Source organism: Polaribacter sp. SA4-12, assembly GCF_002163675.1.
GTDB lineage: Bacteria > Bacteroidota > Bacteroidia > Flavobacteriales > Flavobacteriaceae > Polaribacter.
The window spans coordinates 356,028-471,370 of sequence record NZ_CP019334.1 but is presented as its reverse complement, the minus strand read 5'-3'; the positions used below and the strand labels follow the sequence as shown (position 1 = coordinate 471,370).

Annotated in this window: 123 protein-coding genes (2 of these 123 cut by a window edge); 69 read left to right on the top strand and 54 right to left on the bottom strand. The window is 28.7% G+C overall.

Annotated features, from left to right (window positions below; translation table 11 throughout):
• The 6 genes from BTO07_RS02165 to BTO07_RS02140 form a co-directional block, all read left to right on the top strand.
• Nucleotides 1-188, top strand: partial view of an aldo/keto reductase gene (locus tag BTO07_RS02165; RefSeq protein ID WP_087519667.1) — the 3' portion only. It extends 811 nt beyond the left edge of the window; 188 of the gene's 999 nt are visible here — the last part of the coding sequence; its start codon lies off the left edge, out of view; its stop codon occupies nt 186-188.
• A gap of 43 nt (nt 189-231) precedes the next feature.
• Entirely contained in the window at nt 232-777 is a 546-nt protein-coding gene (locus tag BTO07_RS02160) for a hypothetical protein (protein ID WP_087519666.1), read from the top strand.
• Between the two features lie 182 nt (nt 778-959).
• Nucleotides 960-1,520: a hypothetical protein gene (locus BTO07_RS02155; protein WP_087519665.1), complete on the top strand. Its 561-nt coding sequence runs from the start codon at nt 960-962 to the stop codon at nt 1,518-1,520.
• A 148-nt stretch (nt 1,521-1,668) separates the two neighbouring features.
• The gene (locus BTO07_RS02150) at nt 1,669-2,409 is read left to right on the top strand and encodes a hypothetical protein (protein ID WP_087519664.1); all 741 of its coding nucleotides are present in this window, start codon (nt 1,669-1,671) and stop codon (nt 2,407-2,409) included.
• Nucleotides 2,410-2,576: 167 nt separating this feature from the next.
• The gene (locus tag BTO07_RS02145) at nt 2,577-2,942 is read left to right on the top strand and encodes a glyoxalase (protein WP_087519663.1); all 366 of its coding nucleotides are present in this window, start codon (nt 2,577-2,579) and stop codon (nt 2,940-2,942) included.
• Nucleotides 2,943-3,132: 190 nt separating this feature from the next.
• Entirely contained in the window at nt 3,133-3,858 is a 726-nt protein-coding gene (locus BTO07_RS02140; RefSeq protein ID WP_087519662.1) for a hypothetical protein, read from the top strand.
• 504 nt (nt 3,859-4,362) lie between these two features.
• On the opposite strand, the gene BTO07_RS02130 is transcribed toward BTO07_RS02140, so the two are convergent.
• On the bottom strand, nt 4,363-7,005 hold the full coding sequence (locus BTO07_RS02130; RefSeq protein WP_087519660.1) for a valine--tRNA ligase: 2,643 nt from the start codon (nt 7,003-7,005) through the stop codon (nt 4,363-4,365).
• A gap of 111 nt (nt 7,006-7,116) precedes the next feature.
• Here BTO07_RS02130 and BTO07_RS02125 point away from each other — a divergent pair, with 111 nt between their 5' ends.
• Entirely contained in the window at nt 7,117-7,479 is a 363-nt protein-coding gene (locus BTO07_RS02125) for a DUF1573 domain-containing protein (RefSeq protein ID WP_087519659.1), read from the top strand.
• A gap of 6 nt (nt 7,480-7,485) precedes the next feature.
• Complete coding sequence (locus BTO07_RS02120; protein WP_087519658.1) at nt 7,486-7,890, top strand: DUF1573 domain-containing protein; 405 nt, start codon at nt 7,486-7,488, stop codon at nt 7,888-7,890.
• Between the two features lies 1 nt (nt 7,891).
• Here BTO07_RS02120 and BTO07_RS02115 read toward each other — a convergent pair whose 3' ends face one another.
• Nucleotides 7,892-9,091, bottom strand: coding sequence for an aspartyl protease family protein (locus BTO07_RS02115; protein ID WP_087522526.1), 1,200 nt, complete (start codon nt 9,089-9,091; stop codon nt 7,892-7,894).
• A gap of 527 nt (nt 9,092-9,618) precedes the next feature.
• On the opposite strand from BTO07_RS02115, the gene BTO07_RS02110 reads away from it, so the two are divergent.
• The 3 genes from BTO07_RS02110 (at nt 9,619) to murB (ending at nt 12,418) form a co-directional block, all read left to right on the top strand.
• Complete coding sequence (locus tag BTO07_RS02110; RefSeq protein WP_087519657.1) at nt 9,619-10,809, top strand: pyridoxal phosphate-dependent aminotransferase; 1,191 nt, start codon at nt 9,619-9,621, stop codon at nt 10,807-10,809.
• Between the two features lie 52 nt (nt 10,810-10,861).
• Entirely contained in the window at nt 10,862-11,182 is a 321-nt protein-coding gene (locus tag BTO07_RS02105) for a hypothetical protein (RefSeq protein ID WP_087519656.1), read from the top strand.
• Between the two features lie 195 nt (nt 11,183-11,377).
• Entirely contained in the window at nt 11,378-12,418 is a 1,041-nt protein-coding gene (gene murB, locus BTO07_RS02100) for a UDP-N-acetylmuramate dehydrogenase (protein WP_257789770.1), read from the top strand.
• Nucleotides 12,419-12,480: 62 nt separating this feature from the next.
• Here the strand turns inward: murB and BTO07_RS02095 are convergent, their stop codons facing one another.
• The 11 genes from BTO07_RS02095 to BTO07_RS02045 all read right to left on the bottom strand — a co-directional run bounded on the left by BTO07_RS02095 (nt 12,481) and on the right by BTO07_RS02045 (nt 20,916).
• Nucleotides 12,481-13,188, bottom strand: coding sequence for a DUF2490 domain-containing protein (locus BTO07_RS02095; protein WP_157663262.1), 708 nt, complete (start codon nt 13,186-13,188; stop codon nt 12,481-12,483).
• 23 nt (nt 13,189-13,211) lie between these two features.
• Entirely contained in the window at nt 13,212-13,769 is a 558-nt protein-coding gene (locus BTO07_RS02090; RefSeq protein ID WP_232457072.1) for a DUF4956 domain-containing protein, read from the bottom strand.
• A gap of 53 nt (nt 13,770-13,822) precedes the next feature.
• Nucleotides 13,823-14,572, bottom strand: coding sequence for a polyphosphate polymerase domain-containing protein (locus BTO07_RS02085; protein WP_087519652.1), 750 nt, complete (start codon nt 14,570-14,572; stop codon nt 13,823-13,825).
• 214 nt (nt 14,573-14,786) lie between these two features.
• Nucleotides 14,787-16,220, bottom strand: coding sequence for a CotH kinase family protein (locus BTO07_RS02080; protein ID WP_087519651.1), 1,434 nt, complete (start codon nt 16,218-16,220; stop codon nt 14,787-14,789).
• Between the two features lie 152 nt (nt 16,221-16,372).
• The gene (locus BTO07_RS02075) at nt 16,373-17,023 is read right to left on the bottom strand and encodes an SCO family protein (RefSeq protein ID WP_087519650.1); all 651 of its coding nucleotides are present in this window, start codon (nt 17,021-17,023) and stop codon (nt 16,373-16,375) included.
• Between the two features lies 1 nt (nt 17,024).
• Nucleotides 17,025-17,540, bottom strand: a complete 516-nt coding sequence (locus BTO07_RS02070; RefSeq protein ID WP_087519649.1) for a toxin-antitoxin system YwqK family antitoxin — start codon at nt 17,538-17,540, stop codon at nt 17,025-17,027.
• 92 nt (nt 17,541-17,632) lie between these two features.
• Nucleotides 17,633-18,430, bottom strand: coding sequence for a YHYH protein (locus BTO07_RS02065; RefSeq protein ID WP_087519648.1), 798 nt, complete (start codon nt 18,428-18,430; stop codon nt 17,633-17,635).
• A gap of 105 nt (nt 18,431-18,535) precedes the next feature.
• Nucleotides 18,536-19,042, bottom strand: a complete 507-nt coding sequence (locus BTO07_RS02060; protein ID WP_087519647.1) for a hypothetical protein — start codon at nt 19,040-19,042, stop codon at nt 18,536-18,538.
• Between the two features lie 5 nt (nt 19,043-19,047).
• The gene (locus BTO07_RS02055; protein WP_087519646.1) at nt 19,048-19,365 is read right to left on the bottom strand and encodes a hypothetical protein; all 318 of its coding nucleotides are present in this window, start codon (nt 19,363-19,365) and stop codon (nt 19,048-19,050) included.
• Between the two features lie 61 nt (nt 19,366-19,426).
• The gene (locus BTO07_RS02050; RefSeq protein ID WP_087519645.1) at nt 19,427-20,005 is read right to left on the bottom strand and encodes an RNA polymerase sigma factor; all 579 of its coding nucleotides are present in this window, start codon (nt 20,003-20,005) and stop codon (nt 19,427-19,429) included.
• Between the two features lie 80 nt (nt 20,006-20,085).
• Complete coding sequence (locus BTO07_RS02045; RefSeq protein ID WP_087519644.1) at nt 20,086-20,916, bottom strand: mechanosensitive ion channel family protein; 831 nt, start codon at nt 20,914-20,916, stop codon at nt 20,086-20,088.
• A 131-nt stretch (nt 20,917-21,047) separates the two neighbouring features.
• On the opposite strand from BTO07_RS02045, the gene BTO07_RS02040 reads away from it, so the two are divergent.
• The 5 genes from BTO07_RS02040 (at nt 21,048) to lipA (ending at nt 25,395) form a co-directional block, all read left to right on the top strand.
• On the top strand, nt 21,048-21,251 hold the full coding sequence (locus tag BTO07_RS02040) for a membrane or secreted protein (RefSeq protein ID WP_087519643.1): 204 nt from the start codon (nt 21,048-21,050) through the stop codon (nt 21,249-21,251).
• 16 nt (nt 21,252-21,267) lie between these two features.
• On the top strand, nt 21,268-22,371 hold the full coding sequence (locus BTO07_RS02035; protein ID WP_198342499.1) for a glycosyltransferase: 1,104 nt from the start codon (nt 21,268-21,270) through the stop codon (nt 22,369-22,371).
• A complete protein-coding gene (locus BTO07_RS02030; RefSeq protein ID WP_087519642.1) occupies nt 22,362-22,925 on the top strand; it encodes an RNA polymerase sigma factor in 564 nt (187 codons plus the stop codon). Before BTO07_RS02035 ends, BTO07_RS02030 begins: the two co-directional genes overlap by 10 nt.
• Before the next feature lie 104 nt (nt 22,926-23,029).
• Nucleotides 23,030-24,250 carry an NRAMP family divalent metal transporter gene (locus BTO07_RS02025; protein ID WP_087519641.1) on the top strand — a complete coding sequence of 407 codons (1,221 nt, stop codon included), beginning with the start codon at nt 23,030-23,032 and terminating at the stop codon, nt 24,248-24,250.
• A 275-nt stretch (nt 24,251-24,525) separates the two neighbouring features.
• Nucleotides 24,526-25,395: a lipoyl synthase gene (lipA, locus tag BTO07_RS02020; RefSeq protein ID WP_087519640.1), complete on the top strand. Its 870-nt coding sequence runs from the start codon at nt 24,526-24,528 to the stop codon at nt 25,393-25,395.
• Nucleotides 25,396-25,686: 291 nt separating this feature from the next.
• On the opposite strand, the gene pheT is transcribed toward lipA, so the two are convergent.
• Nucleotides 25,687-28,113, bottom strand: coding sequence for a phenylalanine--tRNA ligase subunit beta (gene pheT / locus BTO07_RS02015; RefSeq protein ID WP_087519639.1), 2,427 nt, complete (start codon nt 28,111-28,113; stop codon nt 25,687-25,689).
• 171 nt (nt 28,114-28,284) lie between these two features.
• On the opposite strand from pheT, the gene BTO07_RS02010 reads away from it, so the two are divergent.
• The gene (locus BTO07_RS02010; protein ID WP_087519638.1) at nt 28,285-32,241 is read left to right on the top strand and encodes a fibronectin type III domain-containing protein; all 3,957 of its coding nucleotides are present in this window, start codon (nt 28,285-28,287) and stop codon (nt 32,239-32,241) included.
• A gap of 102 nt (nt 32,242-32,343) precedes the next feature.
• Here BTO07_RS02010 and BTO07_RS02005 read toward each other — a convergent pair whose 3' ends face one another.
• Genes BTO07_RS02005 through BTO07_RS01985 form a run of 5 tightly spaced genes read right to left on the bottom strand, consistent with a single transcriptional unit; the run spans nt 32,344 to nt 36,354 of the window.
• A complete protein-coding gene (locus BTO07_RS02005) occupies nt 32,344-32,904 on the bottom strand; it encodes a phosphatase PAP2 family protein (protein ID WP_087519637.1) in 561 nt (186 codons plus the stop codon).
• 1 nt (nt 32,905) lies between these two features.
• Nucleotides 32,906-34,063 carry a peptidylprolyl isomerase gene (locus tag BTO07_RS02000; protein WP_087519636.1) on the bottom strand — a complete coding sequence of 386 codons (1,158 nt, stop codon included), beginning with the start codon at nt 34,061-34,063 and terminating at the stop codon, nt 32,906-32,908.
• An 8-nt stretch (nt 34,064-34,071) separates the two neighbouring features.
• Complete coding sequence (locus BTO07_RS01995) at nt 34,072-34,800, bottom strand: FKBP-type peptidyl-prolyl cis-trans isomerase (RefSeq protein ID WP_087519635.1); 729 nt, start codon at nt 34,798-34,800, stop codon at nt 34,072-34,074.
• Between the two features lie 2 nt (nt 34,801-34,802).
• Nucleotides 34,803-35,336, bottom strand: a complete 534-nt coding sequence (gldI, locus tag BTO07_RS01990; RefSeq protein WP_087519634.1) for a gliding motility-associated peptidyl-prolyl isomerase GldI — start codon at nt 35,334-35,336, stop codon at nt 34,803-34,805.
• A complete protein-coding gene (locus BTO07_RS01985; protein WP_087519633.1) occupies nt 35,326-36,354 on the bottom strand; it encodes a DHH family phosphoesterase in 1,029 nt (342 codons plus the stop codon). The genes gldI and BTO07_RS01985 overlap by 11 nt, the downstream gene beginning before the upstream one ends.
• Before the next feature lie 101 nt (nt 36,355-36,455).
• Between BTO07_RS01985 and BTO07_RS01980 the strand changes: the two genes are divergently transcribed.
• Entirely contained in the window at nt 36,456-36,875 is a 420-nt protein-coding gene (locus BTO07_RS01980) for a nucleoside-diphosphate kinase (RefSeq protein WP_087519632.1), read from the top strand.
• A gap of 205 nt (nt 36,876-37,080) precedes the next feature.
• Nucleotides 37,081-38,109, top strand: a complete 1,029-nt coding sequence (locus tag BTO07_RS01975; RefSeq protein ID WP_087519631.1) for a DUF4365 domain-containing protein — start codon at nt 37,081-37,083, stop codon at nt 38,107-38,109.
• A 157-nt stretch (nt 38,110-38,266) separates the two neighbouring features.
• Here the strand turns inward: BTO07_RS01975 and BTO07_RS01970 are convergent, their stop codons facing one another.
• Complete coding sequence (locus BTO07_RS01970; protein ID WP_087519630.1) at nt 38,267-38,563, bottom strand: DUF721 domain-containing protein; 297 nt, start codon at nt 38,561-38,563, stop codon at nt 38,267-38,269.
• A 61-nt stretch (nt 38,564-38,624) separates the two neighbouring features.
• Nucleotides 38,625-39,704 (bottom strand): DNA replication/repair protein RecF, encoded by a 1,080-nt coding sequence (recF, locus tag BTO07_RS01965; RefSeq protein WP_087519629.1) that lies wholly within the window; start codon nt 39,702-39,704, stop codon nt 38,625-38,627.
• Between the two features lie 88 nt (nt 39,705-39,792).
• Here recF and BTO07_RS01960 point away from each other — a divergent pair, with 88 nt between their 5' ends.
• From BTO07_RS01960 to BTO07_RS01925, 8 genes are all read left to right on the top strand, one after another.
• The gene (locus tag BTO07_RS01960; protein WP_232457071.1) at nt 39,793-40,587 is read left to right on the top strand and encodes a tetratricopeptide repeat protein; all 795 of its coding nucleotides are present in this window, start codon (nt 39,793-39,795) and stop codon (nt 40,585-40,587) included.
• A 76-nt stretch (nt 40,588-40,663) separates the two neighbouring features.
• A complete protein-coding gene (gene ribH / locus BTO07_RS01955; RefSeq protein WP_087519627.1) occupies nt 40,664-41,170 on the top strand; it encodes a 6,7-dimethyl-8-ribityllumazine synthase in 507 nt (168 codons plus the stop codon).
• Between the two features lie 311 nt (nt 41,171-41,481).
• Complete coding sequence (locus tag BTO07_RS01950; RefSeq protein WP_087519626.1) at nt 41,482-41,757, top strand: riboflavin synthase subunit beta; 276 nt, start codon at nt 41,482-41,484, stop codon at nt 41,755-41,757.
• The gene (gene mutL / locus BTO07_RS01945; protein WP_087519625.1) at nt 41,757-43,571 is read left to right on the top strand and encodes a DNA mismatch repair endonuclease MutL; all 1,815 of its coding nucleotides are present in this window, start codon (nt 41,757-41,759) and stop codon (nt 43,569-43,571) included. Before BTO07_RS01950 ends, mutL begins: the two co-directional genes overlap by 1 nt.
• Nucleotides 43,572-43,573: 2 nt before the next feature.
• Nucleotides 43,574-44,302 (top strand): rhomboid family intramembrane serine protease, encoded by a 729-nt coding sequence (locus tag BTO07_RS01940; protein WP_087519624.1) that lies wholly within the window; start codon nt 43,574-43,576, stop codon nt 44,300-44,302.
• Nucleotides 44,302-45,156: a rhomboid family protein gene (locus tag BTO07_RS01935; protein ID WP_087519623.1), complete on the top strand. Its 855-nt coding sequence runs from the start codon at nt 44,302-44,304 to the stop codon at nt 45,154-45,156. The genes BTO07_RS01940 and BTO07_RS01935 overlap by 1 nt, the downstream gene beginning before the upstream one ends.
• Nucleotide 45,157: 1 nt before the next feature.
• The gene (locus tag BTO07_RS01930; protein ID WP_087519622.1) at nt 45,158-46,168 is read left to right on the top strand and encodes an endonuclease/exonuclease/phosphatase family protein; all 1,011 of its coding nucleotides are present in this window, start codon (nt 45,158-45,160) and stop codon (nt 46,166-46,168) included.
• Nucleotides 46,169-46,208: 40 nt separating this feature from the next.
• The gene (locus BTO07_RS01925) at nt 46,209-47,351 is read left to right on the top strand and encodes a geranylgeranyl reductase family protein (protein WP_087519621.1); all 1,143 of its coding nucleotides are present in this window, start codon (nt 46,209-46,211) and stop codon (nt 47,349-47,351) included.
• 28 nt (nt 47,352-47,379) lie between these two features.
• Here the strand turns inward: BTO07_RS01925 and BTO07_RS01920 are convergent, their stop codons facing one another.
• Nucleotides 47,380-47,877 carry a GNAT family N-acetyltransferase gene (locus BTO07_RS01920; protein WP_087519620.1) on the bottom strand — a complete coding sequence of 166 codons (498 nt, stop codon included), beginning with the start codon at nt 47,875-47,877 and terminating at the stop codon, nt 47,380-47,382.
• Between the two features lie 39 nt (nt 47,878-47,916).
• Between BTO07_RS01920 and mtaB the strand changes: the two genes are divergently transcribed.
• From mtaB to BTO07_RS01905, 3 genes are all read left to right on the top strand, one after another.
• A complete protein-coding gene (gene mtaB / locus BTO07_RS01915) occupies nt 47,917-49,233 on the top strand; it encodes a tRNA (N(6)-L-threonylcarbamoyladenosine(37)-C(2))-methylthiotransferase MtaB (RefSeq protein ID WP_087519619.1) in 1,317 nt (438 codons plus the stop codon).
• Between the two features lie 282 nt (nt 49,234-49,515).
• The gene (locus BTO07_RS01910) at nt 49,516-50,175 is read left to right on the top strand and encodes an alpha/beta hydrolase (protein WP_087519618.1); all 660 of its coding nucleotides are present in this window, start codon (nt 49,516-49,518) and stop codon (nt 50,173-50,175) included.
• A gap of 46 nt (nt 50,176-50,221) precedes the next feature.
• Nucleotides 50,222-51,124 carry a lytic transglycosylase domain-containing protein gene (locus tag BTO07_RS01905; protein WP_087519617.1) on the top strand — a complete coding sequence of 301 codons (903 nt, stop codon included), beginning with the start codon at nt 50,222-50,224 and terminating at the stop codon, nt 51,122-51,124.
• A gap of 8 nt (nt 51,125-51,132) precedes the next feature.
• Here BTO07_RS01905 and BTO07_RS01900 read toward each other — a convergent pair whose 3' ends face one another.
• From BTO07_RS01900 to BTO07_RS01870, 7 genes are all read right to left on the bottom strand, one after another.
• Entirely contained in the window at nt 51,133-51,330 is a 198-nt protein-coding gene (locus tag BTO07_RS01900; protein ID WP_087519616.1) for a YwbE family protein, read from the bottom strand.
• An 87-nt stretch (nt 51,331-51,417) separates the two neighbouring features.
• Nucleotides 51,418-51,609 carry a cold-shock protein gene (locus BTO07_RS01895; RefSeq protein ID WP_087519615.1) on the bottom strand — a complete coding sequence of 64 codons (192 nt, stop codon included), beginning with the start codon at nt 51,607-51,609 and terminating at the stop codon, nt 51,418-51,420.
• 209 nt (nt 51,610-51,818) lie between these two features.
• Nucleotides 51,819-52,010: a cold-shock protein gene (locus BTO07_RS01890; protein ID WP_046491490.1), complete on the bottom strand. Its 192-nt coding sequence runs from the start codon at nt 52,008-52,010 to the stop codon at nt 51,819-51,821.
• Nucleotides 52,011-52,127: 117 nt separating this feature from the next.
• On the bottom strand, nt 52,128-53,069 hold the full coding sequence (locus BTO07_RS01885; protein ID WP_087519614.1) for an NAD(P)H-dependent flavin oxidoreductase: 942 nt from the start codon (nt 53,067-53,069) through the stop codon (nt 52,128-52,130).
• On the bottom strand, nt 53,069-54,742 hold the full coding sequence (locus tag BTO07_RS01880; protein ID WP_087519613.1) for a S8 family serine peptidase: 1,674 nt from the start codon (nt 54,740-54,742) through the stop codon (nt 53,069-53,071). Before BTO07_RS01880 ends, BTO07_RS01885 begins: the two co-directional genes overlap by 1 nt.
• 41 nt (nt 54,743-54,783) lie before the next feature.
• Complete coding sequence (gene mnmA / locus BTO07_RS01875; RefSeq protein ID WP_087519612.1) at nt 54,784-55,971, bottom strand: tRNA 2-thiouridine(34) synthase MnmA; 1,188 nt, start codon at nt 55,969-55,971, stop codon at nt 54,784-54,786.
• Nucleotides 55,972-56,190: 219 nt separating this feature from the next.
• Nucleotides 56,191-56,910 carry a toxin-antitoxin system YwqK family antitoxin gene (locus BTO07_RS01870; protein WP_087519611.1) on the bottom strand — a complete coding sequence of 240 codons (720 nt, stop codon included), beginning with the start codon at nt 56,908-56,910 and terminating at the stop codon, nt 56,191-56,193.
• Between the two features lie 34 nt (nt 56,911-56,944).
• Here BTO07_RS01870 and BTO07_RS01865 point away from each other — a divergent pair, with 34 nt between their 5' ends.
• The 10 genes from BTO07_RS01865 (at nt 56,945) to BTO07_RS01820 (ending at nt 66,228) form a co-directional block, all read left to right on the top strand.
• Complete coding sequence (locus tag BTO07_RS01865; protein WP_087519610.1) at nt 56,945-57,541, top strand: hypothetical protein; 597 nt, start codon at nt 56,945-56,947, stop codon at nt 57,539-57,541.
• Between the two features lie 45 nt (nt 57,542-57,586).
• Complete coding sequence (gene purB, locus BTO07_RS01860; RefSeq protein WP_087519609.1) at nt 57,587-58,930, top strand: adenylosuccinate lyase; 1,344 nt, start codon at nt 57,587-57,589, stop codon at nt 58,928-58,930.
• 2 nt (nt 58,931-58,932) lie between these two features.
• Complete coding sequence (locus BTO07_RS01855; protein ID WP_232457070.1) at nt 58,933-59,415, top strand: hypothetical protein; 483 nt, start codon at nt 58,933-58,935, stop codon at nt 59,413-59,415.
• Nucleotide 59,416: 1 nt separating this feature from the next.
• A complete protein-coding gene (locus BTO07_RS01850; protein ID WP_087519608.1) occupies nt 59,417-60,181 on the top strand; it encodes a TerC family protein in 765 nt (254 codons plus the stop codon).
• Between the two features lie 5 nt (nt 60,182-60,186).
• Entirely contained in the window at nt 60,187-60,501 is a 315-nt protein-coding gene (locus BTO07_RS01845) for a hypothetical protein (protein WP_157663261.1), read from the top strand.
• Between the two features lie 161 nt (nt 60,502-60,662).
• The gene (locus tag BTO07_RS01840) at nt 60,663-62,927 is read left to right on the top strand and encodes a TonB-dependent receptor (protein ID WP_087522523.1); all 2,265 of its coding nucleotides are present in this window, start codon (nt 60,663-60,665) and stop codon (nt 62,925-62,927) included.
• A 261-nt stretch (nt 62,928-63,188) separates the two neighbouring features.
• Complete coding sequence (locus tag BTO07_RS01835) at nt 63,189-63,767, top strand: hypothetical protein (RefSeq protein WP_087519606.1); 579 nt, start codon at nt 63,189-63,191, stop codon at nt 63,765-63,767.
• Between the two features lie 64 nt (nt 63,768-63,831).
• Nucleotides 63,832-64,341, top strand: coding sequence for a hypothetical protein (locus BTO07_RS01830; RefSeq protein ID WP_087519605.1), 510 nt, complete (start codon nt 63,832-63,834; stop codon nt 64,339-64,341).
• Between the two features lie 18 nt (nt 64,342-64,359).
• Nucleotides 64,360-64,791 (top strand): hypothetical protein, encoded by a 432-nt coding sequence (locus BTO07_RS01825; protein WP_087519604.1) that lies wholly within the window; start codon nt 64,360-64,362, stop codon nt 64,789-64,791.
• Nucleotides 64,792-64,896: 105 nt separating this feature from the next.
• Nucleotides 64,897-66,228, top strand: coding sequence for a hypothetical protein (locus tag BTO07_RS01820; RefSeq protein ID WP_087519603.1), 1,332 nt, complete (start codon nt 64,897-64,899; stop codon nt 66,226-66,228).
• A gap of 257 nt (nt 66,229-66,485) precedes the next feature.
• Here BTO07_RS01820 and BTO07_RS01815 read toward each other — a convergent pair whose 3' ends face one another.
• Together BTO07_RS01815 and BTO07_RS01810 are read right to left on the bottom strand one after the other, a co-directional pair.
• A complete protein-coding gene (locus BTO07_RS01815) occupies nt 66,486-67,793 on the bottom strand; it encodes an MFS transporter (RefSeq protein ID WP_087519602.1) in 1,308 nt (435 codons plus the stop codon).
• A gap of 75 nt (nt 67,794-67,868) precedes the next feature.
• Nucleotides 67,869-68,693, bottom strand: coding sequence for a M48 family metallopeptidase (locus BTO07_RS01810; RefSeq protein WP_087519601.1), 825 nt, complete (start codon nt 68,691-68,693; stop codon nt 67,869-67,871).
• A 185-nt stretch (nt 68,694-68,878) separates the two neighbouring features.
• Here BTO07_RS01810 and msrB point away from each other — a divergent pair, with 185 nt between their 5' ends.
• From msrB to folD, 13 genes are all read left to right on the top strand, one after another.
• Nucleotides 68,879-69,361, top strand: coding sequence for a peptide-methionine (R)-S-oxide reductase MsrB (gene msrB, locus BTO07_RS01805; RefSeq protein WP_087519600.1), 483 nt, complete (start codon nt 68,879-68,881; stop codon nt 69,359-69,361).
• A 58-nt stretch (nt 69,362-69,419) separates the two neighbouring features.
• The gene (locus BTO07_RS01800) at nt 69,420-70,916 is read left to right on the top strand and encodes a YfcC family protein (RefSeq protein WP_087519599.1); all 1,497 of its coding nucleotides are present in this window, start codon (nt 69,420-69,422) and stop codon (nt 70,914-70,916) included.
• Between the two features lie 314 nt (nt 70,917-71,230).
• On the top strand, nt 71,231-71,689 hold the full coding sequence (locus tag BTO07_RS01795) for a T9SS type A sorting domain-containing protein (RefSeq protein ID WP_157663260.1): 459 nt from the start codon (nt 71,231-71,233) through the stop codon (nt 71,687-71,689).
• A 20-nt stretch (nt 71,690-71,709) separates the two neighbouring features.
• A complete protein-coding gene (locus BTO07_RS01790; RefSeq protein ID WP_198342498.1) occupies nt 71,710-72,381 on the top strand; it encodes a hypothetical protein in 672 nt (223 codons plus the stop codon).
• A gap of 13 nt (nt 72,382-72,394) precedes the next feature.
• A complete protein-coding gene (locus tag BTO07_RS01785; protein ID WP_157663259.1) occupies nt 72,395-73,528 on the top strand; it encodes a hypothetical protein in 1,134 nt (377 codons plus the stop codon).
• A 97-nt stretch (nt 73,529-73,625) separates the two neighbouring features.
• On the top strand, nt 73,626-74,369 hold the full coding sequence (locus BTO07_RS01780) for a hypothetical protein (protein WP_157663258.1): 744 nt from the start codon (nt 73,626-73,628) through the stop codon (nt 74,367-74,369).
• 146 nt (nt 74,370-74,515) lie between these two features.
• Nucleotides 74,516-75,157: a hypothetical protein gene (locus tag BTO07_RS01775; protein WP_087519594.1), complete on the top strand. Its 642-nt coding sequence runs from the start codon at nt 74,516-74,518 to the stop codon at nt 75,155-75,157.
• Between the two features lie 17 nt (nt 75,158-75,174).
• Nucleotides 75,175-77,262, top strand: coding sequence for a hypothetical protein (locus BTO07_RS01770; RefSeq protein WP_087519593.1), 2,088 nt, complete (start codon nt 75,175-75,177; stop codon nt 77,260-77,262).
• A 72-nt stretch (nt 77,263-77,334) separates the two neighbouring features.
• On the top strand, nt 77,335-77,871 hold the full coding sequence (locus BTO07_RS01765; protein WP_087519592.1) for a DinB family protein: 537 nt from the start codon (nt 77,335-77,337) through the stop codon (nt 77,869-77,871).
• A gap of 23 nt (nt 77,872-77,894) precedes the next feature.
• On the top strand, nt 77,895-78,335 hold the full coding sequence (locus tag BTO07_RS01760) for a hypothetical protein (protein ID WP_087519591.1): 441 nt from the start codon (nt 77,895-77,897) through the stop codon (nt 78,333-78,335).
• Between the two features lie 76 nt (nt 78,336-78,411).
• Nucleotides 78,412-79,740, top strand: a complete 1,329-nt coding sequence (gene ffh / locus BTO07_RS01755) for a signal recognition particle protein (RefSeq protein ID WP_087519590.1) — start codon at nt 78,412-78,414, stop codon at nt 79,738-79,740.
• 179 nt (nt 79,741-79,919) lie between these two features.
• Nucleotides 79,920-81,215, top strand: a complete 1,296-nt coding sequence (locus BTO07_RS01750; RefSeq protein ID WP_157663257.1) for a hypothetical protein — start codon at nt 79,920-79,922, stop codon at nt 81,213-81,215.
• Nucleotides 81,212-82,087 carry a bifunctional methylenetetrahydrofolate dehydrogenase/methenyltetrahydrofolate cyclohydrolase FolD gene (gene folD / locus BTO07_RS01745; RefSeq protein ID WP_087519588.1) on the top strand — a complete coding sequence of 292 codons (876 nt, stop codon included), beginning with the start codon at nt 81,212-81,214 and terminating at the stop codon, nt 82,085-82,087. Before BTO07_RS01750 ends, folD begins: the two co-directional genes overlap by 4 nt.
• 76 nt (nt 82,088-82,163) lie before the next feature.
• Here the strand turns inward: folD and BTO07_RS01740 are convergent, their stop codons facing one another.
• From BTO07_RS01740 to BTO07_RS01680, 13 genes are all read right to left on the bottom strand, one after another.
• Complete coding sequence (locus BTO07_RS01740) at nt 82,164-82,532, bottom strand: cupin domain-containing protein (protein ID WP_087519587.1); 369 nt, start codon at nt 82,530-82,532, stop codon at nt 82,164-82,166.
• Nucleotides 82,533-82,737: 205 nt separating this feature from the next.
• Nucleotides 82,738-83,304, bottom strand: coding sequence for a hypothetical protein (locus tag BTO07_RS01735; protein WP_087519586.1), 567 nt, complete (start codon nt 83,302-83,304; stop codon nt 82,738-82,740).
• 46 nt (nt 83,305-83,350) lie between these two features.
• Nucleotides 83,351-84,922, bottom strand: coding sequence for a helicase HerA-like domain-containing protein (locus BTO07_RS01730; protein WP_087519585.1), 1,572 nt, complete (start codon nt 84,920-84,922; stop codon nt 83,351-83,353).
• A 169-nt stretch (nt 84,923-85,091) separates the two neighbouring features.
• The gene (locus tag BTO07_RS01725) at nt 85,092-86,099 is read right to left on the bottom strand and encodes a DHH family phosphoesterase (protein ID WP_087519584.1); all 1,008 of its coding nucleotides are present in this window, start codon (nt 86,097-86,099) and stop codon (nt 85,092-85,094) included.
• Nucleotides 86,100-86,249: 150 nt separating this feature from the next.
• On the bottom strand, nt 86,250-86,612 hold the full coding sequence (locus BTO07_RS01720; RefSeq protein ID WP_087519583.1) for a VF530 family DNA-binding protein: 363 nt from the start codon (nt 86,610-86,612) through the stop codon (nt 86,250-86,252).
• 107 nt (nt 86,613-86,719) lie between these two features.
• Nucleotides 86,720-87,475 carry a LytR/AlgR family response regulator transcription factor gene (locus tag BTO07_RS01715; RefSeq protein ID WP_087519582.1) on the bottom strand — a complete coding sequence of 252 codons (756 nt, stop codon included), beginning with the start codon at nt 87,473-87,475 and terminating at the stop codon, nt 86,720-86,722.
• Nucleotides 87,476-87,698: 223 nt separating this feature from the next.
• Nucleotides 87,699-88,010 (bottom strand): 2TM domain-containing protein, encoded by a 312-nt coding sequence (locus BTO07_RS01710; RefSeq protein ID WP_087519581.1) that lies wholly within the window; start codon nt 88,008-88,010, stop codon nt 87,699-87,701.
• 4 nt (nt 88,011-88,014) lie between these two features.
• The gene (locus tag BTO07_RS01705; protein WP_087519580.1) at nt 88,015-88,350 is read right to left on the bottom strand and encodes a 2TM domain-containing protein; all 336 of its coding nucleotides are present in this window, start codon (nt 88,348-88,350) and stop codon (nt 88,015-88,017) included.
• On the bottom strand, nt 88,343-88,651 hold the full coding sequence (locus tag BTO07_RS01700; protein ID WP_087519579.1) for a 2TM domain-containing protein: 309 nt from the start codon (nt 88,649-88,651) through the stop codon (nt 88,343-88,345). The genes BTO07_RS01705 and BTO07_RS01700 overlap by 8 nt, the downstream gene beginning before the upstream one ends.
• 4 nt (nt 88,652-88,655) lie before the next feature.
• Nucleotides 88,656-88,943 carry a 2TM domain-containing protein gene (locus tag BTO07_RS01695; RefSeq protein WP_087519578.1) on the bottom strand — a complete coding sequence of 96 codons (288 nt, stop codon included), beginning with the start codon at nt 88,941-88,943 and terminating at the stop codon, nt 88,656-88,658.
• A gap of 2 nt (nt 88,944-88,945) precedes the next feature.
• Nucleotides 88,946-89,269, bottom strand: coding sequence for a 2TM domain-containing protein (locus BTO07_RS01690; RefSeq protein ID WP_087519577.1), 324 nt, complete (start codon nt 89,267-89,269; stop codon nt 88,946-88,948).
• The gene (locus BTO07_RS01685; RefSeq protein WP_087519576.1) at nt 89,269-90,630 is read right to left on the bottom strand and encodes a 2TM domain-containing protein; all 1,362 of its coding nucleotides are present in this window, start codon (nt 90,628-90,630) and stop codon (nt 89,269-89,271) included. The genes BTO07_RS01690 and BTO07_RS01685 overlap by 1 nt, the downstream gene beginning before the upstream one ends.
• 31 nt (nt 90,631-90,661) lie before the next feature.
• A complete protein-coding gene (locus BTO07_RS01680) occupies nt 90,662-91,075 on the bottom strand; it encodes a DUF2141 domain-containing protein (protein ID WP_087519575.1) in 414 nt (137 codons plus the stop codon).
• A gap of 191 nt (nt 91,076-91,266) precedes the next feature.
• On the opposite strand from BTO07_RS01680, the gene BTO07_RS01675 reads away from it, so the two are divergent.
• From BTO07_RS01675 to argH, 13 genes are all read left to right on the top strand, one after another.
• Entirely contained in the window at nt 91,267-92,754 is a 1,488-nt protein-coding gene (locus BTO07_RS01675; protein WP_087519574.1) for an NAD(P)H-hydrate dehydratase, read from the top strand.
• Nucleotides 92,755-93,256: 502 nt separating this feature from the next.
• Nucleotides 93,257-93,871, top strand: coding sequence for a GNAT family N-acetyltransferase (locus tag BTO07_RS01670; protein ID WP_087519573.1), 615 nt, complete (start codon nt 93,257-93,259; stop codon nt 93,869-93,871).
• A complete protein-coding gene (locus BTO07_RS01665; protein WP_087519572.1) occupies nt 93,871-95,046 on the top strand; it encodes an argininosuccinate synthase in 1,176 nt (391 codons plus the stop codon). The genes BTO07_RS01670 and BTO07_RS01665 overlap by 1 nt, the downstream gene beginning before the upstream one ends.
• A 107-nt stretch (nt 95,047-95,153) precedes the next feature.
• On the top strand, nt 95,154-96,137 hold the full coding sequence (gene argC, locus BTO07_RS01660) for an N-acetyl-gamma-glutamyl-phosphate reductase (protein ID WP_087519571.1): 984 nt from the start codon (nt 95,154-95,156) through the stop codon (nt 96,135-96,137).
• 239 nt (nt 96,138-96,376) lie between these two features.
• A complete protein-coding gene (gene proC, locus BTO07_RS01655; RefSeq protein WP_087519570.1) occupies nt 96,377-97,168 on the top strand; it encodes a pyrroline-5-carboxylate reductase in 792 nt (263 codons plus the stop codon).
• Between the two features lie 4 nt (nt 97,169-97,172).
• Nucleotides 97,173-98,306: an aspartate aminotransferase family protein gene (locus BTO07_RS01650; RefSeq protein WP_087519569.1), complete on the top strand. Its 1,134-nt coding sequence runs from the start codon at nt 97,173-97,175 to the stop codon at nt 98,304-98,306.
• 14 nt (nt 98,307-98,320) lie between these two features.
• On the top strand, nt 98,321-99,517 hold the full coding sequence (locus BTO07_RS01645) for a glutamate-5-semialdehyde dehydrogenase (protein ID WP_087519568.1): 1,197 nt from the start codon (nt 98,321-98,323) through the stop codon (nt 99,515-99,517).
• Nucleotides 99,518-99,667: 150 nt separating this feature from the next.
• Entirely contained in the window at nt 99,668-100,432 is a 765-nt protein-coding gene (gene proB, locus BTO07_RS01640) for a glutamate 5-kinase (RefSeq protein WP_087519567.1), read from the top strand.
• 87 nt (nt 100,433-100,519) lie between these two features.
• The gene (locus BTO07_RS01635; protein WP_087522522.1) at nt 100,520-101,461 is read left to right on the top strand and encodes an acetylornithine carbamoyltransferase; all 942 of its coding nucleotides are present in this window, start codon (nt 100,520-100,522) and stop codon (nt 101,459-101,461) included.
• A gap of 85 nt (nt 101,462-101,546) precedes the next feature.
• On the top strand, nt 101,547-102,323 hold the full coding sequence (gene argB / locus BTO07_RS01630) for an acetylglutamate kinase (RefSeq protein ID WP_087522521.1): 777 nt from the start codon (nt 101,547-101,549) through the stop codon (nt 102,321-102,323).
• Nucleotide 102,324: 1 nt separating this feature from the next.
• Entirely contained in the window at nt 102,325-103,392 is a 1,068-nt protein-coding gene (locus BTO07_RS01625; protein ID WP_087519566.1) for a M20 family metallo-hydrolase, read from the top strand.
• Between the two features lie 2 nt (nt 103,393-103,394).
• On the top strand, nt 103,395-103,916 hold the full coding sequence (locus tag BTO07_RS01620; protein ID WP_087519565.1) for a hypothetical protein: 522 nt from the start codon (nt 103,395-103,397) through the stop codon (nt 103,914-103,916).
• 65 nt (nt 103,917-103,981) lie between these two features.
• The gene (gene argH / locus BTO07_RS01615; RefSeq protein ID WP_087519564.1) at nt 103,982-105,259 is read left to right on the top strand and encodes an argininosuccinate lyase; all 1,278 of its coding nucleotides are present in this window, start codon (nt 103,982-103,984) and stop codon (nt 105,257-105,259) included.
• A 77-nt stretch (nt 105,260-105,336) separates the two neighbouring features.
• Here argH and BTO07_RS01610 read toward each other — a convergent pair whose 3' ends face one another.
• Nucleotides 105,337-105,933, bottom strand: a complete 597-nt coding sequence (locus BTO07_RS01610; protein WP_087519563.1) for a hypothetical protein — start codon at nt 105,931-105,933, stop codon at nt 105,337-105,339.
• 5 nt (nt 105,934-105,938) lie between these two features.
• Entirely contained in the window at nt 105,939-106,724 is a 786-nt protein-coding gene (locus tag BTO07_RS01605) for a metallophosphoesterase family protein (RefSeq protein ID WP_087519562.1), read from the bottom strand.
• Nucleotides 106,725-107,217: 493 nt separating this feature from the next.
• Between BTO07_RS01605 and BTO07_RS01600 the strand changes: the two genes are divergently transcribed.
• The 3 genes from BTO07_RS01600 to BTO07_RS01590 all read left to right on the top strand — a co-directional run bounded on the left by BTO07_RS01600 (nt 107,218) and on the right by BTO07_RS01590 (nt 109,555).
• Nucleotides 107,218-107,838, top strand: coding sequence for a GDSL-type esterase/lipase family protein (locus tag BTO07_RS01600; protein WP_087519561.1), 621 nt, complete (start codon nt 107,218-107,220; stop codon nt 107,836-107,838).
• Between the two features lie 29 nt (nt 107,839-107,867).
• Complete coding sequence (locus tag BTO07_RS01595) at nt 107,868-108,596, top strand: esterase family protein (protein WP_087519560.1); 729 nt, start codon at nt 107,868-107,870, stop codon at nt 108,594-108,596.
• 482 nt (nt 108,597-109,078) lie between these two features.
• Nucleotides 109,079-109,555, top strand: a complete 477-nt coding sequence (locus BTO07_RS01590) for a prolyl oligopeptidase family serine peptidase (protein WP_087519559.1) — start codon at nt 109,079-109,081, stop codon at nt 109,553-109,555.
• Here BTO07_RS01590 and BTO07_RS01585 read toward each other — a convergent pair.
• The 8 genes from BTO07_RS01585 to BTO07_RS01550 all read right to left on the bottom strand — a co-directional run.
• Nucleotides 109,545-110,261: a 3-ketoacyl-ACP reductase gene (locus BTO07_RS01585; protein ID WP_087519558.1), complete on the bottom strand. Its 717-nt coding sequence runs from the start codon at nt 110,259-110,261 to the stop codon at nt 109,545-109,547. The two genes, BTO07_RS01590 and BTO07_RS01585, sit on opposite strands and share 11 nt — an antisense overlap.
• Before the next feature lie 3 nt (nt 110,262-110,264).
• On the bottom strand, nt 110,265-111,794 hold the full coding sequence (locus BTO07_RS01580; RefSeq protein ID WP_087519557.1) for a Dabb family protein: 1,530 nt from the start codon (nt 111,792-111,794) through the stop codon (nt 110,265-110,267).
• Nucleotides 111,795-111,810: 16 nt separating this feature from the next.
• Nucleotides 111,811-112,299, bottom strand: a complete 489-nt coding sequence (locus BTO07_RS01575; RefSeq protein ID WP_087519556.1) for a GlcG/HbpS family heme-binding protein — start codon at nt 112,297-112,299, stop codon at nt 111,811-111,813.
• 90 nt (nt 112,300-112,389) lie between these two features.
• On the bottom strand, nt 112,390-112,965 hold the full coding sequence (locus BTO07_RS01570) for a Crp/Fnr family transcriptional regulator (protein WP_087519555.1): 576 nt from the start codon (nt 112,963-112,965) through the stop codon (nt 112,390-112,392).
• A gap of 102 nt (nt 112,966-113,067) precedes the next feature.
• A complete protein-coding gene (locus BTO07_RS01565; RefSeq protein WP_232457069.1) occupies nt 113,068-113,742 on the bottom strand; it encodes a lycopene cyclase domain-containing protein in 675 nt (224 codons plus the stop codon).
• The gene (locus BTO07_RS01560) at nt 113,742-114,191 is read right to left on the bottom strand and encodes a sterol desaturase family protein (RefSeq protein ID WP_087519553.1); all 450 of its coding nucleotides are present in this window, start codon (nt 114,189-114,191) and stop codon (nt 113,742-113,744) included. The genes BTO07_RS01565 and BTO07_RS01560 overlap by 1 nt, the downstream gene beginning before the upstream one ends.
• Before the next feature lie 35 nt (nt 114,192-114,226).
• Nucleotides 114,227-115,069, bottom strand: a complete 843-nt coding sequence (locus BTO07_RS01555; RefSeq protein ID WP_087519552.1) for a phytoene/squalene synthase family protein — start codon at nt 115,067-115,069, stop codon at nt 114,227-114,229.
• A gap of 1 nt (nt 115,070) precedes the next feature.
• A protein-coding gene (locus BTO07_RS01550) for a phytoene desaturase family protein (protein WP_087519551.1) crosses the window boundary here: on the bottom strand, nt 115,071-115,343 show its final stretch. The gene runs 1,194 nt beyond the window's last position; 273 of the gene's 1,467 nt are visible here — the last part of the coding sequence; its start codon lies off the right edge, out of view — the gene reads right to left on this strand; the stop codon is at nt 115,071-115,073.

Below are 115,343 nucleotides of genomic sequence, written 5' to 3'. Positions count from 1 at the left end.
AAATTGCTAAAAGTAGAAATCAGAATTTAGCACAAATGGCAATTTCTTGGATTTTAAAAGATGATAGAATTACTTCTGTACTAATTGGAGCCAGTAAAACATCTCAAATTATAGATAGTGTAAAAGCAACTGAGAACACTTCTTTTTCAGAAGAGGAGTTAGTAAGTATTAACGCTATTTTGAAATAAAAATTTTTATTAATAGGAGTTGGCAGCAAGTAAATAAAAAAATATGAAAGAAGATATTCAATGGTATGAATTTATAATAAATAACTGGACTCAAATTATTTTTATACTTGGAATAATTGGATTTATTATAAAGTTATTTATTGATTGGGATATAAAAAAAAGAGAAATATCTTTTGCTAAAATTCAAGAAAGTAAATTAATAGAAGCTAAAGAGTTTTTTAGAAGCTATCAATCTCTAAGGATTTCTTTGCAATATTTTTTAAATCAAACAGAATTCGGAAAACACTCAGATGAGATTTTTAATAAAATCAGAGATGAGATTCGTGATAATTATGTTGATTTTGATTATAAATGTATGACCTTAAAATTATTTATGGAAACTAAGGATATTGAAATAATCGAAAATATTCTTACAAACTGTGAATCAATAAGAATGGATATTGAAAGATGGCATATTTATAAAGACTCGATAACGAAACCTGAAGGCTGGAATAAACTACCGGAAGTAAGAGGTGAGAAATTCAGTAAAACTTTACCTAGTTTGATTAAGCTTATAGAGACAAGCTTAAGAAAAAGTTATAATTTATAATTAAAAACCAGCTGCCAACAACTTGTAAAATTTATGCTTACTTTTAAACTAAATAACGAACCGACAAACATTCAACAAACGATTTGCTACGTCCGAAAAATCTCCGATTTTCCAGTCGCACAAATCTTATAAACAACCGTTGGGCAACATTAAAACACGAAAATCAACAATATAAAGAAAAAATGAAAAAGAATTTACTAATAATAGTATTTGGAATTTTAACAACTCTGAATTATGCGCAAGAAAAAATAGACACTAAAACTGAAAAAGTTTGGCGAGTTAATTTTTTAAATCCTGCAATTGAATTGGAAATGCCAGTTTCAAACAAAGCAACATTTTCTGCTAGTTTAGGAATTGGTTACGGTGCTCCTTATGATGAAATTTCTGTTTCACCATACAATGAATTTCTATACAGTTTTAATCCGTTTTTAGATTTACAGTATAAAAGATTTTATAATTTTAAAAAAAGAAAAGCTAAAAACTTAAATACGGAAAATAATTCTGGTAATTTTGTTTCTTTAAGATTTTTAACTAGAGGAAATACAATAGAAAGTAATTATATAAGAAGCTCAAATTTTGATTTTGCTTTTGGTCCAACTTGGGGAATACAACGAAAATATGGAAAGAACTTTCATTTATTATTTGATATTGGTCCACAATATTATTTTGATACAAATGGAAATGGTGGATTTTGGCCAATAATGTTACAACTGAATTTAGGTTTTAACTTGAAAAAGAAATAAAAACGTTGCCCAATACCATATATAATTTATTGCTGGCTTTTGGCCTACTTATGAAAGTCCTCGCGGACTTTCTTGGTCGATAATTATTTAGTAAATAATTGCTTGAAACACGCAACAAACCATATACAATAACGTAGCCAATTTAAAAATGAGTATAAATCAAACAATAATTTCAAATTTAGAAAGCCTATTTATGAATAACTATAGAGAAATTGAACACGCTTCACTTTCTCAATGGATTGATTTATTAGAAACAGAAAACCCAGATACATTTAGCATTAACGAACAAAAAACGGTTAAACTTTACGACGAATATATAATTGCAAATTTTGAAAAAGCGAAAAAAAACACAAAACTTCTGGAATGTTATGAAAAAACTATAGAATTAGATATTAATGAAAATGAAATTATTGATAGTTTTTCGAAAGACCTAATATTATCATTTGAAAAAATCAAAAAAGGAATTAGAAAAATTGAAGACTCAAAGATTCAAATAATCCTTCTTACCTATGATTTTGAGCCTTATGCTTGGATAAGTGGATTTGGAGAAGGCAAGTATCCAATTTTAGAAAAACCTGAATACTTTGATTTCAATTATAAAAAAGACTTTTTTGAGGTTTTAGGACGTATTGATTATTCTAAAGTTTGGAGCAACTTGATAGAATTAGAAAAACATTTAGAAGAAGCCGAAATATTTGATGACATTTTTGAAACGGATTTTTATCAAAACTTGAGAAATTCCTACATCTATAAAACCTATATATTACTGAATAAAGCTTTTAAACAAAATCAAGTAGAATTATTTAGCGACTTGAATATTAAAAAACCATTATTTATTTACGGAAACGAACACGATTGCGAAAAAATAAACATATACAGTTATGAATAAAAAACTGGCTTCGACACCCTGTAGTAAAAATTGTTAAATTAGTGCTTAACTAAAAGTTGTTGCTTTTTTACTCACTTCTATTTTTCCTGCATAAAATAGCAGTTCACTTTAAACACAACTTTCCATAATACAACAACGTTGTAAACAATTTAACAAAAACGCACAAAATGAAAATATCAGGAAAATCTATCAGGTCGTTTATTGGTTCTAAGAACTATAATATTTCGCGGAATTTCTATATTGATTTAGGATTTGAGGAAGTAATCACATCTGAAAAAATGTCTTATTTCTATATTGGAGAATTCGGATTTTATTTACAAAATGCTTTTGTAAAAGATTGGATTGATAACTCAATGATTTTCTTTGAAGTGGATAATTTAGAAAGTACTTTGAAATACATACGAAGTTTAAAGTTGACTGAAAAGTATGAGAATGTACGATTATCTGAGATAGTTTATAACGAATGGGGAAACGAGTTTTTCCTTCACGACCCTTGTGGAATATTATGGCATTTCGGAAAATTTAAATCTTAAAATTAATAGAACTTAAAAAACTGCTTACAACAAAGAACTGAGCTAAAAAAAAATACTTAATTTTAGCTTAGCCTAAAGTTGTTTTATTTTCTGTAGAAAACTTACAGTTCTTAAAACTATAAACTACTTATACACAAACACGCAGTGCTTAAGCTTATGGGATATATCGATAAATTAAAAGAATAAAAGTATGAAAACTTCAAAAATATTATTTCCATTAATTTTAACAATACTCATCTCTATTTCCTGCTCAGAAGAAAATTTAGTTAATGATCTATCACAGGTAGAAAACAGTTTTGAAGAAGAAAACCAATATTTTAACTATACCATTGGGGCAGGACCATTTGTATATTTTGATGATATGGAATTCAAAGAATTACTATTGTCCAATTTTGATATTAATACAAATAAAGACAATGAGATTAGTATAGAAGAAGCTACATTATATAAAGGAAAAATTGATGTTTCTTTTAATGATATTAAAAGCATTACAGGAATAGAAAAATTTGTAAATATAACAACACTGCAATGTAATAATAACAACATTGGCACACTCAATGTGAGTAATAATGTTAATTTAAAATATCTTGATTGTGGAAACAATCCATTTTTTGATATAAATCTTACGGAAAATAACAAATTAACACATCTAGATATAAGAACTACTAATATTTCTACATTAGACCTTTCTAAAAATATAAACCTAATGGTAATTAGAGGAATGTGTAATTATGATTTAATAACAGTCAATATAAAAAACAATAATAATGATAAAGTATTAGTATTCTTTTTTAAGCTTAACAACTTTAAGTTAGAATGTATTCAAGTAGATAATATTGACCAATCAAATTCCGCTACTAATTGGCTAATTCCAACAAATACAGCATATTCTTTGAATTGTTCTGATAATGATTAGATAAAACTACTCGAATAATAAATGAAACTAGTATGCCAAACGAAAAACTGAACTAATAATTAAACAATGGAATTTTCTGAAGATTATAAAGATATTTGAGAAATTATAGTAAAAAAGTAGAGATTTAGGGAATTCTATGTCAATTACTGAATATTCTAATTTACAAAAAAACAAGAATTTATTATCTGAATTTCAAAAACTGAATGATGAAAGATTTGAGTTTTTCAATTCATTAACTGAAAAACAAACTAAAACTTTGGACAGGATTATTTTAAACATTTTGGATTCCACTGCATTTAATTTTTTAAGAGAAATTGAAGAAAGTTTAGACGAAAATAAAAGTGTTGGTATGACAATAAATGGAAACAAAATAGAAAATATACGTAGAATAAACAATAAAACGGATATATTGATCTTTTCTAAAACTAAAAAACCCTTCAAATTTTGATACTGAATCAAGTTCAGCACAAAGATTTGAAGGGTTTTTAATATCAATACATATTCTTATTGCAAACTTGCCAAGCTACTTTTAATAGTTTCAATTTTTGCAATTGTATCAGCTTCTTTTTTACGTTCTAATTCTAACACTTTTTCTGGTGCATTAGATACAAAACGCTCGTTAGATAACTTCTTTGTAATTCCGAATAAGAAACCTTCGGCTCTTTTCAATTCGCCTTCTAACTTCTTAATTTCAGCTTCTACATCAATATTTTCAACTGAAATTGGAATAAAGTATTCATTAGATTTCACTCTAAACGAAGCTCCTTCAACCTTTTCTGAAACATAGTTAATTGTAGCAGTATTTGTTAATTTCTGAATAACAGCATCAAATTCTTTTGAACTCTTATCATTATCAATAACAAACAATTCTACAGCATCTTTAAAAGAAATATTTTTATCTTTTCTTATCGTTCTAATTCCTGAAACTACACCTGTTGCAAATTCAAAATCAGTAATAATTTTTGCATCAGATTCTTTAATTACAGGATATTTTGCAATAATTAAAGCTTCTTCTGGAGTTCTATCGGTAATGTATTGCCAAATATCTTCAGATAAAAATGGCATAAATGGATGCAATACTTTTAAGTTGTTTTCTAAAACTTCAATAATAGCATCAAATGTCTTTTTATCAATTGGTTGTTGATATGCAGGTTTTACAATCTCTAATAACCAAGAAGAAAAATCATCATTAATTAGTTTATAAATTGCCATTAAAGCATCTGATAAACGGTATTTTGAAAAATGATCTTCTATTTCTGCTAATGTTTTTTGAAACTTAGCTTCATACCATTCTAAACCAATTTTAGAAGTTTCTGGTTGTGGTAAAGTTGCATCAACTTCCCAACCTTTTATCAAACGGAAAGCATTCCAAATTTTATTTGCAAATCCTTTTCCTTGCTGACATAAGTCTTCTTCGAACATTAAATCGTTACCAGCGGCAGAACTCAACAATAAACCAACTCTTACTCCATCTGCTCCATAATCTTCAATTAATTTTAAAGCATCTGGTGAATTCCCTAAAGATTTAGACATTTTACGTCTTTGTTTATCTCTAACTAAACCAGTTAAATAAACATTCTGAAAAGGTTTTTCATCTTTATATTCATATCCTGCAACAATCATTCTTGCAACCCAGAAAAATAAAATATCTGGACCTGTTACTAAATCGTTTGTTGGGTAATAATATTTAATTTCTTCGTTTTCTGGGTTTCTAATTCCATCAAAAACAGACATTGGCCATAACCAAGAAGAAAACCAAGTATCTAAAGCATCTTCATCTTGACGTAAGTCTTCTATTTTAAATGAATTATCAATTTTGTTAGAAGAAATTGCTAATTTATAAGCTTCTTCTCTTGTTTCTGCTACAACAAAATCTTCTTTTCCATCTCCATAGAAATAAGCAGGAATTTGTTGTCCCCACCAAAGTTGACGAGAAATATTCCAATCACGAACGTTTTCCATCCAATGACGGTAGGTATTTTCGAATTTCTTTGGATATAAATTGATTTCAGCATCTTCTCCTAAAACAGCGTCAATAGCAGGTTTTGCTAAATCTTTCATTTTTAAAAACCATTGATCAGATAATCTTGGTTCTATAACTGCTTTTGTTCTTTCTGATGTACCAACTTTATTTGTATGAACTTCAGTTTTTACTAAAATTCCTTTTTCTTCTAATTCTTTAGCAATTTCTTTACGAACTACAAATCTGTCTTTTCCTTGATAATGTAATCCAAAAGAATTTAAAGAAGCATCATCATTAAAAATATCAATTACTTCTAATTTGTGTTTGTCTCCTAAATTTTTATCATTTTCATCGTGTGCAGGCGTTACTTTTAAACAACCTGTACCAAACTCTAAATCTACATATTCATCTTCAATAATAGGAATTACTCTATTACATAAAGGTACAATTGCTTTCTTACCTTTTAAGTGTGTAAAACGTTCATCATTTGGATTGATACAAATTGCAGTATCTCCAAAAATAGTTTCTGGACGTGTAGTTGCAATTGTTAAAGTATCCTCAGATCCTTCAATTTTATATTCTAAATAGTACAAGTTTCCTTGTCTTTCTTCGTGAATTACTTCCTCATCAGAAAGTGTCGTTTTAGCTTCAGGATCCCAGTTTACCATTCTATAACCTCTGTAAATTAACCCTTTGTTGTATAAATCAACAAAAACTTTAATTACAGATTCAGACATTTCTGGATCCATTGTAAATGCAGTTCTTTCCCAATCACAAGAAGCACCTAACTTCTTTAATTGTTCTAAAATGATGCCTCCATATTCATCTTTCCAATCAAAAGCATGTTGTAAAAACTCTTCACGAGTTAAATCGCTTTTGCTAATTCCTTGTTCTTTTAATTTTGCAACAACTTTAGCTTCAGTTGCAATAGATGCGTGATCTGTACCAGGTACCCAACAAGCATTTTTACCTAATAAACGTGCGTGTCTAATTAATACATCTTGAATTGTATTGTTCAACATATGTCCCATATGTAAGACTCCCGTTACGTTTGGTGGAGGAATTACAATTGTATAAGGTTCTTTACTATGATCTACTTCAGAATGAAAATAATTATTTTTCATCCAGTAATCATACCATTTACCTTCTACTTCGCTTGCATTATACTTTGATGGGATATTCATACTTTGGTATCGTTTTTGATATATAGTTTGCAAAAATACAATTATCTATTTCTTATAAAAAATGTGAGGTTGATTTTTTTTATCATTTAAAAACTCTAAATTTGTACAATTATGAGTAAAGAATTTATATTTATTTTAAGCTTGTTTTTATCTATTGGGATTTCTGCACAAGAATTTAAGTTTGAAAAAGAAATTATTAATTACGGAAAAATAAAAAAAGGAGAAGACGGTAAACGTATTTTCGAATTTACCAACATTGGTAAAGCTCCTTTAATTATTGAAGATATTAAAACTTCTTGTGATTGTGCTGTGCCTAAAAAACCAGACCAACCAATAATGCCCGGTGAAAAAGCAACTATTACTGTAGAATATGACACTTCTAATTCAGGTGGTTTTTCTAAAGAAATTATTATTTTTTCGAATGCCAAAGAATCAAGAAAAAGAATTAAAATTAAAGGTTACATTACAAAATAAAGCATCATGAAAGTATTTTTTACAGTATTATTTTTAGGTTTGATCAATTTTTCTGCAACAGCTCAAGAATTTAAATTTGAAGAGGAAACTATTAATTATGGTAAAATAGATAAAGGGTCGAATGGAGAAAGAATTTTTGTTTTTACAAATGTTGGAGACCAACCTATAATTATAAAAAAAATTCAATCTTCTTGTGGTTGTACGGTTCCTAAAAAACCAGAAAAACCAGTAATGCCAGGAGAAAAAGGAGAAATTAAAGTTTCTTACGCTACCAATAGAGTTGGTGGTTTTTCTAAATCTATTACGATTTACTCAAATGCAAAGAATCCTACAAAAGTACTTAGAATTAAAGGTCTTGTTAATAAAGGAATTTCTTTAGAGAAGGAAAAAAGTATTTTAACGGATAGTTAAACTACACACTTTTATGGAGTTTAAATTCGAATTTCATTTTAACTCCTTTTCGGCTAATCATCATTTTAATTTTCTTTTTGTCCCTTTCTTGAAATTTATGATAAATGTCTCCTAATGTAAAATCGTAAGTTTCTTTGCCATTTATTCTAAGAATAACATCATCTTTTAATAAACCTGCATTATAAGCTGGTGAGTTTTTTATTACATTTTTAATTTTAAATGCAGGTTTAAATTTAAATGAATAGGAAGTAACAAAAGAAATAGAATTCCGTTGATTTATATTCTGATTAAAAGAATCTGATGAATTTGTTACACTTTCTTCTTTTACGATTTGTTTACCATCATAAACAACATCTAAACCACTCATATTATAATTAAACCCACTTGTAAAAGATCCATTCTTTTTAAACGTGAATTTTTTATTTGGGTAATCAATCCAAACTTTAAATTTCCTTAAAATTCCGCCACCGATACTACCATTTCTTTCCTTAAATTTTCTGGCATTGTGTGTTGATGCAAAATCTAAAAAAGATGCTGTTGCATTCTGAATATTGAATCTCCCCAGTTTAAACATCGAAACCCTACTTCTATCCCCATAAATTGGGCCACTTAATCCTTCACCTAAAAAATCATTAAAAAAACGTTTAGGTGTTTTTATTTCTTCTTTAGAATTTTCAAAAAGCCACATAGCATCACTACCTCCAAGATCTACTAATAGCTTAACATCGATTAACTTGTTTCCAATTGTATCTAGACTAATTTTAGCATTAATAAAAGGTTTTTTTCTATAATATATAAAAGGGATTGTTTCACATTTTTTGCATTTTTTATATCGATATGTTTTAGGGTTATAGAAATCTAATTTCTTTGTTTTATAATTAACTCTTACAACAAAGTCCTTTAATAAATTGTACCCAATTATGCCATGAATGGTAATCCCCATCTTACTTGACAGGTTAAAAGAATCATTTAAAATAACATAAATTGTTTCGTTTCTACTAATTAAATTTTTTATTTTAAAAGTGTTCTTTTTTGAAATTATGGCATTTACAGCTTCACCTGTACCTAAGCCTCTTAAAGCTACTTTTGTAGTATTTAATAAACCAATACTATCATTTTCTGATAAATTAAATAGAATTGTTTTGTTAACACCTGTATCTAATATAAAGGATAGTTTTTTGCCATTAATTTCTAATGGCATTACAATCAAATTATTAATTAACTTAAAAGAAACCTGCTGTCTAGTCGTGTTTTCACCGTTAAAATAAAATCCATTTTGAGAGTTTATTTTTAAAGAAGTAGCAAGTATTAATAGAATAAAAATTATTTTTTTTATAACCAATGTTATTTTTTTGAACTATAAATATTAGAATATGAGTTTAGATTGCATTAGAAAAAGTCAGTTTTACAAAAGCTAGTGTAAAATACTAAAAATCAAAAATTAACCTGTTAATTATTTGGTAAAAAATTAAATTTCAAATAGAAATACTTCCTTATTATTTCATTTAACTAGAAAGAAAACTGAGATTATAAAATTGCATTACAGAATTAATAATCTAAATATTTTGATTTTATAGCACTTCTTTTTGTTTTAAGAAACATTATAAAAATCAAATTAAAACGTAAAATGGCATTCACAAAAAAAAGATTCCATAAAGAATAAAAAACTATGGTAGGAAATAAAATATATTTCGGAAATTCGCAAACATAAATATTTAAACAACTATTATGCCTACTATATCTAAGAAAGGATTAAAAATGCCAGAATCACCCATAAGAAAATTGGTTCCTTATGCTGAAGATGCTAAGAAAAGAGGTACTAAGGTATTTCATTTGAATATTGGGCAACCAGATATTAAAACACCACAAGTTGCTTTAGACGCTGTAAAAAACAATACGATACAAACATTGGCGTATGCACGTTCTGAAGGTTCTGAAGAATATAGAAATAAACTAGTAGATTATTACAAGAAGCATAAAGTAAATGTAACATCAGATAATATTGTTGTTACAACTGGTGGTTCTGAAGCATTACTTTTTACTATTGGAAGTATTACTGATCCAGGTGATGAAATTATTATTCCTGAACCATTTTATGCAAATTATAATGGTTTTTCTACAGCTTCTGGAGTAACAGTTGTTCCTGTAATTTCTAAAATTGAAGATAATTTTGCATTGCCAAAAATTGAAGAATTTGAGAAGCTAATTACTGCAAAAACAAAAGCTATATTAATTTGTAACCCAGGTAATCCTACTGGATATTTATATTCAAAAGAAGAAATTCAAAAGTTAAAAGAAATCGTTTTAAAGCACGATTTATTTTTAATTGCTGATGAAGTTTATAGAGAATTCACTTATGATGGTTTACAACATACTTCAGTTATGGCTTTAGATGGCTTAGAGCAAAACTCTATTATAATCGACTCCGTTTCTAAACGTTACAGTATGTGTGGCGCAAGAATTGGTTGTATCGTTTCTAAAAATGATGATTTTATAAAAACGGCTATTAAATTTGCGCAAGCACGTTTAAGTCCACCAACGTATGCTTTAATTGCAAGTGAAGCTGCATTAGATACTCCTCAAAAATATTTTGATGATGTAAAAGAAGAATATGTTGAAAGAAGAAATACATTAATTGCAGAATTACAGAAAATTGACGGTGTAAAAGTAGCCAACCCAAAAGGTGCTTTTTATTGTGTTGCTGAATTACCAATTAAAGATTCTGATCATTTTGCACAATGGATTTTAGAAGAGTTCAATGATAATAACGAAACTGTTATGGTTGCTCCTGCTAGTGGATTTTACTCTACTCCTGGAGAAGGGAAAAACCAAATTAGAATGGCTTACGTTTTAAATAAAAAAGATTTAATTAGATCTGTAGAAATTTTAGCGGAAGCTTTAAAAGTTTATAAAAACTAGGTTTATACCTAGTTGGCAACTATTACCAATCACACTCTGAAAAAAAGAAAAAATGAGCAGTATTAAAACAGCAACCGAGATTTTGACAAATCCAATCAAAATACAAGAAATCAAAGTGAATGAATTACTGATTAAGGAACTGAAAAATAAGTGGAAAAATACTTTAATTTCTTTCATTTCAGGAGTTATTATTGCATTAGGAACCGTGTTGTTATCCAGTATGTTATCGGAAACTGGAAAACCGCTAAATGGAGAATTATTATTGAATACTGTAACCAAACAGGCAGAGACAATTCATACATTAACAATCGAGAATACCAATTTGAAATTGACTTTAAAAAAAGTGGAATCTTCATCTGAAATAAAAAATTAATTACTCATTCGCTTAAAAATGGTGGAATGAAAAACCATAATCTGAAAAAATAAACAGTTGCCAACACCGTACAAAATTAATTGCTTTGTTTCTGGCTCACTTACGAAATCGCTCGCGCAATTTCTTGGTCTGTTATTATTTATTAAATTAGCTGCTTAACCGCCGCAAAAAATCTTGTACAAAACCGTTCAACTTATAACAAAAATGAGCATTCAGAAAAACATATCACTTAAAAATTATAACACGTTTGGTATTTCTGTAAATGCTAAAAGTTTTATTTCTGTTGATTCAGTTTATGAATTACAACAACTTTTAAAAGTTGAAAAAGATATTTTTTTAATTTCTGGAGGAAGCAATATGTTACTTACAAAAGATATTGAAAAACTAGTTGTTCATATTGATATTAAAGGGATTTCTATTGATCGTGAAGATGACAACGCTGCTTATCTAACTGTAAATGCAGGTGAAAATTGGCACGAATTTGTTTTATGGTGTGTTTCTGAAAATTATGGTGGAATTGAAAATTTATCTTTAATCCCTGGTAATGTTGGTACTTGCCCTATTCAAAATATTGGTGCTTATGGAGTTGAAGTAAAAGATACTATCACTAAAGTTGAAGCTTTAGATATTGAAACTGGTAAATTAGTTCAGTTTTCTAATGAAGAATGTAATTTTGGTTATAGAAACTCCATTTTTAAAAATGAAGTAAAAGGGAAATATATTATTACTTCTGTTAGTTTTAAATTAACAAAAACCAACCATAATTTAAACTCTTCATATGGTGCAATTGAAACTGAATTAACTTCAAAAGGAATATCAAATCCTAGTTTAAAAGATATTTCTGAAGCTGTTATTGCAATTAGAAAATCAAAGCTTCCTGATCCTAAAGAAATAGGAAATAGCGGTAGTTTTTTTAAAAACCCTGTAATTGCTACAACTCAGTTTTTAGAGCTTCAAAAAGAATATCCAACTATACCTAGTTATCCTGTCATTTCGAGCGCAGTTGAGAAATCTGAGACTCAAGTTAAAGTTCCTGCTGGTTGGTTAATTGAACAAGCTGGATTTAAAGGAAAACGATATGGTGACTTTGGTGTACACGAAAAACAAGCACTCGTTTTAGTTAACTATGGAAATGCTACTGGGTCTGAAATTTATCAGCTTGCTGAAAAAATTAAAGAAACAATCTTTAATAAATTCGGAATTTCTTTAGAAATTGAAGTAAACATCATTAAATAAAAAAGCCTTGTTAATTTAATAACAAGACTTTTAAAAGAAATTACTAATTCAAAAACTACATCCTATTTAAAGGAATACGTATATTTTAACCCTAAAATATTGGTCACATCAGGGAAATCTACATTCAATTCTTTTTCTAATCGATAGAATACTCCTAGTTTACCAAAACCTTTAATTTTATAGTCTGTACCTAGTGTTAATCTGTATTTACTAAAACCACTGTCACTTCCATCTTGAATACGATTAAATATTTCTGCTGAAAACTTAGGATCAAATTTCCAATTTTTAAAATTGTATAATAACGATGTTTTAAAACGGAAATTCTGCTTTGCAACATCCCCATCATCAGAAGAAACTCCTAATTCATTTTTATTTTGATAACGTAATCGATACCCAATTTTTAAATTATTAATTTGATGTTTATACATTGCATCTATCTGAAACCTAAAATGGTTTTCATAACCTTGAATGTTACCTGTGTTGTCATTATCTCTAATATAACGTGCTCCAACACCGATTTTAAAGCCCTTAAATAACTTATAATCTGCACTTAATTGGGTGAAGAAATTATCAACTTCAGAAAAATTTTCTTTCAATCTAAATTGTTCTTCTAAACCAAAACTCCATTTATTATTCAATTTATACTCCACTCCTATTGTGTTCCAAGAAGCCCAGTCTTTATCTCCTGATTGGGCATAATTTAAACTAGAAAATAACACAGTATTTAATAGTATCAATTTTAAAAATAGTTGTTTTTTTATTTTAAACATAGTGATCATTTAGGCGTTAAAAATTATTTATTTTTATAATAAAAGATGGTTACTGTAGCGATGTCTCTTAAAAAATCTACACTACCAACATTCACAGAATTAATCGTTAATCCAGTTCTGTTTTCTAAATCCTCTTTTAATAAATTATAATTTTCTGGTTTAATGTTTTCAATATTTTCGTAAACAATAGATTTAGAGACGACTTGTTTTAAAGACCAATATTTTTCAATGAATAAAAGCACAAAAATAATAATGACATTTGCTGATAGAATTTCTGCATAACTCATTTTTTTATTTGCTAATGAATTGATTATTGAGACGCCAATAACAACAAACAAATACGTCATTTCTTTAATGTCTACTGGGTTTGTTCTGTAACGAATAATCCCGAAAATGGCAAAAAGTCCCAATGCCATTCCAATATCCATTTCATATTTTTTTAATGTAAAACATAGAAAAAAGACGATAATGCTAATTAAATAATACGTAAAAACGTAATCTTTTCTTTTTGAATCTGGGTAATAAATAAAACGGATAATTACTGTTAAAAAGATGAAGTTTAATGTGAATCTAAACATCATTTTAAAAAAATCGTCGTCGAATAAGGGGATATCTAGAAATTCCATAAGTTATATTAAGCTATTATATTATTAATCTTTATTAATTTTTTCTTGAATCTATTATATTTTAAATCATTGTAAAGACTAATCATACCAATACAATATTTACTAATACTATAAGGATTTTGTTGTATTGATTTCAATTTTTTCACGATTTCCGACCTTCTGTTAAATCGCTCTTGTTTTACTTCTACAATTACTAGTTCGTCAAAGTTTTTTTCTACTTCATTCATCTTATAAGAAAGGTTTAAATCTAAAGTTACTCGTTCTTTATCTTTTAAATTTACGAGCGTAATTCTATTAAATCCGTTCCATAAACTAGGTGCTAGATTGTATTCTTTATTGGTGGTTGAAGAAATAAAATCTTTAGAGTTTTTAGTTAAATCTAATTCAAAATCATCAACACGAATTCTAGACTTGTTGGTTTCTCCTTTACCATTTTTTTGTTTTATTTCTAGAAAACAAAGGTCTGATTCTATATATTTTCGTTGTCTTATTTTTGTTCGAATATTCTTTCCATTATGATGATCATTGTAAAACTTATTCTTTGTAGTATCAAAGTACAATGATGAATAACTCATAATTCGATCCTTCTTAATTTCTAGCACTCTATAATAAGAACTAATGTTTTTTAATATTAAAAATAGCTGAGATTTATTAATCACAAATTTTGTGTCTGTCCTTTTCATTAACGCAACACTATTCATTTCTTCTAAAGAAATTGGGGAGTATTTATTAATTATATTTTCAATATTTTCTGGCATAAATTATTTCTTTAAATATTAAATGATTGTTACTATACTGTTTCTTTAACTTTAGATGTTGTTATCGATATTAACTTGTGCCTGATTCTGTTAAAGAAATCCCAATAAAAAAACCTCATCAAATTAATGATGAGGCTTAAGAAATTAATTTTTTAAATAAAAAAAGCTCCGCGATTTCTCACGAAGCTAATAACTAACCAAACTAAATTTTCTATTAATTTAAATAAGCTTCTACTGCATTTTTTCTTGATGTTGCATGTGATTTTAATGTACTCACTGCCGATTGAAAATCTGAACTACTATTTAAAAAAGTATATCCATTAACTTCTGTTGTTGCAAATTCTTCTACCAGAGCGGCATATTTAGTATATAAAGCTTGCACAGTACTTTCATTAAATGCACCATTTATAACTTCTTCTACATACGTATCGTACTTTTCTTTATAAACTTCATCTTGATATAAATAACCAATTAATGGCCATTGACTAGAGCTTAAACCTGAGAAATTTAAAGCATAGGATCCTCCTTGTTTACCAGTCTGTAAAGCTTCATTATTGTCCCAAGGAATCCAAGTTAATTTACTTGTATCTGGATCATTATATAGAAAATAATTATGTGTCATTCTACCATAAGTATCCCAATTTTGAATTACAGTATTTACTGCTAAGTATTTTAAAAATACATCTGTATCAAAAACAACTTCTAAATTTGTTCTCCAAGTTGCAGCATCTGTAGTTCTAGAACCATCATGCAAGATTGATAATAAATTTGAAACATCTGTAAAATCTGCTTCATCTTCATTTGTTTTCTTTTCATATTCATCCTCATCAAAAGATCCACTTGCAAAAGACGCAGCATCACCATCTGGTTTGTATAAATTACCATCGTCACTTGAAAATTGAGTATCAATAACAGTATCATCAACTTCTTCAACCAAAGTATACAACCCAAAATATTGTGGTCCATCTCCATTATCTACATAAACCGTATAAAATGCTGTATGAGACATTGCTAAACCTGCATTTTTAAAAACATCTGCAGCTACTTTTTCGCGTAACATAGATTTATCATTATAGTTGTTTTTAAGACTTAATTTCTTAAATCCATAAAAACGTTGATTTTTAATTTGAGGATAATCATCTTCAAATTCATCAAAATCTAATTTAAATGATAATTTTAATATTCCAGAACCCCAACTAGATTGTAAACTAGAATTCCCTTTAAAACGAACACCTACTTTATACCATTCTTTACCTTCATAAAATATTTTACTAGGTACAAAAACGGGGTTTTCATCAGATTCAGTTAAACCACCACCTCCTCCAGGTCCTCCGGAGTTACTTGAACCAAAAGTTCCATATGTGCTTGTCATATCATCTAACATTACATTCCAGTTATCTTCAGAAATAACAATGTCTAACCTTTTTACAGCATCATCTGGAAAAATTTCATCAAAATTTGGATCTGCATTTTTACTATGAGTAGCATCTGTCCAATCAGTAGTTTCAAATTCTGTGTCATCTATAACAACGACCACTTCTTCTTCTTCAACTTCTTCTTCTTCAACTTCTGCTGCAGCATCACTAGAACATGAAAATATCATTACAATCATTAATGTTGAAAATAATAGTTCTTTAAAATATTTCATAATTATTTGTTTAATTGAGTTTGTATTTTTTAGTTTATAATAGTTTAGATGCTAGTCTTTTTTAAAACTTGCGCTCGTTAACATTACTTTAACAAAAAAGCCTTATTAACGAATTAAAAAGGCTATAATTATGGATTATAAAATTAATTATTTTATGATTTTTCCTTTTTTAAGATTTCTATATGACGTTTTAAACGACGAATATCTAAGGACAATGTTCCATTATAAACGCCTCTAATTCTCCCTTTTACATCAACTAAAACAAAGTTTTCTGTATGAATAAATTCACTTTCATCTTTTGTCTTTTTAAAATCTTCATCAGCAAAATAAGAAGCTCTAGCAATGTTGTAAATTTTATCTCTATCGCCTGTAACTAAATGCCATTTATTATGAATTGCTTTTTTTTCTGTAGCATATTCTTTTATTTTATCAACAGAATCTACCCAAGGCATTACGGAATGTGATAGTAACATAATATCAATATCTTCTTTGTATAATTCTTGAATTGCGCCCATATTTTTTGCTAAAATGGGACAAATACTAGGACAGGTTGTAAAAAAGAAATCAGCAATATAAATTTTCCCTTCAAAGTTTTTATTGGTGATTTTTTCTCCATTCTGATTTGTAAATTCAAACGGAGCAATTGTATGAATATCTTTATATTTTACATCTGAAGGAGAAATCCATTCTGGTGTAAATTCTTCTGAATTATAAAAAGGTAATGTTGTAGACTTGTCTATTTCTACTTCCTTTTTACAAGAACCACAGATAAGTATTAAAATGAATATCGATTTTAATTTCATGCTATTTATGATCCGTTTTAAGTACGCTTACACAGTTTTTTAAACCTATTAAACCATGTCTTTCTCCTTTTACTGTATAAAAATTTGCTCTTATTTTCCCTTTAGAATTCCACATTTTCTGAGTGCCAGCTTCTTTTCCATCAACAAAATTAAAGTATCTTGCTAATTGCCCATTATAATGCCAATCCTTTACACTACCATGATAAACTCCTTTATCATTTATATGATATTCAAACATTTGTTTTCCTGTTTCAAACCAACCGCTATGAATTCCTGTTTTTATACCGTTCGTATAACTACGTTGAAACCATTTATTACCGTTTACATAAAACCCTAAATAATTTCCTTGTTTTTTTCCTTGATAATATTGCGAACTCGATTTTACTTTTTCATCAAAATAAAATTCTTTTACAATTCCGGAATATGGAACGTTATCAAAAAATAGAATTCCGTTTTTAAGTTTAAAACTTGCATCTGCTTTATTTTTCTCAATAGATGGAATTATAATATCATCCATAGAAATACTACTTTCTTTCTCTTGTATTTTATAATCACAATAAACAAGAAAGAAACATATTATTATAAAGATTGATAAACTTCTCAAAAAAACTAGTTTGTTATATTACCAGGTGTACCATAAAAACCATTACCATTAATATATGGCGCTTCTGTAGTTATGTGATAATGATAAATTCCGTTAGGGAAATCTGCTGTAACAGTTGTATGACCATGAAAATCTTCTAAATCTGCATTGGTAACTGTACTTCCATTTTCAGTTGGTCCATACACAGGAAATCCATCTGCTAATAACCCTAAAAAAGAATCAGAACCAAACGTTTCTGTTAAATATGTTGGTTCTATATGATAATGATATTGGTTTGTTCCTGTTGGATGTCCTAAATATTGATCAAAAGAATTGATTTCACTTGTTAATTCTTGTTCATTCGGACCTGCATATTGATTATAAAACACAATACCATTTCTAGTAATACCAATAGGTCCTAAAGATGTAGCTTCATTAATTGTAGCTGCAGAAGGATTTAATGGAATTGAAATCGTTATATTTTGCTCAACGATTTCATTTGGATTCTTATTCCAATTTGTATTTGTACCATTGTAAGCTTCGAACAAATCATTTGTAGTCTCAAAATAAGGACTTGTATGATTTGGTATATCAGTAGTTGTAAATGTTACATTGTTACCATTTACTGAATAAGAAACTGCATCAATATCATCAAACATTGTTAAAATGGTTGTAATATCATACGTTGTTTCAGTTGGATTTGTAATATCGATAATATCCTCTATTTCTTGATCACTAATAGTAGCTGATGAACTACAAGAACTTAATAAAATTCCTATAACAAAAAATAAAACTGATATTTTGGTAAATTGATATTTCCTCATCTTAAATAAATTATTTAATGATTAGACCTTTCAAATACTAAATAGTTTGAAAACTAATTAATATTGATTTCTAATATTAAAATAATTTAAGAAAGTTAGCTAAAATTACATCGGTGGATGATGTCCTCCTTCAGGTGGTGGAGGTGGCATATCTCCTTCAATTGGTGGTCTTCCTTCTCCTCCAGGTCCTCCTTGTCCTCCTCTTAATGCTTTTTTAATAATCTCATCAAAGTTTTTTGATTGTTCTAAAGTACACAAACCTCTTACTTTTTTAAAAAAACGAAAAACTTCTGAATCCTTTTTTCCTTGTAAAAGACCAATTTTAGTAGTTAAAGAGTCTAAATTAATATCCTCTTTTTGAAATGAGCTAAATAAAACATCTTTTTGCGCTCTAACTTGTTCTTCAATCTCCATCATAGCATCTCTATGAACTCTTTCAAATTCATTAAACTGCATTGTTTGATCTTCTGAAAATTGTAATTCTTGTGTTAAGAAGTTTCTTTTAGAATTTTGATTGAATCGATCTTGTGGCTTTTTTACAAGCATAAAAATTAATACTCCATTTAAAAGTATCAATAAAAAAATTATTATTGGAAGTAATTTTGATTTCATAGCCCTTAATTTAAAATAGAATTACTGTCTGATTGCAATGAATATTCTTGTGCAAATGTTTCTATACTTGAACTTGTACTATTTGCCGAATTATTAAAAACATAAAAAAGTGTTCCTGCATTTAACAAAAGCACTACACTTAATGTTGCCAACTGTAATTGAGGTGTAAACCAAGAAAAAATAGATTGCTTCTCTACTTTTTCAGCATTCAGTTTCTGTAAAACTTTATGCTTAAAAAAGTGATTTACTTCCACCTCTTTAATAGTATCTAACACCTTAAAGGTATCTTCTACTTGCTGATTTATATATTCTTTATTTTTCATTTTTATTTGTTCTTAAACAATTACTATATAGTTAGATGCAATAAATTATAAAAACTTGCGTTTAATTTTCACTTTTATAAAAATCTTCTAATTTTTCTTGTAACCCTTTCTTTGCTCTAAACATTAAAGATTCTACAGATGATAAACTTTTTCCTGTAATTTCTACAATTTCTTGATAGCTTTTATCATCAATTTTAGCCAACGTAAAAATTACTCTTTGGCTTTCTGGCAAGGTATTTATCGCCTTAAAAATAATTGCTGATTTTTCTTTATTCTCCATTAAAATACCTGGGTGATTTACTTCTGTAAAATAACTTGTTTTGTCTAAAGGTATTTCATTTCCCATAATTGTTTGCATAAATGCAAATCGTTTTTTTGTATTCTTTTTTCTAATAAACTCAAGACATTTATTCGTTGCTATTTTATAAATCCAAGTCGATAGTTTAGAATCTCCTTTAAATTTATGTATCGACTTAAAAATTTCTAAAAAAACTTCTTGTGCAATATCTTCTGCATCTTCTTTATTGGGTACAAAAGAAATACAGGTACCAAAAACTTTTTGCTGATAATCATCTAAAAGCTGACTAAATGCAGACTGTTTTCCTGCTCGTAAATGTTCTATAAAAAGTGCTTCGCTCAAGGTTTTCTAATCAAAAAGTAAACTTACAAAAAAAGACTGCTTTAATAAGCAGTCTTTTTTAAATATATGTATTTATAATTTTATTTTGTCATAGTAACAATACGCTGTGGTAAAGGTGCTTCATAACCTGCACTTCCTAAAGCTTCAACAATTTGTTGTTTTGTATCCCAGTAAACATCCCAATAGTTTTCACAATTTGCATAAGGTAAAGCCAATAACTCAACACTATTTTGCCCTAAATTATTAACAGCAACTCTAGGTGCATTTGCTCCTTCTTGTAAAATATTTTTATCGTTTTTAAGAACGTCTAATACAATCTGTTTTGCTTTTGCAATATCAGAACCATATCTAATAGCAAATGGCATATCGATACGTAAATTTCCTATTTTAGTTAAATTGGTGATTTTATTTGAAGTAATCGCAGAATTCGGAATAATTTCAGTCTCATTTTGAAACGTTTCTATTACCGTTACAAATACAGAAATTTCTTTTACAAAACCAAAAGCTCCATTTGTTTTAATTAAGTCACCAACTTTAAAAGGTTTAAAAATAAGTAACATAATACCAGAAGCAATGTGTCCTAAAGAACCATTAAATGCTGCTCCAATTGCTAAACCAACACCTGCTAATAAAGCTGCGAAAGAAGCCATTGGTAAACCAACAATACCTGCAATAGAGATAATTAATAATAGTTTTAAAATAAAACCAATAGTCGTTAATAAAAATGGTTGTAAAGTTGCATCTAAATTTGTTTTCTCAAACATTTTAGAAACACCTTTCATAATCATTCTAATAATCCAAAGACCAATTATTAAAGCTGCAAGGGCACCTATTAATTGAAGTCCCCAGTCTCCTAAACCTGAAGAAATTGAGTTGTAAAAATTTTTTAAAGAATCTGTTGTTGTGTCCATTTGTAATTTTTTTTAAATTCGTTTTCAATAAGTTGGACACTTTAAATTTTAAAAAGTCACGATAAAATATTTACCATAGATTTTTTAAAGAGAAAATAAGAATATGTATCTTTGTATTAGAATTATTATTTATGAAATTATTACTGATTACTTTAGTATTATTAGGACTTGGTGTTGCTGGAATCGCTATTAAAATTTGGGCAAAAAAAGATGGTAAATTTGCAGGTACTTGTGCAAGCCAAAACCCGATGTTAAATGAAACCGGTGAACCTTGTGGTTTCTGTGGTAAATCTTCAGATGAGTTTGATTCTTGTGCAGAACCAGAACATAAATAACCCTCTTTTTTACTAAATGATTTTATCTGTACTCTTCTACTCTTTTGTAGTTTTTACTGCAATACAGATTATTTATTACTTAGTTTTTTCTTCTTTTTTGTTTGATTCTAAAAAGGATAAGAAAAAATCTAAAGAGATTCCTATTTCTGTTATTGTTTGTGCAAAGAATGAAGCTAAAAATCTCGAAAATTTCTTACCATCAATTTTAAATCAAGAATATGCTGATTTTGAAGTTGTTTTAATAAATGATGCTTCTTCTGATGAAACTCTAGAAGTGATGGAATCATTCCAAAAAAAACATAGCAAGATTAAAATTATTAATGTTGAAAACATTGAAGCTTTTTGGGGAAATAAAAAATACGCACTTACCTTAGGTATAAAAGCAGCAAAAAACGAAAACCTATTATTTACTGATGCAGATTGTAAACCCGTTTCTAAAAAATGGATTTATGAGATGGCTCAAAACTTTAATGCAAAGAAAACAATTGTATTAGGATATGGTAAATACAAAAAGGAAAAATCATTCGTAAACCTATTTGTACGTTTTGAAACACTCCTTACTGCAATTCAGTATTTTAGTTATTCAAAAATAGGTTCTCCTTATATGGCTGTTGGTCGTAATTTAGCCTACGATAGATCTGAATTCTTTAATGTAAAAGGGTTTATAAATCATATGCATATTAAATCTGGTGATGATGATTTATTTATACAAGACGCTGCAAATAAAGAAAATACAACAATTGCAACATCAAAAGATAGTTTTACAGAATCTTTAGCACCAACATCATTTACAGAATGGTTTCGTCAAAAAAGAAGACATATTTCTACAGCAGATCATTATAAGTTTAAACACAAGTTCTTTTTAGGTTTGTTCTTTATATCTAAAGTGTTCTTCTTCCTTTTAGCTATTTTACTATTCTTCTTTTATCCTTGGCAATTTGTTTTACCAATATTCTTAACGTATTATTTTGTACAATTTATAGTTATTGGCTTATCATCCAAAAAATTAAATGAACCAACAATCACTTATTTATTACCTTTTTTAGAAATTGGTCTACTAATATTTCACTTTTCGATATTTATCACTAATTTGTCATCAAAACCAAATCATTGGAAATAGGCGATAAAAAACTTGAATTATATATATCTAAAGCTAAAAGCGGGAATCAATCTGCATTTAGATATTTATTAGATACTTTTTGGCCTGCCGTTTATAATTATCAATTAAAACGAACTCAGAGTGAAAATGATGCTGAAGATATTGCTATTCAGACATTTTCTAAAGCTTTTGATAAAATTGATACGTATGATGAAAAGTTCGTTTTTAAGACTTGGTTAATTACTATTTCTAAAAATGTTCATATCGATTTGTTGCGTAAAAAAAATATTTCTATTGCAACAGATACTTCTACAGAACAAGAAGAACAAGCGTATTTAGTTGTGGATGAAAGCCCAACACCTGAAGACAAAATTATTACAGAACAAAATTTAGCTAAATTATTAAGAGACATCAAAAAACTGAAACCTAAATACCAGGAAGTTATTCAGTTACGCTATTTTCAAGAACTAAGTTATAAAGAGATTTCTACTCAAATTAACGAACCAATGAACAACGTAAAAGTTAAATTATTACGTGCAAAAAAGTTATTGGCAGAGATAATTAAGGAGTCTTAAGTATAGATAAGTTCTATACTTATCAAAAAAAACAATGCCTTTTCTGATAAAATTTTAGTAGTTTCTATAAACTATAAAAATGCAATTGAAATACTGAAAAATAAATGAAAAAATCATTCTTACAATCTTTAGGTCCAGGTTTATTATTTGCAGGAGCAGCAATTGGTGTTTCTCATTTAGTACAATCTACAAGAGCTGGAGCAGAATTTGGTTTTGGTTTAATTTGGGCTTTAATTTTAGTTCATATATTTAAATATCCGTTTTTTCAATTCGGTCCTCGTTATGCAGCAGCAACAAGAGAAACTTTATTAGATGGTTATCGAAAATTAGGTAAAGGAGTGTTAATCACTTATTACATACTTAATTTTGCTACAATGTTTACCATTCAAGCAGCTGTTACTATGGTTACTGCTGGTTTGGCATCACAACTTTTTGGATTTACAAATGATCTTGTTTTATGGTCTACATTATTAATGTTTATAAGTGTGCTATTTTTAGTTATTGGTAAATACAAATTGCTAGATAATTTGATGAAATACATAATTGTTATCTTAACAATAAGTACAATTATTGCTGTAAGTGTTGCACTATTTAGTACAAAAGAAGCTTTTGATGTTACTCAGATTATACCTTCTGGTACAGTAGAACTTACTTTTTTAATTGCATTCTTAGGTTGGATGCCTGCTCCTTTAGATGTTTCTATTTGGCATTCTATATGGTCTGTAGAAAAAGATAAAACCACTGTCATTAAAACAAAACGAAAAGATGCTATTTTCGATTTTAATGTGGGATACATTAGTACACTTTGTTTGGGTATTTGCTTTCTCTTATTAGGCGCCTTAGTAATGTATAACTCAGGAGAAACATTCTCTAATAAAGGTGGAATTTTTGCTTCTCAATTAATGACTTTATACACAAAAAATCTAGGTAAATATTCTTATATATTTATTGCTATTGCTGCTTTTACAACAATGTTTAGCACCACAATTACAACAATGGATGCTTCACCAAGAGCAATGAATAGGACTACAAAATTATTATTTAATAAAGAATTAAAATATGGTTATTGGTTTTGGATACTCTTCTTATTTTCTGGTACTTTTTTAATTCTAAAATACTTTATGGATAATATGGGGTTGTTGGTTAAAGTAGCTACTATCTTATCATTTTTAACGGCACCTTTTTATGCTATTCTAAATTTTAAATTGATAACAGGTAAACATACTCCAAAAGAACATCAACCAGGAATTTATTTAAGAATTTTAAGTGTTTTAGGTATTCTCTTTTTAATAGGGTTTAGTGTTTGGTTTTTAATGAGTTTATAAAAATTATTTATCTTCAAAATAAGATTATCGCTATGACATCTAATTTAAAACTTATTAAAAAAAATAAATTAAGGTTAAAATAATTATTGGTGTAATATCTTTTTTTATTTTTAAAGCTATTATTTTAGATTGGAATCATTTCAAAGCATGAATAACTGGAGATTTTTAAAACCTATTCTTTTATTTAACTTAAAAATGTAGTTTAATTACTTCAAGACATAACTACATTATATCAAACTTTTCTTTGTAAATTTGCTTTTCAATTTAGAAATAAAATGGCAATAGATTCTGTAATACTTCCCGAAAGACTAAAAAAACCAAAATGGTTACGTGTAAAATTACCAGTTGGTAAAAAATATACTGAATTAAGGAGTTTAGTTGATAAATATAAATTAAATACAATTTGTACAAGTGGTAGCTGTCCTAACATGGGAGAATGTTGGGGAGAAGGAACTGCAACGTTTATGATATTAGGAAACATCTGTACACGTTCTTGTGGTTTCTGTGGTGTAAAAACTGGAAGACCTGATACAGTGGAATGGGATGAGCCTGAAAAAGTTGCTCGTTCTATAAAATTGATGAGCATAAAACACGCTGTAATCACTTCTGTTGATAGAGACGATTTAAAAGATGGTGGTTCTATTATTTGGGCAGAAACTGTAGATGCTATTCGTAGAGCAAACCCAAATACAACTTTAGAAACTTTAATTCCAGATTTTCAAGGAAACACAAAACAAATAGATAGAGTTATTGAAGTGCATCCTGAAGTAGTTTCTCACAATATAGAAACTGTTAGAAGATTATCTCGTGAAGTTCGTATACAAGCTAAATATGATAGAAGTTTAGGCGTATTAAAATACCTAAAAGAAAAAGGTATGCGTACAAAAACTGGTTTAATGCTAGGTTTAGGTGAAACTGAAGAAGAAGTATACCAAACTATGAGAGATATACGTGAAGCTAATTGTGATATTATTACAATTGGTCAGTATTTACAACCGACTAAAAAACACTTACCTGTTCAGAAGTTTGTTACTCCAGAACAATTTAAGAAGTACGAAACTTTTGGTCTAGAACTTGGCTTTATGTATGTAGAAAGTGGTGCTTTAGTTCGTTCTTCTTACAAAGCACATAAACACGCTGTATAATATATTTTAAGTTGATAAAAGAAAAGCTAAATAGCTGATTTATCTATATTAGAAAACAATAAAATTTAACGATCCTTAATTAAGGATCGTTTTTTTGTTAAAAAAATATAAAAATCTATTTTAATTATCATTTCCATATAAAACATTTCATTTTGGCACAGTACTTGTATAAGTATTATTGAAGACAACGTTGTAAACTGTTTTCATGTGTAATTTGAATTAGTTGATTATAAAAAAAACCATCTCATAAGAGATGGTTTTTTTCATTTATTACACTAAGATAATACTTTATTATCTTAAAACAGCTTCGAAAGTTTTTTCGAAAGTTTGCTGAAGCTTCTGCATTATTTTATCTATCTGTTTGTCTGCTAAAGTTTTTGTTTCATCTTGTAATAAGAAACTTACTGCATAAGATTTTTTTCCTTCAGGTAATTTATCACCTTCATAAACATCAAATAAATCTACCTCTTTTAATAATTTTCTTTCCGTTTGAAAAGCTAAATTATAAACATCATTAAATGCTACTTTAGAATCTAACAATAAAGCTAAATCACGTTTTACAACTGGGAATTTAGGTAATTCACTTACTTTAATTTTCTTGTTTCCGACTAATTTTAAAATAGTATCCCAATTAAAATCAGCAAATAAAACTTCTTGTTTAATTCCGAATTCTTTTAGTATTGATTGTTTTACAACTCCAAACTCAACTAATTTAATTTTACCCAAACCAAGAGAAATTCCTTCAGAAAACACATCTTGTTTTGCAGGTGAAGATTTTACCTTATCAATTCCTAATCTAACTAATAGAGAAGTAATAATTCCTTTTAAGTAAAAGAAATCAGATGTTTTATTTGCAACACTCCAACTATCTTTAGTTCTGTTTCCAGTAACAAAAAGCGTTAAATGTTTATTCTCTTCGTATTTTTCACTGTATTTATGGTATGTTTTACCAAACTCATAAAACTGTAAAGAATTATTTTTTCTATTGATATTATATCCAACAGATTCTAAACCACTAAATAATAAAGATTGACGTAAAACTTTTAAATCGTTACTTAACGGGTTTAACATTTCTACATTAGCCTCTTCATTAATATCTTCTGATAACGAAGTATATTCTGGCTTAGTCAATGAATTAGCCATCGTTTCGTTAAAACCTAAAGCACTTAATTGGTCTGCAACAATATTTTCAACCTTTGTTTCTTTGTTAGAATCAAAAGAAATTGATGTATTTAATTTATGAGAAAATTCAATATTATTATAACCGTAAACTCTTAGAATTTCTTCGATAATATCCGCCTCACGCTGAACATCTGTTCTATAAGAAGGTATTGTTAATCCAAGTCCTCCGTTAGTTTCACTATTAATTTTAATTTCTAATGAAGCTAAAATATTCTTGATAGTTTCTCTTGGAATTTCTTGACCAATTAACCTATTTGCGTTTTCATAAGAGAAAAACACTTGAAAATCTTCAATTTTCTCAGGATAAAAATCAGAAATATCAGAAGCTAATTTACCTCCTGCATATTCTTCAATTAACAAAGCTGCTCTTTTTAAAGCATATTCTGTCATATTGATATCAATTCCACGTTCAAAACGGAAAGAAGCATCTGTATTTAAAGCATGACGTTTCGCTGTTTTTCTAACAGAAACAGGATTAAAATATGCACTTTCTAAAAAGATAGAAGTTGTATTCTCTGTAACTCCAGATTTTAAACCTCCAAAAACACCAGCAATACAAAGTGGGTTAGAATCTGCATCACAAATCATAATATCTTCTGATGATAATTCTCTTTCAACTTCATCTAAAGTGGTAAATTTAGTACCTTCTTCTAATGTTTTTACAAGAATTTTATTTCCTTTAATTTTTTGAGCATCAAAAGCATGTAAAGGCTGTCCTAATTCGTGTAACACATAATTTGTAATATCTACAATATTATTTTTAGGTGTTAAACCAATTGCTTTTAATCTATTTTGTATCCATTCTGGAGAATCTTTAACTTCTACATCAGTGATTGTAATACCACAATAACGAGGCGTTAAATCTTTATCAGCTACTTCTACATCTATACGAAGTGTTCTTTCATCAACATGAAAATTACTTGCTGAAGGAGAAATTAATTCTAATTTAATATCTTTTTGAATTAAACCTGCACGTAAATCTCTTGCAACACCAAAATGGCTCATTGCATCAGATCTATTTGGCGTTAAACCAATTTCGAAAACATAATCTGTTTCTATATTAAAAACTTTTGCAGCAGGAGTTCCTACTGTAAGTTTTTCATCTAAGACTAAAATTCCATCATGACCTTTACCTAAACCTAATTCGTCTTCAGCACAAATCATTCCAAGGCTTTCTTCACCTCTAATCTTCCCTTTTTTTATCTTAAAACCTTCACCTTTATCATCATATAAAGTAGTTCCAACTTTTGCCACTGGTACTTTTTGACCTGCTGCTACATTTGGTGCTCCACAAACAATTTGAACTGGTTCTCCTGATCCTAAATCTACTGTAGTTACTTTTAATCTATCTGCATTAGGGTGTTGTACACAAGTTAAAACTTTACCTACAACTATTCCTTTTAAGCTTCCTTTTATAGATTCTTTGGTTTCAATTCCTTCAACCTCTAAACCTAAATCGGTTAACAATTCTCCTGTTTTTATAGGTTCCCAATCTACCTGTAAAAATTGTTGTAACCAATTGTATGATATTTTCATATTTTATTTTTCCGGGTTTGTAAGCCGCAAATTTAACCATTTTTTATCTATTTTTTTAGTAAAATAGCTATTGTTAATATCTAATTAACAATTCACTTTTAAGTGATAAAATCGCATCCATTTTTTAATTATTTTGCAGTATCAACAAACAAAACCCTTAATACTTAAATTATGAAAAAATTATTACTCATTACATTGCTGATTATTTCATATTCGGCATTTTCACAAATCCCATCTTATTACAATGATGTGAATTTAACCTTAAATGGTACGACTCTTAAAGATGAGTTGGCATCAAAAATTATTAGTACTCATACTACAAACTTATCTTATACACCTGGTGTTTGGGATGCTTTAAAACAAACTGATTTAGACCCAAATGATAATACAAAAGTGTTATTAATCTACGGATATAGTGATTCAGATGGAAACTATGTAACAGATAGATCAAGAAGCAAAGATTTAAACGGTGGAACTTCTGGGACACAATGGAACAGAGAACATACGTATCCAAAATCTTTAGGAAACCCTAATTTAGGAACTTCTGGTCCTGGTGCAGATGCACATCATTTAAGAGCTTCAGACATTTCATTTAACGGACAAAGAAGTAGCAAAAGGTTTGCTGCTGGTTCTGGTAATGCAGGTGATGTTTCTGGTGGATGGTATCCTGGTGATGAATGGAAAGGAGATGTTGCTCGTATGATGATGTATATGTATTTAAGATACGGAAATCAATGTTTACCAAATGGTGTTGGAATTGGTTCTACAACTGCTGCTGATGCAAATATGATAACTTTATTTTTAGATTGGAATGCAGAAGATCCTGTTTCTAATTTCGAAATGCAACGTAATCCTATTCTAGAAGGTATTCAAGGAAATAGAAATCCTTTTATAGATAATCCTGCTTTTGCAACTCAAATTTGGGGAGGTAAACAAGCTGAGGATAAATTTGGAAATGGTTCTGGAACAATTGATACTGAAGCACCTACAACTCCAACAAATTTAGTAGCTTCTAATACTACTCAAAACTCTGTTAACCTATCTTGGAATGCATCAACAGACAATACTGCTGTTAGTGGTTATAGTATTTTTAACGGAACAACTCAAGTTGGTACAACATCTAATACAAATTATACTGTTACAGGATTAACTGCTGGAACTTCTTATTCTTTTTCTGTAAAAGCATTTGATTCCGCTTCAAATACTTCTTCTAATAGTAATACAGTTTCCGTAACAACAACTTCTGGAGGAACAGGAAACGGAACTACAACAGAACTATTAATTTCTGAATACATAGAAGGTTCTTCAAATAATAAAGCATTAGAAATCGCAAACTTTACAGGTGCTTCTGTAGATTTATCATCGTATTCTCTAAAAAAAGCTACAAACGGTGGTGGTTCTTTTTCTAGTACTTTAACATTAAGTGGGACTTTAGCAAACGGACAAGTTTTTGTTATTGCACACAGTAGCGCAACTTCTACTATTTTAAACATTGCTAATTTAACAGATAGTTCAGTGATGTCTTTTAACGGAAATGATGCTATTGGTTTATTTAAAAATGATGCTCTAATTGATTTAATTGGTAATGCTTCAAGCAGTGCTAATTTTGCTCAAAATGTAACTTTACAAAGAAAATCATCAGTTACAAATCCAAACGCATCTTATACAGTTGCAGAATGGAATTCTTTAGCTACAGATACATTTAGTGGTTTAGGAAATCATTCTATAGATGGAGGATCTACAAGTGATACCACTCCTCCTACTTCTCCAACGAATTTAGTAGCTTCTAATATTACTCAAACAACATTAAATTTAAATTGGTCTGCATCAACAGATGATACAGCAGTTACAGGTTATGATGTTTATCAAAACGGAACAAAAATAACAACTGTTACAAGTAACTCATATTCAGTAACGGGTTTATCAGAAGATACTTCATATAACTTTTCTGTTACTGCTTTTGATGCTGCAGCAAATATTTCATCAGCAAGTAATACTGTTTTTATAACAACATTACCAGTTCCTGATACTACTGCACCAACTGCTCCAACGAGTTTAACTTCATCTAATAGTTCGCAAACTTCAGTAGATTTAAATTGGAATGCTTCAACAGATAATGTTGCTGTTACTGGTTATGAAGTTTATCAAAATACAATACTTATTGCATCCGTTTCTTCAACAAATTATTCTGTTTCAGGCTTAACTTCAGAAACATCTTATAACTTTTCAGTAAAAGCAAAAGATGCTGCAGGAAACATTTCTAATGAAAGTAATATTGTAATTGTTACTACAGAATCTGCTCCAACAAACGGAACAACATCAGAGTTATTAATTTCTGAATATGTTGAAGGTTCATCAAACAATAAAGCTTTAGAAATTGCAAACTTTACAGGAAATACAGTAGATTTATCTTCTTATTCTTTAAAGAAAGCTACAAATGGTTCTGGATCTTTTTCTAGTGTTCTTAATTTAAGTGGAAATTTAGCAAACGGACAAGTATTTGTTATAGCAAACAGTAGCGCAACTTCTACTATTTTAAATATTGCAAATTTAACAGATAGTTCAGTGATGTCTTTTAACGGAAATGACGCTGTTGGTTTATTTAAAAATGATGTTTTAATAGATTTAATTGGTAATGCTTCAAGTAGTGCTAATTTTGCTCAAAATGTAACATTACAAAGAAAATCATCTATTACTAATCCGAATTCTTCTTATACTATTTCTGAATGGAATTCATTAGCACAAGATACTTTTAGTGGACTTGGAAATCATATTATTGACGGTGGCACAACATCAGACACAACTGCACCTTCTGCTCCAACAAATTTAATTGCTTCTAATATTACTGAAACTTCAGTTAATTTAGCTTGGTCACTTTCTACTGACGATACAGCTGTTAATGGTTATGATGTTTATAATGGAATAAATTTAATTGGTAGTACTGTTAACAATAACTATAGTGTAACTAATTTACAAGTTGCAACGTCATATAGTTTTTCTGTTTTTGCAAAAGATGAAGCTGGTAATATATCAACTTCTAGTAATAATGTAAATGTTACAACAGTAGATTTAACAAACCCTTCTGTTCCTAATGGAATAGTTGCAACTAACATTACACAAACCTCTTTAGATTTAACTTGGGCTGCATCAACTGATAACGTTGCTGTTATTAGTTATGATGTTTTAAATGGAGCTTCAATAATTGGTACTGTTTCAAATACTAGTTTTTCAGTGATAGGTTTAACAGAAAATACTATATATAATTTTTCTATTGTAGCAAAAGATGCTGCAGGAAATACTGCTGAAAGCAATTCAGTTTCTGTTTCAACTTTAGCACAACCAACAAATACATCAACAATAATTTCTGAATCTTATTTTGAATCTGGTTGGGATAATTGGACAGATGGAGGAAGTGATTGTTATCGCTATTCTGGTTCTCGTTCTTTTGAAGGAAACAGTTCAATCAGAATTAGAGATAACTCAGGTACAGTTTCTGCAATGACATCAGAAAGTTATGATTTATCTTCTTATGATACTGTAGAAGTTGAATTTCAATTCTATTCTTATAGTATGGAAAACAATGAAGACTTCTGGTTGCGTTATTATAATGGAAGTTCTTGGACAACTGTTGCAACGTATGCAAGAGGTACTGATTTTGAAAACAATAACTTTTATTCTGCCATTGTAATTTTAGATGCATCAAACTATAACTTGGTAAATAATGCACAGTTTAGATTCCAAAATGATGCAAGTGCAAATGCAGATCATATTTATATTGATCAAGTAATTATCACTGGTAAAACTGGTACTAGTTCTGCAAAATCTTCTAAAAAAACAGCTACTAATTCTACAACTTTTATTAAAAGTTTAGATACTACAGCATTTAGTTTTGAAGATGATTTTATGTTATATCCAAATCCTGTTTCTGGAAATTTTGTAAACATTAGAATAGAAAATACAGATTCTGAAAACATCTCTTTTTCAATCAGTAATACTTTAGGTCAGATTGTTAAGCAAGGAAAACTTACTAATAATACGATTAAAGTAAATTCTTTAACGAAAGGAATTTATATCATCGAAATTAATGATGGTGAAGAAAAAATGATTAAAAAGTTCGTAAAAAAATAATCATACTCTTAATTTTATAAATAAAAAGCTCCATCTTATTCAGATGGAGCTTTATTATTTATAGACTTGAATGTTTTATTAATATACTAATCGATAAAAAAATTAAGTAAAAAGCTTCTTATCAATTTTCTTAAAAAAGAAATAGTAAATATTTGCGAAAGTAACACCGATTATAATTCCTACAGTAATATCAATAGGAAAATGGACACCTAAATACAACCTACTATAAGCAAAAATTAATGGCCAAAATAATATAAAATAAATATATTTATATTTATCTCTTAAAAGCAAAACAACAAAAACAGAGAAAAAAGTTGATGTTGTTGCATGACCAGACATAAAACTATAACTCTGAGGTTTAATTAGAGTTCTTAATAAATGTTTAATTGCTGGATCATTGTTAGGTCGTAAACGTTCTACAGAGTTCTTAATAAGGTTTGTAAATTGATCTGAAAATGCAACCAATAGAATCATCGATAGAATCATAACTCCACCACGTTTCCAACCAAAAGCATTAATTGTTAAGTAGAAAATAAAAATAAACAATGGACTCCAAGAAAGTTGATTGGTTATTGCCAACCAAAATGGATCCCATTGTTCACTTCCTAAAATATTTAGGAAAATTAATAGATTTTTATCACCTTGTATAATATCTTCTAACAAACTATTTACCTATTTTTAAAACTTCAATTTCAAATACTAAATCAGATTTCGCAGGGAAAGGTCCGTATTTTGCCTCACCATAACCTAAATAGTAAGGAATAAATAAACGTACCTTCTCTCCTTCTCTCATTGTTAAAACTCCTTCTTTAAAACCCGCAATCATTGGTCTTTGTTGATCATTTAACTGGCAAATAAAAGGTTTTCCATTTGAATCTGAAGTAGATTGAATCTTTTTACCATCCGCAGTATACAACGTGTAATTTATAGTTAATGGTTTCGTATCAACTATTTTTTTTCCTGAAGTTTTCTTTAACTTTAAAATTCTAAGTCCAGAAGATGTTTTTACTGCTTCTGTCTCATTCATTTTAGCTGAAAATTTTTCCTTCTCAACTAAATAATTAGCATATCTCGCTTTTTCTGTTTCTTCTTCAGCTTTTTTACGATCTTCTTCTGAAGTTGCAAACTTGCTAAATTCAGTATCAAAAACTTCGGCAGCATTAAAACTTTCTGCCTTAGCTCCTAATTTTATGATTTTTACAGACAAAATAGTATCATTTTGCACAATACTATTTACAACAGCCACTCTAGTAGAATCTATCGATTTCTTTAATTGTAAAGAATCTTTAATTTTACTTTTCAATTCTTTTAACTGAATTGAATTAATTATTGTTTTACCAAAAACTGAATGTTTACCATCTAAATGAGGAATCGGTTTATGTGTAATAAAAAACTGACTATTGTTAGTAGTAGGCCCTCCATTTGCCATAGAAAGAATACCTGCATCATTATGTCTGTACATTAAATCTCCATCTTCACTCTTTGGAAATTCATCACCAAAAACATAACCTGCGTTTTTTCTTCCTTCTGGGGTAAAACCACCACCTTGTATTACAAAATTAGGAACAACTCTATGAAAAATTACTCCTTCATAGAATTTTTTACCTTTTAAAGAATCTAACAACTGGCTATTTGTTCCTTCTGCAAGAGAAACGAAGTTAGCTACTGTCATAGGCACATTTTCTGCATACAACTCTAATAAAACCTCTCCTTTATTTGTTAAGATTTCAGCATAAACTCCGTCTTCTAAACCTTTGTACTTATCTGGTGTACAGGCTGTAAGAAAAACAACAATAACTATTAAGTATTTTAGATTCTTCATTAATTATATTATTTTTTAATTTCTAATAATTCAATTTCAAAAACTAATGTAGAAAACGGCTTAATATCAGCCCCTTTTTGTTGTGCTCCATAAGCTAATGCTTGAGGAATAAAAAATTTGTATTTAGAACCTACATGCATTAATTGCACACCTTCTGTCCAACCTTTAATTACTTGGTTTAAACCAAATTCTGTAGGAGTTCCTCTATCTACAGAACTATCAAAAACTTTACCTTCTAAATTAGTACCATGATAATGAACTTTTACTTTTGCAGTTGCATCAGCAGGTTTTTCACCATTACCTTCTTTTAAAATAATGTATTGCAAACCACTTGCAGTAGTTACAACACCTTCTTTTGTTTTATTTTCAGCTAAAAAATCTTCACCAGCTTTTTTATTTTCTCCAAATTTTGCTTCTGCATCTTTAGCTGCTTTTTCTTGCTGCTCTTTCATTTTTGAAGCTTGCTTTTTTTGGAAATAAGTTTTAATTACATTTTGCACATCTTTAGATTCTATTAATAAATTTGTAGAATCTAAACCGTTCTTAATTGCTTGTGTTAAAATATCTTTATTTACTTCATCAAAACCTTGTTTTAATTGACTTGACATAGTTAAACCAATTGCATAACTTACAGAATCTATTTCTGTTTCTAAAGATTTAACATCTGCTTTTTGGTTTCCACAAGAAAACATTGATGCAACTACTGCAATTGATAAAATACTTTTAATTACTTTCATTTTTAATTATTTATATTGATTAATGTTACTGTACTTTTTATTGATTGATTCATTCCTATTTTATTTCCATCACCAGAAATACCAAAAGCATTGTATGATGGAATGACAAATGTAATGGTTTCTCCAACTTTCATCAACTTTATTCCGGTTTGAAGCGCATTTATAAAATCTTCTTTATCTACTTTGTATTCTTTTAAACCTAATTCTTCTTTACTATAAATTACAGTTCCCTGTAAATCAGTAATATTATATTCAAAAGAAACAATATTTCCTGTTTTTGGAGTTGGATTATTTTCTTCTATTTTATTGATATATGTATACCAAAACCCATTAGGAGAAACTTGGTAGTTACTTGTAGAATCTATTTTAATAATTAATATAACTTTTTCGTCTTCAATTTTATTCAACTTTATAGATTCTTCAATCGTTTCTTTTAATATAGTTGACGATGGCTTAGGGTTAATCGGTTTTCTTGGTTCAACTTTTGAGCAACCAAAACACAAGATACTGGTAAAAATTAAAAATTTAATCTTCATAAGATACTTCTAGTTCTTTTTGATATTGTGGTAATAATGTAACAAACTCAGTTACCGTTTCCGCCATTGATAAATTAGATTTCCCTCCAGCAGCATTATCATGCCCTCCACCATTAAAATGATTTCTAGAAAACTGATTTACTGAGAAGTTTCCTTTAGAGCGGAAAGATATTTTTACAATTCCTTGTTCAATATCTTCAATAAAAATAGCAGCAAAAACGATACCCTTTAACGAAAGCGCATAATTTACAATTCCTTCTGTATCTCCTTTTTGAAAATCAAACCGTTTTTTTTCTTCTGTTGATAAAGTAATATATGCTGTATTATAAGTCGGTAAAATCTGTAAATTACTTAATGCTTGTCCTAATAATAACAATCTATTATACGAATTTGCATCATATACATTATTATGAATTTTATCATTTTCGGCACCTTTATCAATTAAAGATGCTATAATTCTATGCGTAGTACTTGTTGTAGATCTAAATCGAAAAGAACCTGTATCTGTCATAATACCTGTATACAAACAAGTAGCAATATCTGCATCTATCAAATCTAAATCATTGTTCATTTCTATGAATTGATACACCATTTGAGAAGTAGAACAAATAGTAACATCTGAATACATATATTTTACAGCATCTGGTTGTTGATGATGATCTATCATAGCAAAATCATTCGGATATTTTTCTAATGTTTTTTGCATATCATGCCCAACTCTGTGCAATGCATTAAAGTCTAATAGAAAAATAATTTCTGATGCTTTAATTGCTTTTTGAGATTGGGTATTTTGCCAATCAAAACGATATGTTGTTTTAGAACCTGGCAACCAATGTAAAAATTCTGGATATTCATTTGGTACAACAACAATTGCTTTATGACCTTTTTTATCTAAATAATGTTTTAAAGCCAATGTAGAACCCATAGCATCTCCATCAGGATTTCTATGTCCAACAACTACAATATTTCTTGGTTTTTCAAGAAAGCTTTTCAACGCTTCAAATCCTTCTAAAATCATAAGTTGCGAATATACAATTTAATTAAAAAAATTATGTAATTTCGCGGCAAATTTGTGAAACACATTCACAATAACCAATATAAAATTAAAAAGTCAATATCATGGCAACAAATAGAACATTTACAATGCTTAAACCAGATGCTGTAGAAAACGGACACACTGGTGCAATTTTAGACAAAATTAACGCTGCAGGGTTTAGAATTGTAGCTTTAAAGAAAACACAAATGACAAAAGCAGATGCTGAAACTTTTTATGCTGTGCATAATGAGCGTCCGTTTTTTGGTGAATTAGTTGAGTTCATGACAAGAGGACCAATTGTAGCTGCAATCTTAGAAAAAGAGAATGCTGTAGAAGATTTTAGAACTTTAATAGGTGCTACAAATCCTGCTGATGCTGCAGAAGGTACTATTAGAAAAATGTATGCAACTTCTATGGGAGAAAATGCAGTACATGGTTCTGATTCTGATGAAAATGCTCAAATTGAAGGTAACTTTCACTTTTCTGGTAGAGAGCAATTTTAAGGATTTAAGTAAAATATATTGTTTTAAAACTCACAACGAAAGTTGTGAGTTTTTTTGTTTTAAATTATAAAAATAGATAGACAATTTAGTTTGTTTCTAAAAGGAAAAAACTCGAACTTCGCTAACTACGAATATAAAATATTGAAACATTACATATTCGTGTTAAAGTTGTGCGCAACCCAAAAGCAAAATTGCAAATTTGAAAATGAGAAATACGAAAACAAATACAACTTCAAAAAAAGGAGTTAACTTTATTAAAACCATCACAGAGGATTCTGAATGTTTTTTTCATAAAATAGAGCAAGAAAATGATTTGGGAATTGATGCAATTATCGAATTTATAAAAGATGAAAAACCATTAAATAAAAGTATAGCAATTCAGATAAAATCTGGTTTATCTTACTATAATTCAAAAAATGGAGATTGTAGAATACAAATTGGTTCTCATCGAAGCTATTGGATAAATTATCCGCTACCTGTTTATGGAATAGTTTATGTTCCAGATTTGAACAAAGGATTTTGGATTGATATAAAAAACTATTTAGAAAACAACAAAGAAACTAATACAATTAAATTTAAAGGAAATCGAGCAAATCAATTTGATTTTGAAAACTTCAATAACATATTCATCCCTAAATTGACAAATAATATTCCAATTATTTCTTTATCCGATACTTTAGAATTGTTTGAATCTAGTGATCAAAATGAATTTACTTTGGGAAGTATTGTTCTTTTTAGAAGATATGTTAATGAACGAAAAACTTGGCAAAAATTTATTGATTACATATTTAATCCTGAAAATATAGAAATTCCATATAATTTAATTTATTACGTATCTCATATTCCTTGGCATCCAGATATTTTTTATACAGGAGAACATATAAATAATGAAATTAAAAACTTTGTATTAAAAAAAATACAGATGTTTGATAAATCTCAAGTAATTAAATTACTAAATCAAATAGATGAAGAGGATAATATTTCAAGAGGAACAATTGGTCAATCAATTGAAGCAATCATTTCTAAAGTTAACTCAAAAAGAGAAATTCTTGAAAGCATTCTAACTGATGATTATATAGATTTAAATATCAAACAACTCTGTACTTTATTGTATGGTTATTACTTTAAAAAAAACAGTCTTGAATTTCTAAATAAGATTAACAATAATGATAATTGGATAATATCTGAAACTATAGAACAAATTAATGAGTATGGTCAGATAGAATTATATTAACAGAAAAGGCAATGCAAAACAACTGGTATATTATATTGTTTGGTTCTAGCCTACTTACAAAATCCTCACGGATTTTTTTGGTCAGTAATTATTTACTAAATTTAGTACTTAAACACTCAAAAAAAAACACTAAAAACCGTTAGCGAACCCTTAAAAATTACACCAACATCAATTTAGAAATAGCGTCCTCTCCTATTTCTTCATTCATCATTTTAATAATTTTCTCTTTTCCGTAGCTTAACTCTTCACGTAAAACAGAAGAATTTAAATTAACAACCAATGTTTTGTTTTGCAGTTTTACAGAAGTTGTATGTGTAGCAACTCCTGGTCCCATCATTTTATTCCAAGTTTCTTCAGCTTTTATTTTCTGCATTCCTTTACTCAAGTTATTTTCCTTGATAAAACTCTTCATTAAATCTTCTATTGAAAAGGAATCGTTTTCTCTTTTTGACATTATTTTGGATTATTGGGATATTTATTAGCAGATTACTTCGTCATTCTTCCTCGTAATGACATTATAACTTAAAAATCTGATATTCTTTACTTCCTTGTTTTAATATATTCTCTGTTCTTTCAGAATGCGTATCTGTTATAAATATTTGTCCGAATTCATCATTATTCACCAAATCTATAATTTGAGAAACTCTATTTTCATCTAATTTATCAAAAATATCATCTAACAATAAAATAGGAATCACATTAGATTGTTGTTTAATAAACTCAAACTGCGCCAGTTTTAAAGCAATTAAATATGATTTTTGTTGACCTTGAGATCCAAACTTCTTAATAGAGTAATCTCCTATTTCAAAACTCAAATCATCTTTATGAATTCCTGATGTAGTATACTGTATAATCTTATCTTTTACTAATGAATTTTGCAATAATTCTTTTATAGAACTATCGTGTAGCTGACTTTTATACAAAAGATTAACGCGTTCTTTATCACCAGATATTATTTGATATTTCTCATTAAAAATCGGAATAAAATCTTCTAAAAAGCTTTTTCTGACTTCATAAATTCTACTTCCATATTCAGATAATTGATCATCATAAACACTTAAGTTTAAAGCATCAAAAGTTCTATTTGCAGCAAAATACTTTAACAAAGCATTTCTTTGACTTAATACTTTATTATAAGACAATAAATCTTTTAAGTAGCTTTTATTTTGTTGAGAGATTACACCATCTATAAACTTTCTTCTTGTATCACTTCCTTCTGTAACTAAATCTCTATCTGCCGGAGAAATAATAACCAAAGGTAATTGACCAATATGTTCAGAAAACTTCTCGTAGCTTTTACCATTTCTTTTTAAAACCTTCTTTTGTCCTTTTTTAAGACTGCAAACAATTTTTTCGTTTCTTTCGTTTAAAAGATAGTCACCTTCAACCATAAAAAACCCTTCTCCATGTCTAATATTCTGAACAGCGACAGAATTAAAGTAACTTTTTGTAAAAGATAAATAATAAATGGCATCTAAAATATTTGTTTTACCAACGCCATTATCACCCACAAAACAATTTATTTTCTGCTGAAAATCAAAAGATTGAGACACAATGTTCTTAAAATTAAGTAAAGAAATTTTCTGTAAATACATGAATAGAATTTGATATTGAAAAGGTTTTGCAAATTATTGAAAATTTAGCGAATTATCCGCTTTTAAAATCCAATTAAAAAAACTATTTTTGTCGCCACTAATTTTTAATGAAACGATGGCAACATACAAGAAAAAATATAAGGCAGAAGGTAAGAAACAAGAAATCCAAATGGATGAATCAGAATTTGAAACAGCTGGGGTTTTAAACACTTTAGATGAAACTGCTTCTAAATCTGAACAATGGATTGAGAAAAATAGTAAACCTTTATTTATAGCTTTAATAGCTATTGTTGTTATCTTTTTAGGATACTTAGGATACACTAAATATATAGTTGAACCAAATGAAGTAAAAGCTTCTAATGAATTGGCTTTTCCAAGAAAATATTTTGATGAAGCTGCAACTGCAGGTACAGGAATAGATTCTTTATTAAACTTAGGTTTAGAAGGTGCTGATGGAAATTATGGTTTTTTAAACGTTGCTGATAAATTTAGCGGAACAGAAGCTGGAAACTTAGCAAATTATTATGCTGGTGTTTCTTACTTACAATTAAAAGATTACGAAAAAGCAATTGAGTATTTAAGTAAATTTGATTCTGATGACGAAATGTTAGGTCCTGTTGCTTTAGGTGCAATTGGTGATGCTTTTGCAGATATCGATCAATCAAGTGATGCTTTAGATTATTATGAAAAAGCAGCAAATAAAAAAACAAATGATTTTACAACGCCATTATTCTTATTCAAAGCAGGACAAACTGCAATGGAATTAAAGAATTATAGTAAAGCTGAATCATTATTTACAAAAATTAAAGAAAACTATTCTAAATCTGACCAAGGTAGAGATATAGAGAAATATTTAGCAGCTGCAAAATATGCTGTAAAATAGTAAACAGTAAAACAGTTTCAGTTAGCAGTTTATAGCTGACTGAATACTGATTACTGAATACTGCAAACTAAATAAAATGGCTACTACTAATTTATCACATTACGATAAAGCAACAATCCCAAATGCGAAATCTTTTCGATTTGGGATTGTTGTTTCAGAATGGAATCCTGAAATCACAAAAAACCTACAAAAAGGCGCAATTGAAACTTTAATAGATTGTGGCGCAACGAAAGAAAACATTGTTTCTTGGGATGTTCCTGGAAGTTTTGAGTTGGTTTATGGTTGTAAAAAGATGATTCAATCTCAACAAGTTGATGCAATCATTGCAATTGGAAATGTAATTCAAGGAGAAACAAAACATTTCGATTTTGTTTGCGAAGGTGTTACACAAGGTATTGTAGATTTAAATATTAAGTACGATGTTCCTGTAATTTTCTGTGTTTTAACAGATAATACAAAACAACAATCTCTAGATAGATCTGGAGGTAAGTTAGGAAACAAAGGAACAGAATGTGCTGTTGCAGCTATTAAAATGGCGGCACTTAAAAATATTGATACTACAAGTGAGAGTATTGGTTTTTAGTACACAATTTGTTAGTTAAAAATTTAAGAACACTTTTAACATCATTTTTTGAAGAATTCCTTTTAATTCTGTAAATTTGAAATGCTGATACAATTTCTCTTTTGAAATTAATTTAAAAGAAAATGATGATTTTTCTCTTTTCTAAGTTAGTAAATCAAAGCAGACTCTTTTGTTAGAATTTCTTATTTACAAGTAAGAAGAAAGTAAAAAAGAGTATATTATTACTGTCATTTCAATATAGAAATGGTCTAAAATAATTGGTACAGTAATTGATTTATTTTAAATCTTTATAAACCAATAATTCTAAAACTATGGGATTCTTAAAACGTACACATAATAAATTCGATTACCAACCTCGTTATTACAAAGGAGATGGAAATCCTTATAAAATTGAGCACAAATTAGATCAATTTAGATCAACTACTGGTAAAAATAAAGGGCTAAAAACGAAGTTTAGTGATGCTTTTTATGATTTAAAAAACTCAGATAAAAGTGTAAACAAAACACTATTTATCATTATCGCAATCTTAGTACTTATCTTTTTGTACATCATAGATTTCGATTTATCTATTTTCAAGGGAAATTAATGTCTGATATTATTCAATTATTACCAGATCATGTTGCAAACCAAATTGCAGCAGGAGAAGTCGTTCAACGTCCTGCTTCTGTTGTAAAAGAGTTATTAGAAAATGCAATTGATGCTGGTGCAACCAATATAAAATTATTACTAAAAGACGCTGGTAAAACGTTAATTCAAGTTATTGATGACGGAAAAGGTATGAGCGCAACAGATGCTAGAATGTGTTTTGAGCGTCATGCAACTTCTAAAATTCAAAAAGCAGAAGATTTATTTAATCTTTCTACAAAAGGTTTTAGAGGAGAAGCTTTAGCGTCTATTGCTGCAATTGCTCATGTTGAGTTAAAAACAAAGCAAGAAAACGAAGAATTGGGTACTTCAATAAAAATTGAAGGAAGTAAAATTGTTTCACAAGATTTTGTTTCTACGAGTAAAGGATCAAGTATTGCTGTAAAAAACTTGTTTTATAATATTCCAGCAAGAAGAAATTTTTTAAAATCAGATACTGTTGAAACACGTCATATTGTTGATGAATTTCAAAGAGTAGCTTTAGCACATCCAACAATTGCTTTTTTAATGCATCATAATGATAATGAAGTATATCATTTAAAAAGCAGTAATTTAAGAAAACGAATTGTAAGTATTTTTGGCGCCAAAATGAATGAAAAGTTGGTTCCTATAAATGAACAAACTGATATTGTTTTTATTGAGGGTTTTGTTGCAAAACCAGAATTTTCTAAAAGAAAACGTGGTGAACAATTCTTTTTTGTAAATGATCGTTTCATAAAAAGTTCTTATTTAAATCATGCTGTTGTAAATGCATTTGATGGTTTGCTAGAACAAGGTTCACATCCCTCATATTTTTTATATTTAACAGTACCCGCAAATACAATTGACATTAACATTCATCCTACAAAAACGGAAATAAAGTTTGATAATGAGAAAGCATTGTATGCAATGCTAAGAGCGACTGTAAAACACAGTTTAGGTCAATATAATGTTGCACCTCTTTTAGATTTTAATAGAGATGCTAACTTAGATACTCCTTATCATTTAAACACGAATACAAAATCAACAAAAACACCACAAATCTCTGTTGATCCAGATTTTAATCCGTTTAAAGAAGAAACAAAAAAAGAAGTTCATACACCATACAGAAGAGAACAACAAACAGAAAGTTGGGAATCTTTATATACTTCTGTTGCTGTAACTGATGAAGAAAAACAGATCGAATTATTTGACAATCAACAAGAAATAAAAACACAAAAAACGTTTCAAATTCAGCGTAAATATTTACTAAGTTCTATAAAATCTGGTGTCGTTTTAATCAATCAGTCATTGGCGCATCAACGAATTTTATATGAAGAATTTTTAGAAAGTATTACTGTTAAAGAAGCAAATAGTCAGCAATTATTATTTCCGGTTAAAATCTCTTTTTCATCCGCAGAAATAGAAATGATTTATACGATTAAAACCGAATTAGAAAATGCAGGTTTTTCTTTTGATGAATTTACAAAAGACAGTGTTACTATAAAAGGAATACCGGTATCTGTTACAGAAAGTAAAATAACCATTATATTAGAAGAGTTATTAAGTGATATAGATTTAGAAGTGCCAGGTGCAAGTTTTAGTCATTTTGATGTAATGGCGAAGTCTTTTGCAAGAACATTATCAATAAAAACAGGTACACAACTCTCTGAAAGAGAACAAGAAGGTTTAGTAAATGATTTATTTTCATGTAAAGAACCTACGACTTCTCCTTTTGGAAAACCAACCTTTAAAACACTAACATTAAACGAAATAGATAATCTATTTAATAGTTAAAAATGAATAATAAACTTACAGATGCTATAAAGCATTTAATCATTATTAATGTAATTTTATTTGTTGCTCCACAACTTTTAAAATTAGATTTTACAAATATTTTGGCTTTACATTATCCTAAAAACGAACATTTTGGGATTTGGCAATATATAACGCACATGTTTATGCATGGTAGTTTTAGTCATATCTTATTTAATATGTATGGTTTATGGGCTTTTGGAACTCCCTTAGAACAAATGTGGGGAAAGAAAAAGTTTATATTCTTCTATTTTTCTGCAGGATTAGGAGCTGGTTTAATTTATACTTTGGCTAATTATTATCAATTTAATGGCATTTATGAACAATTAATGAATTTTGGACTTTCTGCTGGTGATATTCAAAGTATTTTAGATGCTGGGAGCTATAATGACTCAAGAATTGCACTAACGAATGAAGAAATGATTAAATTCTATAATTTATATCACACACCTGCAGTTGGAGCTTCAGGAGCAGTTTATGGAGTTTTAGTTGCTTTTGGAATGTATTTTAAAGATGCAAAATTAGCGTTGATATTTTTCCCTGTTCCAATAGCTGCAAAATATTTTATACCAGTAATTATTTTAGGAGATTTATTCTTCGGAATGACAAAATATTCAATTGGAAATATTGCCCATTTTGCACACGTTGGTGGTGCATTAATAGGTTTTTTAATAGCTTGGTATTGGAAAAGAAATCAATTTAAAATACATTAATGAGTATTATAGATAAAATAAAATCAAGTTATAAAAGCGGAACTATTGTAGAAAAATTAATCTACGTAAATCTGGCAATATTTATTTTTACCTTATTTACATCTGTGTTCCAAGATTTATATAAAGGAGAAATGAATTTTATTGTAGAATGGTTTTCTTTAGACAATAGTTTTTCTTCATTACTTTCTAAACCTTGGACAATTATTTCCTATGGCTTTTTACATGCAGACTTTTTACATATTCTACTAAACTTAATAACCTTATATTTTATAGGTAACCTATTTATTGAATATTTTACTCAAAAAAAATTGCTGACTTTTTATGTCTTAGGAACACTTTTTGGTGGGATTTTATTTCTATTAAGTATGAATTATTTTCCTTTATTTGAAGGACAATCAGCTGTTTTAGTTGGAGCTTCTGCAGGAATTTCTGCAATTTTTATTGGCTTAACAACCTACATACCAAATTATGAATTAAAATTACGTTTTATTGGTTTTGTTAAATTATGGCATCTAGCTGCAATTTGGGTAGGTTTAGATGTTTTAGCTTTATCTGGAGGAAATGCAGGTGGACATTTTGCACATTTAGGAGGCGCTTTATTTGGTTTTTTATATGTAAATAAAGCAACGAATAAAGATTTAAAAATTTGGGATAAGATTACATCGTTGTTTACATCAAAAAAGAAACCTTTTAAAACTGTTTATAAATCACCTAAAAGAGCAAAAAAGCCTGTTCAAAATAGTTCTTTAAACCAACAACAAATAGATGGAATTTTAGATAAAATAAGTAAATCTGGTTATGATACATTAACCAAAGCTGAAAAAGAGTTTTTATTTAAACAAGGTAGAAAATAGTATGAAAAAATTATCCCCCATTGATAAACTACTCTACTTTTTAAATTCTTTATTTGCAACATTATTACTGTTGTCTTATTTATTACCTTACGTATCACCAAAGACAATTCCACTTTTTGCAATTTTAAGTCTTTTTGTTCCTATACTATTATTAATCAATTTAGCTTTTGTTATTTATTGGTTAATTAAATTAAAGAAGCAATTAATATTATCTAGTCTTATCTTATTAATTGGTTGGTTTACAGTAACTCCTTTCTATAAATTATCAAAGAAAAACACTCCTTTAAACACCGATTTAAAAGTGATGAGTTATAATGTTAGAACATTTAATCATTGGAATTGGTTGAATGAAGAAGGTATAGAAGAAAAAATTATCTCTTTTATAAAAGATAACGATCCTGATGTTTTAACAATTCAAGAAAACATGTCACTTCCAAAATATGTACTTGACTTTCCATACAAATACATCGAAAAAAAATATGCTAGAGGACGTTTTGGAATGGCTATTTACTCAAAACTACCAATCATTAATCAAGGTTCTTTAAAATTAAAAAACACGTCTAACAATATTATTTTTGCTGATATTATTAGAAAAAAAGATACAATTAGAGTTTATAATTTACACTTACAATCACTTAGTATTTCTCCTGATAAAGAAAATTTTGGACAAGAAAATTCAGAGAAATTAATAAAAACACTAAAAGATCGATTTAAGCAACAAGCAGAACAAACTGAATTATTTTTGACCCATGAGAAGAATTGGAAAGGAAAAAAAATAGTTTGTGGAGATTTTAATAACACGGCTTATTCTTGGGTTTATAACCAAGTATCAAAAAACAAAAAAGATGCTTTTATAGAAGCTGGAAAAGGTTTTGGTAAAACTTTTAAATATCCATTCCCTATGAGAATAGATTTTATTTTTTCTGATGAAAATGCTAACATAAATCAATTCAATACTTTTTCTGAAAAATATTCAGACCACTACCCTATTCTAGCAAGAATAAACTGGTAAGTTTCTTTATATTCGCAATAAACATTATACTTTTTAATCTATGAAACATTTTGATGTAGCAATAATTGGTAGTGGACCTTCTGGAGCTTCCACAGCATTTTACTTAGGAAAACAAGGGATTTCTACAGTTATCATAGAAAAAGAAGCATTACCTCGTTATAAAACTTGTGGCGGTGGTTTTGTAAATAGAGGAAGGAAAAATATGCCTTTCGAAATTGATGCAGTAATTGAACGTGAATTTTTTGCAGTTGATAGTTACTTTAATAATGGTAAAATATTTTACCAATCTGCTAAAGAAAAGCCAATCATTACAATGATTATGAGAGATGCTTTTGATAACTTAATTGTAGAAAAAGCAAAAGAATTTGGAGTAACATTATTAGAAAATCATACTTTAAAAAGTATTGAATTTTTAAACGATAAGTCAATATTAAATACTTCTCAAGGTGAAATTTCTGCAAATTTTGTAATTGCAGCAGATGGCGTTCTTAGTCCGACTGCAAAAATGGCTGGTTGGAAAGAAGATACTAGAAAATTAATACCAGCTTTAGAATATGAAGTTGAAGTTTCTGAAGAAGACTTTAAAAGATTATCTACAAGTGTTCGTTTTGATATTGATGCTGTTCCATTTGGTTATGCTTGGAGTTTTCCAAAGAAAAATCATTTATCATTAGGAGTTTTAACTACTAAAAAAGGAAAAATAAACCTTAAAGAGTATTACAAAAAATATTTGCAAACACTTGGCATTAAAAACATTATAAAAGAAGATGCACATGGATTTCAAATTCCTATTGCACCAAGAACTGATGGTTTTATAAAAAACAATGTTTTTTTAATTGGTGATGCCGCAGGTTTTGCAGAACCAATAACTGCAGAAGGAATTTCTAATGCAATTTTAAGTGGAAAATATGTGGCTGAAGCAATTATTGAAAGTAATTTGAATAAAGAGCTTGCTGAAAAATTATATATTGAAAAGTTAAATATAAAATTATTACCAGAATTACAATCTGGTGTTACTTTGTCTAAATTCTTTTATCATAATAATCCTGCAAGAAATTATTTACTTAAAAAACACGGACAAAGGTTTAGTGATTTAATGGTAGATATTTTACATGGAGACAAACCTTTTCCTACGAACGTATCAGAAAAATTAAAAGCAAAAATTAAAGGGAAATTATTTTAACTTTTTATTTACAAACTAACTATTGTATCTATAATTCTAACTCATATTTAGTTTCTGGTAATTTTATATCATCACTTATAAATTTCTTGACAATTTCAAAATTATTATTCACTAATATTTTTGCTGAGGCTCTATTTTCATCAACAACATAACCAATAATTTTTTTCATTCCTATTTTCTTGCAATAAGAAATTAAACCTTTACATACCTCAGAGCCATAACCTAGTTTCCAATATTTTTCTAAAAGACGATACCCAATTTCATCATCTATATTATCTTTTACTAAAGCAACTGTACCTATAAAACACCTATCTATTTTTCTTTCAATAGCATAAATCCAAAAATCATTTTTTGGTTGCTTATATTTAGAAATTAATTCGATTAGTTCATTTCTATTTTCATCAAAATCTTTCGGTTCTCCTGTTGCGTATTTTAAAACTAACGGATTACTTTCAAGCTCATGAAAAGGTTGTAAATCATCTAAAACTAGTTTTCTAATTAGTAATCTTTCGGTTTCAAAAATCATCAATAAAATTGTAAATTTGCAATCCTTAAATGTACAAGAATGAATGCAGAAAAAAAAGTAGCTTTTTATACTTTAGGATGTAAGCTGAATTTTTCAGAAACATCAACGATTGCTCGTAATTTTACGGGTGAAGGTTTTGAGCGTGTGGATTTTGAAGAAAATGCAGATGTCTATGTAATAAACACATGTTCTGTTACAGACAATGCTGATAAACGCTTTAAATCCATTGTTAAAAATGCTTTAAAGAAAAATGAAGATGCTTTTTTAATAGCAATAGGTTGTTACGCACAATTAAAACCTGAGGAATTAGCAAATGTTGATGGTGTAGATTTAGTTTTAGGAGCAACTGAAAAATTTAATGTTACAAGCTATATTAACGACTTAACTAAAAATAATGTTGGAGAAGTCCATTCATGTGAAATTTCTGATGCCGATTTTTATGTAGGATCTTATTCTATTGGCGATAGAACTCGTGCATTTTTAAAAGTACAAGATGGTTGCGATTATAAATGTACATATTGTACAATTCCTTTAGCACGTGGAATTTCTAGAAGTGATACTTTAGAAAACGTTATTGAGAATGCTAAACAAATTTCATCAAAAGGAATAAAAGAAATTGTATTAACAGGTGTTAATATTGGTGATTATGGTAAAGGTGAATTTGGAAATAAAAAACACGAACATACCTTTTTAGAATTAGTTAAAGAATTAGATAAAGTTGATGGTATTCATCGTTTACGAATTTCATCAATAGAACCAAATTTATTAAAGGATGAAACTATTGATTTTGTATCAAAATCAAGTTCGTTTGTTCCTCATTTTCACATTCCTCTACAATCTGGTAGTGATGAATTGCTAAAGAAGATGAAACGTAGATATTTAACTAATACTTATACAAATAGGGTTACTAGAATAAAAGAAGTAATGCCAAATGCTTGTATTGGTGTAGATGTAATTGTTGGTTTTCCTGGTGAAACCGATGAATTATTCTTAGAAACGTACAACTATTTAAACGAAATGGACATTTCATATTTACATGTTTTCACTTATTCTGAAAGACCAAATACTGAAGCTGTAGATTTTGATGGAGTTATACCTAAAAAAGTACGTGCAAAACGTAGTAAAATGTTACGAGGTTTATCCGCAAAGAAAAGACGTTCTTTTTATGAAAGCCAATTAGATAATACTTTAACCGTTTTGTTTGAAAATGAAAACAAAGAAGGTTTTATAAATGGATTTACAGAAAATTATGTAAAAGTAAAAACACCTTGGAATCCTGAATTAGTAAATACATTACACACAATTACGCTTACTGAAATTGATGAAGATGGTTTGGTTAGATTTAATTTTGTATAATATTAAATCTAACTAAAAGCTCTGAAATACATTTTACGAGTATCCTCACTAATCATTTTTAAGTTGCAATCAACATAACTTAACTGATAAGAAGACTTTCATAGTGATCTCAATTGATCAATATTTTGATCCTAATATTGATAGGTCTTTAATGAATTAACACAGTACTTTTATTACATAAATTAACAAACAAAGAAGAAATAAAGCTTTGGAATAACGTACCTTTAAAAGTTGTCTTAGGGCACGAAAAAATATTAAAAAAAAATTGATTGAATAAGAAAAATGAACAAAATTCATATATACCTTGTACCAGGGTTAGCTGCTGGTCCAGAAATTTTTGAAAATTTAAATTTACCAGAAGACAAGTATCAAATTCATTATCTAAAATGGAAAAGACCACTGGCATTAGAAGAGTCTATTTCTAATTATGCAATGAGAATGTGCGAAGACGTTAAAGAGAAAGACCCCGTTTTAGTAGGAGTTTCTTTTGGAGGAATTATGGTGCAAGAAATGAGCAAGTTTATGGATACTAAAAAAGTGATCTTAATTTCTAGTGTTAAAACTAATAATGAATTACCAAAACGGTTTAAATTGGCAAAGTTTACCAAAGCATATAAACTTTTCCCAACCAATATTGTTTCTAATTTTGAAGCTTATGCTAAATATTTTTTAGGAAAATCTCTTAAAAAAAGAGCAAAAACTTATAACAAATATCTTTCTGTTAGAAGTAAAACATATATTAATTGGTCAATTAGCGCAGTTTTAAACTGGCAACAAGAAGAAATCTCTCAAAATATCACACATATTCATGGTACAGATGATCATGTATTTCCATTAAAGAACATAGGTAATTGCATAAAAATTAAAGGTGGAAGTCATGTTATGATTATAACAAAAGGAAAGAAAATATCAAAAATTATTGATGAAGTATTAACTTGTTAATATCAGAGTATTTTCATATTTTAAAAAAAAACTAAAATTGTACATTATGAATAAACCTTTACGTTTCCTTTCACTACTTAGCATCTTAATAATTACGCTGTTATTTTATAACGCTATAAATAAAACAGAAACAGATCCTGAAACTAGCACACACAAAACATACAGAATAAAGGCATTAAAACTTCCTGAAAATTTAAATATTGCAGGTGAAAGAGTTCCTTTAGAAAAATTAGATGTCAGAGAAAGAATGGATAGAGAGCTATTGGTTAATACTTATTGGCAATCTAATGGTTTGTTACTAATAAAAAGAGCAAATAAGTACTTCCCGATTTTAGAGCCATTACTTAAAAAATATGGTTTACCAGACGATTTTAAATTTTTAGCTTTAGCAGAAAGTGCTTTTATTGATGAAACGTCTTCTGTTGGAGCAGCAGGAATGTGGCATTTTATGAAAGCTACTGGTAAAGAATATGGTTTAGAAATAAACAGCAACGTAGATGAACGTTATAATATTGAAAAAGCTACAAAAGTAGCTGCTGAGTATTTAATAAAGTCTAAAAAACGTTTTAACTCATGGACATTGGCTGCAGCTTCATATAATGCAGGAAATTATGGAATTAGCAAGAGACTTAAAACGCAACAATTAGATAATTACTATGATGCTTTACTGCCAGATGAAACAGAAAGATATGTGTTTAGAATTATCGCTTTAAAAGAAGTAATTTCTAACCCAGAAAAATATGGTTTTGTGTTTGACCAAGAAGACTTATATACATTGCCAAAAACGAGAACTATAAAAGTTGATACCGCTATTGTAAATATTACTTCTTTTGCCAAAAAATTTGGACTTACATATAAAGAATTCAAAATTCACAATGCGTGGCTAAGAGAAAATAAGCTAAACAATAAGAGTAGAAAAGTATACGAAATTAAAATTCCGATTAACTAAGAATATTTCTATTCTAGAATATTTTTTACTCTACCAACAATACCAGATTCTAACTGAACTTTTATACCATGAGGATGGTTTTGAGATTTAGTTAGAATTTTTGCTATTATACCTTCTGTTAATTCTCCTGTTCTTTGATGTGGTTTTTGTACAATCTCAACAAATAAACCTATTTTAATATTTTTTCTTTGTCTTCCGTCAATCATAATTTGAAATTTTAAAATACGAAAATAAAAAAAGCCTATCAAAATTTGATAGGCTTTTCGTTAAAAAATTAACTAGTAATAAATATATTATAATACTCTTACGTTTACTGCGTTTAATCCTTTTTTTCCATCTTGTAAGTCAAATTCAACTTCATCGTTTTCACGAATTTCATCAATTAATCCTGACACATGTACAAAATGTTCTGTGTTGTTTCCTTCTTCAGTAATAAATCCAAATCCTTTAGATTCGTTGAAAAATTTTACGGTACCTTTATTCATAATAGTAATATTAAATGTGTTGCTTGTTTAATTACTAACAACGTTTATTGAATTGCAAAGATAGTGCCATTAATTGAGGAATAGCATAAAATGTTTATTTTATTTAAAATAACGTTCATCAGAAATAGAATTAAATAAAATGCATAAAAAAAAGCCTATCAAAATTTGATAGGCTTTTAGTTAAAAAATTAACTAGTAATAAATATATATTATAATACTCTTACGTTTACTGCGTTTAATCCTTTTTTTCCATCTTGTAAGTCAAATTCAACTTCATCGTTTTCACGAATTTCATCAACTAATCCTGACACATGCACAAAATGTTCTTTGTTGTTTCCTTCTTCAGTAATAAATCCAAATCCTTTAGATTCGTTGAAAAATTTTACGGTACCTTTATTCATAATAATAATATTAAATGTGTTGCTTGTTTAATTACTAACAACGTTTATTGAATTGCAAAGATAATGCCATTAATTGAGAAAATATCTAAAATAGCTGTTTTAATTAAAAAACAAACACTAAAAACTGAAATTCAATGAATTAACTGAGTTTAATTCTTCAACAATCTCATTTAAAACATCTTTTACTGGTTTTATATCATGAATTAACCCTGCAATTTGACCAATTTCTAGCTCTCCTTCATCTAAATCTCCTTCAAACATTCCTTTTTTTGCTCTTGCTCTCCCCAACAATTCCTTGATTTCTTCTTTGGTTGGGTTTTTCTGATATAATTCTTGTACTTCATTGTAAAACTTATTCTTAATCAATCTTACAGGAGCCAATTCTTTTAAAGTTAAATGAGTATCTCCATCTTTTACATCAACAATTGTGTTTTTAAAATTTTGATGCGCAGAAGATTCTTCAGTTGCAGCAAACCTACTCCCTATTTGAACTCCATCTGCACCTAAAACCATTGCTGCTAACATCCCTCTTCCAGAACCAATTCCTCCTGCAGCAATTACAGGAATACTCACCTGTTCTTTTACCATTGGTATTAACGTAAAAGTTGTGGTTTCTTCTCTACCATTATGTCCACCAGCCTCAAAACCTTCACAAACAACTGCATCTACACCCGCTGCTTCAGCTTTTAAAGCAAATTTTACAGAGCTCACTACATGAACAACGGTAACTCCTCTATTCTTTAAAAAAGCAGTCCAAGTTTTTGGATTTCCTGCAGAAGTAAAAACAATATTCACTCCTTCTTCAAGGATTATATCCATAATTTTTTCTAAATCAGGATACAACATTGGCACATTTACTCCAAAAGGTTTATCAGTTGCTTTTTTACATTTCTGAATATGTTCCCTTAAAACTTCTGGGTACATAGAACCTGCACCAATTAAACCTAAACCTCCAGCATTAGAAACTGCAGAAGCTAATTTCCATCCAGAAACCCAAACCATTCCTCCTTGAACAATTGGGTATTTTATATTGAATAATTCTGTTATTTTATTTGTCATTATTTTTTTATCAACTTTAAAGTTTTATGCTGATTATCTTTTGAAATTTTTAAAATATAAACTCCACTTTCTAAAAATGAAATATCAACCGTTCTTGAATTCGAATTTACTTTTTCTAAAACCTTTTTTCCTAAAATATTGAAAACTTGAATTGTGAAATCATTTAAGTTTTCTGTATCTAATGAAATATTAAATGAATCAATTGTTGGGTTTGGATAAACCATAAGTTTAGAAAGCATCGCATCATAAACTGCACCTGTGCTACCTATATAATTATTAAGAGCAACTTCAAAATTCGGAATTCCATATCCATATTGATCTAATGGATTATTGTATTTATCTGCAGATTCGTAAACAGATTGTTTAAGATACGTATTAAAATTATCTGTTGTTTTATTTGATGATTTTAACAAAAAACCTTCATTCTGATTTAAACAAGCTATTAATCCTGCCATAATTGGCGAAGAAAAGGAAGTACCGCTTGAAGTTATTTTTATTTCACCTGAAATATAATCAATTAGCGCAGGGTTTTGACCTTGCCCTAAAATTTCTGGTTTAATTCTTCCATCAGAAGTTGGTCCGTAAGAACTAAAAGCAGCAATTTCTCCTGAAGCATTAACAGCACCAACAGTAATTACTGAAGGAGCATCTGCAGGCGCACCAATATGTTTCCAAGATTTATTTCCACTATTTCCTGCTGCATTTACCAAAAGTAAACCACGAGAAGCTCCAATTTCTGCTCCTCTAGAAATAAATGTTGTTTTTCCATCCAAATCAGCGTATGTATGACTGTGATTAGCATTATCATAAGTTGTATACCCTAAAGACGTATTTATAACATCTACACCTAAACTATCTGCTCTTTCTGCAGCCTCAACCCAAAGTGATTCTTCTAAAACAGTTTCTGATCCAGAAATTTCTGATATAAATAAATAAAATTTTGCATCTGGTGCAGTACCAACAAATTCATTTTCTATATAACCTGCAATAGATGATAAAACATGAGTACCGTGGCTACTTCTTGTATAAAAGTCTGTATTTCTATCAGCAAAATTATATCCTCCTAAAATTTGGTCATTATCTCTAATTCTTTGAAAAGCATCAAGTGTATTTACATTTGGAAAACCTGCATCTATAATTGCTATAATTTGACCTTCTCCTGTTAAACCTTGCTCATGCAGATAATCTCCTTTTAACATTTTAATTTGATTATCTGCTTCACCATAATCAAAATCAGTTAGTGTTTCATTTAATTTATTATAATGATTGGGTGCTGTTGTTTTTAATTTTGATGATGTTTTTCCGTTTGTATTTAACGACTTATTTGCAAATTCAATATGACTTATAAAACTATAGGCTGATAATAAATTATTTATATCTTCTACTTCTCCTTGAATATGAACTGCATTTAACCATTTAGACTTGGCTAAAACAGTAATATTTCCTTCGTTTTTAATTTGATTGTAATAAGATTCATCAACAGGCACATCTATAGAATCTAAAGAGATAACTAGTTTAGCTCTTCTATCTAATGCTCTTTGAGAAAGCATTGTTAAAGGATTATTTAGAAAAGTTGTTTTGTTTGGTTTGTCTTTTAAGAAAACCCAAGCATCTTCTTGACTAGAAGCTTGAAAGAAAGTAGTTAAAAACAAAAAAAGTAGTAATTTCTTCATATTTCGAAATTACTACTTTTTTACGATTTTATATATTTTTATTAAGAAATTACTCCAGATCCTAATAATTCTTCATTTTGATACCAAGCCACAAATTGACCTTCTTGTATGGCAGATTGTTTGTTCTCAAACTCTACATACAAACCTGTTTCCACTTTATGCAAAACGGCTTTATCTAAAGCTTGTCTGTATCTAATTCTTGCTTCAACCGTCATTTTTTCTCCTGGTTTTAGCGTTAAATCTTCACGAATCCAATGAATTTCTTCATTAGAAACAAACAAGACATTTCTGTACAAACCTGCATGATTTTTTCCTTCTCCAGTATAAATTACATTTTCATCAACATCAGTTTCTATAACATATAATGCTTCTTTTGTACCACCTACATTTAAACCTTTACGCTGACCTTTTGTAAAATAATGAGCACCTTGATGCTTCCCAACAACTTTACCATCTTCTTTATTGTAAGAGAATTTTGTTGAAAAATAAGCTAACTCAGCTTCTTTGTTTTCAAACTGTGGCGTTGTTTTTGTATACTGCTCAAAATCCACAGGAATTGTAACAATAACACCTTCTTTTGGTTGTAATTTTTGTTGTAAAAATTCAGGTAAACGAACTTTACCAATAAAACATAAACCTTGAGAATCTTTCTTATCCGCAGTAATTAAATCTGCTTCTTTTGCAATTTCTCTAACTTCTGGTTTTGTTAATTCGCCAATAGGAAAAAGTGCTTTTACTAATTGTTGTTGCGATAATTGGCATAAAAAATAAGACTGATCTTTATTTGTGTCTTTTCCTGCCAATAATTTATAAACTGGTTTTCCGTCTATAATTTCTTCTCCTTTTCTACAATAATGACCTGTAGCAACATAATCTGCACCTAATTTTAAAGCAATGTCCATAAAAACATCAAACTTTATTTCTCTATTACAAAGTACATCTGGGTTTGGTGTTCTTCCTTTACTATATTCATCAAACATATAATCGACAATACGTTCTTTGTATTGATTGCTTAAATCTACAACTTGAAAAGGAATTCCTAATTTTTCTGCAACAATCATTGCATCATTACTATCTTCTAACCAAGGACATTCATTAGAAATAGTTACAGAATCATCGTGCCAATTTTTCATAAAAAGACCAATTACTTCATAACCTTGTTCTTTTAATAAATGTGCAGTAACACTAGAATCTACACCACCAGAAAGGCCAACAACTACTCGTTTCATTTTTTAATTTTGAGGATGCAAAGTTACAAATTTGTAAGAGATATTTTGATTGAAATAATTGATGTTTATATCGATTTGTTTTATGTAGAAATTTACTAGTTGGTTATTGGCAAGGATGAAAATTTCTAGATATATTTTTATTAATTCTTCAGAAAAAATACGAAGTAACAAACTCTTAAACTCTACAATTTTTATACTTTTGACTTTAAAACTCCAAAACTAATCCTCTTTCCTTTTAGTATACGTAGATTTTTTCTTCTTCTTTAATTGATCTTCAGTAGCTACCTCACCATCCATATAATACTCCCAAGTACCTATTCTTTTTCCAAATTTATAATAACCTGTTTCTTTTAAATCTCCGTTGAGTTCAAAATACTTTGCCAATCCATTTGGTTTTCCTTCTGTGAATGTAATTTCCTCAATCAGAATTCCTTTACTAGAATACTTACTTATAACGCCATCCTTTAATCCATTTTTATAAACTGCAAATTCAGTTACCTGTCCATCTGGATAATAGATTAATTGTTCTCCCTCTAATTTACCCTCTTTATAGTTTTCTTCAGACATTAACTCTCCGTTAGCATAAAAATATTTCCAATTTCCGGTACGTTTTCTACCATTTAAAACACCTTCTGTCTCAATTTTACCACTTAATGTATAAAATTGGACAAATAATGAGTCTGAATCTTCGAAAAAAGTTTTTATAATTACTGGATGATCAGACGCTCTAATGTCATAAAATTTAAATTCACCTACTTCTTTTCCGTTTTTAAATTCACCAACATACCGAATTCTCTTATTTGGATAATATTTTTTCCAAACTCCAGTTCTTTTCTTATTTTTATCAAACTGATTCAGTTTTTGAGCATTAATCGTTTCACTTGTAAAAAAACAAGCAAAAAAGGCTAAAACAAAAAACAGTCTTTTTATATTTATCATTTAGATAGAATTTTAGAACAAATATACATTAATAGTGCCAAAAAATAATCTCCTTTTCTTAACAGAACAACTCAATAACTTAGGTAGTGCTAAAAGAGAAAACCGACAAAGAGTTTCAAATATTGTATTAGAAAATCAAAATTTATTTAAAGAATTGGTTACCATTACTTTTGATGTTGATAATAAAGTATCTATAAAAGCTGCTTGGATTTTAGAATGGATTTGTACACACCATCATTTAGAATGGATTTTACCTCATTTAGATGAATTTACATCAAAAATTGAAACCGTAAAATTTGATAGTGCCATTAGACCTTGTGCAAAAATTTGTGAACATTTAGCAAATGCTTATTATTCCAAGAATGAGAATGAAGTAAAAGACCAACTCACAATAAACCATATAGATACCATTGTAGCAACTGGTTTCGATTGGTTAATTACACCTCAAAAAATAGCTGTAAGAGCGTATACAATGAATTTTTTGTATTTCTTCGGATTACAAAATGAGTGGATTCATCCAGAATTAAAACACTTGATAGCAACTAAAATTATACACGAAAGTAAAGGCTGTAAAGCGCGTGGAAAACATATTTTAGAATTGATAGAAAAACATCGAAAATCGACTTTATAAATCTGTTAAATTGACTATTTTTGCATTTAACAACATAACTAAAAAATGGAATTAACACAATTAAATGCCATCTCTCCTATTGATGGTCGTTATAGAGGTAAAATCTCACAATTAACAAACTATTTTTCTGAAGAAGCTTTAATAAAATATAGAGTTCGTGTAGAAATTGAATATTTTATTGCTTTGTGCGAAATTCCTTTGCCACAATTAGCTGATTTCAACAATGATTTATTTGATGATTTACGTAAAATTTATATCGATTTTACTGCAGCAGATGCTCAGAAAATAAAAGATATTGAAAGCATTACAAATCATGATGTAAAAGCTGTTGAATACTTTATCAAAGAAAAATTTGACGCTTTAGGTTTACAAGCTCATAAAGAATTTATCCATTTTGGATTGACTTCTCAAGACATAAACAATACTGCAGTTCCGCTTTCTATTAAAGAAGCAATGAATGAAGTTTATGTACCTCATTATTTTGAAGTTTTAGAAAAATTACAAGAATTGGTTGTTGAATGGAAAGACATTTCTATGTTAGCAAGAACGCATGGTCAACCTGCATCTCCAACAAGATTAGGTAAAGAAATTGAGGTGTATGTAGTTCGTTTAAAAGAACAATTTAATTTATTAAATGACATACCAAGCGCTGCTAAATTTGGTGGTGCAACAGGTAATTACAATGCACACAAAGTTGCATATCCAAATATCGACTGGAAAGAATTTGGAAGTAAATTTGTACAAGAAAAGTTAGGTTTATACCACTCTTTTCCAACAACACAAATAGAACATTACGATCATTTAGCGGCATTGTTTGATAACTTAAAACGTATCAATACAATTATACTAGATTTAGATAGAGATTTCTGGACGTATGTTTCTATGGATTATTTTAAACAAAAAATTAAGGCTGGTGAAGTTGGTTCTTCTGCAATGCCTCATAAAGTAAATCCTATTGATTTTGAAAATTCTGAAGGAAATTTAGGATTAGCAAATGCAATATTCGAACATCTTTCTGCAAAATTACCTGTTTCTCGTTTACAACGTGATTTAACAGATAGTACGGTTTTACGTAATGTTGGTGTACCTTTCGGACATACAATTATCGCTTTTACTTCTACTTTAAAAGGATTGAATAAATTATTGTTGAACAAACAAAAATTTGAAGACGATTTAGAAAATAATTGGGCTGTTGTTGCAGAAGCAATTCAGACAATTTTAAGACGTGAAGCATATCCAAATCCTTATGAAGCATTAAAAGGATTAACAAGAACTAATGAAAAAATCAATCAAAAATCAATTGCGAATTTTATTGATACTTTAGAAGTTTCATCAGAAATTAAAGAAGAATTGAAGGCAATAACGCCTGCAAATTATACAGGAATATAATTATGAAAAATATAGAAAAGAGAAAAAAGAACATAGAAATTTCTACTTTCAAACAAAAAAAAGGAATAGCGATTTTATTGAGTCTATTTTCTCTTCTCTTTGTTCTTTTCTCTTGCAAATCAGAACTTAAAGATAATTCTAATCGATTTAAAGAAGGTGTTTTCGAAATTCCTGCAGGTGAAGGTTATAGTAAAACCATCATCACAAGAAAAGATAGCATCCAAATTGAAGAATATGAGAAGATTGTAAGTATTTCTAATGATAGTACTTCAGGTGTAAAAAGAATTAAACATATTGATACATTATATATCAAATGGAAAAATAATTTCTTTTATTCTTTGAAGATGAAATCGCCAAAAAAAGAATTGGACAAAGATCCAATTTATGTGCAAATAACAGAAGTAACAGATAATTCTTACAGCTTTAAAGCAAAAATTGGTTTTAGTAAGTTTGCAACAGATGGTACGATTTATAAAGTAAAATAATATGGAAATTTTTGCTCACGCTGATACTTGGGTTGCCCTATTAACATTAACGTTTCTAGAAATTATTCTGGGTATAGATAATATTATTTTTATATCAATATCTGCAAATAAACTTCCTAAAAATCAAGTAAGAAAAGCAACTCTTTTGGGTTTAGCTTTAGCAATGATTACTAGAATATTATTGCTTTTTAGTATTTCTTATCTAATCGCTTTAAAAGAACCTTTTTTAGAATTAAATTACGGTTGGCTTAAAACAGCATTAACGGGGCAAAGTATCATTTTATTTTTAGGAGGTCTTTTTCTGCTCTATAAAAGTACCAAAGAAATTCGTCAGAAAGTAGAACATACCAATGAAGATCAAGTATTAAAATCTCCAAAATTAATATCATTTTCAAACGTAATTATTCAAATCATATTAATTGATATTGTTTTTTCTTTTGATAGTATTTTAACTGCTGTTGGTATGACAAATGGTATAAATGGAGCATTACTTATTATGGTAATTGCTGTAATTATTTCTATCATTATTATGATGATTTTCTCTAAACCGATCAGTCATTTTGTAAATAGAAATCCTACAATTCAAATGTTAGCATTGTCTTTTTTAATATTAATAGGTTTTATGCTAATTACAGAAGGAGCACATTTATCACACACCGAAATTTTTAACAAAACTGTAGGTGTTATTCCAAAAGGATATTTGTACTTTGCGATCGCTTTTTCATTGGGTGTAGAAATGCTTAATTTAAAAGTTAGAAAAAAATAAACCGATTGCATAAAAAAATATTTAGCGTTTTTTTCCTTTTACTATTGATGATACCAACATCAATAGAGATACTGCACGATTTAGAAAATCATGAGCATAGTGTTTGTACATCTATTAGTGAACACCACATACACAAACAACATGTAGATTGTGATGAGTTTCACAAGCATCTTACTATATTTTCTATGGATTTTACATCTAATTTTGATGTAATTCCAACACACTTTTACACGACTATTTTTATTGATAAACCTCAAGTTATAAAAGAAGTTTATCATTCTAAAAAACACTCTAGAGGTCCACCAAATTTTACTATTTAAATAAAATTCTCTATAAAAACTGTGTCTGTTCTAGAGCAGTGGAGAACTTTCTAGGTAATCTAAAAACTAATAAACCTTTCAATTCCACTCTAGGAAACAAACTGATGGCTTATTACTTTTTAGAAAAAAAATACTTTTTAATAAATAGTAAAATTCAATTCATGAAAACATTCATAAAATTGCTACTTCTAGTAGCAGGCTTTTCTGTTAATGCTCAAAATAGCATTTCAGGAAAAATCACAGATATAGACAATAACCCTATCTCTGAAGTACAAATAAACACACCAGAAATCCATAAAGGAACCACTTCTAAAGAAGATGGAACGTACGTTTTAAAAAATATCCCGAAAGGAAAAATAAAAATTACTTTTTCTTACTTAGGATATAAAACAGTTTCAAAAGTAATTGAAGTAGATGCTGATACACTTTTAAACATTCAATTAAAAGAATCGTCTTTTGAAATGGATGAAATTATTGTTTCTGCACCTTTTAATAAATTACAGTCAGAAAACGTAATGAAAGTAGAACGATTGTCTGCCAAATCTATTCGAAAATTAGGCGCTACAACACTTTCAGAAGGAATTACAAGTATTGCTGGAGTATCACAAATATCTACAGGATCTTCTATCGGGAAACCCGTAATTAGAGGTTTAAGTGGTAATAGAGTTTTAGTGTACACACAAGGAATCCGTTTAGAAAACCAACAATTTGGTGGCGAACATGGTTTGGGTATAAATGATGCAGGAATTAGCAGTATAGAGGTTATAAAAGGACCTGCTTCCCTACTCTATGGTTCTGATGCTTTGGGTGGAGTTTTGTATATCAACCCAGAAAAATTTGCCTTAGAAAATAGTAATAACATCAATTTTAATCAACGTTTTTATAGCAATACTTTAGGTACAAATTCTTCTTTAGGATATAAAACATCTAGTGATAACTGGAAATTTTTAGCAAGAGGAACTTTTGCTACGCATTCAGATTATAAAATTCCAACAGAAGAAAGAGTTACAAATACGCGTTTTAATGAAAGAGATTTTAAAACAGGAATTGGATATTCTAAAGATAATTTTTCATCAGAAATTAGATATAATTATAACAAATCGAAGTTAGGTTTGCCAGAAGAAGGAATAACTGAACAATCTAAAAGTAAATCCTTATTAGAGCCGTATCAAGAAATTGATAATCATGTTTTAAGTTCTCACAATCATATCTTTTTTGGAGACTCAAAGTTAGACATCGATTTAGGATATACTTTTAATGACCGACAAGAATTTGAGGAGCATCACGAAGACGAAGACCATGATGAAGATGAGCATGAAGATGAACACGAAGAAGGTGAAGAAGCTGCATTAAGAATGAAGCTAAAAACGTATACTTATAATGTAAAATATCACTTTCCAAAAGTTGGTGGTTTCGAAATTTTATCTGGTGTGCAAGGTTTATACCAAACAAATACTAATTTCGGTGAAGAAATCTTAATTCCTGATGCAACGATCAATGATTTTGGAGTTTTTACAACTGCAAATTACACTTGGAATAAAAATACTTTACAAGCAGGAATCCGTTTTGATAATAGAAGTATTGTAACAGAAAGACATGAAATTTCGCATGAAGGAGATGTGCATGTTTTTGAGGCTTTAGATAAATCTTATAATAGTTTTACAACTTCTTTGGGTTTGAAAACTTCTATTACAGATAATTTTACGTCAAGAATAAATCTTTCTTCAGGTTTTAGAGCGCCCAATTTTGCAGAATTAGCTTCTAATGGCGTGCATCATGGTACAAACCGATTTGAGAAAGGAAATAGTGATTTAGTAAATGAAAAAAATACACAAATTGATCTTTCTTTAGAATATAAAACCGATCATTTTGAGTTTTTTGCAAACGGATTTTATAATTATTTAAACGATTATATTTATATAAACCCAACTGGGGAAGTTGAAGACGGAGAAGATGTTTATAGTTACATTCAAGAAGATGCCAAATTATATGGTAGCGAATTTGGGTTTCACTTGCATCCGCATCCTTTAGATTGGTTGCATTTAGAAAGCTCTTTTGAAACCGTTATTGGTAAACAAGATAACGGAAATTATTTGCCTTTAATTCCTGCGAATACTTGGAAAAACACTTTTAGATCTGAATTTAATATTAACAAGTGGTTGCAAAAAGGATACAGTTCTGTCACTTTAGAAAGTACTTTTGCTCAAAACAATGTTGGCGTTTATGAAACAGATTCACCAGCATATAACTTAGTTAATTTAAGTTTTGGAGGAGATATTATAGTAAACGATATCACGTTTTCTACAAGTTTATCTGTAAATAACCTTTTTGATAAAGAATACATCAATCATTTATCTCGCTTAAAAGCGGATGGAATTTTAAACCAAGGAAGAAACATTGTGTTAGGTATTAACTTTAATATTTAACAAAATAGCTTTTTAAAATCTCCTTTGGGCGATTGAAAAACCTTAACAAATACATATTTTAAAGCGTTGCTTCTGCAACGCTTTTTTTATTGCGGAAAAATGCACTTTAGACTACGGTTTTCCGTAAAATAATGGGGTTACATTTCGTACTTTTACTATACTGATATTTATACTTGAGGAAAAGACAATGAAAAAAATATTAGTAAATTAAAAGAGAGTTTTGTTCTCTTATAACGAGTACAATATTAAAGAAAAATAATTATGAAGAAAACATTAATACTATTATTAGCAATTAGCATATTTAATTCTTGTTCAGTAATTAAACCATATCCTCTAGAAGAAAATGGTTTTTTCAAAGCAAAAAAACAATCTAAAACGATTGAATCTATAGGTTTTGATTTAGATAAAAACAAATCGTTATTAGTGGTTAATGGTCAAGCATTTGTTAATGGAAATGATTATCCTCGTGAAATGATTAATAATATTGGTTATTTTGAAAATGTGTTAACTCTTCAAGATTTTAAGAAAGAAATAGTTAAGAACAACAAACAAGATGAAATTGGCTCTATATCTGATGATTTAGGACTAAATAGAGCATATAAAAAACATAGACCTTTTTTATACGTTTACTTCAAGATAAGAGAAGGCAAAAGAAAATTTCCTGCTGTAAGATATTTGCAAATAATTATGTTAAACCCAGATAATTTGGAGGAAATTTTTATTGCAGAAACTTTTATGGATAATTATTTAACGGGTGTTGGAGCTGAAAATACTTACAACCCACTATTCAATGAATTAATAAAGTATATTAGATTAAATTCTTATTATACAAACGATTAATAATTAAAACATTGTACAAACACGTTAGCAACAATTATTAAAACGAAAAATTACAAGAGATAATATGTTTAAAAAAATATGGAAAGACCCTGTTGGTAGTAAAATAATTGCTTGGTCAATTATTGGTTTGATAGGACTTACTTCTATTAAAATAACAAGTTTTGTTAAAGGAATTACTTTCAATGAAGTATTAAAAATTATTTATGACTTTAAAGTAAGAATTATTTATGTTTTAATAGTACTTTTCTTAATCTTCATATTCATTCGTGTTATCAAAAGAAAAAAGAGTTATTATTCAAAAACTCAAAAAAAAATAATGAAATTTAATAAAAAACTAGACGAAGAAACTGAAATTTCATACAAATGGAATGTTTACTTCAAAACGAATGGAAATCCTTCTATCACTGATTTGGAAATGTTTTGTAATAAACACAATGATGTTCCACTTCGATTTATAACTAACAGATGCCCTGTTAAAAGTTGTGAGAATTCAAGAATTAGAATCAGTGAATCTAGAATTAAAAATAACATAGAATCTATACTTATTAATAATTGGGAAAATCTGAATGCATAGAAATACAATCAAAAATTAATGGAAGAAAACAAAAGCTTTTTAAAATGGCAAAATATTCGAATTTCACAATTAGGATTTGCAAATAATTTAATCATTGCATTAGCCATAGGATTGTTAGGCTATATAATTGACTTTATTCAAACAGATAATTTAACTTTAACTTCTGTACAGAAATTTTTATTTTGGATAGGTTGCAGTCTAATTATAATATCTATCGGTTTAGGAATTTTTGTAGTTTTAAATAGACTCGAGGATTTTAAATTAACTGCTAGAATCGCAAGAAAAAGAGAGACAGAAGAACTAAACGAAATTGAAAGTGACAGAATAAAATCAAAAAAACTTGGAAAAATAACTTGGAATGGATTTATTTGGCAAATTGTTACATTCATTGTTTCATTTTCACTTCTTATAGCAATGGTTCTAATTTCTTTAAAAGACATTATTACATAGGAAAAAAGAATAAAAAACTGTTGCCAACACCGTATAGTAAAAATTGCTAAATTATTACACTATTAAAAGTAACTTTCAATACATAATTAAACAGAAACGATAAATATGAATGGAGAAGGATTAAATGAAAACCTACATAGATTTTTAAGACACTTAGATTCAATTAAAGATACTTTACCTATGACTATGCTTTTACTTAAGCCATATCAAAAAAAAGCAACGGAAAAGTTTCAAGATTTTTTAAAAAATAACATAGATGAGATTGAAGATGAAGAAGGTAAGAAATCAATATCTATAAAATATGAAGATTCCAAAATATTTGAAACTTTATCAAAGAATTTTGAGATTTCAGACTTGGCTTCTAAAATAATACCTGAAAGTTTATTTGTTTCCCTAATATCTCAATACGATGCATTCTTAAATAAACTACTGAGAGAATTATTTAAAATTAGGCCAGAATATATAAATCAATCAGAAAGAGAACTAACATTTTCTGAATTAGTTAAATTTGAGTCTATTGAAGATGCTAAAGAATATATTATTGAAAAAGAAATCGAAAGTATTTTAAGGAAAAATCATATTGAACAATTTGATTATCTTGAAAAAAAAATAAAAATCCCTTTAAGAAAAAATCTTCCAATTTGGACAACATTTATAGAAATCACTCAAAGAAGAAATTTGTTTGTTCATTGTTATGGAATAGTATCAAGTCAATATTTAAAAGTTTGTAACGAAAATAATTGTGAAATTGGAGAAACAAAATTAAACGAAAGGTTAAGCACAAAATTACCATATTTCATTTCTGCTTATAAATGTCTATATGAATTGACTACAAAGTTAACGCATACTATCTGGAGGAAATTATTACCAGATGATATTAAAAATGCAGATAGAAGTCTAAATGACATTTGTTTTGATCTATTAAGTGCAGAACATTTTAAATTAGCAGATATTTTATTAGAGTTTGGTTGCAATCAAAAAAATCATTTTAATGATTCTTTTAAAAATGTTTTTGTTATTAATCAATCTCTTTCAAAATATCTACAAAAAGATAAAGCCAAAGCAAAATTAATTATTGATTCAAAAGATTGGAGCGCAAGTAGTGATGATTTTAAATTAGCACATTTAGTACTTACTGAAGATTTTGAAAATTGCTATAAATTAATGGCTAAAATTGGTAATAACGGAGAAGTTGACAAGGAAAACTATAAAACTTGGCCATTATTCTCTGAATTACGAAAAGAAAATAAATTTAAGGAAACTTACAAATCAATTTTCGAAGAAGAATATACCGTATTAGAAATACCCAAAAGACCAGTTCAAGAATTAATTGATGACTTAACTGCTAAAAATCCTGAATTAAAAAATAAGACTGTAAAAAAAGAATTATCTAACAAACAAATTCGAGATAAAGAGGAAATAAGCGTAATGAAATAACGAAGAACAACACCTTGCATAATAATGGTTAGTTCTAGCCTACTTAATAAAAATTTTTGCAAATTTTATATTCATTTTTATTTACTAAATTAAGTGCTTAAACTCAATTAAACCAAATCAAAAATAAATGACCTATAAATATTCTATTTGCCATTCCGAAAAAGAAAATATTGAATATCTAAATAGTCCAATATCGGAAAATCAAATCCTAGAAATAGCAATCAAAAAATTAAATAAAAAGAATTAAAAACCCAATTCTATCTTACGTATTTTGTTTTCTTAATTCTACTGATAGATATAAAAGCTGCTAAAAAGAAAACGGCTAAAGCTAACACACTAGATTGTATGGATATCATAGAATTTAATACTCCAAATGTAACCATACCAATCACCAACGCAATTTTTTCTGTAACATCAAAAAAGCTAAAATAAGAAGCATGATCTTCTGTTTGTGGTAATAGTTTAGAATACGTAGATCTTGCCAAAGATTGAATTGCACCCATTACTAAACCAATTAAAGCACCTAAAATATAAAAATACATTTCTATATGAGGTGTCTCTTTTGTTAGGTTAAAACCAATAAAACAGACCAATCCCCAAATAGCAATTGCTATTTTTAAAGATTTTATATTTCCTATTCTATTAGAAAGTCTAGAAAAAAGAAAAGCACCAAAAATACCTACAAATTGCACGAGTAATATGGTCATTATTAAGTTTAAAGTTTCTAAACCTAAAACGGTTCCAAATATACCTGCCATTAAAATAATAGTTTGTACACCAATACTCAGTAAAAAGAAGGATATTAAAAATATCTTTAGTTCTCTATAGGCAAATAATTCTTTTGCTACTTTTTGTATTTCTTTAATTCCTTTAATAAAATGATTGTCTTTTGGCAATACCTTTTTTTCTTCATTTGGTAATTTAGCATACGTAATTTGAGCAAAACCAAGCCACCACAAACCAACCAAAACAAATGATAATTGAGAACCAAATTGTTTATCATACATACCAAAAACTTCTGTTTCAATTAAAACCAAACATAAAAGCAATAGTAAAATAGAACCAGAATAGCCTAACATAAATCCTTTTGCACTTACATTATCTTGCTGCTCAGGATGTGCAACTTCGGGCAAATAGGCATTGTAAAAAACAATACTTCCCCAAAAACCAATACTTGCTAAAATGGTAAATAGAATACCTACCCAAAGTGTTTCTTTTCCTGTAAAAAAGAAGAGACACATTACAGAAATAGATCCTAATAAACAAAAGCCTTTTAAAAATTTCTTTTTATTACCTGCGTAATCTGCAATACCAGATAACATTGGCGATATTAATGCTACAACTAAAAATGAAAATGCCAACGCATAGTTATACAAAGTAGTTGGTGTCCATAAAGTTCCTAAAAAGGTAATTTTACCCTCTGCATTTGCAAAACCTTCTGAAGATGTTAAACCGGCGTAATAAATAGGAAAAACGGCGGTACTAATTACTAAAGAATATACTGAGTTTGCCCAATCGTAAAAAGCCCAAGCGTTTATTAATTTTTTATCACCAATTTTTAACATAGAATCTATTTTATAAAAAAACCGTTCAAAAATAATTTTTTGAACGGTTACAATATAGGAAATCTATTCTTTATACTATTTTTTAATTTCGTTGTTTGCTATTGTGTTATATTGAGCTGCATATTTTTTAGCGATTGGCAAATACGTTCTTAAGTCTTGAATTCTTGACGCATTAGAAGGGTGTGTACTTAAAATTTCTGGCTGAGAACTTCCTCCAGAATTTTTACTCATTCTTACCCAAACCTCTGCAGCTTCTTTACCATCATAACCAGCCATTATCATAAAAACCAATCCTAATCTATCTGCTTCTTGTTCATGAACTCTACTAAATTTTAACATTCCTAAACCAGAACCAATACCAAAGGCAGTATTCCACATTTGTTGAGTTTCTGGGTCTTTATTAGAAGTTCCTAAAGCAACTGCTAAAGTACCAAGTTGTTGCATTTGTCCTTGAGACATTCTTTCTTGTCCGTGTTTAGCAAAAGCGTGTGCAACTTCATGTCCCATAACTGCTGCTACTCCATCTTCATTATCACAAATTGGCATGATACCTGTATAGAAAACAACTTTTCCACCTGGCATACACCAAGCATTTACAGTTTCATCCTCAATTAAATTGAATTCCCATTTATAAGAATCTGCTTCTGAACTCATATTATTTGCACGCATAAAACGATCTACAGCTGCAGAAATATCTTTTCCAACACTTTTAATTTGATTGCTCATTACTCTATTCGTAGAAACTTTATTTTCTGTAAGGAAAGTAGAATATTGTGCAAAACTTGCTGGTAAAACCTGCGCATCACTTACAAAATTAACACGTTTTCTACCCGTAATTGGTACTGTACTACATTCTACAAAAAGGAAAACTGTTAAAACTAATACAACTATTTTTTTCATCTATTTCTGTTTTTTAATGATCGTTATATAATAAGACACAATAATATGCAAATTGTCACTATTAAAAGAATTTTACTATTTTTAAAAGTACAAAATCTATTTTTATCATAAAAAAGGGTTAAAAAAGTTCCCTTTTGTAATTTTTAAATAAAAGATTCGTCAAAAGTAAAAACGATTTTAAATTTATGAAAAATATCTTCTCATTACTTACTGTTCTTATATTGATAAGCTGTTCTAGCAAAGCACAAATTGCATCCAAAGAAAAGAAAACATATACAATTGAAAAAACAGATGCTGAGTGGAAAAATTTATTAACAGCAGAACAATATAACGTTTTAAGAGAAGCAGGAACAGAAAGCCCTTTTTCGAGTTCTTTTAATAAAAACACAGCAAAAGGAACCTACGTTTGTGCCGCTTGTAAAACGCCTCTTTATAAATCTGAACATAAATACGATTCTGGTTCTGGTTGGCCTTCTTTTGATAGACCAATTAAAGGAAATGTGGAGTTAGATGTAGATTATAAAATAGGTTATAAAAGAACGGAATTAAAATGCAATACTTGTGGTAGTCATTTAGGGCATTCTTTTGATGATGGCCCTCAAAACACAACAGGAAAACGTGATTGTATTAATGGAGTTGCTTTAGAATTTATTCCAGAAAAGAAATAAAATAAACACTCATATTTTAAGAAAATAGTATCTTTAAAGTCTCGTTTAGATTCTAAAGATGAAAAAAATAAAATTCCCTAGTGCCCAAACAATTTTGTTAATAATAGCTGCTTTTGTAGCGCTTTTAACTTGGTGTATTCCTTCTGGTCAATATGATCGTTTAGCTTATAATAAGGATGACAATTCTTTTATAAAAACAAGTAAAGATGATGCTATTGTTTTAGAAGCATCACAAAAAACTTTAGATGATTTAAAAATTAAAATTCCGCTAGAGAAATTTACTTCTGGTGCCATTTATAAAGCTATTAGTATTCCAGAAACGTATCAGAAACTAGAATCCAGACCACAAGGAATTAAAGAATTTATTTTATCTCCTTTAAAAGGAATTATAGCCGTTGCAGATATTATTATTCTGGTGCTATTTATTGGTGGTATTGTAGCAATTGTTAATTTTACGGGTGCTTTTGAAGCTGGTATTTCTAGACTTTCTGTTCTTTTAAAAGGCAAAGAATTTATTCTGATTATTGTTGTTACTTCATTAATCGCTTTAGGCGGAACAACTTTTGGATTGGCAGAAGAAACCATTGCCTTCTACCCTATTTTAATTCCTATTTTTATTGCTGCAAAGTATGATGCTATTGTTGCTTTAGCCTGTATTTATATTGGTAGTTCTATTGGTACAATGATGTCTACTACAAATCCTTTTAGTACAATTATTGCTTCAAACTCTGCAGGAATTAATTGGACTTCTGGCATTGAAGGAAGAATTGTAATGCTTTTAGTTGGTTTAATTATCTGTATTTTATACATTATAAGGTATGCTCAGAGAGTAAAAAATGACCCAACAAAATCTATCATTTTTGATCAAAAAGAAAGTATTGAGAAAATGTTTTCTTTTCAAAAATCATCTGAACCGATCGACTTTACTTTACGTCTAAAATTAGTACTTTCTATTTTTGCTCTGTGTTTTATTGTAATGGTTTATGGAGTGATCAATTTAGAATGGTGGTTTTTAGAAATGACCGCAGTTTTCTTTGTTGGTGCTGTTGTAATTGGTTTTATCTACAGAATAAATGAAACTGTTTTTGTAAATACTTTTATAAAAGGTGCCAATGAATTATTAAGTGTTGCTTTTATTATTGGTTTGGCAAGAGGTGTTACCATTTTAATGGAAGATGGCTTAATTAGCGATACTTTATTATACTATTCTAGTTCATTGACAGACGGAATGAGTAAAGGTTTGTTTATAAATTCAACAATGTTTGTGTATAGTGGATTGTCATTTTTTATCCCTTCTTCATCAGGAATGGCCGTTTTAACAATGCCAGTGATGTCTCCTTTAGCAGATACGGTTTCTTTAGGAAGAGAGCATGTTGTAAACGCATATCTTTTAGGAGTTGGTTTGTTTGCTTTTATAAATCCTACAGGATTAATTTTAGCTTCACTTGCTATTGTAAAAGTTGGTTATGACAAGTGGTTGAAATTTATAATTCCTTTAATTATTATTTTAACTTTAGTTTCTATGACTTTCTTAACAATTTCTGCTTATTTATAAGAGACGTATTATTCCAGTACGTTTTTTAGCTCAATTTAAGTATGAATAATATTTGAATGATAAAACCTGCAGTCAACTTTTACACTAACACACTCTTCTACAGTAAGCTATATTATGAAACTATAGGTGTAAAAATCTTTTTATAAACGATCTTTTTTTATAAAAATTTACAAGAGATTAAGCAATTCCCCTATTGAGACCAAATACGAGCTTACATATATTTATGGCGTACATAATAGTACCTGTAAATGAAAAAGTTTATCCTTTTATTTTTAATCCTTCATCAGTGTTTTGCTTTCTCACAGCAACAAACAGTGAAAAAGTATTCTGTACAAAAATCTACCTTAACCTCAGTTGGTTCTGCTACTGTTTATACAAATAACAATAAATATCGCATTCAACAAAGCGTTGGTCAATCTAGTATAATTGGTAAAAAGGAATTAAAATCAGTAACTGTACAACAAGGTTTTCTAACGAATACTATTTCTTTAAAAGTAGATAACTCTAAAAAGAACTCTATTACTGAAACTTTAGACTTTATAATATCTCCAAATCCTTTTGTAGACCATATAAAAATAGACTTTTCTAAAAAAACTACGGATGAGATTTACCTTAGAATTTATGATATAAATGGTAAAGTATATGCTAATAAAAAGTTTTCTCCTACTGATAAAATTGTAATTTCTATGAAAAATTTTAGTTTGGGAAGTTATTTAATACAAATTGAGAGTGGAAAAAATATAGCAACCAAAAAAATAATAAAAGTAGAGTAATTAGAATGTTAAGAAATAAAATGAAATATAGCTTTTTATTATTTTTTACGATTCTAATTTTTAAAGTAAATGCACAACAAGTTTATTTTGAAACAGGTTTAGAAAGTGCGTATTTTAAAGATTATGTTAATAATATGGGGGAAAACACATTGGATTTAAATTATTATAAATCTTATGATTTTTTCTTAGAAAGTGGTTTTCGATTTAATATTTATAATGATAGATTAAAAGGAGATATAGGAATGAGTTACAATAGTTATAAAATTAATACTGGTTTTTATTCAGGTACAGAAAGTATCCCTCTAACATACAGTTTAACGTATGTAACAATAAAAACCGGAGTTAATTTTTCGATTGTTAATGAACCTAAATTTAAAGTGCTAGTGCACACACACCTTTCTCACGATTGGCTTATGACGGGAACAAATAAATATAAAGATGTAGTTAATGACATTTATAAAGACAATACTTTCGATAGAACTTTTATCCGTTTTCATAAAGGTATTAGTGTAGAATATACAATGTCTGATAGAATTTCAACCTATGTAAAATATAACATTGCTGATAGTTTAAGAGAAGAAAATAAAGATAGTAATATTAAAGAGAAATATACATTTCATACAGATGCAATTTCCTACGGAATACTTTTTAATATTAATAACCCAAGGAATAAATGTTACGGAGGATTTTAAAAAACCTAAAACAATGAAGTTTGTAAATAAAATAGAGCTCTTTTTCTTTTTACTGACCAGTACAATTGTACTTGGTCAAACTCCAGGTTTTAATTATCAAGCTTTAATTTTAAATAATGAAGAAATTCAGATTCCAGGAACAGATGTAACAACAAAAAATCTTCCATTAGATTTAGAAGATATTACGCTACGTTTTACAATAACAAATGATGCAGGTATAGAATATACAGAAGAACACGATATTAGAACAGATGAAAATGGGATGGTTTCTATTATTGTTGGTGAAGGAACTCCTATAAACTTCACTTTTGAAAATATTAATTGGGATGGTAAACTAAAATACTTAAATGTAGAACTAAATATTATAAGTAATAATGAAGGTTTTGTCTTTTTAGATAGTCAAAAAATACTTTATATACCACATCAGAATAACGGAACTGGTACTATAAAAATCGTAAATTCTTTAAGAGAACTAAATCCTCCATATAGTAAAGGTACCTTAATTTGGATTACAAGTTTTGGTGCAAATAAAAACCCCACTCTATTAATTTGGGATGACTTTAACTGGGTACCAGTTAATGAAGATTATGATGATGCTAATGAATTAGGTCTTATAGTTGTGGCAAATGATATCGCTAGAAGTACAAAGTTTAAAACTCCAGTTATTGGAAATCAAGTTTGGAACAAAACATTAAAATGTATTCAAGTATTTGATGGTTCTAATTGGGTTTCAATAACAACAAAAGCCTTAAATGGACTTCATAAAGATGGAAATACCATTAAACTAGGTGGTCATTTAATAGAACCTACAGAGCTCACTACAGATCAAACAAATACATTGTCAATAAAAGGTTTACAAGAAAGTGTAAATAAGGAAGATTTAATTGTTGTTGTAGATAAGAATACAGGAGTTTTAAGACAAAAACCATTATTAATGCTCTCTCAACAAAAACAAGTAATAATTATTGCTACTGATGGACAACTTGAATTCCCTATTCCTTTAAGTATTACAAATACTGAGAATATAGACGTTTACAGAAACGGTGTTCTTATAAATTTCACAGCCGTTAATAATTCAACTATAAAATTAGAGCCTGAAGCGATATGTTATAAAAACGATAAAATAAGAATAGTACAATTATATTAACCTAAAAACTAACCCCCAAATTTACATGCAATATGAAAAACACTAATTAAAATTTTATTGAAATATTAAAAATAATAACAATCTAAAATAAAATAGAATGACTAAATATTTAAAATTAACTGTATTAACCATTATAATGGTGATAGGCTCTAACATACAAGCACAGCAAGTTACAGGTGATGCAACAGAAACAGATGGAACAACTAAAATTGGTAAAAAAGAAGACATTAGTAAGTCGTCTGTTCTTAATGGTACTATTAGAGTTATAGATAATAAAGGAACTAAAAAATTCTTACAAGTAAAAAATGGTTTAACATTACTTACAGACGTTGCTACTGACGGTGGTATTATTTCTACTTGGCAATTAGGTGGTACTTTAACAGACAATACATATATTGATGCTACTGGTAAAGTATTTGCGCTTGATGGAATAAAACTAGTTAGCCCAACTTTAACTGCTGGTGCAGCCACAACTGCATCTATAGCCACTACAGCAGCAGATGCAACTTCTCATGGAGGTGCTGGAACTGGTTGGACAGTCTTAATTAGAGATGAAGCAACAGGAGAAACAAAAAAATTATTAGCTACTCATTTAATTACAGCTGGTCGTACTGAGTTTCCAATAGCAGCAGATGGTAATCTTATTGTAACAGCTACAGGTTTAGCTATGGGAACTTCTATTAATAAAATATCTGTATTTAGAAACGGAGCAAAACTTAGAGCTGCTATAGATTACACACTTACTGCTGATGATACTATTACTCTTGATGTTAGTGCTGCAGCGCCAAATGATTGGACTACTTATGCAGGTGACATTATTGAAGTACAGTGGATTTACTAAATTTAAAATAGCAACCCCTTAAAAGTTCTAATTTTTTGTTTAATTATATCTATTATTTAAAAGAGTTGATTCTTAAATTATCAACTCTTTTAAATAATATGTTTTGAATACTTAAAATTCTTATTTGCAAGATTAGATTAATAGCAATGTCTTATAAAGGAATCTTAGAAATTCTAATATTTATTCTGTGTGCAAATTGCGTACAATTAAGTTTTGCTCAAGAAATTAGAGTTATTGATAATAAAGGAACTTTAAAAACGGTTATTAGTAATAGTGTTACAACTTCTGTAACTGCTCCAACATCTCCTTTACTTGGTGATACTTGGTTTGATAATACTGATCTAGATAAGATTAGAACTAAAATTTACGATGGTACAAATTGGAAATTAGTAAATACCAAAGTAGAATTACTACTTGATTTAACCAATACTCAAAAGCTTGCACTGCTTTTACCTACTGAAACAAATACTACAGAAATAGCAGCTCCAACCGAAGGAATGGTAATTTATAGTTCAGATAATAAGAATGCCTATTTAAGAGCTGATAATACTTGGAAACCAATTACATTTAATTCAGTAAATAACGAACTTATTTTTGATGGTGATGATGATGCAGATGCTACAAATAACGATTTTAGATATGTGTCTCTTATAATAAATGGAAATTGGAAAGTAATACGATATGATAAGACTGATGTAAATGTAGAAGACATCGCTACTAAAACAAACAATATAGGCCAAACAACACAACCTACTACTTTAGCAGCATGTACTGCTTTAACTTTCTAATTAAGTAAAACATCAAAATGAAAAAAAGAATATTAACTTTTTTGTTTTTTACATTTACAATTTATGTACAAGCTACATTTACTTTAACTAGTGCTACAATAATTACACAAACAAATACAGATACAGATTTATCTGGATTAGCAAGTATAAGTGGAGTAACATTAGTGCAAGTAGGATTAGGAACTGATAGTGAATATACGATATACGATATTGGTGACAGACAATTAATAATTAATGGAAACCTAACAATAGATGCTTCAAAAGAAATGTTACTTGTAGGTTCTGCTGCCCCAAGAAGTATAATATCAGTAATTGGCACACTTAATATAAAAGACTTTGAAACAATCAATGGCTTCACTTCATATTTACAAAGAATAGCAATTAGAACAACTTATGATAGAAATGATTACGGTCAAAATTTTTCTTTAGACGTTAGTGACTCAGGTACATTTAATATGCAAGGAGGAGGCATTGAATGTTCTTCTTCAATTAAATTTTATCCAAATTCAACTGTAAACATTCAAGATGGAAGAATTGAGTTATTAGCGACTCCAGATCCACAATATCAAATAAGGCAATTTTCTAATAATTTAACAGCTAATAATTTTAAAATGGTAAAGTACGCCATGACAATGGTTGGTACTCCACTTCAATTTGATGGATATATGCCTACTATTGCCGATGAAGGAATTAGTTTTAGTAGTTCTTCTTCCTCCATACAATATAATTTTAGAGATTATTCTGGAGGTGGTAGAGGAAATAGATTAGATTTAGGTCTTTGGTCTAATAGAAAAGGGAAAATCATCAATTCATCCGATGGAACAAATTTAATTGTAGAAGAACATTTAATTGGTAATAATTCATCAACAGGTACTTGGCAAATTATAAAAGAAATAGCACCTAAAATAATAGATGAAAAAAGTGTTCCAATTCAAAATGCAAAAATGTTTATTAGAGATACTAATAACAATAAAAGAGTTGACGGAAACGGTTACACTTTTACAAGTGACAGAACCTATTTTAAAACATCCAATGCAAGTGGATTAATACCTACAACAGAAATACTTACAGGAGCCGTTAATCATTTAAGTACAGGATTTGTTGTATTTGATAGAAGAAGTAAAAATGATAATACAGATGATGAATTTGACATCTATTTTTATCATTACAATAAAATACTAACAAAATCTATTCAAAAATTAAAAGGAATAAGTGAGTTGACTTATGATTGGACCATGTTTGAAGATACTAATATCACAGAAACAGATGCTACTGTTGTTGCAGCATATTCAACAATTGATAATTTAGGTCAATTATATGATTATGCAAAATATTGGAAACAATTAAACCAAACAAATTTAGAAATACCAAGTATAAATGAATTACTAATTATAAATGAAAGTTCTTTATTAAATATCGGAGACTATAACTTAGTTATCGATGCAACTGCTAGTGCTGTTTTTTCTGTAGACACAAATTCGAAAACGATTACCATAAAATCGAATACAATACTTACTACTAGTAAATTTAAAGGTATTAAAACAACAGCTAATATTACTCTTTATAATGGTGCTACTTTAGAACATGGTTATATAGATAGTAATGGAATAAACAAATTTGTGCATTTAAAATGGAATCAAAGTACGACTAACGATGTATCAATTATAAATAATGATAATCTCACAGTAATTTATTTTTTATCGCCAGTAACAACTGTTTTTAAAAGTCATTTTTTAGTACCAAGTACAGTGCCTACAAATGGTATAGAGGTACAAGTAGACATATTATCAAATGGCCCTAACCTTTATAAAGAGTTAATACCAGAAGAAGACATTAATTTTGTTAGACTAGATATAGATCTAATAGATGTCGGTACAGAGTTAAATCAGTTAGAAATGTTGAAAATATCAGAAAGATTATTAGCAAAAGTTGAAGCTATAAAAAGCGCTATGAATAATACAACAACACCTACTTTAATCATAAATGAAACAATAACAACTGCTTTTAATGATGGTACTTTACAAAACCAAGAAACTATTTTAATGATTTTAAAAAGATTATTAAGTAAAGTTACTGCTACAAGAGAAGCTGTAAAACCTGAATAAAAAACCTTCAACAAGTATGAAAAGTTCTTGCTAAGATATTTTTTTGTATTTTTCTGAATATATCTATTATAAATGAAGAAAGAAGCAATTGTAATTTTATTAGAAGAGAAATATCAAGTTTTATTTGATTGGTTAGAAAATCAACCAGATGATAATTGGAACAAATCTCCTGATGGAAAATGGACTGTTGGACAACAAATTCTTCATCTAGTTAACAGTTTACAATTATTAAATAAGGCGCTAAGTTATCCTCGATTTTTTTTAAAATATAAATTCGGATTGTGTAATAGAGAACTTAGAAACTACAAAACAATTGTTGAAAAATATCAACAAAAATTACTAGAAAACAAAGATAGAACAAGAGCTTTTAATCAGGATTTAAAAAAACCTTTGCAAAAGGATAGAGAACGATTAATAACAAAACTTCAAATACAGAATAAAAAATTACAATACAAACTTAAAAAAATTAGTGATGTTAATTTAGATACATTAGTAATTCCTCATCCATTAATGGGTAAAATGACCATTAGAGAAATAATAATGTGGACTGCACATCACACAGAACATCATACAGAAAGTTTAGTAATGACGTATAGTGAACAATTTTAATCAAAAATTTGTATTCAATTTTTATGAATAAAATTATTAAGAAACCCTACCTTTTTTTCTTTGGATTAGTGCCAATATGTATCCTTTTTAGTTTTTTAAGTGATGATAAAACTCTTGATATCAATATTTATGATTCTTATTTAGTAATTACACATTTTCATTTATATCTATTCTCTGCAATATTTTTTGCTATGATTGGTATTAATTATTTCTCATTACATTGGGCAGAAAAACCATCAAAAAAAGGATTAACAATAGTTCACATAATACTTCAAACTGTTGCTATACTTTTAATTCTTACCAATAATAGTTGGAATTGGATTGGGCAACAATCTGATGCTGGAAGTCAACTTTTAAATGATAATTCTACGATTGTAATCGCTTTATCCTTTTTAATTTTCCTATTATCAACCTTTATACATTTAATCAACTTCTTTACAAGCTTATTATTAAAGACAGAATAAGTAAAAAACTATACGATTCACTTTACAAATCGTCTCTAATTCATATATTTGTGATTCCTAAAAAAGAAGACAAATTATGTTTAATAATTTAAGCGATAAATTAGATAAAGCCTTACACACCTTAAAAGGTCATGGTAAGATTACAGAGGTTAATGTTGCAGAAACGCTAAAAGAAGTTAGAAGAGCGTTATTAGATGCCGATGTTAACTTTAAAATTGCCAAAGATTTTACCAAAAGAGTTCAAACCAAAGCACTTGGTCAAGATGTATTAACATCCTTAAACCCAGGTCAATTAATGGTTAAGTTAGTTAAAGATGAACTAACAAACTTAATGGGTGGAGAAACTGTAGGCGTTAATTTAGGAGGTTCGCCAACTGTAATTTTAATGTCTGGTTTACAAGGTTCTGGTAAAACTACTTTTTCAGGAAAATTAGCTAACTTCTTAAAAACTAAAAAATCTAAAGAGGTTTTATTAGTTGGTTGTGATGTTTACAGACCTGCTGCAATTAATCAATTACAAGTTGTTGGAGAACAAATTGGTGTAGAAGTTTATGCAGAAGTTGGTAACAACAATCCTGTTGAAATTTCTGAAAACGCAATAAAGCATGCAAAAGCAAATGGTAAGAATGTAGTTATTATTGATACTGCAGGACGTTTAGCTGTTGATGAAGAAATGATGAATGAGATTTCTAACATTCATAAAACTGTAAATCCGCAAGAAACTTTATTTGTTGTAGATTCTATGACAGGTCAAGATGCTGTAAATACGGCAAAAGCGTTTAATGATATCTTAAATTTTGATGGAGTTGTTCTTACAAAATTAGATGGAGATACACGTGGTGGAGCTGCTTTATCAATTAAATCTGTAGTAGACAAACCAATAAAATTTATTGGTACTGGAGAAAAAATGGATGCAATTGATGTATTCCATCCAGATAGAATGGCAGATCGTATTTTAGGAATGGGAGATGTTGTTTCTTTAGTTGAAAGAGCGCAAGATCAATATGACGAAGAAGAAGCTAGAAAATTACAGAAAAAGATTGCAAAAAATCAGTTTGGTTTTGATGACTTTTTAAGTCAGATTCAACAAATCAAAAAGATGGGAAGCATGAAAGATTTAGTTGGTATGATTCCTGGAGCTGGTAAAGCTATGAAAGATGTAGATATTGATGATGATGCTTTTAAAGGTATTGAAGCAATTATCCACTCAATGACAAAAGAAGAAAGAAGCACACCAAATACGATAAATGCAAGTAGAAAAAAGAGAATTGCAAAAGGATCTGGAACAAGCATTCAAGAAGTAAATCAACTTATGAAGCAATTTAACCAAATGAGCAAAATGATGAAGATGATGCAAGGTGGTGGCGGAAAAAAGATGATGCAAATGATGCAAGGAATGAAATAACAACTATTTAGGCTGCTTTTTTAGCAGCCTTTTTTATTTAGAGAATGTTTAAAAAAATAACAGACACATTTAACTTTGAAAAGAGGAAGAACCTTCTTTTTATTCTTTTGGGCTTTTGTATTTTTTTAATTTCTAAGAATAACGGAATGTTTTGGGACAATGTTTTATTTGCCTCAAAAATGGGAAACCATTTATATTACAACTCTATTTTTGACTGGACAATTCCAAATGAATTTGATCCTGGTCACCCACCTTTTTTAGGATTTCTTTTAGCTATTTCTTGGAAAATTTTAGGTCATAAATTATGGGTTTCTCATTTATTAATCCTGCCTTTTACTATTGGTACCTTTCATCAACTTTATAAATTTGTTTCTTATTTTGTTGAAAATAAAAAAAGTCAATTATTAGCTTTTTTATTATTAATAATTGACCCCACATTGTCTACACAGTTTGTGTTAGTTAATCCAGAAGTTATTATTGTATTTTTCTTTTTGCTAACATTTAATGGTGTTTTATTTAAAAATAATACGCTAAAATTTATTGGGTTATTTTTTCTAAGTATTATCTCATTTAGAAGTATGATGCTTTTGGGAGGTATATTTTTATTTGAAATTTTAAATAAACTATATATCGAAAAAATAAAACTAAAATCAGCTTTAAACTTAAAGTTTTTACTCTTCTATTTTTTAGGAAGTTTACCTGGAATTACTTTTGTTATATGGAGATTACTAACAAAAGGTTGGCTTCAAACACACCCTGATTCTCCTTGGGCAAGTTTATGGAAAGTTGCAACTCCTAGAATATTTATAAAAAATTTAATCACACTAATTCATAGATATTTAGACTTTGGTAGAATATTTATGCTTCTGTTTTTAGTTATTAGTTTATTTATTTTTGGAAAGAAAATAATTAAATCTACAAAAAACAAACAACTCTTATTGTTATCAATAACATCAGTAATTTTTATAATTATTGCTGTATTATTTTCAACAAATGCATTTGGACATAGATATTTTATTGTTTCATTTTGTTGTCTTAATTTATTAACTTTCTGTATAATTCAAAAACATTACATAAAGAAAAAACTTATTTATGGACTACTCTTTTTTGGTTTAATAACAGGAAATTTTTGGATGTATCCAAAAGATATTTCTCAAGGTTGGGATGCAACTTTAGCACATGTTCCTTATCATTCATTGAGAATTAAAGCAATTGATTATTTAAACAATAAAAAAATAAACATCTCTGAAGTTGCAAGTTTTTTTCCAAATTGCACTACATTAGATTTTATTGATTTTAATGGAGATAAAAGATCATTTGCTAGATTTACAGGAAAAAACAAATATGTTATCGATTCTACTGTATATAATTTATCCGATGAAGAAATAAATCTCTTAGATAAAAATTACACAATATTAAAAGAATTGAATAATTTAAACATAACTATTACCATATATATATTAAACAAACAATGATTTTATTAGACGGAAAAAAAACATCAGCAGAAATTAAAGAAGAGATTGCTTTAGAAGTAAGAGATTTAAAAGATAGAGGTTTTGAAACACCACATTTAGCAGCAATAATTGTTGGTAATGATGGAGCAAGCATAACATATGTAAATGCAAAAGTAAAAGCTTGTGAACGTGTTGGTTTTGAATCTACTTTAATTAGATTACCAGAAGACACTACAGAAGAAGATTTATTAAATGAAATTGCAATTCTTAATGTTGATAATGATATTGATGGTTTTATCGTTCAATTACCACTACCAAAACATATTGATGAACAGAAAATTTTAATGGCTGTTGATCCTGATAAAGATGTTGATGGATTTCATCCAACTAATGTTGGTAAAATGGCATTAAACTTACCTACTTTTATTTCTGCAACTCCTTTTGGAATTTTAGAATTATTAGAAAGATATAATGTGGAAACTTCAGGAAAACATGTTGTTGTTTTAGGAAGAAGTCATATTGTTGGTAGCCCAATGAGTATTTTACTTTCACAAAAAAGAAAGATTGGTAACGCTACTGTTACTATGTGCCATAGTAGAACACAAAACTTAAAAGAATTTACTTTACAAGCAGATATTATTATTGCTGCTATTGGAATTCCTGAGTTTTTAAAAGCTGATATGGTTAAAGATAATGTTACTGTTATCGATGTAGGAATTACTCGTTTAGCAGATTCTAGTAAAAAGAGCGGATTCCGTTTAGTTGGTGATGTTGCTTTTGATGAAGTTGCTAAAAAATCTGAATTTATTACACCTGTTCCTGGTGGAGTTGGCCCAATGACAATTGCAATGTTATTAAAAAACACATTATTAGCTTGTCAAAGAAATAGATAATATTTTCTTTTCAAATTATATATAAAAAAAAACGAGCTAATTAATTAGCTCGTTTTTTTTTGTGTAATATTCTTTTTTATTCTTCTTCCCTATTTACTAAATTCATAGAAAAAGCGGGCAAACAAATAGCAATATATTCACATTTTTCCTCAAAAGGATTTGAATATTGAACTCTAGTATTACTTTCTATTTTAATGGATTGACCAGCCTCTAAAACAACTGTTTCTCCATCTATAATAAATTGCTTCTTACCTTTTATGATGTATGTATATTCATCAAATTTTGGAGTTTGAAATGGTTCGCTCCAACCAGAAGGCGCAATCATATGTGCGATACTTAATTGAGAATTTCCGTCTGTTGCGTTTCCAAAATGTTCTTCAATTAATTTACCATCTGTTGTTGGTACAACAAATGGTGATTTTTGAATGGTATATTTTTTCTTCATAATATTGGTTTTTGCGTAAGCGATTGAAATGGCATCCTTTTTATTACTTTATTAAATAGGCGTCATTACGAGTGCAACGAAGTAATCTCTTTCTAATGATGAGATTGCCACAGTTTATAAAAAAATAAACTTCGCAATGACTCTAATAAAAAGATATAATGGAAAGCGCGGTTTTGTCTTTTAAATAAAAAAGACATAATATGCCCTAATTAAACCAAACGATAAACGTTTTCATTTTAGCTAAATCAGGGATTTGCTCTTTTGAAACTTTTTGAGTGTTAAACTCTTTTAAACCCAACTCTTCATTATCAATGGTAATTGTAGTGTTTAAATTGTCCAAAAATAAAGTTGCAGACGAAAAAGTAGATTCTACTCTGTCTATATTATTATTTGCATTGATTTCTAAAAATGTTGAATTGATATTAATACCAGACTCCGTTTTAAAACGCTCATCATGAATTTCGATACTTTTAATTGTCGAAGTTGAGTCTAATTGTTCTTTCGGTAAAATGGTTAATAATAACTTCCCTCCTTTTTCGAAAACAAAATACTCATCGTCTTCTTGAAAATAGTTATCTCCTTGTGCTCCTTCACTTAAATTTTTAACAATAGAATCGTTTTTAAAAATAGTATTTAACTCTTTAACTGTTGTTTTTGTTGTGATACTACCAACTTTTCCTTTTTCAATTTTAAATTTATTGCTGTTACTACAACTGATTATAAATACTGAAAATGCGATTACTAAAATTGGTAAGAGGTTCTTTTTATTCATTTTATTGTTTTTGGTCGTTAATTAAAACGTTCTTTTTTATGATTTGTTATTTCAATACTTTTTTTAATATTCCAAATGCCGCTCTTATAAAAGTAGCGCTTGTTAATACTTTTATTAGCGGGTTTTGTGCAGTGCTTCTCCTTCTGGAAGAACTTCTCGAAGCTCTTTCTTCTCTTTGTTTTTCCTTTTCTTTTTCTTTAGCTTCTTTTTCTTTCTCTTTTCTGTCTAACTCTGCTTTAATCGCTTTTTCTTCTGCTTTATTAATACTCGCTATTTTAGAATTCAGCTTTTCGTACGCACTTTCTCTGTCTAAATCTTCATTATATTTATAAAAAAGACGCGAATTATTAATCACATTTTTCAATTCTTTATCTGTAAGAATATCCATTCTACTCATTGGCGCTCGCAACATTGTTCTTGCCAACGGAGTTGGAATACCTTTTTCGTTTAAAACGGATACAAAAGCTTCTCCAATACCTAATTGGGTTAATACTTCTTTGGTATCGTAATATTCTGAATCTGGATAATTCTCTGCTGCCAACTTAATTGCTTTTCTATCTTTTGCTGTAAAAGCTCTTAAAGCGTGTTGAATTTTTAATCCTAATTGTGCTAAAATATCTTCTGGCACATCTTTAGGGTTTTGCGTTACAAAATACAAACCAATACCTTTAGAACGAATTAGTTTTACAATGCTTTCTATTTGGTTTAATAAAGCTTTAGACGCTTCTTCAAATACCAAATGTGCTTCATCTATAAAAATGATTAATTCGGGTCTACCACTATCTCCTTGTTCAGGAAAAGTTTCATAAACCTCAGCTAATAATTGCAACATGAATGTTGAAAACAACTTTGGTTTGTCTTGAATATCTGTTAAACGTAAAACAGAAATAATTCCTTTTCCATCTTCATCTACGCGTGTTAAATCTTCAACTTCAAAAGATTTTTCACCAAAGAATAAATCTCCTCCTTGTTGTTCTATTTCTACAATTTTACGCAAAATTGCGCCTGTAGAAGATGTTGAAATTCGTCCATATTCATTTTGGATTTCTTCTTTTCCTTCTTGCGTTACAAACTGTAATACTTTTTTGAAATCTTTAATATCTAATAATGGTAATTTATTATCATCACAATATTTAAAAATGATGGCAACAATTCCACTTTGTGTTTCTGTTAAATCTAAAATTCTTGATAATAAAACTGGTCCGAATTCAGAAACTGTAGCACGCATTCTTGTTCCATCTTGTTCAGAAATTGTAAGCACTTCTATCGGAAACTTTTTAGCTGTAAAAGGAAAACCAATTTTTGCATGACGCTCATCTATTTTTGCATGACCAGGACTTGCTTTTGCCAAACCAGATAAATCTCCTTTAATATCCATTAACAACACCGGAATTCCTTTTTCCGAAAGGTTTTCTGCTAAAACTTGTAATGTTTTTGTTTTACCTGTACCTGTTGCACCAGCTATTAAACCATGTCTATTTAAAGTCTTTAAAGGAATTTTTACAATTGCGTCTGTTATGGTTTCTTCGCCCAACATTGCTGCTCCTAACTCTATAGCGTCTCCTTTGGTTTTATAACCATTATTAATGTATTCAAAAAATTCTTCCTTCTGACTCATCTTCGTAAATTTTGTTAAAAATAATCAAAGTTTAATGGATGTGAAATTTTTTCAAGATTTTGTTGAAAATAGTTTTCAATAAAATTCTAAATAAAAACCCTTGTATAAAAAAAAAGAGGATTAACCCTTCAGTTAAACCTCTTTATGTTGTTTTAAATCTCTTAAAAAATTATTCTTGTTTTTTAAAATATTGAGGAATCAATCCTTTTAATTTTTCTAATGTTTCTTCTACAGTTAAATCACTCATTCCACCAGAAGCATTTGCATGTCCTCCACCATTAAAGTGCTCTTTAGCTAAAACATTTACAGGGTTTTCTGCACCTTTAGATCTAAAAGAAATTTTCATAATTCCATCTCTTTCTGTAAAAACAATGGCAGCTTTCATCCCTTTTATAGACAAAACTAAATTTGCCAAACTATCTGTATCTCCTTTTTTGTAATTGTACTTAGCCAATTCTTCTTTAGATAAAGAAATAATAGCAACATTGTGTTGGTATAAAATCTCTAACTTTTCACTCATTGCATATCCTTGCAAACGCAAACGACTTTCAGTATTATTGTCGCTTAATTTTTCGTGAATTAAATGATGTTCTACTCCTGCTGCTAAAATTTTAGCTAAAACCTCATGTGTTCTTGGTTTTACAGAATTGAATCTAAAACTACCAGTATCTGTTAAAATACCTAAGTATAAAGGTGTTCCTATTTTTTCGTCTAACAAGTCTAAATGACCTGATTGCTCTATTAAATCTACAATTAATTGAGATGTTGATGAAGCAGTTGTTTCAGAAACAGTTATTGTAGGAAATTCTTCAGGATTTAAATGATGATCAATCATTATTTTCTTACAAGTTGCCTCTTCTAACAAAACTTGCATTTCTGGCCCTACTCTATTTGTTGCATTATAATCTAAACAGAAAATTAAATCTGCTTTTTGCATTTGTGCAGTTACTTCTTCTGGATTTTCTTCCATTAAAAGAATCGCTGAAGTATCTAACCAATATAAAAAATCTGGAGCTTTATCTGGATGACAAACAACAGCCTTTTTACCTAATTTTTCTATAAAATGAAGTAAACCTAAAGAAGAACCAATTGAGTCTCCATCTGCAGATCTATGAGCTGTAATAACGATATTTGATGCAGCTTGAATTTCTGCTTCTATTTGTTTGTAAATATTCATGTATTATTTTTTTGCAATTGCAATTTATACTACAATTGTATCCTTTTTTAAAAGGATGCAAAGTTAGGTTTATTATTGAAGTGAAAAAGGAAGTATTTAAAGTTTAATAGAAATGAAATAAATTGAATATTTTTTGAAAGAAATTTGGGACTATTTTTCTTCTAACATCTCTAAATAGACATCCTCAACATGTTCTCGAGCCCAAGCTGTTCTTCTTAAAAACCCGAGACTTGATTTCATAGTTGGGTTGTTCTTGAAACAGCGAATATTTACACGCTCACCTAAATACTCCCAACCATAATGTGCTACCAAACGTTCTAAAACCTGGACTAGTTTTACTCCATGAAACGGGTTTTTTAATTGTTCTTCAGTGGCTTCTTTCCTTTTTCGTTTAGCTGGTTTTTCTTCAGCCAATTCTTCATTTGTCTGTGGATTGGAAACTGTATCCAAAAGTTGATTTGATTGATTCTTTTTATCAATCGACTCGTTCTGGTTAATGTTTTTTATATGCATTGTAGACAAATTGTATTTTTAAATCCAAATAATATTTTATATTCTTTAATTAGTGAATTACGAGTTTTATTCTTTTAGCAACAAACTAAATACTAAAACAAACTGCATCAGTCAATCCAATTTTTAAACTCTTTTACACGCTCTCTACTTACAATAATTTCAGTTTCGTTATAAGAATGTAAAACTAATTTTAAACGCGAATTAGAATAGGCTATGATATCTTTCATTGCGTTTATGTGCACAATAAAAGTTCTATTAACTCTAAAAAAATGTTCAGGATTTAATTGTTCTTGCCAATATTCTAAAGAATGATCTAAAAGATGATTTCTGTTTTCTTTTGTATGAATATAAGTCGATTTATTTTCGCTATAAAAACATTCTACTTCATCAATAGGAATAATTTTTATGTGCTGCCCTACTTTAATTGTCAATCTTTTTTTAAACTTTCTATCAACAGGGTTTACTAATAATTTACGAATGTCATCCAAGTTAACTTGAACATCTGTTTGTTTTGGTCTATTCTCTTTAAACTTATCTACAGCTACTTTTAGCTCATCTTCGTCTAAAGGTTTTAGTAAATAATCGATACTATTTAGTTTGAACGCTTTTAACGCATATTCGTCATAAGCAGTGGTGAAAATAATAGCCGATTTGACTTCAATTTCTTCAAAAATCTCGAAAGACAATCCATCAGAAAGCTGAATATCTAAAAATATTAAATCTGGATGTTCGTTGTTTTGCAACCAATTTAAAGACTCTTCTACAGAATGTAACATTTGCTGAACTTCTAAATCTAATGTTGCTAACATTCTATTTAGCCTTCTTGCTGCTGGCTTTTCATCTTCAATTATTAATACGTTCATTCTTTTATATATTATTTTTAAATAGATTATTGGATCGCTAGATTAATAGATTATTGAAATTTTTGATTACTGGACTTCGACAAGTTCAGTCTAATATTTGTTTGTTATTATTAATTATTAAGATTCCTCAATCGCTTAAAAAAGCTCATTTCGGAATGACATAAACGACCTTTGAACCTTTAAACCTATGTTACTTTGTTACTTTGAAACTTTACAACTAACTTCACTCTTCCATAAATTCTTTAATCTTTCTTTCTTCCCAATCTTTACCAAAAAAATTAAGATATCCGAAAGTTTTTAAACCATGAAATACTAAAAATATTCCCCAAACCAACCAAATAGGAATGTGCGTAAAACCATCTCCATCAAATTGATTACTGACTTTAAAATCTCCAAATATTTTAAAAGAGAAATTCCAAACAAAAGCTAAAAACAAATTTACCAATATATAAGTAACAACGTGTTTGTAGAATTTTTTAATTTCTTCTACTCTTAGTTTTGCTCTTAATAATTTTTTCTCACTTAGGTTTTCCATCGCTTTACATATTTTTATTACGTTGCTCTTCTTTGTCCATCAATTCTTTAATTTTCTTTTCTTCCCAATCATTACCAAAGCCTAAAGACTTAAAACCAAAAACGCCTAACCAGTGAAAAAACATTCCTATTCCCCAGAAAACCCAAGTAGAATACACTCCGAAATTAGAAAGAGTATCTTCAAAACGATAACCACTTTCCATTAATCCCCATATGATAATTCCACTAATACAAATGTTTGATAAAACATAAACAATTAAGTGAACATAAAACCCTTTTATAGCTTTCACTCTCTTTTTAGCTCTTAAAAAACTGTCTTCTTGTCTAAATTTATTATCCATGGTTTCTGTCCTTTTTTTGTTGTTCTTCCATTAATTCTTTAATCTTTTTTTCTTCCCAATCTTTTCCAAAACCTATTTTTCTAAACCCAAAAACAGCCATCCAGTGAAAGAAAACACCAACTCCCCAACCTAATAACGAAAACCAAAACCAATGAAAACCTGGAGAAAACAGTAAGTTTACTGCAATTATTATAGGAATTACAATACAATAAACAGAGAAATGGATATAGAATCCTTTTATATCTTTAACTCTCTTTTTTGCCTTAATATATGATTGTTCTTTTGTGAAATTTTGTTGCATAACCTTAATTATTCTCGTTCATAAACTCTTTAATTTTTTTCTCTTCCCAATTTTTTCCAATTCCTAATAACTTGAATCCAAAAACGGTTAACCAATGAATAAAAAGTCCAGAACCCCAACCATAAACAGAGAACCAAAACCAATGAAAATGAGGTTCAAATTTTAAATTCATAAAAATAATTACGGGTATAATTAAACAGTAAATTGTTAAATGCGTATAAAACCCTTTAATGTCTTTTACTCTCTTTTGAGCTTTCAAATAACGCTGTTGTTGTATTTGATTAGAATCCATAATTACCTTCTATTATCTTGTTCGTCCATGTATTTTTTAATCTTTTTCTCTTCCCAGTCTTTACTCATAAACAGATTTAAACCAAAAGTATTTAAAGCCTGAAAAGCAATTCCGATTCCCCAATACAACCAAATTTTATAATTATGGTAATCTGTAAAAGCTTCTTTAAAAGAATCTCCATCATTCATATCACCTACAATAAAAATAGCAGTTAAAAATATATTTACAACAATGTAACTCGCTAAATGTTTATAAAACTTACTAATCTTTTCTACTCTTTTACGAGCCAGAACATATTGCTGTTCTTTAGTGAATTCTTTTTCCATTATCTTGTTCTGTTATGTTGATTCTCTTTATCCATCATTTCTTTAATCTTTTTGTCTTCCCAATTTTTTCCTAAGAAAATATTGTAATTATTCACTTCTAAAAAGTGGAAAGTTAATCCCATTCCCCATCCAAATATTGGAAACCAGAACCAGTGAAAACCTGGTGAAAAACGTAAATTGATAAAAATTAAAAAAGGAATTACCAAACAGTATGAAGCTAAATTTTGATAAAACTCTTTCAGTTTTTCTACTCTTTCTACTGCTTTTACATAGTTGCTATTTTCTAAATCTTCTGTGTACATAATATCGTTCATTTTATAAAGGAGCGGTAAACTCACCTTAAAAGTTTTATTGTTATTTTCTATTTTCACTCCTTTTTGAGTGATCAATCCATATCTATCAGCAATATTTTGCAAACCAACTTTGGTGCTTTTCCCTATTGCTTCTTTAGGATTTACATTATTTTCTATAATTAAATAAGTGTCTTCTTCGTAAATATTGATTGTTAAAGGTTTTGAAGTAGAAACCACATTGTGTTTTACGGCATTCTCTAACAAAAGCTGTAATGATAAAGGCACAATTTTTAACTCATTATTACTTATAGAATCTGGAATGTTAAACTTAACGGCATCTTCAAAACGCATTCCTAACAATTCCATATATGTTTTTGCAAATTTTAATTCCTCTTCAATGGGTACTAAATCTTTATTTCTTTGTTCTAAAACATATCGATATACTTTAGATAATTTTGTGGTAAATTTCTCTGCCTGATTTGGATTTTCACCAATTAAACTCGTTAATACATTTAAACTATTAAACAAAAAATGTGGATCTAATTGATTCTTTAAAGACTCAAACTTTGCTGTTTCTGTTTTTGCAACAATTTGTTGTTGTGTAGACTCTTGCGTCATTGCAGATTTCCATTTATCCATAAAGCCTTTGGCATGAAAAAAAGCAGCAACTCCTAATGAAAAGATAAAAGCAAATAAATGTACATAAACTAAATTCCCACTAAAAAAGTCTTCAAACTTGTGTCCGAAAAGCATTATATATTGAATGTAATGAATAATTAAAACAGCAATACCAGTATATATAATGGTGGTAAACATACCAATCCAAACTCTTTTATTGGTTTCTTTAACCCAATCCCATTTCGAGTTTAAGTATTCATTAATAATTCCGTTTCCTAAACCTAAAGTAAAAGAATACATTGCAGAAATTAAAAACACCATACTCATACCTTTAACAGTAAACGCCTGATTTATAAGGATAAAAATAATTCCTAAAACCACAGTAAGCTTTGTACAAACGATAAAATCGCTTTTTAATTTTTTAAAGATATTTGTGTTTGGTGTTTTCATATGCTGAAATTAATATTATAAAATAAACTTACTAAAATTTTATTTCTAAAGATACATTTTTATCAATAATAGTAAATTTAGCATCTTCAAATTTTGGTGGACCAAAGTTCATTACATTATTAGAAGCACCATAATCTTCTAAAGGCATTCCATTCGCTTCAAAATCCATTTTATCATTATTATTTTTATCGTGATAACAGATAATTGCATATTCTCCTGCTGCTACGTTTTCAAAAACTACAACACTTTTTCCATTTACAATTTTAGATGCTGCACCTTGTATTGGTTTCATTCTAAAATTAGTTTTGTCATATAATGCATATCCTACTTTACCTGTATCTGAAGTTACATTTATAACTGTTGCAGTAATTGTATTGTTTTGAGCAGTTATTGAGTTTGTAATAAATAAAATTGTTGTCGTTAAAATTGCTACTATAAGTTTCATAATTTTTGTTTTAATGGTTAATTATGATACAAATATGCAACACAAGGATAGTTTTTAAAATTAAAGAATACCGAGTTGTATTTTTTTTAGGATGAATTGTAATTTCGAGTATAATTTGATACTATTTAGCATCTAAAAGCAAGTATCTTGTTAAAAAAATGTAACTTTAAGTTCACTTTAAAACTTAAATTTTGTTCGATCTCAAAAAAATAATATCGGCAAATCAAACAAGAAAAACCGATAATAATACGATTAAAAAAGAATGCATTTCTTCTTTAGAATTAATGGAGAGAGCATCGATTGCTTTTGTAAATGCTATTGAAAACAGTATTTACAAAGATCAAAAAATTGCAGTTGTTTGTGGAATTGGCAATAATGGTGGAGATGGTTTTGCAATTACAAGAATATTACAAGCTAAAGGATATTTTGCAAAAGCAATTTTAATAAAAACCACTAAAAATCTTTCTAATGATTGTAAAACCAATTTTAACAAACTAGCGGAAGTAACAATTATTGAAACAAAAGATGATTTGTTCGATTTTAAAAAATTTGACATTATAATTGATGCTCTTTTTGGCTCTGGTCTAACTAGAAAAATTGAGGGTTTAGCTGCAAATACTATCAAAAATACAAATGCAGCAAAAAAATATGTTTTTTCTGTTGATATACCTTCTGGTTTATATTGTGATAAATTACCCGATTCTGATTTCATTGTAAAATCTAATATTACAATTAGTTTTCAAAGACCAAAACTCTCTTTTTTCTTTAAAGAAAGTAATCAATATATTAAAGATTGGAAAGTAATAAACATAGGTTTAGATGAAGATTTTATTCAAGAACTACCAACCAATCATTTTGTTTTAGATGGTACAATTTCTAAAATTGTAAAAAAAAGAGAGAAACATTCACATAAAGGTACATTTGGTCATTCGTTAATTATTGCAGGTTCTTATGGAAAAATCGGAGCTGCAGTTTTGGCTTCTCAAGCTTGTTTAAAATCTGGCACCGGACTTTTAACAACTTATATTCCAAATTGTGGATACGATATTTTGCAATTTTCAACGCCAGAAGCAATGTGTTTAACAGATAAAAAGAAAACCTATATTTCTAAACTACCTGACATTTCTTCTTATAATTCTATTGGAATCGGTCCAGGAATTGGGAAAAACAATTCCACAAAAGGAGTATTAAAACAACTTTTTGAATCAACAAAAGTTCCATTGGTTATTGATGCTGATGCTTTAAATATTATTTCTGAGAATAGAGAATTAATGAAGTTATTACCCAAAAACTCAATTTTAACTCCACATCCAAAAGAATTTGAAAGATTAGTTGGTAAATGGAAAACCACTATAGAATGTTTTGAGAAACAAAAACAGTTTGCAAAAGAACATAAATGTATTGTTATTTTAAAAGGTGCAAATACGTGTATTTGTAATTCAGAAGGAGTCCTTTTTTTTAATACTTCTGGAAATTCTGGAATGGCAACTGGCGGAAGCGGAGATGTTCTTACAGGAATAATTACAGGATTATTGGCGCAAGGTTACACTTCAATTAAAGCTTCTTTAATTGGCGTATATTTTCATGGAAAAGCAGGAGATGATGCTAACAAACAAAAAGGGGAAAATGCATTAATTGCTTCAGATATTATCAATTATTTAAAAATTGAAACTGAATAATTTAGTTTTAAGCTACTTTCTAATTTATCATAAAGAACATTGTTGTCTATTTAAAATTATCAAAAATGAATTATTTGTCTATTCTATTGATTTATTTTTAACTCAAAATCGAATTTTGTTTAAATTTGATAAAACTTCTAAAAAAGAGTTGCACTTATGATAATACTTTTTAAAAAAGATATACTTTAGCCATATGATTACTTCAAGAAGAAATAAATTATGTACTACAATAGTTCCCAGCTTGCGCTTGCGCAACCGCCGTCGCTAATATTCTACTTTAGCTACAAGTCAACTTATTACAGTATTTAACCATTTATTTTTTTATCGTGAATCTTTCTTACAAAACTTACTTGCAACCTTCAGTTATTATAAAAAATAACAATGTACGAAGCAGTTTTATTATTCGCCCTTTGGGTGTTTAAACTATTATGGAATTTAGGTGAGTCCGATTCTACTTTCAAACAAAACAAACAACAATTTTATAACATAAAAACACAATGCAATGGAAATTGTAATTGCTAACAAATCACATACCGTTTACGCAGATATTATATGTAAAACCATAGAAGATGCTGCTCAAGTTAGAGGAACAGGGATTGCTAAAAGAAAACCTGAATATATAGCCACTAAAATGGAAAATGGTAATGCTGTAATTGCTTTAGAAAATGGCAAATTTGCAGGGTTTTGCTATATTGAAAAATGGGGACATGGAAAATTTGTTGCCAATTCAGGGTTAATTGTACATCCAGATTTTAGAAATTTAGGATTAGCAAAACAAATTAAAGAGGTAATATTTAAACATTCAAGAACCAAGTTTCCAAATGCAAAAGTATTTAGTATCACAACAGGTTTGCCTGTAATGAAACTAAATAGCGATTTAGGTTATAAACCCGTTACTTTTTCTGAATTAACAGATGATCAAACTTTCTGGGATGGTTGTAAAACGTGTAGAAATTACGATGTTTTAACAAGAACAGAAAGAAAAATGTGTTTGTGTACTGGTATGTTGTTTGATCCTAAAAATCAAAATAAGGAGAAACCAGAAAAAATTAAAGAAAGCGTTTTTAAAAGATTAAAAAATATTAAACAGAACTTGTTTCTAAAAAAAGATAAATAATGAAAAAATTAGTAATTGCTTATAGTGGTGGTTTAGACACATCTTATTGTGCAGTAAGTTTATCAAAAGAATATGATGTACATGCAGTAAGTGTAAACACAGGTGGTTTTACAACAGAAGAAATTAAACATATAGAAAGTAACGCCTATAAAATGGGAGTTTCTACCTATAAAAATATTGATGCTGTTGCAACTTTTTACAATAAGGTAGTAAAGTATTTAATTTTTGGAAATGTACTAAAAAACAGTACATATCCTCTTTCTGTAAGTGCTGAAAGAATTATTCAAGCAATTGAAATTGTAGAATATGCAAAAAGTATTGGAGCAGAATATATTGCTCATGGAAGTACTGGTGCAGGAAATGATCAAGTAAGATTTGATATGATTTTTCAAACATTGGCTCCTGGAATTAAAATTATTACGCCAATTAGAGATGGAAAATTAACAAGACAAGAAGAAATAGATTATTTAAAATCTGAAGGAATTGACATGCCTTGGGAGAAATCTAAATATTCAGTAAATAAAGGTCTTTGGGGAACAAGTGTTGGTGGAGTTGAAACCTTAAAATCTGAACTTCCTTTACCAAGTGAAGCGTATCCTTCACAATTAGAAAAAGAAGGTGAAGAAAAAGTAACATTGACTTTTAAAAATGGTGAATTTATTGCTTTAAATGGTGAATCTAACAACCCAGAAGTAAATATTGAAAATCTAAATGATATTGCTTCAAAATATGCAATTGGTAGAGATATTCATGTTGGAGATACAATTGTTGGTACAAAAGGAAGAGTTGGTTTTGAAGCTGCTGCTGCTTTAATTACAGTAAAAGCACATCATTTATTAGAAAAGCACAACTTAACAAAATGGCAATTACAGCACAAAGAATACTTATCTAGTTTTTACGGAATGCATTTGCATGAAGGTCAATATTTAGATCCTGTAATGAGAGATACGGAAGCTTTTTTACAAAGTTCTCAAAAAATGGTTTCTGGAAATGTTGTTGTAACTTTAAAACCGTATCATTTTTCTTTAGACGGAATTATTTCTGATCATGATTTAATGTCTAGTAAGTTTAGTACTTATGGTGAAGAAAATAAAGCTTGGACAGCTGATGATGCTAAAGGTTTCATTAAGATTTTAGGAAATCAGAATAAAATATATAGACAAGTAAATAATTAAAATTTGTGTAAACGAGTAATTGTTGAATTGTTTAATTGTGCAATAGCTAAGTTCTAGAACAGACTTTTACACCATTAAACAGTTAAACTTTTAAACAATTTTAAAGAATGAAAAATTTAGAAGTAGGAATTATAGGTGGTGCAGGTTATACAGCTGGCGAATTAATAAGATTATTATTAAATCACCCAGAAACAAACATCAATTTTGTGTACAGTACTTCTAATGCTGGTAACAAATTATATAAAGTACATCAAGATTTAATTGGTGATACAGAAATCAATTTTACAAGCGAAATTAATAGGGATGTTGATGTGTTATTTTTATGCTTAGGCCATGGAAACTCAACTGCTTTTTTAGAAAAAACTTCTTTTTCTGAAAACACAAAAATCATTGATTTAAGTAACGATTTTAGATTACTTGCTCATAAAAATTTCGATGGTAAAGAATTTGTCTATGGTTTACCAGAATTAGATAAAGAAGCTATAAAAACAGCGAAACATATTGCAAACCCTGGTTGTTTTGCAACTGCTTTGCAATTAGCAATTTTGCCTTTAGCGGCAAATGGATTGTTGCAAAATGATATTCATATTAATGCTGTAACTGGTGCTACTGGAGCAGGAACTTCATTATCTGCAACAACGCATTTTACATATAGAGATAATAATTTTTCACATTATAAAGCATTTAATCATCAGCATTTGGGTGAAATTAACCAGACTGTGAATCAATTACAAAGCGATTTTAATTCAGAAATTAACTTTATGCCGAATAGAGGAAATTTCTCAAGAGGAATTTTTGCAACTACCTACACAAAATTTGATGGTAGTATTGAGGAAGCAAAAAAAATGTATAAAGATTATTATAAAGACGCTGCTTTTACAATTGTTTCTGATACTGATGTGCATATGAAACAAGTTGTAAATACTAATAAATGTATCATTGGTCTAGAAAAACACGGTGATAAATTATTAATTACAAGTACCATTGATAATTTATTAAAAGGTGCTTCTGGAGCAGCAATACAGAATATGAATTTAATGTATGATTTTGAAGAAACTTTAGGTTTAAATTTAAAGGCAAATTATTTTTAATAGTAACGCTGTTGCGTTAGCGATTGAAATGGCATCCTTTTTATGCAGAACTTGAATCTGTATCTTTAGGTTTATTAAATTGCTTTTGTTATAAATAAGCAGAATCTTAACTAAATTCTGCATAAAAAGATATAATGTAAAGCGCGACCCTTGTGGTAACGTCCAAATAAAAACACAGCAAAACAACAAACAACACAACTAATAACAACAAAACCACTAACAAACAACAACTAGCAATTATGAAAGTAGCAATTATTGGAGCAGGAAGTTTAGGACAATCTATCGCAAAAGGTTTATTAAAAAATAAGGTAGTTAGCTCTTTGTATTTAACAAAACGAAATACAAAATCAATTAATCATTTTGACCTTTATGATGAAGTAACAATAACTTCTGATAATGAAAAAGCTGTTAAAAATTCTGATATTTTAATTTTTGCGGTTCAACCAAGACACTTAAAAGGAATTTTAGATAAATTAAAATATAAGTTTAAAAAGGATCAAATAGTAATTTCTGTAATTACAGGTTTTTCATTATCAAAAATTGAAACGATAATTGGTATGAAACATTTTATAATTAGAGCAATGCCTAATACTGCTGCTTCTGTAGGACAGTCTATGACTTGTATCTCTGCAAATGAGAAAGGAAAAGAAAAAATAGAATTAGCCAAGACTATTTTTAATAGTTTAGGGCAATCTATGGTAATTCCTGAGGAACAATTACAAGCTGCAACCGTTATTTGTGCAAGCGGAATTGCTTTTTGGATGCGTTTAATTAGAGCAACAACTCAAGGTGCAATTCAATTAGGTTTTGAAGCTGATGAAGCACATGAATTAGCAATGCAAACTTGTTTTGGTGCTGCTACTTTATTAAAAGAATCTGGTAATCATCCAGAAGCAGAAATAGACAGAGTTACAACTCCTGGAGGTTGTACTATTGAAGGTTTAAACGAAATGGAACACCAAGGTTTAAGCTCTTCTTTAATTAAAGGTATCAATAAATCATTTGATAAAATTAACCAAATAAAAAATTAACAACATGCCATTATTTAACGTTTATCCATTGTACGATGTTACACCCGTAAAAGCGAAAGGAGTTTATGTTTATGATGAAAACAAAACTGAATATTTAGATTTATATGGTGGTCATGCTGTAATTTCAATTGGTCATGCACATCCCAAATATGTGGAGGCAATTACCAATCAGGTTTCTAAATTAGGGTTTTATTCAAATGCAATTCAAAATCCTTTACAAGTTAAATTAGCTGATAAATTAGAAGCACTTTCTGGTTGTAAAGACTACGAATTATTTTTATGTAATTCTGGTGCTGAAGCAAATGAAAATGCGTTAAAACTGGCTTCATTTAAAACAGGAAAATCTAGAATTGTTGCTTTTAAAAACGGTTTTCACGGTAGAACTTCTGCTGCTGTTGCTGCAACAGATAATAAAAATATTATTGCACCTATTAACGCACAACAACAAGTTACAATATTAGATTTAAATGATATTGATGGTGTAAAAACAGAACTTGAAAAAGGAGATGTTTGTGCTGTTATTCTAGAATTTATTCAAGGAGTTGGTGGTTTAGACCAAGCAACTGCTGAATTTTTTGAACAAGTTGATGTACTTTGTAAAGCTAACAACACTTTTTTAATTGCTGATGAAGTTCAGTCTGGTTATGGAAGATCTGGAAAGTTTTTTGCTTTTCAATATTACAATGTAACTCCAGAAGTTATTTCTATTGCAAAAGGAATGGGAAATGGTTTTCCGATTGGAGGAATTTTAATTCATCCTTCTATTGAAGCTAAATTCGGAATGTTAGGTACCACTTTTGGTGGAAATCATTTGGCTTGTGCTGCTGGATTATCAGTTTTAAATGTTATTGAAGAACAAAACTTGATAGATAATGTAAATGAAATGTCTTGTTATTTCATGAAAATTGCAAAGACAATTCCGCAGATAAAAAATATTAAGGGAAAAGGATTAATGCTTGGTCTCGAATTCGATTTTGAAGTTGGAGATTTACGCAAGAAATTAATTTGCGATTATCACATTTTTACTGGTGGAGCAATGAATAAAAATTTGTTAAGAATTTTACCTCCTTTAACACTAAGAAAAGATCATATCAATCAGTTTTTTGAAGCTTTAGTAGATGCTTTAGATAAACAATAAAGACAGAAAAACAGATGAACACATTATTATCTATAGAAACAAGAAACAATGTTTTGCTAACAATGGCTGAACTTCTTGAAAAAGAAAGAGACGCAATTATCAGCATCAATAAAAAAGATTTAGAAGCGTATAAAGGTGATGACATTTCTATGTTTGATCGCTTAAAGGCAGATGACACTAAAGTTGATGAAATGATTGCTGCTGCTAAACATTTAGCTTCTCAAGAAGATCCTGTTGGTGTAGAACGTTTTAGTTTTAAGCATGATAATGGAATGCAAGTTTATAATAAAACGGCATCTTTTGGAACGATTCTAATTATTTACGAATCTAGACCAGATGTAACTGTTGAAGCTGCAGGAATTGCTTTTAAATCTGGAAATAAAATATTATTAAAAGGTGGTAAAGAGTCTTTACAATCTAATTTAAAGATTGTTGAATTATGGCATCAAGCTTTAAAACAACACAATGCTTCTACAGATTGGGTAGAATATTTACAATTCAATAGAACAGAAACACAAGCATTTTTAGAAAAACCAACTCAAAAAGTAGATTTAATTGTACCAAGAGGAGGAGAACGTTTAATTGCTTTTGTAAAATTACATGCTACTTGTCCGGTTATTATTAGCGGACGTGGAAACAACTTTGTGTATGTTCATAAAGAAGCTGATTTAAATATTGCTATTGATGTAATTTTAAACGGAAAATCAAAAATATCTGCTTGTAATGCAGTTGATAAAGTTTTAATTGATGAAAACTTAGCAAATAAAGAGGAATTCATCAACAAATTAATTTCAAACCTGAATGATGCTAAAATTCAGGTTTTAGGGGATGCTGTTGTTTCTAAAAATCATAATTTAGAAGAGATTTCATCAAACGAAGTTTGGTATGAAGAGTTTTTAGATTATAAAATTGTGATTGGTGAAATTGCTTCGAATGAAGCTGCAGTTGCAATGATAAATAAATATGCTGGTGGACATTCGTCTGCAATCATCACCAAAGATATTGACAAAGCAAAAGTATTTATGGAAAACGTAGATACTGCTGTTGTTTATCATAATGCTTCCACTCGTTTTACAGATGGAGGTCAGTTAGGTTTAGGTGGCGAATTAGCAATAAGTACAGATAAATTACACCAACGTGGACCTATTGGTTTACAGCATTTGGTAACTAATAAATGGTATGTTCATGGAAACGGACAAGTGAGAAGTTAAATATTTTAGTTGACAGTTTTCAGTCGCAGTTGGCAGGAAATAAATGTCATTTCGACCTTGTGGAGAAATCTTTTAGAGTTTAGATCTCTCAACATTGCAAAAGCTTCGTTCGAAATGACTAATAAATATAAAAAATCGTAAATAATTGTAATGCAAAAAAAGAAACGCATTTTACTAAAAGTAGGTTCTAATACACTTACCAGAGAAACGGATAATATTTCGAGAGGAAAGATTGAGGATATTGCAAATCAGATTGCAAAACTCAAAGATACTTGTGAGTTTATTATTGTTAGTTCTGGTGCTATTGCAGTTGCAAAACAGTTTGTAAAATTAGAGAGTAAACAAGAGGAAGTTTTTGTAAAACAAGCTTTAGCTTCTATTGGTCAGCCACATTTAATTAGAATTTATCAAGAAATTTTTAGAGAATATGGTTTATTGAGCTCTCAATGCTTACTTTCCTATTCAGATTTTGAAAAACAACAAAGTAAAACCAATATTGTAAATACCATAAATGTTTTAGTAAACAATAATTACATTCCTATTATCAACGAAAATGATACTGTTGCAACAGATGAAATTCAGTTTGGTGATAATGATAAATTAGCGGCTTTAACGGCTACTCTATTAGATGTTGATTTGTTGATAATTGCGACAAATACCAATGGAATTTACACAAAGGAATCTATGAAAAATAATACTCCTGAAACTATTAAAGAAGTTACTGATTTTGATGCTTTAAAGAAAGAGGTTGTTAATTCTAAATCTTCACATGGAAGTGGTGGAATGGGCTCTAAAATTGAAGCAGCAGAAATAAGTAAAAACGCAAACATAGAAACGTGGATCGTGAACGGTTTGGAAGATAATTTTATCACAAATGCTTTTGATGATAAAGTTCCGTTTACAAAAATAAAGTAAAAAAGTGTAACTGTTTAAATGGTTAATTGTGTAATCGTCTGGGTACTTTTAAACAATTAAACAATTAAACGCTTAAACATAAAAATGATGAATAATTACACATCCATTAACGACATTGACGATATCAATTCTTGGATTGATGAAGCCAAAGAAATTAAAGCAAACCCTTTAAAAAATAGTGAATTAGGAAAAAACAAAACATTAGGATTGTTATTCTTTAATTCGAGTCTACGTACGCGCTTAAGTACGCAAAAAGCTGCTTTAAATTTAGGAATGGATCCTATTGTAATGAACGTTTCTGGTGATGCTTGGGGAATTGAATTTGGCGATGGAACTGTTATGAATGGTAATACTGCAGAGCATATTAAAGAAGCTGCACAAGTAGTTTCTCAATATTGTGATATAATTGCTGTAAGAGCTTTTCCTACATTAACTGACAAAGAAAAAGATGAATCTGAACACGTTTTAAAATCGTTTGTAGCATTTGCTTCTGTGCCAATTGTAAATATGGAAAGTTCTACTGGTCATCCTTTACAAGGTTTGACAGATGCGATTACTATTTCTGAAAATGCAACAAAAAAGAAACCAAAAGTAGTTTTAAGTTGGGCACCACATGTAAAAACATTGCCTCACGCAGTTGGAAACAGCTTTGTACAAGCAATGCAAAAAATGGATGTTGAATTTGTAATTGCAAATCCTGAAGGATATAATTTAAATCCAGAAATAACAAAAGACACACCTATTTTTCATAATCAAGAAGAAGCTTTTAAAGATGCAGATTTTGTGTACACTAAAAACTGGAGTTCTTATGATGATTATGGGAAAATCACAAAAACAGATTTTGATTGGATGATTACCAAAGACAAAATTGGAGATGCTAAATTTATGCACTGTTTACCTGTGAGAAGAAATGTTGTAGTAGAAGACGCTGTTTTAGATAGCGATAGTTCTTTAGTTATTGAACAAGCAAATAATAGAACTTTTGCTGCACAATTGGTTTTAAAGAAAATATTAGAGAACAAAAAATAAAAACGAACGTCATTGCGAGGCACGAAGCAATCTGCCTATTTATAAAGAGATTGCTTCGTTCCTCGCAATGACAGATACACGAAAAATGGAAAAACTATCAATCGTAAAAATTGGAGGAAACATTATTGAAGATGAAACTTCTTTAAATGCTTTTCTAAAATTGTTTGCTAATTTAGAGGGAAAGAAAATCCTTGTTCATGGAGGTGGTAAACGTGCTACACACATTGCTTCTAAATTAGGTATAGAATCTAAAATGATAAATGGTAGGCGTATTACTGATGCTGAAACTTTAGAAGTAATTACCATGGTTTACGGTGGTTTGGTAAACAAAAATGTGGTTGCAAAATTACAAGCTTTACATATTGATGCCATTGGTTTAACTGGTGCAGACATCAACAGTATTCAATCAGAAAAAAGACCTATAAAAGAAGTCGATTTTGGTTTTGTAGGTGATGTTAAAAAAGTAGCTCATAATTCTATTGATAAATTAATTAAAGCTGATTTTACACCTGTTTTTTGTGCAATTACACATGATGGAAATGGACAATTACTAAACACAAATGCTGATACAATTGCAAGTACAATTGCAGTTGGAATGAGCGAAATCTATGAATCCTCAATTTATTATTGTTTTGAATTGAATGGTGTTTTAAGAGACTTTAATGATAAAAACTCTGTGGTAAAATTGATCAACTCTAAGACATATCAAGAATTATTAGAGGATAAAATTATTACTGATGGAATGTTACCAAAATTAGAAAATTGCTTTGATGCTCTAAAAAATGGAGTTCACAAAGTAAATATGGGAAACACCACAATGTTAACAAATGAAAATGATAATTTTACAACGATAACTTTATAATATGACGTTAGAAAAATTAACAGAAGACGCAATATCACTTTTAAAAAACTTAATAGAAACACAGTCTTTCTCACAAGAAGAAGATAAAACTGCGGTATTGATTGAAGGATGGTTCAATCAATATGAAATTCCGTTTAAGAGAACAAATAACAACATTTGGGCAACTAATAAGTATTTTGACGAGAGTAAGCCAACTTTACTTTTAAACTCTCATCACGATACTGTAAAACCAAATTCTAAATACACAAAAGATCCTTATAAAGCGATTGTAGAAGATGGTAAATTATATGGTTTAGGAAGTAATGATGCTGGAGGATGTTTGGTTTCTTTAATTGCAACTTTTACTAAGTTTTATGCTGAAGAAAATCTAAAATACAACTTGGTAATTGTTCCTTCTGCTGAAGAAGAAAACAGTGGACCAAATGGATTAAATAGCATGCTTTCTATCATTCCACATATTGATGTGGCAATTGTTGGTGAGCCAACTTTAATGAATTTAGCAGTTGCAGAAAAAGGTTTGGTAGTTTTTGATGCAGAAGTTGATGGAACACCAAGTCATGCAGCGCATCCAAATGATAATAATTCAATTTATAATACCATTGAAGTTTTACAATGGTTTAAAGATTATAAGTTCGAAAAATCTTCTGATGCTTTGGGTGATGTAAAAATGACAGTTACTCAAATTAATGCAGGTTCTCAACACAATGTTGTTCCTGGTCACGTAGATTTAGTCGTAGATGTTCGTGTAAATGATGCATATTCTAATCAAGAAATTGCAGATACTCTACAAAGAGAATCACCTTGTACAAAAATAACACCTAGAGGTTTAAAATTAAACTCCTCTTCTATTTCTATTGAACACGATTTGGTAAAAGCAGGAATTGCAATGGGAAGAGAAACATACGGTTCTCCAACACTATCTGACCAAGCTGTATTATCTTGTCAGTCTTTAAAATTAGGACCAGGAGATAGCACACGTTCGCATTCTGCTGATGAATTTATTTATCTTGCAGAAATTGAAGAAGGAATACAGATTTATGTTGAACTTTTGAATCGTGTAATTACATAACTATGGGGTATAATATTTCGGGAATTGCTATCAATAAAAATTATGAAAATGATTTTGAAAGTCTTTGTAATCAACTTGGTTGGAATTTAAAAAAAGGCAATGAAATTGATTTCGAAACTGCTTCTGAAAATTGGATTGATGATAATATTTGTAATGTTTATTTTACTAAAAATGGAACACTTATTTTTATCGGTATGGAAAAATGTGAAGAATCATTTAAATTAGAAAATGATAATGTTTTAACATTTGCACTTTCAGAAACTTCAATGGTTTTCAAAATAAATTATACAGAAAAAGGAATAGAGAAACGCTCAATTATAGAAGCTAATGAAGAAAGAATGGAAGATTCTGGAAAAGAATTAGCAGTTGAAAAAGAATCTGAAGATACTTCCGAAATTATCTGGAATCAGATTGAAGTTCTACTTGGTAAAAGGTTTTTTGATATAGAATTAGAAGAAAAAGTAATTCAATATAGTTTTAATAAAAATATTGAGTTAAAAAAATGGTGGAAATTCTGGAAATAGTTTCTAAATTTATACTATTAAAACAATTACACGATTAAACAAATAAACGATTAAACAATTTTCATATGAAACTTTGGGATAAAGGATTTTCAATAGATCAACAAATAGAAAAATTTACAGTTGGTAATGATAGAGAAATAGACATGCACATTGCAAAATATGATGTTCAAGCATCTATTGCACATGCAATTATGTTAGAATCTATTGGTATTATAACTGCTGATGAATTGAAAGATCTAAAAAGAGGATTGAACGAATTAGCTCTTGATATTGAAAAAGGAATTTTCACTATAGAAGAATCTTTTGAAGATGTACACTCTAAAATTGAATGGGAATTAACCAATAAATTAGGAGAAGTTGGTAAGAAAATTCATACTGCTCGTTCTAGAAATGATCAGGTTTTAGTTGCTTTACAATTATATTACAAAGAAAATTTATCAGTTATAAATGATAAAACAAAAACACTTTTTGATACACTTTTAGGTTTAGCAGAAACGCATAAAGAAAGTTTATTACCTGGTTATACACATTTACAAGTGGCAATGCCTTCTTCATTCGGATTATGGTTTTCTGCGTATGCAGAACTATTAATTGACGATGTTTATATGTTAAATGCAGTATCAAAAGTTGTAGATCAAAATCCTTTAGGTTCTGCTGCTGGTTATGGAAGCTCTTTCCCAATCGACAGAGAATTAACAACTAAAGAATTAGAATTTGCTACCTTAAAATACAATGTGGTTGCAGCACAATTAAGTAGAGGAAAAAGTGAGCGTTCAATATCATCTGCTTTAGGAGGTTTGTGTAATACAATGTCTCGTTTTGCAATGGATGTTTGTTTATATATGAGTCAGAATTTTAATTTTTTAACTTTTCCTGATGAATTAACAACTGGAAGTAGCATTATGCCACACAAGAAAAACCCAGATGTTTTTGAATTAATCCGTGGAAAATGTAATAAAATTCAGGCTTTACACACAGAGATGGTAATGATTACTAACAATTTACCAACTGGTTATCACAGAGATTACCAATTGTTAAAAGAAAATATCATCAATGCTTTTGAAGATGTTAAGGATATTTTAGACATTTTGAATTACTCAATTCAGCAAGTAATTGTAAAAGATATCGATTTGAATGATGAAAAATATCAGTATTTGTTTACTGTAGATAGTATTAATAATTTAGTGGTTGAAGGAATGTCTTTTAGAGAAGCATATCAAAAAATTGGCGGACAAGTACAAGCAGGGACTTACAAACCAGATTTAGGAAAGCAACATTCACATGTTGGTAGTATTCACAATTTATCTTTGGATAAAATTGCAGCAAAATATCCTAAAAAATAGATTTGATTTCAAATAATAAAAAGCCCAAATTCATTATGAATTTGGGCTTTTTACTTTATTGTGTTTTATGGTTCTAATTAGAAGTAAAAATTCACACCAATATCAGCACTAAAAACGTCTATTAAATCAACTTCACTAATAGTAAGTGCATACCATAAATACGTTTCTACGGTTCCGAATTCTAAATAAAAATCGACTCCTTTAAAAAATTTTGGTTTCTTAAAATCTTTATGAACTAAAGCTCCTCCATACAACGTAAAATGTACAGCAGTAGGAAAATAATATCCATCAGGATATTTACTTGGTAGCGTTGTAAATGTATTAGTACCTATGTCTAAAGTTGTTGCTATACCTGCAATTGGAGTTATTGTTAAGTTATCACCAATTTTTTTTCTATAAATAGGAAACGTGTTCTTTATAGTAATTAAATGAATATTATCTGCTTTAGATGCTGATTTTGGCACAAAACCATATAATAACTCTGTATATAAAACTTTATCAAATAACTGATAACCTGCACCTACAGAAACAAGACCTATGTTTCCTGCAAATTGTGTTTTTACATAATCTGGTACATACCAAGATTTTTCTTTCACTGAAATAGCTTCTTGTGCGTAAGAATTGTTAAAAAACAATACTATTATTGATACTATAAATATCTCTTTAATTCTCATTTAATTTATAATTCTATCAATTCAACACTAAAACTTTTATCTTTTACAGATACAATATTATACGCACTCTCTTTAACAGCTGGAGCAGTTAAATAATTTACATCTCCTTCTTCATAATCGAAAGTGTGCGTATGTCCATGTATAGATAATGGAACGTTATTTTCTAACATTATGGTTTTATACTTCTCTGCTAATTCATCATCAAATTGATCTCCATGATAAGGAATATGAGCAATTACAAATACTTGATTATAATTTGCATTATCTTTTAATTCTGATGTTAACCAATCAAAATCTAACTCTTTATCACTTTCCCAAACCACATCATCAAAAAGAACAAACTTGTTATTATTAAATTCAAATGAGTAATTATAATCTCCAAACATTTTTTTATAGATGACTTCTCCATTATTATTATAATCATGATTACCAATAACTGTTAAGTAAGGTTTTTTAAGATTTGACATTATATCATGAAAAATCTCATATTCTCTTAATAAGGCTTGGTCTGCAATATCACCTCCAAAAATTACTAATTTAATATCATCTCTTTTATTTATATCATTAACTACATCTGTAAGTTGATCATAAAAAAAATGAACATCAGAAATAAAAGCGAATTTAAATTCTTTAGAATTTACTGAAACTCCCTCCAATAACTTCAAATTTTTAACAGTCGTATTTTGTTGGTTGCTTTTTACATTTGCTTCATAAACACTAAATTCAAAAGGGTGATCACAAGCTGTAAAAACAGACACTAGGCTTAGCATTAGTATTCTTAAATACTTCATTTATTTATTTTTTATAAATTAAAAAAACGTTCTTATTTAATTTGTTACAATTAGAATATTACAACAAATATAGATTCGCTCTAATAGACGACAATAACCTAAAAACTTACAACCTTAGGTAGAATATTATTAATGAATAAAATTCTTTTTTTTAACACCAAACTAAAGTTTGATTTGTATGGTTTTTTATATAAAATTATTGGGGCTACAAAGGTAGACTCTTTATGAATATTTAATCTAAATTAAAGAGATTTATTTTTACTCTTAAAGAATAATTTATGATTACTCAAATACTCTTTCAAAGAATGAAAATTATTACTGCTTTTTGTATAGTTTACTATTAATCAGATATAATTATTAAAGAAATCTAATACCATTTTTATAGCAGGAACAAAAAAACAATTTACTTTATAAATCGTTTGTAATTAAAGTAACTTTAATCACATTAAAATTTTATATTTAAACTTTAATTATTTTTTCAAAAAAGTATTTTATGTGTTGGTATCAGGAGGATTTAGAGCGATTAGAAAATGATATTCAAGGATTAAAATACAATCCTAAATTAGTTTTTTATGGCAGCTCAACATTTACTTTATGGAGTGAGTTAACTTCTATTTTTAAAGAATATTCTCCACTAAACCTAGGTTTTGGAGGTTCTACTTTAGCAGCATGCACTTGGTATTTCGATCGTATTTTTAAAAATATTGAAGATATAGATGCAATATTAATTTATGCAGGAGATAATGATCTAGGAGACGGAAGACATCCAGAAGAAGTTTTGTTGTTCTTAGAGAATCTTTTATCAAAAATCAGAAAAAAATATGGAGATATAAAGTGTACTGTAATCTCCATAAAACCTAGTATTAATCGTATACATCTAATGGAAAGTATTCATTATACTAATAATTGTATAAAAAGATTAATGTCTAAAAGTGATCATTGTTATTATGTTGATATTTATGATGCTCTTTTAGATAAAAAAGGAAATCCTGATGCTATCTTTTTTGAAGAAGATGGGTTACATTTTAATGCTAAAGGTTATGCAGTATTGTTAAACGCATTAGAAAAACAACCTGAAATATTTCCTAGAAAATTACTCGAAAAATTATTATAATAGAGTAACTTAACCAAAAAAGATGTTTGATGAAAAGAGAATATCATAAATGGCATAGTCATAACCTTGAAAAAGAAATGGAACTTCTTATTTTTGGGCATTCTGGTGCTAAAGTTTTGTTTTTCCCACCAAGAATGGGACGCTTTTTCGACTATGAAAACTGGAATGTAATTGCTGCTTTAAAGCACAAAATTATTAAAGGAGAATTGCAAGTATTTTGTATAGACAGTGTAGATTTAGAATCTTTTTATAATAGTTTAAATCACCCAGATTATCGAATTCACAGACACATTCAGTACGAAAAATATGTTATAGAAGAAGTGCTTCCTCTTGCTAATTTAATCAACCCAAACAAAAATGTTATTTCTGCAGGTTGTAGTTTGGGCGCTTACCACGCAGTAAATGTTGCTATGCGCCATCCAGAATTATTTTGTAAAGTTATAGGTATGAGTGGTAGATACGATTTAACCAAATGTAAAGGTTATTTCAAAGATTTACTAAGTGGTTTTCATAATCAATTTGTTTATTTCAATATGCCAAATCAATATTTAAAAAATATAACTGACCCTATTTTAATTGAACAAATCGATAAAATGGATATTGTTTTGGCCATAGGAGAAGAAGATTCTTTTTTGCAAAGCAATTATAAACTTTGTGATATTTTAAATGAAAAAGGAATTTCTCATCAATTATTTGAATGGGATGAAGAAGCACATAAAGCCAGATATTGGCGAAAAATGGTTGATATTTATTTTTAAATAATTAAATTAAGAAATTATAGAAAGTACAATTTAATTATGAAGTTTCTTTTCACTCTTATGCTTTTTTTAATTTTGACAACTCCTAACTTTACTCAAAAAAAAATTATAAATCTTTGGGATCATATTCCTACTGAAGAAAAAGAGGTTACTACAATTGATGGTATAAAAAAATAGCTTTGGTAAAAGAACCTACTTTAGAAATCTTTTTACCCTCTAAACAAAATATTTCTGACAAATCTGTAATCATTTATCTTGGAGGAGTCTACAGAATTTTATCTTATAATTAGGAAGGAACAGATGTTGCCAAATGGTTTAACAGCAAAGGAATTACGGCATTTGTTTTAAAGTCAAGATTGCCTAGTAGGTCTAAATCGCTAATTTCACTTTATGAAGCTCCTCTGCAAGATGCACAAAGAGCTATTAGGTAGGTACGATTTAATGCAAAAAAATGGAGAATTCATCCCAATAAAATAGGAATTATGGGTTTTTCTGATGGAGGTCATTTAGCAGCGAGTGCTGGTACTTTATTTGATACTCCAAACAATTTTAAAGAACAACCCTTAGATACTATATCTGCAAAACCAAACTTTATGATGTTGATTTACCCTGTGATTTCTACGCAGGATAAATACGCACATAAAGGTTCACAAAATAATTTATTAGGAATAAATGCCAGCGAAAACCTAAAAATCAAATTTTCTAATGAATTGAATGTAACTCAAAATACGCCACCAACTTTTTTAGCACATTCTGCTGATGATAAAGCTGCTCCTGTAGAAAATAGTTTAGATTTTTATAAAGCTTTACATAATAAAGATATTCCTGCTGAAATGCATATCTATCCAAAGGTGGACATGGATATGCATTTGCAATTGACAAAGGCAGAATATCCACTTGGTCTAATAGACTGTATGATTGGTTACAAAGTTTATAGCCTAATTTTATTTAAGGATTAGTAGACCATAAGGAAGCACCTTTCAACATTGCTCTTCTTGGAAGTTTTAAACCAGCTATTATTAATTCTGCAAAATCTTGTGGTTGTAAAACGTTTTTAGAGCCTTTCTCCATCATTTCTAACTCAAGAGTCATTTCTGTTTCTATGGTACTTGGCGTTAAAGTATTTACTCGAATATTATATTTTCTTACTTCTTTCATCAGAGATTCTGACATCCCAATCACACCAAATTTGGAAGCGCAATAAGCTGATATATCTGGATTTCCATTTAGACCTGCTGTTGAGGAAATATTAATAATATCTCCCTCTTTTTGCTCAACTAAATAGGGTAAAACTTCTTTGGTAACATAATACATTCCCATTAAATTAATGCGAATTATGGCTTCCCAATTTTCAACTGACATATCCAAAAAAGAACCTATTCCTGCAATTCCTGCATTATTAACTAAAATATCAACACCTCCTAAATCTTCAATAATTCTTTTGATATTCGTTTTTACATTCTCATAATTACCAACATCAAAAACAGTATATGTTGCTTTAACACCTAATTCTTTGAGTTCCTCAACTGTTTTTTGCAAAGTACTTTCTTTTCTTCCTGTAATAGCTACATCAATTCCTTCTTTTGCAAAAGCAATTGCAGTTGCTTTACCCAAACCTCTACCTCCACCAGTAATAATGGCTTTTTTATTTTTTAAATTGTTCATCTTTTATTTTTCTTTTGTCCAGTAATCTAACACCAAAACATCTGCTATAATAGGTCCTATTTTCTTAACCATATTTAGGTGTTCTTTATGAAAAAGATATATTTCTCTTGCGTTTTCATCCTTAAAAGTTAACGTAAAGCAGTGCGTTAAACCTTTCGTATGACCTTCTGTACTATCATTTATACCCCATTTTAAATTCGCAATTTCTGGTATTTTGTTTTGAAGATTTACAAAAGCATTTACTGCATCATTTACTTGCTTTTCAGTTGCATCTTCCTTGTATTTTAAGTTAACCATATGCCTTAAAACTTTTCCTTTTCTATCAATCTTTGGAGATACTTTATAAGTAGCAATTTTTTGTAAACCATAGTTAAAAGCACCAGCAATTAGAAAATTTTCTTCTCCAATTTTATGAGATCTCAATCCATAATAAATACCAAATCCTATTTCTAAATAATTGATTGGACTCAAAATACCATCTTCGGTTAATTTAAGTAACTGAATACTATCATCTTTCCTAGTTCCTACTGCCAAAACAGCTTCATTATTCTTTATTAAAACAACTTCAATTCTGGTTTGACCTTTTAATTTTGTAATTTCATCATCTTTTAAAACAAAATGTGGAACTAAAGCACCTTTTTTATTGACTTTAAAAATACTAACTCCATCTCCATGATACACGAAATCTGTCTTTTTAATAAACCCTTTTCTTGTGTAATATTTGTGATGTCTGTGTCCAACAATAACATATTTGTTACTCCCTAAAGTTACTCCAGTCAAAGGATAAGTTCCTGTCAGATACCTATTAGTATCATTATCACTAATATTATTGACATTTTTAAATTTCCCATTTTCATATACTCTAAAACTACTCACTCCATTGTCTTGAAAACCTCCAGTGTATAAGAAAGTTTTTCCATTAACTTTATGTGTATACATACCAATGATACCATCTGTATGAATTTTATCATTATCTTTCATAGATTTCACATGAGTTAACTTTCCATCATTTTCAATTTTAAAAGAACTTAAACCTGGTGTTTCTTTCTCTAAACCTCCAACAAAAAGATAAGAGGTTTTTTTCATATGAACGACCTGTAAAGTAATACCAACTGCTAAATGCATATTCTCAGTATCTTCAACTAAAGCTACCTGTTTTAAAGATCCATTTTCTAATATCTTGAATGTTTCAATTACATTTCCAAATTTATTAGCCACAAAAAGAAAATCTGTTCCATTAATATTGTCTGCAACCATTCCTCTTGCTGGTCCTTTTTGCTTATATAATTCGTGATTGCTAATGGCTGTTAATGATCCTTTTTCATTTAAGCTAAATACATCTACATTTCCAAAACCTCCAGCATAAACATAATGCGTTCCATTCTTTATATAACTAGTAATAGAAACTGTATTTTTACCAGTTGTATTTTTAAAATCTTTTCTATACAACATTAAATCATCTACATTCTGAGATACGCCAACTTGAGATAAAAACAATATGCAAATTAGAAGATAACTTTTTATACTTTTCATTATTTTACTTTTTATATTATTTAATTATAGATTTTGCACCAAAAGTGGCTATTTCTCTGTCTTGCTCTATAGTACCTCCACTTACTCCAATAGCTCCAATAATTTTGCCATCTTTATTTTTAATCGGGATTCCCCCAGGAAAAGTTACCAACCCTCCATTTGACAATTCAATATTATATATAATTCCTCCTGGTTGTGTAAGTTCTCCTAATTTACCTGTATCTATATTAAAATAACGTGCAGTTTTGGCTTTTTTAATAGCCACATCTATACTTCCTAAAAAAGACTCATCCATTCTTATAAATATTTTTAGATTTGCTCCAGCATCAACAACAGCAATATTTACCAGAACACCATCAGCTTCTGCTTTTTTCTTTGCAGCTAACATTACTTCTAAAGCTTCTTCATGAGTAATATCGTTTGTTATCTGTGCATTTACTAAATTAGGAATAAATGCTAGTACAACTGTAATTATTGCAATTTTCATTTGCTTAAATAAGTTCATAAATCTAAATATTTTTGTTTAAATAAATACGATTACAAAACTTATAAACTAAAGTGAGAAAATTGTTGAACAAGTTCAACAATTGAAAAACTATTTTTTTGAACGTTTTATTTTACTCAAAAACTCGTGAGTAATTCCTAAATAACTAGAAGTTTGTCTATCTGTAAGTTTTGAAGCAATATTTGGATAGTTGGTCGTAAAATGAACATAACGTTCTTTTGCCGAAAGACTATGATTACGAATAAGTCTACGTTGCCAAGCTACTATGGCTTTCTGAGACATTACTCTAAATAATTTTTCTATAACTGGCATAGATTCGTAAAGTGATAGCTTATCAGTTCTATTAATTAATAGTACGCTACTATCTTCTAATGCTTGAATATTTAAATGCGAAGGAACTTGGTTGGTAAAACTATCTATATCCATCAGCCACCAATCTTTAGCTGCAAAATAAAGGGTGTTTTCATTTCCTTTTTTATCTATAGAAAAAATTCTAAAACACCCCTCTACCACAAAACCTTCGAACTTGCATATTTCTCCTTGACGTAATAGAAAATCTTTTTTTTGAATTGATTTTGGATGCCAGTTTTTGCAAAATTCACCTATTTCAGATTCAGAAAGTTGGATGTGGTTGCTGATGTTTTTTTTTAATAAATCAAATATCATTAGTTCATTAATTGTATTTAACAAAGTTAATTATTAAAAATAAAAAATCAATATTTAAGATATCTAAAGGAGATAATTGTTATAGAAACAAGTGAAAATCTATTACTTTTTAAACCTCTCAATTAGTAATAAGTTCCCAAAAATCATTGTAAATGCATACCCAATATCTTCTATAGGTATTGTTATTAAGCGAATCCTAAGGTTTTCTGCGTTGTTATACCAAACCACAGGTTCTTCAATTCCTGTTCCTGTAAGAATACCATTTACTATAAAAAACGGCACTAAAATGATTAAGAAAGCAATATAGAATCTTTGTAAGTATTTTATTCCGTAAAAGAAGCCCATCAACAAAACAAAAACTAGAAAACTATAATTTACAAAAGTGTAGGATTTGTCTGTATTAAAAAAAACAACAGGAATTAAAAGTACAATAAAAAAGAGCGTAATTGCTTTGGTAGCTTTCTCTGGAATTAAAAGAGTTGGTTTAAAATAAGCTAAAGAATAATGAATAAAAATACTTGCATAAGGAATACAAAAAAAGAACATCCACTCCTCTATCGGCATTCCAAAAAGTAAGATATTTAAGTGATAATCTGGATTGAAACCCCAAACTCCATTTGCTGTAAAAATAGCATCCCAAATTAAAAAAACGGTGGCAACAATTATTAAAGATGCCAAAATTGCTTTCCAATGTTTTATGAATCGCATTTTTTTCTCGAAAGAATATAAAAATGGAATACTAACAGAGCCAATATTTAAAAGCAGGTATAAAAACACTATATTTTTGGTTTTTTAAAGTATTTAAAAGGTACAAATAACATTCCAAAACATTCTCCTTCTTCTTTTCCTAAATGCTTATGATGAATTTTATGCGCTTTTCTCAATCCCCTTAAATATCGATTATTTGTATTTTTAAACCATTTAAAACGTTGATGAATTAAAACATCATGCACCATAAAATAAGCTATTCCATAAAATAGAATTCCTAAACCTATAAAGAATAAATATGTATGTGCTGTATACGTACCAAAATAGAAAAGTAAAATACTTGGTATTGCAAAAACCACAAAGAAAGCATCATTTTTCTCAAAGATTCCTTGGTATTTTGGTTGATGATGATCTTCGTGCAAGTACCAGCCAAAACCATGCATTACAAATTTATGTGTACCCCATGTTACACATTCCATCAATAAAAAAACGGCTAAAGTTATTAATATGTAAATCATTTATTTATAATAATAAAATTACTATTTAATGTGTTCTAAAGAATATTTAATTTATATTTCACATAGCTTCTTGCCAATAAATTAATTTTCATTGGGTCTGAAATTCGAATTCTAGTATCCATGATTTTTTCTGACGGAACAGATTTCAACTTTTTTAACAACCTTCTGTAATACCTAAAAGCCATATAAACACCAAATTTTGCTTCTACTGGCAATTTAAGGATTCCATTTTTATAAGCAAAATCAAAATCCTTCTCAATTTCATCAATAATTAGTTGTTTAGAAGCTGCATCTAATTTACCTAAATCTACATTAGGAAAATAAGAACGATTTAAAACCTCAAAATCGTCTTTTAAATCACGTAAAAAATTTACTTTCTGAAAAGCAGAACCTAAACGCATTGCTGCATCTTTTAACTCTTCATATCTATCATTATCCCCATCTACAAAAACTTTTAAGCACATTAAACCTACAACATCTGCAGAGCCATAAATGTATTCATCATATTCTGCCTTTGTTTGGTATTCAGTTTTGAATAAATCTGCTTTCATACTTTTTAAGAAAGCTTGCACCATTTCATCAGGAATATTATATCTATTTACCGTTTTTTGAAAAGAGTTTAAAATAGGATTTAAACTAATTCCTTGCTCTTTTGCAAGATAATAATCCTTTTCAAAATGTTCCATTAAAACCTCTTTGTTATAGTCATGAAACGTGTCTACAATTTCATCAGCAAAACGTACAAAACCATAAATATTATAAATATCTGTTCTAATTTTTGGCGATAACATTTTTACAGCCAAAGAAAATGAAGTACTATATTTTTTAGTAACCAACTTACTACAATCATTAGAAACACTGTCGAATAATTCTTTCATATTAGTTTTGACTTTTAATTATTAATTCTGACGCAATTTTTCCTGATATTAAAGCCGGAGGAACTCCAGGACCTGGAACTGTTAATTGTCCTGTAAAATATAAATTATCTACTTTACTACTTTTTATTTTTGGTCTTAAAAATGCAGTTTGTAACAGCGTATTTGCCATTCCATAAGCGTTTCCTTTATAAGAATTGTATTCCTTTTTAAAATCGTTTACACAAAATGATTTTTTAAACAATACATGACTTTTTACTTCTTGATTTGTTAATTT

Coding starts and splice junctions, on each gene's coding strand:
- BTO07_RS02160 (WP_087519666.1), top strand. CDS start 232: ATGAAAGAAGATATTCAATGGTATGAATTTATAATAAATAACTGGACT.
- BTO07_RS02155 (WP_087519665.1), top strand. CDS start 960: ATGAAAAAGAATTTACTAATAATAGTATTTGGAATTTTAACAACTCTG.
- BTO07_RS02150 (WP_087519664.1), top strand. CDS start 1,669: ATGAGTATAAATCAAACAATAATTTCAAATTTAGAAAGCCTATTTATG.
- BTO07_RS02145 (WP_087519663.1), top strand. CDS start 2,577: ATGAAAATATCAGGAAAATCTATCAGGTCGTTTATTGGTTCTAAGAAC.
- BTO07_RS02140 (WP_087519662.1), top strand. CDS start 3,133: ATGAAAACTTCAAAAATATTATTTCCATTAATTTTAACAATACTCATC.
- BTO07_RS02130 (WP_087519660.1), bottom strand. CDS start 7,005: ATGAATATCCCATCAAAGTATAATGCAAGCGAAGTAGAAGGTAAATGG.
- BTO07_RS02125 (WP_087519659.1), top strand. CDS start 7,117: ATGAGTAAAGAATTTATATTTATTTTAAGCTTGTTTTTATCTATTGGG.
- BTO07_RS02120 (WP_087519658.1), top strand. CDS start 7,486: ATGAAAGTATTTTTTACAGTATTATTTTTAGGTTTGATCAATTTTTCT.
- BTO07_RS02115 (WP_087522526.1), bottom strand. CDS start 9,091: ATGCCATTAGAAATTAATGGCAAAAAACTATCCTTTATATTAGATACA.
- BTO07_RS02110 (WP_087519657.1), top strand. CDS start 9,619: ATGCCTACTATATCTAAGAAAGGATTAAAAATGCCAGAATCACCCATA.
- BTO07_RS02105 (WP_087519656.1), top strand. CDS start 10,862: ATGAGCAGTATTAAAACAGCAACCGAGATTTTGACAAATCCAATCAAA.
- BTO07_RS02095 (WP_157663262.1), bottom strand. CDS start 13,188: ATGTTTAAAATAAAAAAACAACTATTTTTAAAATTGATACTATTAAAT.
- BTO07_RS02090 (WP_232457072.1), bottom strand. CDS start 13,769: ATGATGTTTAGATTCACATTAAACTTCATCTTTTTAACAGTAATTATC.
- BTO07_RS02085 (WP_087519652.1), bottom strand. CDS start 14,572: ATGCCAGAAAATATTGAAAATATAATTAATAAATACTCCCCAATTTCT.
- BTO07_RS02080 (WP_087519651.1), bottom strand. CDS start 16,220: ATGAAATATTTTAAAGAACTATTATTTTCAACATTAATGATTGTAATG.
- BTO07_RS02075 (WP_087519650.1), bottom strand. CDS start 17,023: ATGAAATTAAAATCGATATTCATTTTAATACTTATCTGTGGTTCTTGT.
- BTO07_RS02070 (WP_087519649.1), bottom strand. CDS start 17,540: ATGGATGATATTATAATTCCATCTATTGAGAAAAATAAAGCAGATGCA.
- BTO07_RS02065 (WP_087519648.1), bottom strand. CDS start 18,430: ATGAGGAAATATCAATTTACCAAAATATCAGTTTTATTTTTTGTTATA.
- BTO07_RS02060 (WP_087519647.1), bottom strand. CDS start 19,042: ATGAAATCAAAATTACTTCCAATAATAATTTTTTTATTGATACTTTTA.
- BTO07_RS02055 (WP_087519646.1), bottom strand. CDS start 19,365: ATGAAAAATAAAGAATATATAAATCAGCAAGTAGAAGATACCTTTAAG.
- BTO07_RS02045 (WP_087519644.1), bottom strand. CDS start 20,916: ATGGACACAACAACAGATTCTTTAAAAAATTTTTACAACTCAATTTCT.
- BTO07_RS02040 (WP_087519643.1), top strand. CDS start 21,048: ATGAAATTATTACTGATTACTTTAGTATTATTAGGACTTGGTGTTGCT.
- BTO07_RS02035 (WP_198342499.1), top strand. CDS start 21,268: ATGATTTTATCTGTACTCTTCTACTCTTTTGTAGTTTTTACTGCAATA.
- BTO07_RS02025 (WP_087519641.1), top strand. CDS start 23,030: ATGAAAAAATCATTCTTACAATCTTTAGGTCCAGGTTTATTATTTGCA.
- lipA (WP_087519640.1), top strand. CDS start 24,526: ATGGCAATAGATTCTGTAATACTTCCCGAAAGACTAAAAAAACCAAAA.
- pheT (WP_087519639.1), bottom strand. CDS start 28,113: ATGAAAATATCATACAATTGGTTACAACAATTTTTACAGGTAGATTGG.
- BTO07_RS02010 (WP_087519638.1), top strand. CDS start 28,285: ATGAAAAAATTATTACTCATTACATTGCTGATTATTTCATATTCGGCA.
- BTO07_RS02000 (WP_087519636.1), bottom strand. CDS start 34,063: ATGAAGAATCTAAAATACTTAATAGTTATTGTTGTTTTTCTTACAGCC.
- BTO07_RS01995 (WP_087519635.1), bottom strand. CDS start 34,800: ATGAAAGTAATTAAAAGTATTTTATCAATTGCAGTAGTTGCATCAATG.
- gldI (WP_087519634.1), bottom strand. CDS start 35,336: ATGAAGATTAAATTTTTAATTTTTACCAGTATCTTGTGTTTTGGTTGC.
- BTO07_RS01985 (WP_087519633.1), bottom strand. CDS start 36,354: ATGATTTTAGAAGGATTTGAAGCGTTGAAAAGCTTTCTTGAAAAACCA.
- BTO07_RS01980 (WP_087519632.1), top strand. CDS start 36,456: ATGGCAACAAATAGAACATTTACAATGCTTAAACCAGATGCTGTAGAA.
- BTO07_RS01975 (WP_087519631.1), top strand. CDS start 37,081: ATGAGAAATACGAAAACAAATACAACTTCAAAAAAAGGAGTTAACTTT.
- BTO07_RS01970 (WP_087519630.1), bottom strand. CDS start 38,563: ATGTCAAAAAGAGAAAACGATTCCTTTTCAATAGAAGATTTAATGAAG.
- recF (WP_087519629.1), bottom strand. CDS start 39,704: ATGTATTTACAGAAAATTTCTTTACTTAATTTTAAGAACATTGTGTCT.
- ribH (WP_087519627.1), top strand. CDS start 40,664: ATGGCTACTACTAATTTATCACATTACGATAAAGCAACAATCCCAAAT.
- BTO07_RS01950 (WP_087519626.1), top strand. CDS start 41,482: ATGGGATTCTTAAAACGTACACATAATAAATTCGATTACCAACCTCGT.
- mutL (WP_087519625.1), top strand. CDS start 41,757: ATGTCTGATATTATTCAATTATTACCAGATCATGTTGCAAACCAAATT.
- BTO07_RS01940 (WP_087519624.1), top strand. CDS start 43,574: ATGAATAATAAACTTACAGATGCTATAAAGCATTTAATCATTATTAAT.
- BTO07_RS01935 (WP_087519623.1), top strand. CDS start 44,302: ATGAGTATTATAGATAAAATAAAATCAAGTTATAAAAGCGGAACTATT.
- BTO07_RS01930 (WP_087519622.1), top strand. CDS start 45,158: ATGAAAAAATTATCCCCCATTGATAAACTACTCTACTTTTTAAATTCT.
- BTO07_RS01925 (WP_087519621.1), top strand. CDS start 46,209: ATGAAACATTTTGATGTAGCAATAATTGGTAGTGGACCTTCTGGAGCT.
- BTO07_RS01920 (WP_087519620.1), bottom strand. CDS start 47,877: ATGATTTTTGAAACCGAAAGATTACTAATTAGAAAACTAGTTTTAGAT.
- mtaB (WP_087519619.1), top strand. CDS start 47,917: ATGAATGCAGAAAAAAAAGTAGCTTTTTATACTTTAGGATGTAAGCTG.
- BTO07_RS01910 (WP_087519618.1), top strand. CDS start 49,516: ATGAACAAAATTCATATATACCTTGTACCAGGGTTAGCTGCTGGTCCA.
- BTO07_RS01905 (WP_087519617.1), top strand. CDS start 50,222: ATGAATAAACCTTTACGTTTCCTTTCACTACTTAGCATCTTAATAATT.
- BTO07_RS01900 (WP_087519616.1), bottom strand. CDS start 51,330: ATGATTGACGGAAGACAAAGAAAAAATATTAAAATAGGTTTATTTGTT.
- BTO07_RS01895 (WP_087519615.1), bottom strand. CDS start 51,609: ATGAATAAAGGTACCGTAAAATTTTTCAACGAATCTAAAGGATTTGGA.
- BTO07_RS01890 (WP_046491490.1), bottom strand. CDS start 52,010: ATGAATAAAGGTACCGTAAAATTTTTCAACGAATCTAAAGGATTTGGA.
- BTO07_RS01885 (WP_087519614.1), bottom strand. CDS start 53,069: ATGACAAATAAAATAACAGAATTATTCAATATAAAATACCCAATTGTT.
- BTO07_RS01880 (WP_087519613.1), bottom strand. CDS start 54,742: ATGAAGAAATTACTACTTTTTTTGTTTTTAACTACTTTCTTTCAAGCT.
- mnmA (WP_087519612.1), bottom strand. CDS start 55,971: ATGAAACGAGTAGTTGTTGGCCTTTCTGGTGGTGTAGATTCTAGTGTT.
- BTO07_RS01870 (WP_087519611.1), bottom strand. CDS start 56,910: ATGATAAATATAAAAAGACTGTTTTTTGTTTTAGCCTTTTTTGCTTGT.
- purB (WP_087519609.1), top strand. CDS start 57,587: ATGGAATTAACACAATTAAATGCCATCTCTCCTATTGATGGTCGTTAT.
- BTO07_RS01855 (WP_232457070.1), top strand. CDS start 58,933: ATGAAAAATATAGAAAAGAGAAAAAAGAACATAGAAATTTCTACTTTC.
- BTO07_RS01850 (WP_087519608.1), top strand. CDS start 59,417: ATGGAAATTTTTGCTCACGCTGATACTTGGGTTGCCCTATTAACATTA.
- BTO07_RS01840 (WP_087522523.1), top strand. CDS start 60,663: ATGAAAACATTCATAAAATTGCTACTTCTAGTAGCAGGCTTTTCTGTT.
- BTO07_RS01835 (WP_087519606.1), top strand. CDS start 63,189: ATGAAGAAAACATTAATACTATTATTAGCAATTAGCATATTTAATTCT.
- BTO07_RS01830 (WP_087519605.1), top strand. CDS start 63,832: ATGTTTAAAAAAATATGGAAAGACCCTGTTGGTAGTAAAATAATTGCT.
- BTO07_RS01825 (WP_087519604.1), top strand. CDS start 64,360: ATGGAAGAAAACAAAAGCTTTTTAAAATGGCAAAATATTCGAATTTCA.
- BTO07_RS01820 (WP_087519603.1), top strand. CDS start 64,897: ATGAATGGAGAAGGATTAAATGAAAACCTACATAGATTTTTAAGACAC.
- BTO07_RS01815 (WP_087519602.1), bottom strand. CDS start 67,793: ATGTTAAAAATTGGTGATAAAAAATTAATAAACGCTTGGGCTTTTTAC.
- BTO07_RS01810 (WP_087519601.1), bottom strand. CDS start 68,693: ATGAAAAAAATAGTTGTATTAGTTTTAACAGTTTTCCTTTTTGTAGAA.
- msrB (WP_087519600.1), top strand. CDS start 68,879: ATGAAAAATATCTTCTCATTACTTACTGTTCTTATATTGATAAGCTGT.
- BTO07_RS01800 (WP_087519599.1), top strand. CDS start 69,420: ATGAAAAAAATAAAATTCCCTAGTGCCCAAACAATTTTGTTAATAATA.
- BTO07_RS01790 (WP_198342498.1), top strand. CDS start 71,710: ATGAAATATAGCTTTTTATTATTTTTTACGATTCTAATTTTTAAAGTA.
- BTO07_RS01785 (WP_157663259.1), top strand. CDS start 72,395: ATGAAGTTTGTAAATAAAATAGAGCTCTTTTTCTTTTTACTGACCAGT.
- BTO07_RS01780 (WP_157663258.1), top strand. CDS start 73,626: ATGACTAAATATTTAAAATTAACTGTATTAACCATTATAATGGTGATA.
- BTO07_RS01775 (WP_087519594.1), top strand. CDS start 74,516: ATGTCTTATAAAGGAATCTTAGAAATTCTAATATTTATTCTGTGTGCA.
- BTO07_RS01770 (WP_087519593.1), top strand. CDS start 75,175: ATGAAAAAAAGAATATTAACTTTTTTGTTTTTTACATTTACAATTTAT.
- BTO07_RS01765 (WP_087519592.1), top strand. CDS start 77,335: ATGAAGAAAGAAGCAATTGTAATTTTATTAGAAGAGAAATATCAAGTT.
- BTO07_RS01760 (WP_087519591.1), top strand. CDS start 77,895: ATGAATAAAATTATTAAGAAACCCTACCTTTTTTTCTTTGGATTAGTG.
- ffh (WP_087519590.1), top strand. CDS start 78,412: ATGTTTAATAATTTAAGCGATAAATTAGATAAAGCCTTACACACCTTA.
- BTO07_RS01750 (WP_157663257.1), top strand. CDS start 79,920: ATGGGAAACCATTTATATTACAACTCTATTTTTGACTGGACAATTCCA.
- folD (WP_087519588.1), top strand. CDS start 81,212: ATGATTTTATTAGACGGAAAAAAAACATCAGCAGAAATTAAAGAAGAG.
- BTO07_RS01740 (WP_087519587.1), bottom strand. CDS start 82,532: ATGAAGAAAAAATATACCATTCAAAAATCACCATTTGTTGTACCAACA.
- BTO07_RS01735 (WP_087519586.1), bottom strand. CDS start 83,304: ATGAATAAAAAGAACCTCTTACCAATTTTAGTAATCGCATTTTCAGTA.
- BTO07_RS01730 (WP_087519585.1), bottom strand. CDS start 84,922: ATGAGTCAGAAGGAAGAATTTTTTGAATACATTAATAATGGTTATAAA.
- BTO07_RS01725 (WP_087519584.1), bottom strand. CDS start 86,099: ATGAATATTTACAAACAAATAGAAGCAGAAATTCAAGCTGCATCAAAT.
- BTO07_RS01720 (WP_087519583.1), bottom strand. CDS start 86,612: ATGCATATAAAAAACATTAACCAGAACGAGTCGATTGATAAAAAGAAT.
- BTO07_RS01715 (WP_087519582.1), bottom strand. CDS start 87,475: ATGAACGTATTAATAATTGAAGATGAAAAGCCAGCAGCAAGAAGGCTA.
- BTO07_RS01710 (WP_087519581.1), bottom strand. CDS start 88,010: ATGGAAAACCTAAGTGAGAAAAAATTATTAAGAGCAAAACTAAGAGTA.
- BTO07_RS01705 (WP_087519580.1), bottom strand. CDS start 88,350: ATGGATAATAAATTTAGACAAGAAGACAGTTTTTTAAGAGCTAAAAAG.
- BTO07_RS01700 (WP_087519579.1), bottom strand. CDS start 88,651: ATGCAACAAAATTTCACAAAAGAACAATCATATATTAAGGCAAAAAAG.
- BTO07_RS01695 (WP_087519578.1), bottom strand. CDS start 88,943: ATGGATTCTAATCAAATACAACAACAGCGTTATTTGAAAGCTCAAAAG.
- BTO07_RS01690 (WP_087519577.1), bottom strand. CDS start 89,269: ATGGAAAAAGAATTCACTAAAGAACAGCAATATGTTCTGGCTCGTAAA.
- BTO07_RS01685 (WP_087519576.1), bottom strand. CDS start 90,630: ATGAAAACACCAAACACAAATATCTTTAAAAAATTAAAAAGCGATTTT.
- BTO07_RS01680 (WP_087519575.1), bottom strand. CDS start 91,075: ATGAAACTTATAGTAGCAATTTTAACGACAACAATTTTATTTATTACA.
- BTO07_RS01670 (WP_087519573.1), top strand. CDS start 93,257: ATGGAAATTGTAATTGCTAACAAATCACATACCGTTTACGCAGATATT.
- BTO07_RS01665 (WP_087519572.1), top strand. CDS start 93,871: ATGAAAAAATTAGTAATTGCTTATAGTGGTGGTTTAGACACATCTTAT.
- argC (WP_087519571.1), top strand. CDS start 95,154: ATGAAAAATTTAGAAGTAGGAATTATAGGTGGTGCAGGTTATACAGCT.
- proC (WP_087519570.1), top strand. CDS start 96,377: ATGAAAGTAGCAATTATTGGAGCAGGAAGTTTAGGACAATCTATCGCA.
- BTO07_RS01650 (WP_087519569.1), top strand. CDS start 97,173: ATGCCATTATTTAACGTTTATCCATTGTACGATGTTACACCCGTAAAA.
- BTO07_RS01645 (WP_087519568.1), top strand. CDS start 98,321: ATGAACACATTATTATCTATAGAAACAAGAAACAATGTTTTGCTAACA.
- proB (WP_087519567.1), top strand. CDS start 99,668: ATGCAAAAAAAGAAACGCATTTTACTAAAAGTAGGTTCTAATACACTT.
- BTO07_RS01635 (WP_087522522.1), top strand. CDS start 100,520: ATGAATAATTACACATCCATTAACGACATTGACGATATCAATTCTTGG.
- argB (WP_087522521.1), top strand. CDS start 101,547: ATGGAAAAACTATCAATCGTAAAAATTGGAGGAAACATTATTGAAGAT.
- BTO07_RS01625 (WP_087519566.1), top strand. CDS start 102,325: ATGACGTTAGAAAAATTAACAGAAGACGCAATATCACTTTTAAAAAAC.
- BTO07_RS01620 (WP_087519565.1), top strand. CDS start 103,395: ATGGGGTATAATATTTCGGGAATTGCTATCAATAAAAATTATGAAAAT.
- argH (WP_087519564.1), top strand. CDS start 103,982: ATGAAACTTTGGGATAAAGGATTTTCAATAGATCAACAAATAGAAAAA.
- BTO07_RS01610 (WP_087519563.1), bottom strand. CDS start 105,933: ATGAGAATTAAAGAGATATTTATAGTATCAATAATAGTATTGTTTTTT.
- BTO07_RS01605 (WP_087519562.1), bottom strand. CDS start 106,724: ATGAAGTATTTAAGAATACTAATGCTAAGCCTAGTGTCTGTTTTTACA.
- BTO07_RS01600 (WP_087519561.1), top strand. CDS start 107,218: ATGTGTTGGTATCAGGAGGATTTAGAGCGATTAGAAAATGATATTCAA.
- BTO07_RS01595 (WP_087519560.1), top strand. CDS start 107,868: ATGAAAAGAGAATATCATAAATGGCATAGTCATAACCTTGAAAAAGAA.
- BTO07_RS01590 (WP_087519559.1), top strand. CDS start 109,079: ATGGGTTTTTCTGATGGAGGTCATTTAGCAGCGAGTGCTGGTACTTTA.
- BTO07_RS01585 (WP_087519558.1), bottom strand. CDS start 110,261: ATGAACAATTTAAAAAATAAAAAAGCCATTATTACTGGTGGAGGTAGA.
- BTO07_RS01580 (WP_087519557.1), bottom strand. CDS start 111,794: ATGAAAAGTATAAAAAGTTATCTTCTAATTTGCATATTGTTTTTATCT.
- BTO07_RS01575 (WP_087519556.1), bottom strand. CDS start 112,299: ATGAACTTATTTAAGCAAATGAAAATTGCAATAATTACAGTTGTACTA.
- BTO07_RS01570 (WP_087519555.1), bottom strand. CDS start 112,965: ATGATATTTGATTTATTAAAAAAAAACATCAGCAACCACATCCAACTT.
- BTO07_RS01560 (WP_087519553.1), bottom strand. CDS start 114,191: ATGATTTACATATTAATAACTTTAGCCGTTTTTTTATTGATGGAATGT.
- BTO07_RS01555 (WP_087519552.1), bottom strand. CDS start 115,069: ATGAAAGAATTATTCGACAGTGTTTCTAATGATTGTAGTAAGTTGGTT.